This is a genomic window from Enterococcus sp. 3G6_DIV0642, from assembly GCF_002140635.1.
GTDB lineage: Bacteria > Bacillota > Bacilli > Lactobacillales > Enterococcaceae > Enterococcus_D > Enterococcus_D casseliflavus.
Genome location: NZ_NGLH01000001.1, coordinates 288,358 through 393,257, shown reverse-complemented (window position 1 = coordinate 393,257; position 104,900 = coordinate 288,358). Strand labels below are relative to the sequence as shown.

The window sequence follows — 104,900 nt, the reverse complement described above, 5'->3', positions numbered from 1 at the left end:
ATTGCATATAAAATAACAAAATAAAAATTATTATTTTTTTTATAAATCACTGTTTTTGATAAAATAAGTAAAGTTATTTTTGAAATAACGCAAAAAAAGCCTCAAACAGCGTTCTCTGTTTGAGGCTTTTTCAACTCTTTTTCCTTTAATAGATCAATTAAATAAATGATCCACCATCCACAAAAGTGGTATAAATATGCTCGTCGGCCACTGGTTCCCCTTGGATCGATTGTACGATTTTCTCAGCTGCCACCATGCCCCATCGATGTTTCGAATAGGAGATCGTCGCTAAGCGCGGCTGCACAAAAGCGCCTAATTCCGTGTTATCAAACCCGATGATGCGGATCTCTTTTCCGATGCGATAGTCGGTCTCACGGACATATTTGTAGACCCCGATCGCCATTTCATCATTGAAGGCAAAGATATCAATGGGAAACTGGGGATCATTTGCTAAGAGCTGTTTTGCCGCTCGATAACCAGAAGGTTCTGTGAAGTCACCAGGAATGACTTCATAAGGAATACCAAAGCGCGTCAATTCTTTCGTACTGGCTTCCAAACGCTCCCGACTGTCGTAGCCTTTTTCTGGCCCTGCTAAGAGGAAGACTTTTTGGCTTTGTCCAGCGATCAAGCGATCGATCGCCAGCGCCGCCCCTCCTTTATTGTCTAACAAGACTTGATGGATGTTTTCATGAGACAAGACACGGTCTAACACGACAATTTGATGCCCTCGTTGGGCGTATTGCTCGATTTCCTTTGCTGGAAACGTCCAATCCAAAATGATGGCACCGTCCACCATCCGCTCAGGAATAAACAAGTGTGACTTCTTGCCGCTACAGACGATCATTTCATAGCCGAAAAGTTCCAACCCTTTCTTGATGCCATCTAGCAATTCCCCATAAAAACTTCCGGCATAATCGGCGAGATAAACACCGATGATGTTGGTTTGTCTGCGTTTCAGTGTGCGAGCAGCCATGTTCGGAACATAGTTCAATTCGTTTGCGATCGCTTGAATCCGCGCACGGGTTTCCTCGGTCACTTTTGGACTGCCATTCAATGCATACGAAACGGTGGATATGGAGACACCCGCTTTTTGGGCAATATCTTTGATTCCTACCATGGCTTCTCCTTTCTTAACGATAAATATCGATCGTATTGGTTTGGTTTTCGTTTAATTTGGCGCAAAGTGCTGCTTTCTTCAGGACAAGCGCACCTTGACGGTAGCGATTTTCCGCAAACTCAGTGGACATTTCTTCCCCGTTGATCAATACTTTCGGCGTACTTGCCGAATGATAGACGATTTCGACCGGCCGATCAAAGAGTCGATACGTCAGTGTCAATCCTGCTAGCTCCGCTGGCAAGACAGGATCAAGTTCAACGTGATCAACAAAGGTCCGAATGCCTAACACATTGCTGATCAACTGATTCATATAGATCCCTGGACCACTAGAATAGATGCGCCAGCCGCCTTTGACGCCGACTGCTGCCTCCTTAAGTTTACCAAAATTTTCTTGGGCTTCAACCCTTGTTTTGAAATCGCCATCAGAACTGCTGAAATACGCATTTGCTTGACGGATCTCCGCGTTTTCGACCCGTTGAGCGATCTGGATCGGATTGATGACCCCTAGCGCTTGCCAAGTCTCTTCTTCTCGGCCTAATTTCGCCATCGCTTCGGTAAAGCGGATGTGGGCGTGAACGTACTGCAAACCGATTTCTCGTCCAAAGTTGGCTGCTTGTTCTGCTCGCTTGAAATTGGTGCTGACACCACCCGCATAAGTCGCTGGACGATTCATCAAACGCACCCCATCTGGAAATTGCAAATGCTCCTTGATGATCGCCACATGATGATCGGCTTGTTCGGGAGATAACAGCTCACCGATCATGCTTTGCTGCATCGGCAGCAAGCGGTATTGGATACCAGTTTTCTTGTCAGTCGGATGGACCATCAGTTCCACGTGCTCGCTATCTTCCATATAGACAAATCCTGGCAAAGTACCATCAGCTAACATGTATTTTTCAAAGTCGTGTTTGATGCCCTTAGACAGTTTTGTTAAATGTTTGGCATACTCTGGGTCAAATGACTGCAACTGGCTGGCTAATTTTTTCAATACTTCATAGGTCAAGGCAACGGTCCAGCTGCTGGCCATTTGTTTCTTCAACTTACTGTTATTTGGCTGCAAGGTGTCATCCCAATCGCCATCGCCATAACAAGACAGATACGTTCCTTCCAAGAAGTTCGCTTCGATATACGCCACTTCTTTTTTCAAATGATCAAACAATGAAGCTTTGGTCTTGGTTTTCAAGAAGGTTGCGCGATCCGTATAAGGCAGTTCTTTTTCCAAAATCGCGAAATCTTTGGTTTTTTCGAGATAGTCACTAACGACTTTCATTGGCCAGACGATCACATCTCCGTGGCTCTCATCGGCTTTTTGTTTCTCATAGCGGTCAAACATAAACCATTGTGGCCAGTTGCCGTCATCTGCAAATTGATTTTCAAACAAATGCTCGATGATGGACGCCACCATTTCAGGACGATTAAGTGCTAAGAAATACTCAGTCGGTCCTTGGGAAACGTCTCGAGTCCCCCAAGCAGCACCACCGTACTGTTCAAGACCATGAGGAGACAGGTAATGAACAAGCATATTGTGGGTGTACCAACGTGCCAAGTGATTGAAGGATGTAACGTCCGCCTGCGAATGTTTCAATTCAAACTGATTCAACAAATCATCGACAAAGGCCGTATAGGCAGTGTCTTCTTGCTGGCGATCTAACGTTTCGGAAACAAAGGGTTCACCAGTCAGTGTGCCTTGGATCACGAAGGAAACCGTCGCCTGTTCTGCAAAGGTCAATACGGTCGTGCTGTCAGCAGCGGCCACATTGAAGATTGCTTCATCGGTCAGTTCAAAAGGTTGAGCTGCATGGAGATAATACGTCAATTCTGGATAAGTTTCCGCAATCGGTGAATCCGCTGTTCCTTTGATGGTGAGCAATTGCTGGTCTTGCGTAACAGTAGCAGTCGGTGCGGCTTCATCGATCCCCATCACAAATTGATTAGTGATAGCCCAGGTGTAGGCACGACCTTGTTCACTAGTGATGGTGGTTGCGATCGTGCGTCCATTTGCTTTAGTGAAGGTCGTTACTTGAATGACATCATCCGCTGTTTTGTAGTACCACGTCGCCGAATTCAAGCCCATTTCAAAAGCAGATGGCATCGTTAAAATCCGCCATTGATCGCCGTCTTTCAGATAGATCCGCTGACCAGAACGTTTGAACAGATTCAATGAGTTGCGGCTATTACTCAACAATTTGTTCATGTTCGTATTGCCTAATACGATTTGGGAGTTAAACATCCCCGTCATGTAAACAGTCGTGCTCAAAATGGGTTGATCGACGATCAACTCTTGTCCGCTCATCAAAATATGCCCATGGGAGCGTTCCATCTGTGCTTCTTTTTCCTTCAACACGACATGGTGATAGTCAGGGGTAAAAAAGGAATAAAGCTGCTTATCAACGATTTCCACTGCTTCTTGCTGCGGGAACCGCTCGTTGATTTCTTCTGTGGAAAATGTCAGCCCTGTGAGTGGTCGACCGAAGTTTTTTCGTGGCTGCGCCGTTGCTTGCAACGAGTCAAAGGACAAGGCTTGATACGTTTCTTTCAGCGTTTCAAGTGCAAACTGCGGTTCATTGACTGCCGTCGCTTGATTGGCTTTGACCGCTGCGTAAAAAACGATTTCTGTAGGCGTCTCACTTACCATCAACCATTGCGTTTGCAGTGCCGTATAGGCAAATTCGTATTGATACACTTCATTGGCTAACGTTTCTTGGCTAAGTGCAGCTGGTTGATTCGTTTCTTTGTAGCTGCGACCGAAAAATTGATAGCCATCCGTTGAGAAGCCTTTTAAGGCTTGGAAGCTGCCCTGTTCCACCAATGGAAATTGACCATTTTGTGGTTGATTTTGGCGCGAAGAAAGCACGATGCGATCCTTATCATGGCTAACATGATGGTCGATATATTGCGAAACATAGGCTTCATTGGATTGAACAGCCCCTTTGGCGGCATTGCCAAGATCTTGTCCGTAAACCAGTTCCGCTTCCCCAGAACCACTCAATTGAACCCGCCAGAACCAGCAATCTTGTGCCAATTGGAAATCAACTTGGTAATTGATGGACTGATACGTCCCAGTCCAAGTCAGCTGTTTTTCTGAGTAGGCAAAGGCACTGTTAGCATTTGAACCGATCAAGGGAATAAAGGACAACTCCCCCGCCTCACGCAGACGTAGATAGATTTGATTCAAACTGCCATCTAGCGCATTTCCGTTCAACTGATTGATCATCACACCGTGACTTTGGATCTCATATAAATCACCGTTTGGTAAAAATGTCACGGTCGTATTTGCGTTATTCATCACTATTTTTTTCGTCATAGAAACCTTCCTATCTTACCTAACTAATTGCAGGGTTGTTTGTTGGGTGTCTCGGCTGTTCCCACCAATCATGATGTGGAATTTCCCTGGATCACTGCTTAATTGTTGGTTGCTGTGGACATAGCGCAGCAGTTCTTCCGTGATCTCAAATTGAACGGTTGCTGATTCGCCAGCCTCTAGCCAAATTTTCTTAAAGCCTTTCAGTTCTTTCACTGGGCGAACCACTTCACCGACTAAATCGCGAATGTAGCATTGGACCGTTTCCCAGACCGCTGCTGTTCCTTGGTTCGTAACAGTGATGGAAGCCGTGACCGTTTGATCTTTGGTCATAGTCGGCTGATCCAACGTCACCGCAGAATACGCAACTGGGCTATAACTCAAACCAAACCCAAATGGATATTTGGCATAATTGGAGACATCCAAATATTTCGAGACATATTTTTCATCCGGTGCACTTTCATAAGGACGACCGGTATTGTCAACGTTGTAATACACAGGAACTTGTCCAACGGTTTCTGGGAATGACATGCTCAAGCGACCGCTTGGATTGTATTCTCCCCACAGGATCTGAGCAAGTGCGTTTCCGCCTTCGGTTCCAGGGAACCAAGCCTCGACGATCGCTTTGGCTGCATCCACACCTTGCAAATCAAGAGGACGACCGTTATAAAGAGTTACGATCAATTGCTCGTTGTATTCTTTTAAGGTTTCAACCAAGGACAATTGGGCTTGCGGCAAACGAATGTCGCTGCGGCTGGCAGCTTCGCCGCTCATCCATTCCTGCTCTCCTAGTGCTAAGACCACTTTATCGGCTGCCTTCACTAATTCGATTGCTTCTTGGATCGCCGTTTCAGACGGTGCAAAATAATCAAAGGGCTCTTGACCGATCAACAGATCCGCACCCAAGGCTTGGGCACCCTCCACTAAAGTCACTACTTCTTCTTGTTTCCCTTGCCAAGACCAAGCCCCTAATAGATCACGGGAGTGAGCACCTGGGCCCACGATCGCGACTTTTTCGGTTTTCTGCAACGGCAGGACACCTTCATTTTTCAACAACACCATTGATTTCTTTGCGATATCGCTGGCGATCTCTCGGTGTTCTTGAGACAAAACAGTGGCTGCTTCAGCGGCTTCATCAGCGCCGCGGTATGGATTTTCAAATAGCCCCAGCTCATTTTTTAAAGTCAAGATTCTTAGCACCGCTTCATCGACTAAGGCTTCCTCAACGGTGCCTTCTGCGATCAACTCTTTCAAGTTATCGGTGTAGCAAGTCGTCATCATCTCGATATCGACTCCAGCTTTGATGGCTAGTTCAGCGGCATGTTTTTCATCCTCCGCTGCGCCATGAGCGATCACTTCTTTGATTGCTGCCCAGTCAGAGATCACAACGCCTTCAAACCCGAATTCTTCTCGCAAAACATCGCGGAAAAGCCAGCGATTGGCCGTTGCTGGAATGCCGTCTACCGTATTAAAGGAGGTCATCACCAGCTTGGCACCAGCATCAAGGGCTGCTTTATAGCCTGGCAAATAACTTTCTCGCAGTTGTCGTTCTGACATATTGACCGTGTTGTAATCGCGACCACCGATAGCCGCACCGTAAGCCGCAAAATGTTTGACGCAAGCAGCCACGCGGTTGAAATCCGTTCGCAGATCATCCCCTTGATAGCCTTTGACGAAGGCTTCAGCGAAGCGACTGTTCAAGTAAGGATCTTCCCCCGTCGATTCCATGACACGGCCCCAGCGTGGGTCTCTTACTAAGTCCACCATCGGCGAAAAGGTCACATGCAAGCCAGAAACAGCTGCTTCTTTGGCAGATACTTCCGCCATTTTCTCCGCTGCTGCCAAATCCCATGAACTACCTAATCCTAATGGAATCGGGAAAATCGTCCGAAAGCCGTGAATGATGTCCGCCATCAATATCGTCGGGATATTCAAGCGGTTATTGGCGATATACTCTTTTTGGACGCGGATCGCTTCTTTCGCACCAGAAACACCTAGCGTTGTTCCCGCATTGTTGATGTTTTCTTGTGTCAGTCCTAAGTCGCCCATCGGACCTGTTTTCTCTTCTGCTTTATCTGAATAAAAAGCCGCTGCCAGTTGCAGCAACTGATCGATTTTTTCATCTAAGGTCATTTCTGAAAGTAGTTCGGTTAATTTCTGCTGTTCCATTTTTATTCATCCTTTGCTTTCTTCAAATTGGACTTCTGCTTCTAAAGGAAAATGATCGGAGGGAAAACGACGATCATAAGAATCCGTTAGACAGGCGGTTTTGACCACCGCGAAGCCTTTCGTATAGATATAATCAATTTCTTCTAGTTCTTGCCATGGTAACGTATAAATAAAATTTTGATAGGAGCCTTTTGGCCCATGATGGGGCTTCTGTCCATGTTCTTTGGCATTTTGAAAATGCTGCTCTAAGTACCGATGCACCCGCTCCGTTGGCTCCGCATTCAAGTCGCCCATCAGCAATACAGGATAACGTTCGATCTGATCTGCCAGCTGCTCAAGGATCACTTTCATCCCTTCAAAACGAGCCATTTCTGAAATATTATCTAAATGAGTCGTGATAGCAAGAAACGGCGGATTCTTTTTTTCCTGCAAGATTGCCCAAACACATAATCGTGAATACGCAGCTTCTGGATGAATACTTGGTTCAGTCGGTGTCAATGACAACCAAAACGAACCTGAAGCTAATAACTCGAAAGTATCTTTTTGATAATACAGTCCGATGCCTTCGCCTAAGCCATCCCCGTCACGTTCAGCCGTGACGGAAGCATACTGCGCTAACTTTGCTAAATCTGCAAATTGGCTGGGACGAGCTTCTTGGATCGCCAGAACATCCCAGTCGTAGTAATCGATCAAGGAGCAGACCGCCTCCGATCGATAGTGCCATTGCCATTCTTGGTCATAGTCGGTATCGACTCGTAGATTATAGGTTGCTGCTTTCATCTGCATTCATTTCCTTTGAGTAATTTTGTGATTTGCTGCATCTCACGACGGATTTGTTTCGCTTCGCCGCCGCCATGCCCTTTATTTAAGTAAATACGCAATTCTTTCGGTCCAGGAATCTTTTTATAGGAAACGAAGAAATCTTCCATGGGACAGATGGGATCAGCACTGCCGACCGATGTATAAACAGGACCAGTTATCTGATGAGCAAAATACTTCAAATCAAAATAACTCATGACTTGATAGATCGTTTCCCGCGTTTCTGGAAATTGTTCGATATACTCTTGAATCACCTGGTAACTTCCTGTTTTTTGTTCGATCCGATGGACAAGATTGGAGTGGCTTGGCACATCGGCAAACGTCGCAAAAATCGGGACGTTCGTTAATGCGTTGACCAATAAGGCGATGCCGCCTCCTTGTGAGCCGCCTCTTAAAATAATGCGCTGCGGATCGATTTCCGGTATCTGTTGAAGGACTTCTAGTGTGCGCAAACTATCTGCGACCAATCGCTTCATATAAAAATCTTCTTTTTTCAAGATGCCGCGTCCAAAAGGTGCTTCATGCTGCGTGGTTTCATAGGGAACCTGATCTTGCGTGCGTCCCCCTTGTCCGCGATTGTCGATGACAAGACAGCCGCAGCCGATCAATAACCAATGAGCAAATTGGAACGGTTCTTGCACATGATTCATATAGCCTAAAAAATCAATCACGATTGGACAATCTGCCGCTTGTTCTGGCAGCAGCAGATGCCCATAGATCGTTTCATTATCAAGACTTTGAAAAGAAATCGTAAAACAATCAATCCCTTTCAGCAAAGGCGCTTGTTTGGTTCTTTCAAAGGCTAGCGGAAGGGTGTCAAGTTCTTGTTGGACCGAAGCCCAAAAATAGGATCGATCCGTCGCTGTGGATTCAGTCATTTGTCTCTTCCCCCTTCGCTAATACTTTATTGAAAAACAACACTTGGACAAAGGCTGAGCCTGAGATCCCTAAACAAACAAATAAGAATAGGTTCACTTTGCTGCACAATACAAAGACAAGAATGGGGATCACCAATAAAATGATCGCATTCGCCGTACTGCTAAGAACCGCATAGGCCGTTTCTTTTGCTGTTTCTTGCAATGATTGGGCAAACAAGCTGTACAAGAGAACGAACACGACGAGATACAGCGCAGCCAAGCTGACGAGGATCACGGCTAAAACGCCAAAGTAAGGTGTAATCATCATCAAGGAATAGATCAACCCAGCAAAGACTGCGACATACGCAATAATAAGACCTTCTAAGAAGAGCCCACGTTTGAGGTTGCTTAAGAATGCTTGCTTGTATCGCTGCCAAATCGGGACATCCCGTTCCTTGTACAATTGATCGATCGTCTGATACAGCGCGATCAATGCTGGTCCTGCGAGAATCAGCGTCATTGCTGGAATCATAAAGAGAAAACTAACAATGATCATATCTGCTAAAAAAGCAAAGACCCGATAGTACCATCCTTCATAAGAAAATAGTCGATTCATTATGATCCTCCAATCAAAACTTGCTGATTTGTGCTGCGGGTGCTACGTAAACTTGTTTCTTGCCTTCTTGTGAATTTGGGTCGTTTCTCAACGTACAGTTTTCTGGGTTGCAGGTTGCATGTCTCACTACGTGAGCCAATCGCAGTGATTCTTTGTATGGACACTACGCTCCCTGCAGTCGCCTAGTACTTTGAAACATCAGATTTTGCGCAAAGTGCGCGCAAAACCTGTGTTTCTTTGGTTGGTCACTACGATCCTTACAGTCGCCTAGTACTTTTCATCATCTGCTCTGTCTCACTACGTGAGCCAATCGCAGTGATTCAAAGCAAAGGAGAGGAAAGGTCTTTTTTTTGGCTTCCTTTCCTCTCCTATGGGGGTTATTTTAGTCGTTCGCGGTTTTCGGCCATTTTTTCAGTTTTAATGTCTTTGATTGCATCCCAGTTGTTTGAATCTAAGAAGCTTTCAAAGTCGGTTAGTGTGCTGTCAAATGTTCCTTCATCTTTTGAACGGATCAGTGAGATGATCGTGCTGTTGATTTTGGTTTTGATGGCTGTGTTTGAACGTGCTTCAGCAGTTCCAGCATCTGGATCCGTATTTTCGATCACAAAGTGTGGATACAATTTGCCTTCGCCCCACTCTTGCATTTGAGTCAACGCATTTTCGGTTTTGACTTTCAGTGCATTGACACGGTCATTGTTAAAGTAGTTGAAACGGCTGATACCATATTTTTTGTTGTAGCCTTCGTTGTCGGTTTGTTCCATTTCTTTGATTTCTGGCAAGTAATCGATTTTGCCTTCATCGTTGTATTCATACGTCACGCCTTCAACACCGAATTTTGTCAAAATTTGTCCTGGTTCATCGATCAAGTACGTGAAGAGTTGGGTTACTTTTGCTGGATCCGCCGCATCTTTTGTGATGTAGTTGATCAACCAGCCAGAGATTCCTGTTTGGTTCAAGGTTGCTTCACGACCAGACGTGCTGGCAGGGCCATCGATTGCGATGTAGCGTGTGTCAGAGTTTTTCATGAATTCAGTGAAGTTCCCACCTTGTCCGCTCGTTCCTGCGACTAAGATCGTTGCATAGTCCCCTTGTTTTACTTTTTCATCATAGGTTGGACCGTCATCGGTAAAGCTGTCATCACTGATGTTGCCGTCACGATACACTTGATTGAAGGTTTTCAACCATGAGATATATTCTTCATCTAAATTACGGTCGTAGAACGCACCATCTTCATCTTCTAATGGAACACCTAAGAAATCTTGCAATTTATCTAAGAATGGTCCTGCTGTTTCGCCGATCGTTGTGAAGCCCATTGGTGTCAAATCAGGGAATTTCTCGCTGATTTCTTTCATGACTTTCACATAGTTTTCTGGCGTCGAAACATCTGGTTTGCCTAATGCTTCATAGACATCTTCACGGATCACAAAGTTGTCGTTGACGGGAATATTGCCGCTTTCGTAGTCTGCTGCTGTGTTGGAATAGTTTGGATAGCCATAAGTTTTGCCATCATCTAAAGCAAACCATTTGAAGGTATCTTCGGTCACGACATTCATCAAATACGGATCGTATTGTTCCGCTAAATCGTTCAATGAGTATGCCCAGCTATCAGCTTTTGTGGCTGCTTGGCTGGTTTTATCCATCAACGTCACGATATCTGGCATATCACCACTTGAAATCAAAGCATTTAATTTCGAATCATCCCCTGAAATAAATTCAATATCAATGTTCAAATCTTTTTTGATTTGGGCTGTCGTCACATCTTCACCAAATGGCAAAGCTGTCCAGTCTGAATTGATGTACCATGTGATCTTGGTTGGTTCTTCTTTGGTATCGAGTTTCCATGCTGGTGTCTTTTCATCTAACTCATACCGATCTTTGATAGAAAAATCCGAACTGCTGGCATTGTCTGAGCTGCCGCCACATGCTGCTAAGCTGAGTAATGCTGATGCTGCCAATAAACCGCCTACTACTTTTTTCATGTCTATCCCTCTTTCTATTCTTTTACTGCACCGGCCATCATACCGCCGATAAAGTGTTTTTGAAGCAATGGATATATAATTAAAATTGGCACTGTCGTGATGACGATCGTAGCCAACTGAACCCCACGGGTCGTTGCTTGGACGATAAAGTCGGTACTACCGCTTTCAGTCATCGTACTCAAGTTGGATTGGACGATGATTTCATAAATCTTCATTTGCAGCGGATAGAGATACTCTTTTGTGATATACAGTTTTGTCGTCATAAAATCGTTCCATTGGCCAACCCCGTTGAACAAGATGATGGTTGCCAAGGCCGGTTTCGTTAATGGTAAGAAGATTTTATAGAAGATTTGGAATTCACTTGCACCGTCGATCTTCGCAGATTCTTCGAGTGAAGGCGGAATCTCACGGAAAAAGTTCATTAAAATCACGACATCATAGTAGCTGAACAAGGCTGGAATAATGTAGACCCAGAAAGAATCCAGTAATCCTAGCGAGCGAATCAGCAAGTACGTTGGAATCATCCCACCACTGAAGTACATGGTGATGACCCCCATCGTTGTATAGATGTTGCGGCCGACCAAGCGTGATTTACTTAATCCGTAAGCCACGATCGCACAAAACAAGGTATGGGTCGCAGCCCCAAGAACCGTTTTTAACACTGAGATCAAGAAGGCACGGGGGATACTTGCGTCAGAAAAAACTTTCCGATAGTTTTCCCAGGTAAAGCCTTTGGGCCATAACACGAGGCCGTTGCCCGCTAATCCAGAACTAGAAGACACGGAGGAAACCAAGATATTCCAAATCGGTACGATGATCATCAATGAGAATAAAATCAAGATCACGGTATTGAAGAAGTAAAACCACGTGTTTTCTTTTGCTTTTCTTTTGATCATGTTTTTTCCTCCTATAAGATAACTGAATTGCCGTTGTTCAACTTGCGGGTCACTCGATCCGTGATCACCAATAAGATGACGGAAATGACCGCGATCCCCAAGCCGACAGCAGTTGCATAAGAGAAATCACCTTGCGTCAACCCCATTTTATAAACGAAGGAGTTGATGACTTCTGAACGGTTTTGGTTCTGTGAATTCATTAAAACTAATGTTTGATCTAGGTTTGACCCTAAGATACCGCTCACATTCAGAATCAAGTTTAAGGAGATGATCGGTGTCAGTAATGGCAATGTGATTGAACGAATCTGTCTTAGCTTGCTGGCACCATCGATTCGTGCGGCTTCATAAAACGTTGGATCGATCCGCGACATACCTGCCAAGTAAAGGATCGTTCCCCAGCCGACTTCTTTCCATAGATCAGAAAGGACCGCGATCCACCAATATTTGCTTGGATCCAATAGATGATTGACCCCTTTGTCCATCAATCCTACAGACATCAGCACTTGGTTGATAAAGCCGTTCGTTGACAGCCAAGAAATCATCATCCCACCTAGCACGATCCATGAGAAAAAATGGGGAATGTATGAAACCGTTTGAATAAATTTCTTCAAGCGGCCATCTTGCATTTCAAAAATCATAATGGCTAACACAATCGGGATCGCAAAACCTAAACCTAATTTCAATAAGCTGATGGCTAACGTATTTCTAACCGCTTCCCAGAAAAAACTGTCATTCATAATGATACGGAAATTCTCTAACCCGACCCATGGTGCTGATGAAATCGTGTCAATCACCGTATAGTTTTTGAAAGCGATTATAATTCCGTAGATCGGAATATAATTAAATACGATCATAAATGCCACGCCGGGAAAAACCATCCAGTGAAGCTGCCGTTGACTATAAAACTTTTGCAGTTTACTCATACACAAAATCTCCTTCTTTCTATCCTCGCAACACTACCTATATCTCCACATTTTGGTGAAACGTTTCTACAAAAAGATTATATCCGCTGCCAATCGAAAATGCAAGCCTTTCCAATTATTTTTTTCAGCTTTTCTTTTTTCACAAATTTCGTTGGGTTCCTCACAAATAAAAAAGCTTTCATATCAGCTTTTTCAGAAGAAATCATTTTTACAAACATTTCCTTTTAATCAAATTTCACAAATATTGTATTTTTCCACATCGATTAATTCATAGAAATCATTAAAAAATAAAAAGAAACGTTTCACCAAAAGCACAAAAAAGCAGCAATCATCGTTGATTGCTGCTTCGTTCTATTCACTTCTTTGGGGATAGCCAAAATGGTCATAGGCTAACGGCGTTGCGATCCGCCCACGCGAGGTGCGTTTCAAAAATCCTTTTTGGATCAAAAACGGTTCGTACATATCTTCCACTGTTTCGGTTTCTTCCCCGATATTGACAGCGATCGTACTTAATCCCACCGGGCCGCCTTGATACAATTCGATCATCGTGCGGATCAATTTCTGATCGATATAATCCAAGCCAGCATGATCGACTGCCAAAAGCGCCAATGCCTGGTCAGCAACGGTGCGATCGATCAACCCATCCGCTTGCACTTGCGCATAATCGCGAACTCGTTTAAGCAAACGGTTGGCGATCCGTGGAGTGCCTCGGGATCTGCGGGCGATTTCGATCGCCCCTTCTTCCACGATATCCGTTTCAAAGATCGACGCAGTCCGCTGCACGATCTCTTTTAAATCATGGTCTTCATAATATTGCATATGAGAAATGATCCCGAAGCGATCCCGTAGTGGCGCCGAGAGCATCCCCGCCCGCGTCGTTGCGCCGACTAAGGTAAATGGCGGGAGCGGAAAATGAACTGGGTGAGCCGTTGTCCCTTGCCCCACCATGATATCCACATAAAAATCTTCCATTGCCGAATAAAGCATTTCTTCGGCGACACGAGGCAAGCGATGGATCTCATCGATAAACAGAACATCCCCCGGCTGCAGCTCATTCAAGATCGCAATCAAATCCCCTGGTTTTTCGATCGCAGGACCGCTGGTCGTCTTGATTTGGACCTGCATCTCGTTGGCGATCACCATTGCCATCGTTGTTTTCCCTAAGCCTGGCGGACCATATAAGAGGACATGATCCAACGCTTCTTCTCGATTTTTCGCCGCTTGGATATAAATCGAAAGCTCCTGCTTGACTTTGTCTTGTCCGATATATTGGGCAAGGGTTTGCGGACGCAAGGATTTTTCGATGATCTCTTCTTGTTCTGTGCTTTCTGGCGAAACAATTCGTTCATCCATCGTCTACTTGCTCCTTACTTTTTCATCATCAATCGGAGAGCTTCCCGCAAGTACTCATCCGTCGATTTTGTGGTATTCGCCGCTAATTGTTTTTCGGCTTTCTTGACTTCTTTTTCGCTATAACCCAATGCTTTCAAGGCTTCCATCGCTTCATCTAAAGCAGTCGTTGCTACGCTTAGAGGAACGATCGCTTCTTCTCCAACCAGTTCAGCCACTTTGCCTTTCAAGTCTAGGATCATTTGCTGCGCCGTCTTTTTACCGACACCTGGGAACTTAGTCAAATAATTGACGTCCCCATTTTCGACTGCCGTGATCAACCCTGTATGGTCTTCATTGGCCATGATTGCTAACGCACTCTTTGGTCCAATACCTGAGACACTGATCAATTTTAAAAACAACTGCTTGCCCTCGATCGTGGCAAAGCCGTAGAGACTATGAGCATCTTCACGAATCACTTGGTGCAGATAGATTTTTACTTCTTGGTTCAACTTGCCGCTAAATGAATACGGATTTCCAAAAGCGATCTGATAGCCGATGCCATGGGTCTCAACGACGATATACGCCGGAAAGATATCCGTTACTTTTCCTATGATATATTCGTACATGTGCTTTCCTTTCTGTACATACGTTCCCTTTATTGTAGCACAGACGAGAGGGCAAAAAAAGGACTGTGAACGAAGGAAAAGGCTTAGCAGGAAACAAACGGAGGAAAAACCGTTGTTTCAGTCGCATTTTTTCAAACGAGACATGCTGCTGCGTCTTTTTTTCGCACACAGTTCCTAATACTTACTCAACGAGTGATTTGAATTCGCCATAGCCTTTTTCATCCATTTCTGCTAAAGGGATGAACTTCAATGCTGCCGAGTTGATACAATAGCGCAAACCGCCTTTGTCCTGAGGACCGTCTGAAAAAACATGTCCTAAATGAGAGTCAGCTTCTTTGCTGCGGACTTCTACCCGATGCATGCCGTGAGAAAAATCGGCTTTTTCTTGAATATATTGGCGACTGATCGGTTTCGAAAAGGACGGCCAGCCACAACCTGCGTCATATTTATCAGTAGAAGCAAACAATGGTTCTCCGTTGACGATATCAACATAGATCCCTTTTTCATAAAAATCATCATACTCGCCAGTAAAGGGGCGTTCGGTTGCATTTTCTTGGGTCACCGCATATTCGATCGGTGACAATTTTTCTTTTAATTCTTTTTTATCTGTCATTTTTTCACCTGCTTTTCCTCTAGACTCATCCTGTATGCTCTATCATGCCTTTTTTCTTAGCGAATGTAAAATGACTTGCTCAAATTGCTTAAGGGTTTTGCAGCTTTTGCCAACGAGTCGTTGGTTCCACAAAATGGTAAAAATGCGGTTGGTCTTTTGTATAGATTTCTTCGGTTAAGACAGCTTCTGGCAAGTTGCCAAACAACCCAGCCGCAAAAAAATAGGTGTGTGCTTCTTTGAGGTAAAAGAACAGGCTCGAGCCGCATTGACTGCAAAATCCTCGCTGTGCCCACTCAGAAGAATCGTAACGTCGCAGCCACTTCGCTCCTTGAAGAGTCATCTGGTCCTCAGCGCATGGCGCAAGAGCAAACATCGGTCCGCCGTGAAATTTCTGGCAGAGACTACAATGACAAACCGTGATTTCTTTCGCAACTCCCGTCAAGTTGATCGTGACTTTGCCGCAAAGACAACTACCAGAAACATCCATCCTTATTCCTCCTCCGTAAACTCTTGCAACAACTGATAGACCGTAGCGACAGGAAACCCTACGATCGTATAAAAATCGCCGTTTATCGATGAGACAAATATTTTGGCCGCCCCTTGGATCCCATAGGCGCCCGCTTTGTCTTGGTACTCATCTAAGACAAGATACTTGTCGATCTCTTGATCCGTCAAAGGACGAAACACAACTTCCGTCGAAACCACTGCTTCGCGTTGCTGTTTGCCTTTTTGCAAAACGACGGCGGTATGCACCCAATGGGTACGTCCGCTCATTTTTCGCAACATCGACCGAGCATCTTTACGGTCGACTGGCTTTCCTAAGATCTCTTCACCCACCACGACCGTCGTATCGCTCGCGATCACCAGATCTTCAGGATAGGTTTGCGCAATAGCCGCCGCTTTTTCGGCTGCCATCCGTTGGACATAAGGGATCGCCGTTTCGTTTGGTCGGACCGACTCGTCGATATCCGCTGGTATGACCGCAAATTCCGAGACTAACTCCGCTAATAATTCTTTGCGCCGCGGCGACTGTGAAGCTAAAATAATCATTCCATGCCACTCCTTGCTCGATGAGGATCTTGAATTCGTTTGAACATCCGTTCCATGTCGCTGTTGGTAAAATGGATCAGCACCGGACGACCATGGGGACAGTTGAAGGGATTCTCGCATTTCGCTAAATCTTGCAACAAGATCCTAGCTTGTGCTTCATTCAAATAGTGATTGGCTTTGATGGATCGTTTGCAGCTCATCATGATCGCTGTTGCTTCACGAAACTTTTTGACACTGACACTTCCTGTGGTCAATAACATATCGATCATTTCGCGGATGATGGCTTCTTCTTCACCGCTAGGGTACCACGTCGGGTGCGCTCGGACGATGAAACTATTGGTCCCAAAAGATTCCAGATGGATCCCGACTTCCGCCAGCTTTTCACTTTGTTCTTGTAATTGCAGTGCATCGCTGTTGGGATAATCCAAAACGATCGGCACCAACAATTCTTGCAGGTCATTGGTCACTTCGCCGATTTTTTCGCGGTAATACTCATATTTGATTCGTTCTTGCGCCGCATGCTGGTCGACGATATATAGACCCGCCTCGCTTTGGGCAAACAAATAGGTCCCATGCATCTGCCCAAAATAATCCAATTGGGGAAAACGCTCCTTCGCTGGTTCTTCTTCCAGTAACCGTTCGACCGTTTTTAGGTAGTTGCGGTCATCCCCATGCATTTCAGGATGCAGAGTCGCTTGACTTTGCAGATCTTGCGCCGTAAGCTCTGGCGTCTCATCTGGGAGAAAGACTGGCGCTTCTGGCAGCGGTGCTTTTGTTCCCATCTGGTCTTCCACAAATGGTTTTCGGACAGGCTTATTTGGCAACGTCTCTTCCAAACTGCGAAAGGTTTCCTCGGTTTCTTCCAACAGGTTTTCGCTAGATTCCTGTGGCATTTCCGGAAGTTTTCCACCTTCCTCCACAGGTTTTTCCACAGAGTTATCCACAGTCTGTTGATAAGTATTGCCCTGCACCTCAAATTTCCCTGTTTCGCGATTATAAGACAACCCAGAAGTCGAATTTCCTGCTGACTCCAGTTCCAAGCCAAGCTGCTGGGCTTTTGGCTGATCGGCCACTTTTTTCTTAAAACGCAGATTGTCAGCCGCGTTAGGAATCAAATTGATTTCCCGCAGCGCCTCATTGATGGCTTTACTGATTAGCTTGGTCAATTCTTCTTCTTTTGACAAACGAACTTCTTGCTTAGTCGGATGAACGTTGACATCGACTAATAAGGGGTCCATTTTGATTTCAAGGACAGCTAATGGAAAACGACCGACCATCAATTTTGATCCGTAACCAGCAACAATTGCTTTATTCAAAGCGAAATTGCGAATATAACGACCATTGATGATCGTGGATAAATAGTTGCGGCTGGCTCGGGTGACTTCTGGCAGTGACACAAAGCCAGTGACTTTAAAGTCGAGGTCCTCAGTATCGATCGCGATCATTTTTTTGGCGGTTTCCACCCCGTAGATCCCTGCGATGGTTTGTTTTAACTGCCCACTTCCAGTGGTGCTCAACATCTTATTGCCTTCATGAACGAGACGAAAAGCCACTTCTGGATGGCTCAGGGCGATCCGATTGACGATATCGCCGATGTTCGCTAGTTCCGTTTGCAGCGTCTTGACATATTTCAAACGTGCCGGTGTATTGTAAAAGAGGTTTTCCACAGTGATCTTGGTTCCTTGCCGCAAGTTGGCAGGCAGATGCTCTTCAACAGCGCCGCCTTTTAAGCGCACAAAGGAGCCTTGTTGGGCGCCTTTGACTGCCGTTTCAATCGAGAGGATCGAAACCGAAGCGATACTAGGCAAAGCTTCCCCGCGAAACCCGAGGGTACGTATTCGAAACAAGTCATCCCGATTGTGGATTTTACTGGTAGCGTGGCGTTTAAAGGCAGTCAAGACATCTTCTTCTGCAATTCCTTCGCCATTATCGATGACTTGGATTTTACGCAAGCCCGCTTCTTCAATAAAAATATCGATTTGGGTACTGCCGGCATCCACGGCGTTTTCAACTAATTCTTTGACGACAGAAGCCGGTCGCTCAACGACTTCTCCTGCCGCGATTTGGTTCGCCAGACGTTCGGATAACTCTTGGATCTTTCCCATCTGCTGACCTTCTTTCTAAATTCGTTTTTGCAGCTCGTACAATGTATTCAGAGCATCCATCGGGGTCATTTCCAACAGATTCAATTTCTTCAATTGATCGATGACGCCGATTTCTTCCATAGATACTTCACTAAACAACGACAACTGCTGACTTTCTTCGACGACGGGTTTTGGTTGTACCGTCGGTTCATGTTCTTCCAGCGCTTTTAAGATCGTGGCTGCGCGCTGTAAGAGTGCACTTGGCAGTCCAGCGATTTTGGCTACATGGATCCCATAGCTTTTATCTGCGGGCCCTTCCATCATCTTATGCAAGAAGACGACTTCGCCTTCTTTTTCAACGGCACCAACATGGACATTGCGCAAGTGCGCCAATTCCTCATCTAAAACCGTCAGCTCATGATAATGGGTGGAGAAAAGTGTTTTGGCATGAACTTCTTTGTGGATATATTCAATAATGGCTTGTGCCAATGCCATCCCATCATAGGTCGCAGTCCCACGCCCTAACTCATCAAACAAAATCAAGCTGTTAGGCGTTGCATGACGCAGCGCTTGGTTGGCTTCCATCATCTCCACCATAAACGTACTTTGACCGGCGATCAGGTCATCGCTGGCACCGATGCGAGTAAAGATCCGATCAAAAATCGGCATCTCTGCAGATTGTGCGGGTACGAAACAGCCGATCTGCGCCATAATGACTAGCAAGGCAAACTGCCGCATGTACGTACTTTTCCCAGACATATTTGGGCCTGTGATCAACAAGATCTCTGTTTCTTCATCCATCACGATACTATTCGGAATGTACTCTTGGTGACCAAGGACTTTTTCCACTACAGGATGACGGCCGTCGATGATCGATACCGCTCGTTTTTTCGCTACTGTCGGCCGCACGTATTGGTAGCGTTCCGAAACTGTGGCGAAACTTTGTAAGACATCGACCGCACTGACGGCTTTGGCTAACTTTTGTAGACGGGTGATACTCTTTTTCACTTCTTCACGGACGTCAAGAAACAGGCGGTATTCCAAATCCACCGATTTCTCTTCGGCTTCTAAAATCAAAGTCTCCAGTTTTTTCAACTCGGGGGAAATAAACCGTTCCGCATTGGCTAACGTTTGCTTGCGCTCGTAGCGAGAGGTATCTAAATTCACTAGATTGGCTTTCGTGATCTCAATGTAATAGCCAAAGACGCGGTTGAACCCAACTTTCAGGTTTTTGACTCCCGTCGCTTGGCGTTCGTTGGCTTCTAATTCCGCCAGCCATTGCTTGCCGTTACGCATCGCTGTACGGTATTCATCTAATTGTTGATGGAACCCGTCTTTGATGATGTTGCCTTCTGTGATCTGTAACGGGGCATCTTCATCGATCGCCGCTTCGATCAGTGCAACCAAATCATCTAGGGGCGTTAATTCCAGCAGCAAGCCATTCCACTCGCCACGGTTGATGCCTTGCAGCAATTGCGCGATCAGAGGCACTTGCTCCAAAGAAGATTTCAACTGCAGCAAATCGCGGCCATTGACATTTCCGAAGGCGACCCGTCCGACTAAGCGTTCCATGTCATAGACTTTCGTCAACGCTTCTTGCAGATCTGCTCGCTCAAAGAAACTGTCCAGTAACGATTGGACCATTTCTTGGCGGGCAGTGATTTTCTTTGGCTGGATCAAGGGACGGTCCAACCATTGCTTTAACAAACGGCCACCCATTGCGGTTTTTGTCTCGTCCAACAACCACAAAAGAGTCCCTTGTTTTTTGCCAGTTCGAATCGACTGCGTCAATTCTAAGTTGAATTTGGAATAATGATCCATTTTCAAGGCATGATCGGGCTGATATTCCACGGCTTGTTGAATATGCGCTAAACTGCGTTTTTGGGTGATCGCCAAATAACTTAGCAACTTCCCTGTGACTACTTTTTCTAACTCTTGGGAGAGAGGTTCTGTTAAAAATTGAAATTCGGCATTTTTTTCCAACGTTTCTTGCTTAGAAAACACGACATTCAAGCGATTGGTCAGTGTTGTTTGCAATGACTCAGGGATCTCGCTGCACAAAACGACTTCTTTCGTTTGCAGAGCGGCGGCCTCATTGACGACAGCTTCTTCATCTTCCAATTGCGCTGCTTTTAATTCACCGGTACTTAGATCGACATAGGCAAAGCCAAAACGCTCCCCTTGCTGCAAAACAGCTGTCAAAAAGTTGTTTTCTTTGGCGGATAGGCCTTTGCTGTCCATCACCGTTCCCGGCGTGATCAGTTGAACGACTTCGCGTTTGACCATTCCTTTGGTGGTTTTTGGATCTTCCACTTGCTCACAAATCGCTACTTTGTAGCCTTGCTCGATCAAGGTGTCGATGTAATTGCTGGCAGCGTGGTAAGGCACCCCACACATAGGGATCGGTTCCTCCGCATTTTTGTTGCGGCTGGTTAACGTCAGTTCTAAAATTTGTGCTGCCTTGACAGCATCCTCATTAAATAATTCATAGAAATCCCCTAAACGATAGAATAAAAAAGCATCTTGGTACTGAGCCTTGATGCTTAAATACTGTTCCATCATCGGGGTATTTTTAGTTTTTTGAGGCATTGGTTTCATCCTCCTCGATGGCTTTATTCATTTTCTTTTGGATCTCCGTCGTGACATATTGCAGCAATTCATCTGCTTGCAGTAACGCTTGGCGATAAGCAACCACTAAAGGATGCTGCTCGTATTCGTTTGTCAATGACGCATAACGCTGCTCGGCAGCTTTTTTTGCTTCGGGTTTCTCATAATGCTCAAATTGAACGATTTCTTTTTGCGCTTGCTTCAGCGCTGCTTCCAGCTCCAATAGCCCTTGGTTTTGCAAGGCTCGTGCTTGAATTTCTTGAAATTCTTGAACGATCGGATGATCAGACAAGAGCCTTTGCAAAGCAGCCAGCTCTTGGGCAACGTGTGGTTCCTTGGCTAATTGCTCTTCCATGCTTCTCCTATTCTGTAAATGGGCGATCTTCACTGATTTGAATCGGACGGATCGATTTTGCTTTACCAGTGGCTTCATCAATCTCAAGCAAGCAAGCCGACAAAATACTGCGGCCTTTTTCAATCACTTCAAACCGTTGCGGCAACGCCGTCAAAAATTTTTCAATGACTGGTTCGCGTTTCATCCCCAAGATCCCATCATAAGGACCAGTCATGCCGACATCTGACAAATAAGCTGTTCCTTGGGGCAAAATCCGCGCATCATTGGTCTGGACATGGGTATGCGTGCCGACGACTGCCGAAACACGGCCATCCAAATACCAGCCCATCGCTTGTTTTTCGCTGGTGGTCTCCCCATGAAAATCCACAAAGATAAACGGTGTACGTTTGCGGGCAATCGCAACCAGTTCATCCATTTTGCGAAACGGATCATCAAGGTCTACCATGAACGAGCGAGCTTGCATGTTGATTACCGCTAATTCAATGGTGTTGACTTTCACAAATACCATGCCGACGCCCGGTGTTCCCTCTGGAAAATTGGCTGGACGAATCATTTTCTTCGCATCGCCAATAAATTCAAAAATGTCACGGTTGTCCCATGTATGATTGCCTAATGTCACGACATCGACACCATCTTGCAAAAATTTCTTATAGATTTTACCAGTGATCCCACGACCCGCCGCAGCATTCTCGCCGTTTGCGATCGTCACCTGTGGCCGATACGCCTTTTTTAATTTTGGAAGGTACTCCGTGATTGTTTCTCTTCCTAATGAACCAACTACATCTCCAATGAATAATACCCGCACACATTTTTCCTCTTCTCTTTTAGCTTCTTTTCTATTATAAGGGTTTTGGTCCAGAAAAAAAAGGTTCTTTCACTTGCGGTTCTTCCCTGCAGCAGAACAAAAAACACGCTAGACTCTTTCGCATCAGTCTAGCGTGTCGCTTAATTCTCTTAGGAAACAGTGGTGTCCTCTTGTCCTACCTGTTCTACGATCGCCACGATCAAATCACGGGCTTTTTCCATCGCTTCCACGGTAATAAATTCATACTGGCCATGGAAGTTTTCACCGCCGACAAATAAGTTCGGTGTTGGGATCCCTTTATAGGTGATTTTCGAGCCGTCGGTCCCGCCACGAAACGGTGCTTCGATCGGCGTCACGCCAATCGCTTGCATCCCTGCTCGGGCAGCTTCGATACTGCGGGGATCTTTCTTGATCAAATCCCCCATATTGTAATATTGGTCATACAGCGTATAGGTGATACGTTCTTGCCCATAGGCTGTGTTCAGTTCATCAATGATCCCCGCGATGTTGGCTTTTCGCTGTTCAAAAAGCGTATGATCGTGATCACGAATGATATAAGAAACTTCTGCTCGACCAATATGTCCCGTCAAATTGTGCAGCAGGTAGAAGCCTTCATACCCGCGGGTGCGTTCAGGAACTTCCTCTGCTGGTAAGGCATCATCGATTTGATGCGCGATTTTCAAGGCGTTGACCAAACGACCATAGGCAGTCCCAGGATGCACACTCGTACCGTCGATCGTTATATCGATACGAGCCGCATTAAAGGTTTCATACTCCATATGGCCCACGCGACCACTGTCCATCGTGTAAGCAAATGCCACTGGAAAATCCGCCGCATCAAAGCGATCAGCGCCAGTCCCGATCTCTTCGTCAGGACCAAAAGCGACCCAGACATCGCCACGCTTATGCGCATCCATCGTTTGTAAGATCCGCAGCGCATCAATGATCTCTGCGATACCAGCTTTATCATCTGCACCCAGCAGGGTCGTTCCATCTGTTGTGATCAACGTTTCGCCGACATAGTCTTTGAGATTAGGAAATTCAGCAGTTGTCATATAAATGGCTTTTTCTTTATTTAAACAAACATCCTTGCCATCGTAATTTTCATGGATCTGCGGTTGAATATTTTCAGCTTCGAAATCTGCCGTATCTACATGGGCAATAAAGCCAATCGCCGTTTTTTCAGGATTGCCAGGTAGACGTCCGATCACAAAACTATTCTTTTCGTAGTAAGCAACATCCGCTAGCCCCATCTCGCTCAACTGATCTTTCAATAAAAGAGCCAACTCAACTTGTCCCTGCGTCGTTGGGATGGTCTGACTCGTCGCATCCGAGCGAGTATTCATTTTTGCATAGGTCAAAAAATCCTTTAAGATTGCTTTCAATTCTGCACGTCCTTTTTCTTCAATTCTTCTACTATCTTTATAACGACAGGGGACGATTGTCCGTTTCGTGGATCACTTGTCGAAAATCAGCAAAGCCAGCTGCTAACCCGCGCAGCAAGATCTCTGCCGTTCCCATATTGGTGGCTAAAGGAATCTCGTACACGTCTGACAAGCGAATCAATGCCGTTACATCTGGTTCATGGGGTTGTGCGGCTAAAGGATCGCGCAAAAAGATCACCATGTCCAAGTCATCTTGCGAAATCATGGCGCCAATTTGTTGATCTCCTCCCAGTGGTCCTGATTTGTAGCGGTGGACAGGCAACTGGGTTGCTTCTTCGATCCTCTTCCCCGTAGTTCCTGTTGCGAAAAGTTCATGCTGCGCTAAAATTTCTCGATAGGCAGTCACTAATTTTACCATTACATCCTTTTTTCGATCATGAGCAATCAATGCGATTTTCATTTGCTGCATTCCCCCTTTTTTCTATTGTACCAATTTATTTTCTTTTCGACCGAGAAAAAACAAAAAAACATAGCACAGATGCCGCAAATCGACTGTGCTATGTCTAAAGGATTCCTTTTTAAATCAGTTGTAATTTTTTCAAGGCTAACCAGATGCCATCTTCATCATTGCTAGCAGTCACCATATCTGCGACTTGTTGGATCTCAGGGACCGCATTGCCCATTGCCACACCGACACCTGCGGCAGTCAGCATTTCACGATCGTTTTGGCCATCACCAAAACAGATCACATCTTCTTGTGCTATCCCTAATTGTTCTGCGACACACAGGATCGTTGCTGCTTTGGAGCCTTCTTTTGGAACGACATCCACACTGTTTTCATGCCAACGTACAAAACGCAGTTTGCTGTATTTCTCGTCAAAGAAATGCTCATACTCTTTTCCGTAAAAAGCCAATGCTTGATAGACTTCTTTTTCTTCAGGAAAGTCCATGTCCAACTCAGGAAGTTGGGCACCAAAGGAATGCATCGCTGCTTCCATTTTAGCAATATCCAACGAAGACGCTCGTTTCGCTGTATCCATCCCGACAAATGCCGTATCGATCCCAAGCTCTTGGGCTTCTGCCACGAAAGCAGCCAATTGCGTTTCATCGAGCAAATTTTTATACACCTGCTGATGCGAAAGAAAGGCGGCTGCCCCATTACATAAAATGTAATTATCAAAGGACAACGAACGAATAATGTCTTGGGCGTGAAAACGACTGCGCCCAGTGGCAACGGTCACGAAATGGCCAGCATCTCGCAGAAGGTCAAGGGCTTTTAGCGTACTGTCTAGTGGCTGTTTGTTCGAGTCAAGCAAGGTTCCATCAATATCAAAGGCAAAGAATTTCCGATTCATAAAAGGTTAAGGCTCGCTTTCTATTAAGAAGTAACTAAGATTTTGGTCTTGGTTGCGGTCATTTTTACAAAAAACAGCAAGAAAAACCGTACATACTTATTCTTAACACAAATGACCGCTGATTTCAACGCTCCGTTAAGGGATGATAGCTTCTTCCTAGAGAAATGTTAGAGAAAAGAAAAAAAGAAGCATCGCTGCTTCTTTTTGTAGGTTCTGATTAGTCGACATAGGTCGATTTTGAGTTGTTCAACCATGCATAGCCAAGTCCCATGACCAAGCCACCGCCGATATAGTTACCGATAAAGGCAAAAACTAAATTATGGATCACACTGCCGACAGTCATGCCTGCCAAGTGTCCGCCTGAAGCCCAGAAAGCTAAGGTAAACGCTGGGAAGTTAGCGATGACGTGTTCGAAGCCTAAGAAAGCAAAGATAAAGATGATGAAAATGATTGCTGCGACTTTTCCAGCATCGTCTTTCATCCGCATGCTTACCAACACGGCTGTGTTTACCACGATATTAGCGAACATCGCTTCCACTAAAATTTGGATAGTGGATTTTTCTAATTTTGCAGTGATCGAGGTCAGCATAAAGTTGTCTGCGGTCAGCCCTTGAAAAGGTCCCGTTAGCGCAACGATCGAGCCGAAGATCACCCCGCCGATCAAGTTGAATAAGACACACGTAAGCAAAATTTTCAATGCCAAAGGAATACTTAGACGTTTACGGTAAACCCCAACAGTCATATACAACATATTCGATGTTCCTAATTCTGCGTTCATATAAAGAATCATGACTAAAGACCAGCTAAACATAAATGCATACAAAATTTTTCCTAACCCGTGAACCATTGATTCACCTTTCATAGCGATCGCAAAAGCAATAGCTGTTCCGAGGGTCAAGAATAAACAAGCCATCATCGCACGTACAGCGTAACGCAAATAACTACTCTTGATCAAATCGATTTTCTTTTCTATGGATGAATCGATCTTCTCAAATAATGGGGATACTGGATTCATTTTTCTACTCCTTTTATGAAAAATTTTACTTCGTTATAATTTGCACAATACTTCCATATTCTAATGACGAAATGCTGATTTGTAAAGAGATATTTGAAAATATAAGTAATTAATGAAAAATTTCAAGCTTTGTTTTCATCAAATCCAAAGCCAGCTCCATCTTGACTTTTGCCCCTAGTTTGTCGTATACTATTCCTTGTGTAAAATAATGCAGCAGGAAAATAACAGCTCGTCACCAGTTCGTTGCCCCTCGGGTGCAATTGCGTAACCGCGGCTGCAAAGGTGAAGATTGAAGAACGAACTGCACGAATGTGAGTTTTTCAACGGATTATTTTACTCCAAACTATTTTATTGGAGGAACTAAATTATGTCTCGTTATACAGGACCATCATGGAAAATTTCTCGTCGTTTAGGAATTTCTTTATCAGAAACTGGAAAAGAATTGGCACGTCGCCCATACGCTCCAGGTCAACACGGACCAAACAGCCGTGGCAAAAAATCAGAATACGGCATGCAATTAACTGAAAAACAAAAATTGCGTCATATGTATGGCATGAACGAACGTCAATTCCGTACATTGTTTATCAAAGCAAGCAAAATCAAAGAAGGTAAACACGGTGTTAACTTCATGATCTTGCTAGAACAACGCTTAGATAACGTTGTTTACCGTCTAGGTTTAGCAACTACTCGTCGTCAAGCACGTCAATTAGTAAACCACGGTCACGTTTTAGTTGATGGCAAACGCGTTGATATCCCTTCATACCACGTTGAAGTTGGACAAGTCATCAGCGTTCGTGAAAAATCACAAAACATCTCAACAATCAAAGAAGCAGTTGAAGCAACAGCTGGCCGCGCGTCATTTGTAAGCTTTGACAGCGAAAAATTAGAAGGTTCATTAACTCGTTTACCTGAGCGTGATGAATTGTCTGCAGAAGTTGACGAAGCACTAGTCGTTGAATTCTACAACCAAAAACTTTAAGATTTCAAACGACACGATTCCTTTTTGGAATCGTGTTTTTTTGTGGACTCAACGGATTTACGGATCCTTTAAGAAGACCCTTAAAAAATACCAAAAAAACCGACAATGATACATCGCTGTATTCATTTGCCGGTTTTGTTCCTATTTTAGATAAAGTTCGCAACAGATTCGCCTTCTTCTTGCTTTTGGCGATAATTAAACATGAGCAGCTCTGTTTGGCGACGTTTGAAAATGATCTTTCGTAAGTTTCGTGGCACGAATTTACGAATGTCTTCTTCATTGTACCCCACTTGGAGCTTGTTCTCATCTAAGATAATTGGTCGTTTCAATAAGTTCGGGTATTTTTCGATCAATGAAAGTAACTCTTCTAGCTTCAACTCTTCTAAATCAATGTCTAGCTTTTGGTACACTTTCGAACGAGTAGATATAATGTCTTCCGTTCCATTTTTCGTTAAAGAAAGAATCTCCATTAGTTCATCACTATTTAATGGATCGCTAAAAATGTTTCTCTCTTTAAATGGTAGTTCATTTTCGGTCAACCATGCACGGGCTTTACGACATGACGTACAGCTGGGTGTTGTATATAGTGATATCATTTGTTCATTCTTCCTTTCTCTTTAATGTACTTCGATTTTTTGTCTGGTGCTCAACCTTCGATTTGATCGATCGTTTCCTGTTTGACGATATCGGCGATTCGAATATTGATCTCTTTGACTTTCAAAGAAGTCAAGCGGCTAATTTCTTCTAAGACCACTTCTTGGACTTGCGCAAAGAGTTTGGGGATATCTTTGCCGTAAGCCACGATTACTTCCAAATCAACTGCAACCTCTTCTTTGCCAACTTCCACATCAATGCCAGAAGCGACTTGCGGCTGTTCTTCAAGGTTTTCGGTCATATCTGAAAGAAATCTGCCATTTACACTAATCAAGCCATCAATTGACTGCAAAGCGACACCAACAATTGTTTCAATGACTTTCTCTTCAAAGGACAGTGGACTTGCTTGCGCTGCTTCATTAGACACATTCGTTGTTTGCTGATCGTCAGTCATTTTTCACACTCCTTGGTTAAATAAGAAAGGATACTAGAGACATCGCAAAGTCGCATACACGACCTTGTCTAAAGTGGACATTCCTCTTGGGAATTTTTTTCCCTACCTTTCTAGCATAAATTCTTTTTGTTTTTTTTACAAAGAAAAACACTTGTTTTCGGAATAAATTTATCGTGCAAGATAAAATGAATGCGCTAAAAAAATCTCAAAGCATAATTTTCCTGAAATGATTCGTTTTTCTTGACAAAAAAAAAAAGAAAGCATCTACAACGCTCTCTTTTTTTCGTGTTATTTTGACAAAACTTCCAACGGATCAATCAGTTGGTGTCGCGCTAAACTTGGTGAAAGACTGACTTCAAAATGCAAGTGCGGGCCTGTACTGTTCCCCGTACTTCCCATAGAAGCAATCACCTCGCCTTGTTCGACCGTTTGACCGACTTCCACTAAATTGCGATGATTGTGGGCATACAATGTCGTCAGCCCATCTTTGTGCTCGATGGCAACATAATTTCCCCATGAAGAATGATATTCTGAGCGGATCACCGTTCCTGAAAGACTAGCCATGATTGGCGTTCCTTGTGGTGCGGCGAAGTCCACTCCACGATGAAACCCATTGCCTCGCGGACCAAAGACAGAGGAGACAACTGGATTGCTGACAGGATAGATCATCTTTTCGCTGCCTGTCGGTAATTCTGGTTTCTCTTTGTCATAACTCGTCAGGGCATACGCTTCGATCAGCGCATTCAGCTTCTCATTGTATTGTGTATCTGATGCATAACGTCCGGTCAGATATTCCGTGGCGTCTTCATAAGATTTCGTTTCTGATTTCCAAACACCTTTATAAAAATTCGGATTGTGGTCCAATCCTTCTTTCAACAATTTCGCATAATCTTTCAAAGAAGATTCGATGCTGTCATATTGGCGAAAAGTGGCATGAACTGTGTATAAATTACCAGAGCCATCGTCTTCTTGCGTTTGGAAGGAAATCCCATTCCCTTCATAAAGCCCCTTAATACCAAATAAGTTATAAAAAGGCTCTTGGCTCAGACGGCTTCTTCCGCTGCCAGATTCTAAAATCGCTTGGGCAATCATGACCGATGCGTAAAGATCTTCTTCTTGTCCAACTTTACGGGCATCTTCACCAATCTCCATAATAAAGTCCCACGTTTCTTTGACTGGCGTGACTTCAAATTTTGCTGGCTCATCTTCTTGCGGCGGCGTTACCGTCAACTCTGGTACATTCGGTACTTCTTTGATGTCAGGCGAAGGCTGGCTTGGTGTTGTCTCTGGTTCTGGTTCCGGTTCTGGATTTGGTGCTGGATTTGGTTCTGGTTCTTCTGGTTCTGGCGCCGGCTCAGGTGTTGGTTCTGGTTCTGGATTCGGCTCAGGATCAGGATTTGGTGTCGGCTCTTCTGGTTCCGGTGTTGGTTCTGGTGTCGGGGTTGGTTCTGGCAAAGGTTCTGGTGTTGGCTGTTCAGGAGCAGGTGTTGACTCTCCTGGAACTACTTCGCCGTTTTCTCCTGGTACCGTTGCGGCATCTTCAGGGACCAAGCCCATGGTTGGCCCGTTCACTCCCGGAACCGTTGACTCAGCTGTATTTTGACCTGCAGTAGACTCGTTCGTCAAAACAGATGCCGCAGCCGATACTGGCAGCATTGTTGAAAATTGACTGGTAATAATGGCAATCGCCATCCATTTTTTTATTTTCATTCGTGAACTTTCCTCCTTTATTCCTCCCTCTATCATACAAAAAATGCAAGAAACTTTGTAATCAATTTTTGCATTCCTATATGAAAAAGGAGAAAAACTTGATTTTTCTAATGAACGAATGATCCAAGCCATTCATTTGCTCTCTAGTAAAAATACGCAAAAACAGCTCAATCCCCCTCTTTTCGAGTGTCCAAAACAAAAACAGCAGCGAGCTTCCTCCCTGCTGTTTTGATCTATCTTGACTCTATATCGATATATTCCCGATCGTTTGACACTTCTTTGTAGGCGGGACGCATGATTTTTTGTGCGTTGACCAGCTCTTCGATCCGATGGGCGGACCAGCCGACGATCCGCGCGATAGCAAACATTGGTGTATACAGTTCTTCTGGCAGATCCAACATGTTATAAACAAACCCGCTGAAAAAGTCGATATTGGCACTGACTCCTTTGTAGATTTTGCGCTTTTCATTGATGACTTGAGGAGCAATACGTTCGACCATCGTATACAATTGATATTCTTGCCAAGCTTCTGATCCTTTTTCTTGGGCCAGTTTTGCCACATAATTTTTAAAAATCGCCGCACGGGGATCGTTGTCGCTGTATACCGCGTGGCCCATGCCATAAATCAATCCTTTACGGTCAAACGCTTCTTTATCTAAGACTGCTTCCAAATAGCTGCGGATCGCCTGTTCATCGGTAAGATCAGCAACGTTGCGCTTCAAATCTCCCATCATTTCTGTCACTTTGATATTAGCACCACCGTGTTTAGGCCCTTTCAAAGAACCTAGCGCTGCAGCAATCGTTGAATAGGTATCCGTCCCACTGGAGGTAACGACTCGTGTCGTAAAGGTCGAATTATTCCCGCCGCCATGTTCCATATGCAAAACCAGTGCCATATCCAATGTTTGGGCTTCTTGGAAACTATATTCTTTCGTTGGACGCAGCATAGTCAAAATCGTTTCAGCTGTACTCAACTCTTCGGTCGGGCGGTGGATATACATACTCTCCCCTTGATTGTAATGATTGTAGGCATGATAGCCGTAGATTGCCAAGAGCGGAAAGACACTGATCAGCATCAGACTTTGTTCCAATACATTTTCAATGCTGATGTCATCTGCTTGTGGATCGTAACTTGCCAGTGTCAAGATACTGCGAGATAAGCTATTCATGATATCAGAAGAAGGTGCTTTCATAATGACGTCACGAACAAAATTGGTCGGCAATGTACGTTTTTCTGCTAATAGGCAATGAAAGGCCGCAAGTTCTGTTTTGTTTGGCAGTTCGCCGAAAAGTAATAAATATGCAACCTCTTCAAAGCCAAAGCGTTTTTCATTGACGAACCCTGCAACTAACTCGTTGATGTCAATTCCGCGATAACGCAGCTCGCCACAAGCTTCAATTGGCTTGCCAGCAATGATTTTTTCTGGATAAATGGTGGAGATCGTCGTAAGTCCTGCTAAGACCCCCGTGCCATTTAAATCCCTCAGTCCACGTTTCACATCATATTCTGAATAAAGATTCACATCTATCAAATTGTATTTCTGACATTGCGATGCAAGATAGGACATCTTCTCTTTCTTTTCTAATCTTTCCACGGTGATGTTACCTCCAATCTTTCTACAAACTATCGACTACAATGTTATTTAACCGTATACAAACATCGTTAAAATAGTCATCCTATAAAATCGTTGCTTTTTAACAAACTTTCACACATTATAGCACGATGTTTAGAAAATGAAATATTTTTCATAAATTTAATTGATTTTTTAAATTATCAACGTATAATTATTCCTAATAAGTACGTTTATCTTCGTAAAAAGGAGGATTCTTATGAAGTGGCAATCTCAACTCACCGTCAATGATACGCAATACACGTATATTGACTTAGCGAAAATCACCCAAGACTTAGGGGCTGATTTATCTCGCTTGCCCTACTCCATTCGAGTTTTATTGGAAAGTGTTGCTCGTCATCAAGACGAGGAAATTACAGAGGATTATTTACCATTTTTAGCGAACTGGCAGGCAGAAACCCCTACTGGTGTCGTGCCATTCAAACCAGAGCGGGTCGTTTTGCAAGACTTTACTGGGGTACCCGCAGTCGTTGATTTGGCTGCCATGCGGGATGCGATGGTCGCTTTAGGCGGTGCCGCAGAAGACATCAATCCTGAGATTCCCGTCACACTCGTCGTCGACCACTCTGTGCAAGTCGATCAAGCCGGTACTCCTGGGGCGATCGCTTTTAATACGGAGCGGGAATTTGAACGCAATGCAGAACGCTATCAATTCTTGAAATGGGCGCAAGGTTCTTTCGACAATTTCGAAGTCGTACCGCCTGAAACAGGGATCATTCATCAAGTCAACATCGAATCGTTATCTGATGTAATCTTGCAAAAAACACACGAAGATCAGCGACTGCTGTTTCCTGATACATTGCAAGGAACCGATTCTCACACCACGATGATCAACGGCTTGGGGGTTCTCGGTTGGGGGGTTGGCGGTATTGAAGCGGAAGCTGCGATTCTTGGCGAACCTTCTTTCTTCCCTACGCCTGAAGTCATCGGGGTGAAATTTATCAACGAGATGCCTGCAGGTACCACCGCCACCGATTTAGCACTAAAAGTAACTGAAGTGCTGCGGATCGAAAAAGTGGTCGGAAAATTTGTCGAATACTTCGGTCCTGGCTATCGTCATTTAAGTTTAGCTGATCGAGCAACGTTAGCAAACATGGCTCCCGAATATGGTGCGACTTGCGGCTTTTGTCCGATCGATCAAGAGACCTTGAACTACTTAGCAACGACCGGTCGCTCCACCAAGCTGATCGAACTCGTTGCCGCTTACGCCAAAGCCAACCATTTCTTTTATGATGAAGCGATCGTGCCAACCTATACTAAGACGATCACCATCGATCTAGCAGAAGTTCAGCCAGCATTAGCAGGCCCTAAGCGCCCGCAAGATCGGATTTTGCTTCCAGCAGTCCGTCAGGATTTTGAACAATCGGTCACGGCTGCCGTCGGTCCCAAGGGCTTTGGTCTTTCAGAGGACGAATGGCAAAAAGAAGCCAGCGTTACCTGGCCAGATGCTGCACCTGACAAATTAGTGACCGGCGATATCGTCTTGGCGGCGATCACTAGCTGTACGAATACGAGCAATCCCTTCGTCATGCTCTCGGCAGGCTTATTGGCTAAAAAAGCCATTGAAAAAGGTCTGACCGTCTCTCGTACGGTCAAAACCTCCCTTGCACCGGGCTCCCAGATCGTGACCACCTATTTGCAAAACAGTGGTTTGCTGCCGTATTTAGAGCAACTCGGCTTTTATTTGGTGGGCTACGGTTGTACCACCTGTATCGGAAATTCAGGTCCTTTAGAAGCGCAGGTCGCTGAAGCAATTGAGGCAGAAAATCTACTGGTGGCATCGGTTCTGTCAGGCAATCGAAATTTTGAAGGAAGAATCCATCCACAGATCAAAGCCAATTATTTGGCTTCACCGCCATTAGTTGTTGCCTATGCCATCGCTGGCAGCATTCGCAAAGATCTCACAAAAGAACCGTTAGCTATCGTCAATGACGAGCCGGTGTATTTGTCTGATATTTGGCCTAGCAATGAAGAAGTCAATGCTTACGTTCAAGAGTACGTCGGACCAGAAGCATTTCGCGCTGCCTATGAGCATCTTTTTGATGCCAATGAACGCTGGAATGCGATCGAAACCACCACGAGCGCATGTTATGAATGGGAGGAGCAATCCACTTACATCGCTCATCCGCCCTACTTTGAAACATTGACCAAAGAGTTGCCTAAACCAGATGTCTTAGCTGATCTGAAAGTCTTGGCAAAATTGGGTGATTCCGTCACCACTGACCATATTTCTCCTGCTGGCAGCATCAGTATGGATTCTGCAGCTGGAAAATTTTTACAAGAAAAAGAAGTTCCGTATCGTGAATTCAACTCCTTTGGTTCGCGACGCGGCAATCATCAGATTATGATGCGGGGGACTTTCGGCAACATCCGTCTGCAAAACCAGCTAGTGCCTGGCAGTACTGGCAGTGTCACGCATTATTTTCCAACAGGGGAAACCCTGTCGATATTTGACGCAGCTATGAATTACCAAAAAGCTGGTCAAAGCTGTATCATTTTAGCTGGTAAAGATTATGGCATGGGTTCTTCTCGCGACTGGGCCGCCAAAGGAACACAATTGTTAGGCGTTAAAGTCGTCTTAGCAGAAAGCTTCGAACGAATCCATCGCAGCAACTTGGTCATGATGGGGATCATTCCGCTTGAATATCTTGCTGGTGAAAGTGCCGCATCGTTTGATTTGAACGGCAGCGAAACATTCTCGATCGCTTTGCCAGAAGAGCCAGTGGTCAAGCAGCTGATCGAAGTCACTGCGCAACGGATCGACGGAGGGACTGTCTCCTTTATGACCCGCCTGCGCTTTGATGCCCCTGCAGATATTCGCTATTGGAAGCATCAAGGAATTTTACCGATGGTCATTCGAAAAAAAGCTGAATTAGGAGGAACTGCCCATGCCTAACCAAACAACCCATGAAGCAACGACGATCACCATTCCTTACATTGCAGGAGACGGCATCGGTGCCGAGATTTGGCAGGCTGCGCAACCTGTGATTGATGCCGCTGTAAATAAAGCCTATGACAATCAACGCCGCATCGAATGGCTGGAAGTTTTAGCTGGAGAAGCCGCCTTTGAACAGACGGGGGAATGGCTGCCGCAAGCAACCATCGATACGATCAAGGCTCAACAATACGCCTTAAAAGGACCGTTGACTACCCAAATTGGCGAGGGCTTTCGCTCCTTGAATGTCACCTTGCGGCAAACGCTGGATCTTTATGCCTGTGTCAGACCTGTTCGCTATTTTACAGGGGTCCCTTCGCCTTTAAAGCAGCCAGAAAAAACCGATATGGTGATCTTTCGAGAAAATACTGAAGATGTTTATGCTGGTATCGAATTTGCCAAAGACGACGACGCAACGCAGCGTCTGATCCAGACACTGCAAGCAGACTTTGCCGTCAAGGCGATTCGTTTTCCTAAAACTGCCGCTATCGGCATCAAGCCGATCTCTTTAGAAGGTAGTCAGCGCTTGATCGCTGCTGCCATTGAGTATGCGATCGCTCAAAAGCGGCCCACGGTGACACTGGTGCATAAAGGCAATATCATGAAATTTACAGAAGGCGGCTTTAAAAAATGGGGTTATCAGCTTGCAGAGACCACATACGCCGACCAGTGTTTTACAATGAATCAATACAACAAAATCAAAGCAGAAAATGGTTCAAAGGCAGCCGAAGCCGCCCTTGCCTCGGCCAAAGCGGCTGGAAAGATCGTTGTTAACGACGTGATCGCCGACAACTTTTTACAACAGATCCTTTTGTATCCAGAAAAATTCGACGTCATTGCCACTTGTAATTTGAACGGCGACTACATTTCTGATGCACTGGCTGCACAAGTCGGCGGCATCGGGATCGCCCCCGGCGCCAATATCAACTACGCTACTGGGGCAGCCATCTTTGAAGCTACCCACGGAACAGCACCGGATATCGCAGGACTTGGCAAAGCCAATCCCTGTTCACTGCTGCTATCGGCATGCATGCTATTAGAACATTTGAACTGGCCAGAAGCAGCTCAAATCCTAACACAAGCCATTGAACAAGCCTTGCAAAGTCAACACGTCACTGCCGACTTCGCGCAGTTGATGCCAGAAGCGGTCTGTTTAACGACACAAGCGTTTGGTGAACACCTCCTTCAGCTCATCCATTCGTAAACTCAAGCTGTGATTGAGTCGGCATTTGCCTGCTCAACCACAGCTTGATTGCGTTTCCACCTTCTGAGAAACTATACTTAGAGCATGAAAGGGGGAATTCATTTATGAGTGAATTCAACATGAGAAAAATCGGTCAGCAGATCGCTGCCAAACGCAAAGAAAAAAATCTGACCCAAAGCAACTTGGCAGACCAGTTACTTGTCAGCTATCAGGCGGTCAGTAATTGGGAGCGGGGCAACTCACTGCCGGACATTGAAAAATTGCCGCAGCTAGCAGCGATTTTAGACCTATCCATCGATGAGCTGTTAGGAAAGCCAGCAGCTGCGGTGCAACATTATCAAGCAGGAACCGCACAGCCAGAAGAAATCGCCGAACTAGCTCCACTGATCAAACCGCAAGAATTGTCAGCATTGATTCAAGAAGAACCGTTTCAAGAAACTTCTTTAGATCTAGACTTATTGCCTAGGCTAGCACCTCATTTGACCAGCGCAGACTTGCAGCACCTGCTAAATGGTGCCGAGAATATCCCAGAAGAGGTACTGGAAGAACTCCTGCCGTTTTTGAAAAAGCCACAAGTAGAAGAGCTCTTGAAAGGCACCCACTATTCCATGGCTTTTTGGGAAGAGGCGGCGCCCTTTTTACCCCCCAACTTTTTGGCGGGAGAAATCAAAGGCTGGCTTGAAAATCCTGACTTCCGCTTTTCTGAGATTGAAGAACTGCTGCCCTTTTTACCTGCGCCTTATCTGGATGAACTCCTGCTGACCGCCTTGGAACAGCCAAACGTTGCCGCAGCAGAACGCTTGGCTTATGATGAAATCGAAGAACTGCTGCCGTTTCTGACAGAAGCAACGATCTGCCGGCTCGTTCAAGCACTGCCCTTCTCAACAGATGAGCTGGAAGAGATCGCCCCTTTCCTCTCCTCAAAGAACTTGATTGTCCTTTTTAAAAAAGGACACTAAAAAAACAAGATTCTTCTTTACTTTTGGTAAACCACCGTTTATAATTTCGTTAACCAAATAAATTAATTTTAGGTTAACGAAATTATTATTAGAGAGAAGGATTCGATGAAACTATCATTACGTGAACAAATCCATGCCGCTTTATTTGCGATCATTATTGCTGGTCTTTCCCAACTGACGATTCCATTAGGTTTGATCCCATTGACAGGACAAACCTTTGCGATCGGGCTGGCGGTGACTTTCCTCGGCACGCGAACAGGAACGATGGCGATCATCATCTACTTGCTGTTAGGATTGATTGGTTTGCCCGTTTTCGCTGGTTTTTCCAGCGGTGTCGGTGTTTTGTTAGGACCAACTGGTGGCTATTTAGTCGGCTTCCTCTTTAATGGATTGCTTACTGGATTGATCGTAGAAAAAACAGCGTTCCGCTACACAGGAGCAGTGATCGGCAATATTGTCGGTGCGCTGGCAACTTTGTTGTTTGGTACATTATGGCTGAAATGGAGCACGGGCATGGCATGGCCGGCTGCCTTTAACGGTGGCTTTGTTCTGTTTATTATCCCTGGGATCATCAAAGCCGTTGCCGCAGCTTATCTAGGTATCTTTTTAAGAAACCGCTTGGCGCAACCATTGGCTTTACGTTAATAAAAAACACTCGCGTCATATGCAGCGATTTCCATCAGTTAGCTTTTTCGTCTAACTTCTGGAAATCGCCGCATCACGCGAGTGTTCTTTTTTAGTTGTCGATCTCTTCAATCAACAACTGCGGCCAAACTTTCTGCCACTGCTTCATCACTTGGCGTTGTCGATAAACCGCAAGATACTGTTCATTTTGGGCGAAATGCGGTGTTGGTCGCACCCGAAAACTGCAAATATCCTGCCAGCCAAAAGGCGCCATCAATTCAAGCTTGCCTTGATTCATTCGTGCCGCTACCGCTGTACAACGCTCTGGAAACTTCGTTAAAGCATCGAAGGTACTTGTATAAGGCGGCTCCTCGGCAAAATTATGTTGGTGCATCAACGCTTGGTTTCGAACCTCCCAAGGAAATTCGGGAAACGAACGACGCAGTTGCGCTTCGATCGCTGCTGTTTCTTCTATGCTTACAGTCGGATCATAAAACACGACATCAATATCGGTTATTGGCACCTCCGCTATTTTTCCACTGAGAAAACCCCATAAATAATTCCGCAGGTACCCAGCACACAGCCAGCAATCCGACAGCTGCAGCGCTTCAATGATCGTAAGCAGTTGTCGACATTCACGATTTTTTGCAAACAAGTTCTGGATCGCTTGTTCCTTCATTGGCGTCCTCCTCTAATGGGTTCAGGCTAGTTATTTCAAGGTCCAACCACCGTCGATGGGCACGATCGCCCCCTGCAAGTAACTAGCTTGCGGACTGGCTAGAAAAAGGGTCAGTGCTGCAACTTCTTCTGGTTGCGCCCAACGCTTGACTGGCGTCTCTTCTGCTACCCATTGCGCCATTTTTCCGTCACCGGCAAAATCAGCCGCATTCATCGGCGTTTGAATCGCACCTGGCGCGATGCCCTTCACCGAGATCCCTTGATCTGCAACATCCAATGCCAACTGTTTGGTAAACCCGACGATTGCGTGTTTTGCGGTTGTATAGGCGATCCCGCCCCCACCTGCGACCATTCCAGCGATCGACGCCATATTGATGATCGTTCCGCCGCCATTGGCTTGCATCAGCGGCAAAATTTCTTTCGTTAAATAAAACATGCTGGAGACATTGGTTTGAAATATCTCCTCCCACTCCATTGACGTCGTCTCAGCGATCGTACGATAGCCGTCAAGCTTTCCTGCTGTATTTAACAAGACTGTGATACCGCCAAAGTGCGTCACACAAGCTTGGACCGCTGCAAGACAATTTTCTTTCACCGCTAAGTCACAACATGTGCCGAAAAAGCGGGGCTGGGCTAAAAGCGAATCAGGAAACGATTGGCAGTCAACACCAAATACTTGAGCGCCTTCTGCAAGAAACGCCTCTGCTTGCGCTTTACCGATGCCTGAAGCAGCCCCTGTGACAAACACAATCGTTTTGTCATCGATCCACGCTGCCGTCATTCCACGATTTTCCAATCTTCCGCAAGAATGTCGCAAACAGTCGGTGCGAAACTCGAGAATCCCTCATCTGCTGTTTTGATCAAAAAGTAAGGGGTGACTGGGGCATTGTCGTACACTTCGCCTTCAACGAATGTCACATAAAGTTCAAAGCCGCCCCAACCTTCACGAATGATTTTTTTGCCGGCTTTTAATTCTGGTAAGATTTCTTCAAATGTCATGATTTTTCTCCTTTGCGTGTTTCTTCTAATGGTTTAAATTGCTTGGAAATTCAATCACGAAAACAAGCAGGACTCGTTTGCTGCGCTAATACGGCAGCAGCGTGATCGCTTGCGCCAATTCCTCTACAAGATGCGCCGTTTTATAGTCCTCAAATGCCTCATGATGGTTTCGCAGCAGCGTCCGAACTTTCGTTGGAGAATATGCTTCTGCTAAGTGATTTTCCAAAACGAAGCGTCGGGTCAACTGCCATTCATAATAGTAGCCGAAGGGACGGCAATAGTAGCTGGTTCCCGCAAGTTCTTTTTTCTCAAAGCGTCGATGGGTATGCCCAAAGACGACTGCCCGCACATTGGCGTACTGATCGATCACTGCGCCAAAATCAGGCGTCCCCAAAAACGCATTTAGGTGGTTCCAGCGGGCGTACTTGCCGGTCTGCCGCACAATAAACGCTTCTTGGGGCACAAAATGCGTAGAAAGAAGAATTTCTTGGTCTTGCGGCAAATGGGCCAATGTTTCCGCTAAACGCTCATTGATGGCTTGGCTGATCTCCTTGTCCGATCCCTTTCGTTGAATCATGCGGTCATACCAAAACAAATTTTTCAGCCGCAAGATCTCAGCTTCACTGGTCAGATCAGAATATTGGTAGTCATACCAGCCATTGATTCCCAACAGCAGTGTTTTTTCTGATAAGCGATACGTCTGAAAATTAAGAAAGGCGGGATCATCGAAAGCCTCGATCTCTTGTTCCGTCAAGTCCACCATTTCATGATTGCCCCAGTGAAAGGTCGTTGGCACCTGTCGACTTTGAAAAAATGCGACCACGTCTAATAGCCGTTGTTTTTTATTCGCCACATCTCCTGCCAGATGCAGATGGGTCACCTGATTTTGCTGCAAATAATCAGCGATCAGCTGCAGATGGGGATCAAATAATTGGTTGATATCGACGTGCAAGTCGCTAATAACCGCCAGCGTGCCCATCTCAGCGGCCCGCCGTCTGCTTTTCGATCCGTAACAATTGGACATCGTTAGCTAAGATCCCGCTATTTCCCACCAATTGCAACCGTTGATAGGTCGGTTCCACCTGCATCCGAGTCTGTTCTTCTAAATACACCTGAGCCCCTTGCTTCAACCAAATCGTGCCTAAGGGTGTCGTTAAAGGGGTGTCGTAGATCGCCAATCCTTCTTCTGGATAGCTTTGCGGCACGATGATCAGGCGAAAATGGATGTCCAAACGGCAGGTGATCTCCGTTGCAGGAAACGGACCAACGCCGTCTTCAAAATCCAAGTAGAGACGATCACCTGGCTGCACATAAGGGGTTATTTTTTCAATTGCTGCTGGCTCAATGTTCAGTTCCATGACGAGAGCCCTCCTTTACATGATACGTTTTTTCCATTCCTCCAGGGTGATGCCACGCGTGACTTCATCGATGATTTCTTCACCCGATTTGCGGGCAGCTGGGATCGTTGCTTCCAATTTCATCCCAATTTTCTCCATGACCCGTCCAGACTTGGGATTTCGGGCATCATGTCGAGCAAAAATTCGAATCAATTCGAGTGTTTCAAAACCGAAATGCAGCAGTGCCATTGCCGCTTCTGGCATAATCCCTTGCCCCCAATAATCGCGACTCAATGTATAACCGAGCTCAGCGATCTCTTTTTCTGATTCTACCCGCAAATCGATGGTCCCGATCATTTTTCCTGAGTCTTTTTCTTCGATCGCAAATTTTCCTAAGGGTGCAGCAACAAAATACTCGGCGATGCGTAGTTTTGTTTCTTCAACCGACCCATGTCTAGCAAAGACGAAGGTCGTCGTTTCTTCATCATTTGCATAGGCAAACATGTCCGCTGCATCTGCCAAGGAAACAGGACGCAAGAGCAGCCTCGGTGTCTCCAACCGTTGATTTTCTGCTAACAATAGCAAATGTCGTTCTTTTGTTGTCATAGGATCCCTACTTTCTGTCAATACTCTCTCACGATCGCACCCCTCTTTTGCTATTTGCTGGATATGCTATAATAAGCATAAGTAAACGCTTTGAGGAGGATACTTCAATGTCAGACGAATTAGAAAAACGCCTTGATACAGGAATGTATGGGACGCCTCGCGTCAACCCAGATGAACAGCGCAAGTATTTAGGCACGTTTCGTGAACGGTGTTATCTTAGTATGACAGTAACAGAAATGAAGAAGAAGGACAACCAGAAAACGCTCTTGAACGCCTTACCAGATTATCAAGGAGCGCTCGTGCTGCTTAATGGAAAATTGCCAGAATCGATCCAGACCGATTACATCACTTTACTGACCAAGCAACAGATGGAATTTCGGATCGTCTCCGATGCCCAAGATGCCGGTCCAGACAGTATCGGCTTGCTGATTGCTGGGAAAGAAGCCGTCAATGAAGACGTCATCGATATCGAAAAAAAATTCCCTGCAGCTGCCGCTCCATCGGATAAAGAGCAGGAACAACCAGAGAAAACGTCATTTTGGAAACGTCTTTTCCATTAAAAGGAGGAACTATCATGGAACAATCAACACCGCCCTACCTTTCATTAAAGAAAGAACTGCTTGATGCTTTGGATCTGCATATCGATTTGTTAAAAACGGCACCCACGATCGAATTCAGCCATCTAGATGGCGTATTGTTCATGATGCGCAGCTTGGGTTTTATGCTGGATCGCGCTCCGAAAGTACTCCTGCTGGAGGATAAGAATGAAATGAACTTTATGATGTTTCAATATTATAGCCTCCTGTCGGAACTAAAGTACAATCTGGTTTTAAACTTTCCCTACGCCTCGATTCAAGGCGTACCGTTATTGACCTTGATCCAACGTTTTCCTACCACGTATGAAAAAGAAATGAAACAATGGTGGGAAGCCCGAACGGGTCTCAAGGTGGAAGAAACAAAACAAACGATTGAAATCGCTGCTTTTGAATCCTAATAAAAAAACTGCACACTTTGAAAGGAACTCTCCTTCCAAAGTGTGCAGTTCTTTGCTTTTTGTACTTCCATCAGCTCTCGAAGACTTCAGGGAACAACAGTCGTAAAACAGACATAGTTAAGCGTCGGCCTTTCCCGCTGTATGGATAAACGTGCATATGCATCGCTGGGTTGAAATTGGCTTCAATGATTCCATAAGCCCCCGGTTCATTGGCTGGCTTGGTTTTATCTGGAATAATCAGATCGATTCCGCTGATAGATGCTTGTAATGCGGCTACCGCATCGACTGCTACTTGTTTGTAATCATCGTTGAAGTCATCCGTCACATCGATAGAATCACCGCCAGTACTGATATTCGAGTTTTCTCGCAAATAAACGATCTGCCCCTCTTCGGGTACTGAATCCACTTGATACCCTTGCTCTTTTAACATCAGTTGTTCCAGTTCCCCTAATTGGATCAGCTCTAATGGGGTCCGATGATGGGTGCCGCGCAATGGATCGAGATTTTTCTCTGCGACGAGTTCCGTGATCGTGCGCTTGCCGTCACCCACGACATTGGCAGGGATACGTAGTAAAATCGCATCGACTCGCCCATCGATCACGAAGAACCGATATTCCGTCCCTGACAAAAAAGTCTCAACGAGGATCGAATCATCTTCCGCAAAGGCAATGGCGACCGCCGCTTGATAATCCGCTAAAGAGGCACCTTCTTTGAAAATCGAGATACCGATCCCATAATTGGTGGTTTTCGGTTTTACCACAAACCCGCTGTGGGCGATCTGAGGATAAAACGCGATCGCTTCTTCTGCCGAAGCGAATTCAGCACCACCTGGTACATGAAAGCCATTTTCGGCTAAGATTTTTTTAGTGACCGTTTTATTCGCCATGATCAATGGGACGATGTACTGATCCTTACTGGTCATATTGGCATTTTTAACATATTCGATGTGGTCTTTCACGGCTAATTTCAAGAATTGATCCGTTTCATCCAGTACCGTCACTTCGATTCCTTTTTGGATCGCATCAAACAAGAGAATCTGGGTCGACAATTCCATTGCTCGAAAGCCAGCTAATTGATACGGTTTTTCCCAAGCAGCTTGATGATACTTTTGTCCCAGCAATGTTGCTGTCTGCGCTTGACTGGTTGCTTGACTTGCTGAGAAAAGACGTCCCGCGAAGGTTCTTTCTGGTTCAGCCAGCATTTCTGAAAGCTGATCCAAAAATGGTGGATGCGGCAGCTCAAGGGCTTGGGCAAAGTCCATCATTTCAGTAATCAGCGCTTGCGCTTCTTGCTGATAAGTCAAAGGTGCAAGCGGATGTTCTAATGCGACCTGATCATTTTTCTGATTGCCCTCTTCGATCCACGCATCCGCATCGCTGCCTTCTTCTTTTGTACTTAAAAACAATAAGAAGAAATGCAAGAATGCGACTTGCTCTTTGGAAATCCCATAGCGGGCAAAGGGATCGATGTCAATATTTCTTAACTCAATATAACGGATACCCGCTGAGGCTAAATCTGCGACCCGTTTTCCCCCACGTAGACGCACTGGCGCATAAAATTCTTTTTCTTCTGAAAGCTTTCCCGTCTCCACTAAGTTGGCAATATCTGCAAGATAGGTCTCTAACGAAGCGTAAGATACCTTGACGTCTTCGTGATTCGTGTACCCATAGCGGCTATTGCGAATACTACGGACTGGTTCTTGCGGTCCGTTTTCTGTCGTAAAATAATTGGCTTCTGAAGCAGGAGTCGCCCCAAAGAAATACGTCAAAAACCAGCGATAGTGCAAATAATTGCGAGTTACTTTCAAATAAAGTGCCGTTTTAAACGTCTGGAAGCTTTCCTTCGTTTCAGACAAAGCATACAGCTGCTGCAAAAAGTCTTCCGCAAATTCGAAATTGAAATGAATCCCACTGACCATTTGCTTGCGGCGACCATATGTTTTGGCTAAATAGCGGCGGTAGAGCACATCTTCAAATTGGTCTAATTTAGCAATGACGATGTCTTCTTCTTTTTCTGGTAAAGCCGGCGGCATACTCAATGGCCAGAGCATTTCTTCTGCTGACATCGAACGATACGCCACATCATGAATAGCCCCTAAAAAACGGAACAATTCATCCACGGAATCAGCGACGGGCGTAATCAGTTCTAGTTGGTTTTCGGAAAAATCCGTTTGGATATACGGATGGAAGCGTCGATTGCCTAACGTTTTAGGATGATCGGTACCTGCAAACGTCCCATCGAGCCGCACCCGCTGCGCTTCACGCTCAATCCCGTAGCGTCCTTTCAATAAATAGGGAAAAAGCTCTTTATGTGATAACAATGTTTTTATTTTCATTCGACTGCCCTCTATGTTCTTCTACTAATTTTTTTCTCAAATGCTATTTCTTTCCATCTATTATAGTGAAAACTGGTGAAAAATGCAGAAATTTGCTCCTCACTTGTAATATCTCTTACTAAAATTACCAAGAATTTATAAAATACTTGAATAAATTTGATATTTACCTTCAAAATAAAGTATACTGCTTATAGAACAGTAAATTATTATGTCCATATTACTCTTTTTTGAAAGGAAGAATAGTGAATGAAGCCACTTAATCTTACCAAACGCGAACGTCAAATCATGAATATCTTTTGGAATTCAGACAAACCTCTTTCTGCAAATGACATTGCTGTCCAACAGCAAGATCTAAGCAAGAATACCATTCAAGCAGTCGTACGTAAACTAAAAAACCACGACTTATTGAAAGTAGCGGATATCGGCTACAGCGGTACTGTTTTGACTCGGTTGTATTCTCCGAATGTGACCCAAGAAGACTTCTTAGCAGCAGAATTGTCTGATCAATCTTTATTGAATTTGATTACGAACTTTATCGAAACCAATAAAGATATCGATACATTGAACAACTTGGAAAAAATGATCACTGAGCGCCAAGGGGAACTTAAGAAATAATCTTTCCCTACCGTTGAACTCGTTGTATTCTGCCTGATACTTCCCAAAGTTTTTAGACAGTGCAGAAGAAAACGAAGTCTTCAAACTGTTTTTCCTGATTTTTGGCAAAGTCGTGCATCGCTGTACCCACATTTGCCACGCCAAGTGTTCTCAGCTTTACGTCACAAGTCAAGCTCGTGGAAAGAGACGACGCCCCGTTTTCTCTTCCCTTTGATCTCACAAAAGCAACAATAAAGGAGAGCCATGTGTAGGTGTATCACCTAACACAGGGCTCTGTTTTTTTATTCTTTGATCAAGCCTTTGAATAAGCCAACGACAAATTCATTTGGATCAAATGGTTCTAAATCATTGATGCCTTCTCCGAGTCCCACTAATTTGACGGGCAGCCGCAGCTCGTTACGGATCGCCAAGACGATCCCCCCTTTGGCTGTTCCATCAAGTTTGGTTAAGACGAGACCAGAAACATCCGTCGTTTCTTTAAATTGTTTTGCTTGATTCATCGCGTTTTGACCTGTTGTTGCATCCAACACGAGCAGGACTTCATGAGGGGCCGTTGGGTCCACTCGTTGAATGATCCGTTTGATTTTTTCTAGTTCGTTCATCAAATTGACTTTGTTTTGCAAACGACCCGCGGTATCTACTAATAAAACGTCAGCATTTTCTCGTTTTGCGCGCTCCATCGCATCAAACACGACTGCTGCTGGATCGCCTCCTGCATTGCCACGAACGACTTCAACACCAGCTCGTTCACCCCAGACCACTAATTGATCGATGGCACCGGCACGGAAAGTATCCGCTGCAGCCAATAAGACTTTCTTGCCTTCGGCTTTGAATTGGTGGGCTAATTTCCCGATACTGGTGGTTTTTCCAACACCGTTCACGCCAACAAATAAAATGACGGTCAACCCCGACTGCATATTCAACTCGTTGACTTCACCGACACCTGCTTCCCCATATAGGTCAACCAATTTTTCGATGATGACATTTTGGACATCTGCCGTTTTCTTCACATTACGTAGTTTGACTTCTTGTCTCAATGCATCCGCGATCTTCATCGCCGCATCAAAGCCGACGTCTGCGCCGATCAGCGTTTCTTCCACTTCTTCGAAGAAGTCTTCGTCCACCGTACGGAAGTTGGCAAACAATTCGTTCATCCGTTGCCCAAAGGTTTTCCGTGATTTCGTCAATCCTTTGGTGTATTTATCCTGCACACTTTCCATTTCTGGCGCTGGTTGAAGGATTGGTTCAGAAGCTGGTACTTCCTCTGATGGTATATTCTTAGCCACTTCTTCTGGAATACTTGGTGCCTCTTCTCCTTTATTCGCTGTCGTTGCTTCTTGCTGCGGGGACACTTCAGCAGTTTCTTGCTCTGCCTCCAAATCACTGGAGTCGGCGGTTTCTGCAGGTGCCACTGGTTCTGAAGCGCCTTGTTCAGTAGGAGTTTGTGCTGGCTGGCTTTCTTCTGAACGCTGTGCCTCTGGTGAGTCAGCATCGACTAACGGTTTGTCGGTTTCTTGCTCTGCTTCTTTGGTTTCTCCAATCAGCGCTTTTTTGATTTTGTCAAAAAATCCCATCTTACGCACCTCCTTTTAAGACATATTCTTCAATCACTGCTGCCACACCGTCTTCTTGGTTTGAAACGGTGACAACGTCAGCTGCCTCTTTAATGATTGGCACGGCATTGGCCATCGCTACGCCAATCCCTGCATAGCGAATCATCGGCAAGTCATTTTCTTCATCACCGATCGCCATCACTTCTTCTTGCTTGATCCCTAAATCTTGCGCCAATAGGCTGATACCATAGGCTTTGGTGATTCCTTTAGGCATAAATTCCAACAGGTTATTCCGGCTTTTGATGATTTCATATTTCTCGCGGATCTCTGAGGAAATCTCAGGGATCTTAGGATCCAAGACTTCCTGATGGTAGGCGATCACCGCTTTATTATAGAGCATCGATTCATCAAGATCAGCTACGGCAAAAGGACGACAATCCAATAAAGGATTCAACGAGCCATAAATCGATGGATGCGCTGCTGAAGTCGGTAAACTCAAGACGATCTCTTCGGATACCACGTCTAGAGGCAAATTCAAGTCTTCCGCCACTGAAACCAATTCATGGATATCTGCCAGCTGCATCGCTGCTTTTTCAATGATCTCGCCAGTCTCATTTTTTTGAACCAAACCGCCGTTAAAAGTGATGCTATAGTCGCCGGGTTCTTTCAGCGATAATTCTTCTAAATAGGGACGGATCGCCCGCAATGGACGTCCGGTACAAATGACGATTTTTACGCCTTGTGCTTTGGCACGAGCAAGTACCTCTTTGTTGCGAGGAGTCACTTCTTTTTTGTCATTCAATAACGTTCCGTCTAAATCGATCGCAATCAGTTTAATCATACCATTCCTCCTCTATGCTTGATCTGCTGCAAAACTACCGCCTTCACGCACTTCTTCTAAGCGCACGGACACTGTCTTCGACACTCCGGACTCTTGCATGGTCACACCATACAACACATCTGCGGCTTCCATCGTTCCTTTGCGGTGGGTCACGACGATAAACTGCGTATCATTTTGGAAAGCACTCAAGTAATGACCGAAACGAGAGACATTGGCCTCATCCAATGCTGCTTCCACTTCGTCAAGCACACAAAACGGTACTGGACGAACTTGAATAATGGAAAACAATAACGCAATCGCAGTCAGCGCCCGTTCGCCCCCTGATAGCAAGCTGAGGTTTTGCAATTTCTTGCCCGGTGGTTGGGCTTCGATCTCGATCCCCGTGTTCAATAAATCTTTCGGATCTGTTAAGACTAATTCCGCATGACCGCCGCCAAACATATTAGGAAATACTTGTTTGAATTGCAGACGGATCGCATCGAAGACTTCGCCGAAACGGGTTTTGACTTCTTCATCCATTTCAGACATCGTATCAAACAGCTGTGCTTTGGCCGACAGCAGATCATCTCGCTGGCTCGTTAAGAACAAATGCCGTTGATTGACTTGTTCATATTGTTCGATCGCATTTAAATTGACTGGACCAATTTGCTCGATCGCTTGTTTTAGTTCCTGAATGTCGACTTTGGCTTGTTCTGCATCCTCGATTTCAGGGAAATCTTGCGCTGCCTTTTCAAAGGTGAGATTGTATTCTTCTTGTAAATACAACAAACGATTATCCATCACCAATTCTGCGCGATTTTTTTCGATCTCAACTTCGGTTTTTTCTGACAGCTTTTCTTTTTGCGTTAAGTTTTCAGCACTCAGGGCTTCGTCTAATGCGCCGATTTCTTGTTGAACGACTTGACGTTGTTCACGAATCACCGTCAATTCCGCTGTTACCTGCTGCTTGGTTTTTGTGAAGGTTTCAATTCGCTGAAGAATGCTTTCTTCTGAAAACTCATGATCGCTGACGTTGCTTGTCAAGGCAGCTAACTGCCGTTCTAAGGAGAGTTGACGCGCTTCGTTTTCTTCTAATGCTTGATTCGTAGCGGCAATTTTTTGCTGCAAATGGGCCACTTGTTCTTTTTGAACTGCGAAAGCTGCCTGCAAGCGCGCACTTTCTTGTGCTAAGGTTTGGCGTTTTTCCTCGATCAAGTCTTCTTCGGCATTCATTTGATGAATATCTTGGTCGATTTTCGCCAATTGCGCCGCAATATTCTTTTGCTGTTCTTCTAAGCTCGTCTTCTTCTCATCATATTCCTCAAAGAAGGCTTGCACTTCGCGATGTTCAAAATCAAACACTTGCTGCTCTTGCTTCAAGCGGCTCAGGTCATTCTCAAGATTTTGTAAGCGGCTTTGCAGCTCATGCTCCGTCATGCGAGCCTGTTCCCCTTGCGTCCGCAATTCTTCTAGTGCTGTTTGTGCCTCTTTAGTCGCTGCTTCAAAATGCTGGACTTGCTTTTCCGTTTTTAAAAGCCGCTCATCCAGTTGCGCCGCTTGCGCCGTCAATTGTTGCAGCTCATTGCTTTGGCTAAACAAACTACCGGCATTTTTCTTCGTTGCGCCACCCGTCATGGAACCGCCAGCATTCATGACATCCCCTTCTAAGGAAACGACCCGATAGCTATAGTTCAATGCCCGTGCTAACGCATTGGCACTTTGCAAGTCTTCGGCAATCAAGATACTGCCTAACAAGTTATCCGTAATGGTTTGGACGTGTGCGGGCGACTGGACCAATTCGCTGGCAACGCCGATAAATCCAGACACTTGCTTGGCTTGATTGCGGGCATAATCTGGCAAATGACGGGCTTTGATGGTCGTCAACGGCAAGAAGGTTGCACGACCCCCTCGATTTTCTTTCAAATACGTGATGGCTGCTCGCGCATCCCGCTCATTTTCAACGACGACATGCTGTGCAGCGGCGCCTAATGCGGTCTCGATCGCCACGGTATAGTCTTGCGGCACATCGATCAACTCCGCTACTGCGCCAACGATGCCGCTGATCTGCTGTTTATTTTTCAAAATCAAGCGAACCCCTTGATAAAAGCCGCTATAATTTTCTTGAATGTCTTGCAGACTGCGCTGTTTCGCTCGTACCTGCTGCACTTGACTCATTAACTGATACATTTTCTTTTGTTCTTCATCAAAGCGTTTTTTGTTGGTCTGAGCTTTTTCTTGAAGATGGATGTATTGCTTGCGTTGTTCTTCTAAAATCGCTTTAGCCTGCGTCAGCTGCTCTTCCACGATTTGCGCTTCCGTCGTCTTTTCTTTCAACGACGTATTCATTTGCGTCTGCTTGCTTAGCGCCGTTTGATTTTTCGCGGCTTCTTGTTGGTATTGACGCTCCAAGTATTTCAATTCGTTTCCGATCGTTGCCTGCTCCTGCATGGCTTCAACATATTGGCTACGCAACTCTTCAATGATTTCTTTTGCTGAACGTTGGTACTTTTCCTGCTCTTGCTGACACGCCAGCATCGCTGCTTCAACTTCCTGCACACTACGATTCTTTTGTGAAAGCAAGCCGATCAGTTCCGTTTTTTCTTCATTTAAAAGTGTGACCCGCTCTGTGACTTCCTCTAAAGTTTCTTGGTATTCGGCAGAGCTTTTTTGCGTATGCTTTGAACGTTCATCTAAGACTTCTTTTTGCCCTTCGGCTTGCTTCAGTCCTTCGGTGACCTCTAAAAGCTGCTGATTCAAACGCTCCAACGTTTCATCAAAAGCAGTACGTTGTTGCCGCAAAGAATGTAGCGACAGTTCCCCTTGGTTGATCTTTTCGGAAATCTGCGCCAGTTCTTGGTTAAAGGTACTCAGTTGAGCTTTGGCTGTCTCCCACGCTGCTTTTGCTTTCGTGATCTCTAAGACCGCATAGGCCACATCGACCGTCGTCAATTTTTCTTTTAACGCTAAAAAGCGGTTGGCTGCTTCACTTTGGGCTGCCAGAGGCACCAACTGATCTTCTAGTTCATAAATGATATCTTGTAGACGGCTTAAATTGTCTTCCGTTTCAAACAATTTTTGCTCGGCTTTCTTTTTCCGCTGTTTATATTTCAATACCCCCGCCGCTTCTTCAAAAATTCCACGACGGTCTTCTGGTTTGCTGCTGAAAATTGCTTCTACCTTGCCTTGGGAAATGATCGAAAATGATTCTTTCCCCAACCCAGAGTCCATAAACAACTCTTGGATATCCTTTAAGCGGCAAGCTTGTTTATTTAAGAAAAAGTCGCTTTCGCCGGTTCTTCTCAAGCGGCGAGTCACGCTGATCTCACTGTAATCCATCGGCAAGTAATGATCGCTATTGTCTAAAACGATCGTCACTTCCGCTATATTTAGCGCTCTGCGGGTGTCAGAACCTGCAAAAATAACATCAGGCATTTTGCCACCACGTAGATTTTTGGCAGATTGTTCTCCTAAAACCCAACGAATCGCTTCGGTAATATTGCTCTTGCCGCTGCCATTTGGTCCGACGACTGCAGTCACTCGATGTTCGAAATCAATGACTGTGCGGTCGGCAAAGGATTTAAAGCCGGCAATCTCTATTCGTTTTAAATACACTCCGCCAGTCCTCTCTTACTGTTCAAGATCCGCCAAGGCATTCGCAGCGGCGTCCTGTTCTGATAATTTCTTCGATTTTCCTTGTCCTTTTCCGATCAAGGTATCATCGCAATAGACTTCCGTCCAAAAAATCCGTTCATGGGCGGGGCCTGCTTCTTTGATCAAACGATAATTGATGGAAACATCGCCGCCACGCTGCAAGACTTCTTGCAAGCGGGTCTTGTGATCCATCTCATGGGAAAAAGCACCTGCTTTTACTTTTGGAAAAACAACTTTCGTCAAAAAGCCGCTGACACTTTCCAGTCCTTGGTCCAAGTATAACGCACCTAAAAAGGCTTCAAATAGATCACAAAGCAAAGAAGGTCGTTTACGGCCGCCAGAGTTTTCTTCCCCTTTGCCTAGACGAATGTATTCATCGAATCGGCAATCTTTGGCAAACATGGATAAACTGTCTTCGCGAACGATTGCCGCCCGTAGCTTCGTCAGCTTACCTTCGGGCAGATCTGGCAATTCACGATACAAATACCGTGAAACGATCAACTCTAAGACAGCATCGCCCAAAAACTCTAAACGTTCGTTATCTGACAAGTGCAAGTTGCGGTGCTCATTCACATAAGATGAATGCGTAAACGCTTGTTCAAGCAGATCTACATCATGGAACACAATATCAAACTTTTCTTTTAGTTCTTTCGTTAATTGTGTATTCATTTGTCACATTCCTTCATTAGTTTATCGACACTTCCCTATTATACTGGTTTTTGCCGAATTATGAAATGTTTCCTCCAAATTCTTGGAAAGACTGTAATAAAATTTTATTTACTTAATCTTCTCCTGTATAAAAAAGCCTGTTTTCCTAAGATACCCGCAAAAAAACAGGAAAAAAAGACGTCCTGGAAAGGACGTCTTTTCATCGATCATTGATTAACGAGATTCAGCTGTAACTGAAACTGTTGCCCATCTGTTGTGGTCAATGTCATAAGCCCATGAGAAGTCTTTGACACGGTTTGAAACAGGCATTACTTGGTTTCTGTAAAGAGTAGGGATAACAAACGCTTCGTCTGCTGCATACTCTTGCCAAGCATCAAATGCTTCTTTACGTTTTGCATCATCAAATGAATCTTTTGAGTCGATTGCATCTAGAAGTTTTGTATTTTCTTCAGATTCAAAACGAGTGTAGTTGAATGCTGCGTTCGGGCCGTAAAGTCCGCTTGGAGAAGGATCTGAACCAGTTCCCCATGCTGCTTGGAAGACATCGATCTCAGGATCATCGTTTTTCAACTTGTCATAGAAAGCTTGGAAGTCGATCAAGCGACCAGTTGTGTATTGTACATCAAGTCCGATTTCATTCCATTGTTGGATGTAGTAATCAGACAATGGTTGAGCCGTTTCGCCACCTGACATTGAAGCAAAGTTGATGGTTAATTTCTCACCATTTTTGTCTTCACGCATGCCATCGCCATCGACATCTTTGTAGCCAGCATCATCAAGTAATTGATTTGCTTTGTCGATGTTCAATGTGTAGCCTTCTACTTCGGTGTTGTGCAGTGTGCCGAATACTGGTGGGATCAATGTCGTTGCATTTGAACGCAAGCCATTGTAGAAACGGCTTCCGACAGCATCGTTATCGATTGCGTAACCCATTGCTTGACGCAATGATTTATCCGCCATTTTAGACTCAGGGTTGTAGTTTACTTTGTTTTCTTCTTCATTCCAAGTACCTAATTTAAAGCCTAGGTAAGTGTATGCTTGTTCAGGACGACCTAAGATTTGGTAGCCATCTACATCTTTGTAGGTTGGATACGTATCTGTTGGCATTGAATAAACAACGTCATATTGTTTTGCATTCAATCCTTCTACGATTGATGCTGAAGGAACAGCTTTAAATGATAATTTATCCATTTTAGGTGCGCCGCCGTAGTAGTACTCATTCGGTACGTATTCAACAGACTCTCCCGCAACGATATTTGACATTACATAAGGACCAAAGACAACTGGATTTTTACGAACTGGATCGCTTGATTCCATATCTTTGACTTCGATACCTTCAAATGCATGTTTTGGTAGAGCAGATTCATACACTCCGCCACCAGCTTGCAACATACCTGGGTGAACTTCTTTGTATTGGATTTTAACGACTTTGTCACTTTCTTTGGTGATACCAGAAATAGTATCAGCTTTGCCATCATGGTAATCTTCCATACCAACGATATTGGTAAAGTTGTTATCATAGCGGATACCTGTGTAATCTTTATGACCGATTACTTCATAAGAGAAGATCACGTCATCAGCGGTAACATCTTCGCCATCTGACCATTTCAAGTTGTCACGTAATGTGATCGTTGCTGTGTTGTTGTCTTCATCTAACTCAAGATTTGCTGCACCGCCGTCAACGATTTTGAAGTCAGAATCGTATAAGAACAATGTTTCATTACTTGGTTCCATGAAATAACTGTCATAACTGTCTTGATAAAACTCAGGTACGAATAACCCTTGGAACTGCGTATCCATCACTACTGCAACATCCAATGTACCGCCTTCGATTGCTTCTTCATCATTGCTGACTTCGACTGGCATTGTGCTGATATCTTCTGTCTCTGTCGCTGCATTACCGCCACCAGAAGAATCGGTTCCGCCGCCGTTGCTGCCACAAGCTGCCAATGCTAACACTGACAAAAGAGTGACCATACCAAAAATATTTTTCTTCATCCTGTATCCTCCTTGTTTATCCTAGTCGTTGACGCGCATCCGCTGAACGCTTAAATGCTTGACCAACGTAATTGATACTCAACATCAAGACTAAAATTAGAATTGATGCGGGTAACCAGATCCACTGTCTGTTGACCAGCACATCACCGCTGCTGGCATATCCGATCAGTGTTCCCAAACTTGGAACATTGGTCGGCAGACCAAAACCTAAGAATGTTAGTGTCGTTTCAATACCGATATTCGCTGCAAAGTTCATTGTTAAGTTGGTGATGATCAATGAGCTAAGGTTCGGCATGATTTCGCGGAACATGATGACGAAGTCATTGGTTCCGAGGGTTTTCGATGCACTAACATAGTCGCGACGGCCTTCTGAAAGGGTCTTACTTCGGAAGAGCCTTGCTTTTCCGACCCAGTAAAAGGCACTCATGACCCATATAAAGGTCCAAACGTTGTAACGAGGTACGATCGATACGATAACGATAATGATCAACATGATCGGCAAAATCATAACGAAGTCAACAATACGCATCAAAATGTTATCAATGATGCCACCATAGTAACCTGAGATGATCCCTAGTCCGACCCCAACGATCGACGTAATGATCGTGATTGAAAAACCAATCAAGATTGAGTTACGCGCACCGATGATCAATTGTCCCCAAACATCACGGCCACCTTCATCCGCCCCTAAAAGGTAGGTGCCGCCGTTGGGCGAAATCGCGCCGGGTACAGCGTATTTATCAAGGATGCTGACACGCATCACTTGTGATTGGTCGATAACTGCTGAGCCGATAAACACGAACAATAAAACTGCGACTAACAACACTAATGAAAAGATCGCCATTTTATCTTTTAAGAATTCGCGAAAAATCATTTTTAATCCCATAGGCGGGATGCTCTCTTGTTTTAGTACTTTTTCTTTCTTTTCAGACACATTTATCCCCTCCTATTACTGGATTCTGATTCTTGGATCGACAATACTCATGATGATATCTGACAGCAGCGTACCGATCAAGGTCGCTAGTCCTAAGATCAATGTCAGTGAAGTGATCACGGCATAGTCCCGTTGGACGATACTATCGATAAACAGTTTTCCGACACCTGGGTAAGCGAAGATTTTCTCAATAACCACAGAACCTGCGATCAATGATGTGATCTCGTAGCCCATTTGTGATGCGATCGGCAACGATGCATTCCGGAAAACGTGACGTGAGAAGACTTTATTCGTTGGTACCCCTTTTGAACGAGCGGTACGAACGAAATCCAATGATTTCGAATCAATGACTTCACTTCGCAAGTATTGGATCGTCACTGCTGTTCCTAATAATGCAGAAGTGATCGCCGGTAATAGTAGGTGATACAAGCGACTCCAAAACTCAGCCATGCCGCTGACCCCCGGTGCAACGGAACCACCCGTTGGGAACCAAGCCAATCGGTAACCGAAGATGAACAATGCGATCAACGCAAAGATAAACAACGGTACGGCGAAACTGAAGAAGTTGTAAACAACGACGACTTTATCAAGCAATGAATTTTGGTAACGTCCTGCCCACATCCCTAAAGGAATGGCAATCACGTAAGTCAAAATGACCGTCAATAAAGATAACCACAATGTATTGCTGATACGTCCTGCTAATAACGTTGAAACAGGTAATTTAAAGATGAAACTTTGACCAAAGTCCCCTTTTAAGGCATTTCCGATCCAACGGAAATATTGGGTATACCATGGGTCATTCAAACCAGCGGCTTCACGCATCCGCTCAATAACAGCTGGATCTTGGTTTGGATTGATCAAACCGGTAAATGGATCCCCAGGCATTGCTTGTGCGATCAAGAAAATCAAGATACTCAAAATAATGACTTGCGGGATCATCAACAACAAACGACGTAGAATTGTTTTCCACATTATTCAGCACCCCCGTTTTTCAATGCGACTTGGTGCGACTCGGTGATTTTACGCAAGTCATACACTCTGCCAGTTTCGTCGTAGTAATCTTTTTGATGGGTCACATATTCCAACTCGACCTTGCGGCGGTTTTCTTTGTGAGCATCGCGATTTTTTACGTCGATTTGAGGAATCGCTGATAATAAACGTTTTGTATAGATGTGACGCGGGTCTTGATAGATGTCTTCCCGTGTCCCGATCTCAACGAAGCGGCCTTTATACATGATGGCGATATTGTCACACATGTGTTTTACGACCCCTAAGTCATGAGAGATGAATAAGAAACTTAAGCCAAATTCTTGCTGGATCCGTTTCATAAAGTTCAGTACCTGCGCTTGAACGGATAAGTCAAGGGCTGAAACCGGCTCATCGGCGACGATCAGTTTTGGATTGGATGCTACCGCGCGGGCAACCCCTAACCGCTGACGTTGTCCACCAGAGAACTCGTGAGGATATTTGTATAGGGCATCTTCTGGCATCCCAACGATATCCAGAAGGCTTTTCACTCGTTTTTTCTCTTCTTGATCGCTTAAGCGTTCAAAGTTGCGTAATGGTTCGGCGATAATGTCTACCACGCGTTTTTTAGGATTCAAGCTGGACATTGAATCTTGGAAAATCATTTGGACATCTTTGTTGTAGTTCATTTTTTTGCGGACGGAACGTTTGGTCACGTCTTGCCCGTCATAAATGATTTCGCCACTGGTGATTTTTTCTAACCCAACGATGGCTTTCCCCGTCGTGGATTTACCAGAACCAGACTCACCAACCAATCCGTAGGTTTTTCCTTTTTCTATGATGAAGTCCACACCGTCAACGGCATACACATGGTCTGTGACGCGGTTGAAAAATCCGCTGCGAATAGGATAGTGGACTTTCAGATCTTTAATTGTAATTAATTCTGTCATCTACACTTCTCCTTCTTCGTCTCTAAAATGAAAATGCTTGTAGCATGTGCAACGGACCAAATGATCAGGTGCTACTTCATGCAAGACTGGGTTTGCTTCGTGGTCGCTTTCAGGAATCCAAGGAATCCGTGCGGCAAACCGACAACCCGTCCGTGGCATATTTTTCAATGAAGGAACTACGCCTTCGATCACGTGCAGTTCACTGTCTTGTGAATTTTCTTGAGGGATCGAGTTAAGCAATGAGCGGGTGTACGGATGTTTCGGATTGGCAAACAACTCTTCGGCTGTTGCGACTTCCACAAACTGACCCCCGTACATCACGGCTACTCGGTCGGCCATCTCTGCTACGACACCTAAATCGTGGGTGATCAAAATGATCCCCGTCTGTGTTTCTTCTTGCAAATCTTTTAGTAGATCAAGGATCTGTGCTTGGATCGTCACGTCCAACGCGGTCGTTGGTTCATCCGCAATAATGATTGGTGGTTTACAAGCAATCGCGATCGCAATGATGACCCGCTGACGCATCCCACCAGACAATTCATGAGGGTATTGACGTCCTACTCGCGGTGGATTGGGAATCCCCACTTGTTCTAATAATTCTAATGCTCGTGCTTGACGCTGTTCGGCGGTCATATCCGTATGGTAGGATAACCCTTCTTTGATTTGATCTTCGATCCGCATCAAAGGATTCAGTGCAGACAATGGATCTTGGAAAATCATCCCAATATCATTTCCGCGAATTTTGTTGTACAGCGTTTCGTTTAAGTTTGACAAGTTTAAATCTTTATATAAGATTTCTCCGGTGATTTTCGTGTTGTTTGGGTCATGCAGCCCCATGATCGTTGTAGCTAACGTACTCTTGCCGCAACCAGATTCTCCTACGATCGCTAAGATCTCATTGCGATCCAGTGTAAAAGAAATACCATCTACTGCGTCATAGTAATCGTCTTTAATACGAAAACCTGTGTGAAGGTTTTGAACATCTAGTAATTGATTATCTCTGGACAATCGAATACCCCTCTCTACTTTCTAAGATGTCTTGCAATTTAATGTAAAAAAAGAAGGAACATGCATTTCATTTCCAAAAGCTTTCTTAACATTGTATAATATATTCTTAATAATTATATAGAAATGCCACCAATAATGCAAGTCCCAGAAAAGTTAATACACTGAATTTTCAGAAAATTTACATTATGCTTTCAACGCCGTCATGTCAGGTTTAACGACCGTTTTTTAGATTTCACTACCAAAGAAAAGCCGCTCAAAATCACTGCGGATCAATTATGAGAAAGAAAGAGCTAAGTCATCTAGGACTTAGCTCTTATGTCTGTCTTAAGCAAGATGGCTTGAAATATAATCAACCGCTCCACCGACTGTTTCGATCTGCTCGGCATCTTCATCAGAAATCTCGGTACCAAATTCATCTTCTAGTTCAAGGACGAATTCCATCACACTGATCGAATCAGCGTTCAAGTCGTCTTTAATGCTCATCGTATCCGTTACGTTCTCTGCGTCAATTTCAAAATGATTGGCGATCACGACCGCAACTTTCTTGAATACTTCATCTCGTGTCAACTGGCTTCACCTCCACGCGTTTGCACAAAACATAGAATGGCTAACAAACATTGTACTGCTTTCTATGCTTTTTGTCTAGATATTTTTGCAATTTCATTACAATCATTGCATTATGATTGCGTTTCGTCTTTGTCAGTCGGCATTTCTTCAAAATGGTCGACCAATTGTGCCACGACATCTGTCGCTAACATCGTATGGATCTGCTTGATGGTGTACGCCACCGCTTCTGGTCCTGTCGCACCATGGGTTTTGATGACTGGGGCTTTCAACCCAAACAATACGGCACCGCCGTGTTTCGCATAATCCATTTCATTTTTCACTTTCCGCAACGCATCTTTTAATAATAATGCGCCTAATTTCCCTTTGGCACCAGAATCGAGAATCGATTGTTTCAACAGCGCCATCAAATTCAAGGCGGTTCCTTCGATCGATTTCAAAACAGCATTTCCAGTAAAGCCATCTGTCACGACGACGTCAGCTGCACCATCCAATAATTCCCGAGCCTCGACATTGCCGATAAAGTGGATCGTCGGGTCTTGCGAAAGCAGTTCAAAGGCTTTTTTCGTTAATTCACTGCCTTTGGTTTCTTCCGTTCCGTTATTTAACAAGCCGACCCGTGGTCGATTGATCCCGCGAACTTTTTGGGCATAAAAGGACCCTAAGACGGCATAGTTTGCCAAATGCTCTGGTTTATTGTCGGCATTGGCACCTAGATCCAGCATGTCAAAGCCAGCATCTTTGCCGATCACTGGCATCGTGGACATCAATCCGGGACGGTCGATCCCTTTGATCCGACCGACGATAAACAAACCAGCGGCTAATAAGGCACCAGTATTTCCAGCTGAAAAAATCGCATCTGCCTCACCATTTTTGACCGCTTGTGCTGCCAAGACCATTGAGGCGGTTTTTTTTCGTCTGATCGCTTTGACAGGCTCATCATCACTATTGATTTTTTCATCCGTGTGGATAATGGTGACATTTTTATCATCCGTCATGTATTTTTTGATTTCATTTTCTTTTCCGTAAAGGAGGAATTCAATCTCTGGAAAGTCTTTTTTTGCCAGCATGACTCCTTCTACGATCGCTTTTGGGGCGTTGTCTCCGCCCATTGCATCAACAGCAATCCGCATCTCGCTGCCACTCCCTTCATTTTCCCAATCAGTATAGCATATTCTTTAATCAAAAAATTGTTTGTCTGCTTTTTTTGCTGCTAAATAGTTTGCCAATGCCGAAAATTCTGGCAACAGCTGCCAGCCATTTTTTTGCCAAAGCTGGGCAGCTTCGACTTGTGCCACTTCTAGAATATGGGCATCCGCGACCAAATCGGCAGCCGCAAACTCTGGCAAGCCCGATTGTCGATTGCCGAAGACTTCTCCTGGTCCTCGCAACTGCAAATCTTTTTCGCTGACTACAAAGCCGTTGGTGGTTTCTGTCATGATCTTCATTCGCTCGACCCCTGTCTCATTCTTCGGGTTTGCGATCAATATACAGTAAGAAGCATCAGCACCGCGCCCTACCCGTCCACGCAATTGATGAAGCTGGGCTAACCCGAAGCGATCGGCGTCAATGATCAGCATCACTGTCGCATTGGGGACATTGACCCCTACTTCGATGACCGTCGTGGAAACCAAGATCTGCAGTTGATTTTCTTTGAAAGCTTCCATAATGCTGTCTTTTTCTTGATTCTTCATTTTCCCATGCAGCATTCCCACTTGATAAGTAGGAGAAAAGTAACTTTGTAGCTGCTCGTAAATCTCCGTGGCATTCTTGACATCCAGCATTTCGGATTCCTCGATCAAAGGACAGATGACATACATCTGATGCCCTTGTGCCAATTCTTTTTGCGCCCACTCTAAGATCGATTCAAACTGCGGCGGACGGACCCAGCGAGTCTCTACAGGAATCCGTCCTGCTGGCATCTCATCGATCACCGAAACATCCATTTCGCCATAAGCCGTGATCGCTAATGTACGAGGGATCGGTGTGGCGGTCATAAAGAGCACATCAGGCAGATAGCCTTTTTCCCGTAAGACTTTTCGCTGATTGACCCCAAAACGGTGTTGTTCATCGGTGATGACTAAGCCAAGATGTGCAAAGTCCACGCCTTCTTGAATCAGCGCATGGGTCCCAACGATGATGTCGATCTCCCCGGCTGCTAATTGTTCTAAGATGACTCGCCGTTCTTTTGGTTTGGTCGAGCCTGTCAAAAGAGCGGTGGTCACTTCTAAGGGGTCAAAGAGCTGATTCAAGCTTTCTAGGTGCTGCTGGGCCAAAATCTCAGTCGGCACCATCAGTGCGCCCTGAAAGCCAGCCGTCATCGTGGCATAAAGGGCGATCGCCGCCACGACTGTTTTTCCGCTTCCTACGTCTCCTTGCAAGAGTCGCTGCATGTGCTGCGGACTTTTCAGGTCATGGCAGATTTCATTGGTCACGCGCTTTTGCGCATTCGTCAATTCAAAGGGCAGTTTACGAGTAAATTCTTTCAAGCGTTGCACATCATAATCGATCGCTAAGCCGTTTTTCTCGGCTTTTTCGCTTTTCTTCAGTCCTTGGATCTGCATTTGGAACAAAAAGAACTCTTCAAAAATCACCCGACGCTTCGCTTGATGACTCTCTTGGGGATCTTTAGGAAAGTGCATCGCAAACATCGCGGATTTCCGATCCAACAAGCGATATTTTTCGATCAATGACAAAGGCAAGATCTCTGTGATCTGATCACCAAAATCATGGAATGCCTGTTTGATCAGTTCGATCAATACACTTTGACGCACGGCTTTATTGACATGATAAATGGGGGCAAAGTCTTCGCCGCTTTTGCTGCCAAGAATCTTCATCCCCGTCAGTCCTTTGCGTTTGGCGTCCCATTTGCCATAGACGGCGATCTCTTCTGAAACCTCTACTTTGTCCTTCAAATAAGGCTGATTAAAAAAGGAGACATTAAAGACATCGTGGTCTTGCATCATGCGAAATTGCAACCGACTTTTTTTATAGCCAAAGCGATTGACGACCGGCGGGGAAACGACGATCCCCTTGATCGTTACTTTTTCTTGGTCTTGAATCTCCGCTAATTGCCGTTCTTGAATGTCTTCATAACGAAACGGATAATACTTCAGCAGGTCTTCAATGGTTTCGATCCCTAAACTCGCCAAGTCTTGGGCGCGTTTTTCTCCGACACCCTTTAATACCGCAAGTGGCTGATTCAGCATAGGTACCCTCCTTTTCCAAAATGATTTTGTTTATTGCAGAGATTCCTGCATTCATAGAAAAAGACGGAGCCAAAAATCATCTACGATTTTTGCCCCCGCCGCCTAATTTGTTTATTCTGCTGAGAAAAGATACGGATAAACTGGCTGATCGCCTTGATGGATCTCTACTTCGATCTCAGGATGCAGCTCAACGATCGCTTCTTCAATTTTTGCTGCTTCTTTGGCTTTGCCTTCTTCACCGATAATGATGGTGACGATCTCAGTATCTTCTGTGATCATTTTTTCTAAGGTAGTCATGGAAGCAGAGAAACGATCAGGAACAGAAACGACGATTTTGCCGTCGACCATTCCTAAGAAGTCGCCTTCTGTGATTTCGATGCCATCAATTGATGTATTACGGATCGCATGAGTCACTGATCCGCTGACAACACTTGCTAAGACATCAGTCATCGCTTGCTGATTTTCAGCTAGTGTGGATTGCTCGTGGAAGGCTAGCATCGCCGTCATCCCTTGTGAGATCGTCCGTGTTTCAACAACCGCTACTGGAATCTCGGAAACTTCCGCTGCTTGCTGCGCAGCCATAAAGATATTTTTGTTGTTCGGTAATACGATCACTTGATCAGCATTGACTTCATTGATTGCCACCAAAATGTCTTCTGTACTTGGGTTCATCGTTTGGCCACCACTGATGACATAAGAAGCACCCAGGCTAGTGAACAATTCTTTCAAGCCTTCGCCAGCCGCGATCGCGATGATCGCAAATGGTGTCCGCGGACGTTTTACTGGTGCAGTTTTTGCTTCTTGCTGATCGTGTTCCAAGATCGTTTCATGCTGAAGACGCATGTTGTCAACTTTGATTTTCACCAATGAGCCGAATTTTTGACCATAATTCATGACTTCGCCAGGATGTTCCGTATGGACATGGACTTTGATGATCTCATCGTCGTTGACCACTAATAAGGAATCCCCTAACTCATTTAAGTAATTACGGAATGTTTCATAATCAAATTCACTATCTACAGTCGGACCTTCACCGATCTTCACCATGATTTCTGTACAGTAACCAAAGGTGATATCTTCTGTCGCTAAGTGTCCTTGAACGCTGCGATGATGTTCGGCATTGACCATTTCGTCCATAGCCGCTGGGGAAGGTTCGAAGATTTCATCGGCTGGGTATTCCCCAGTCAACGCATTTAAGAAGCCTTCATAAATGAACAACAATCCTTGACCGCCGCTATCTACCACGCCGACTTCTTTTAAGACGGGCAATAGATCTGGGGTTTTCGCCAATGAACGTTTTGCACCGTGAACCACGGCTTTCATCACTTCGATACAATCATCGGTAGTTTGTGCTTTTTTCTCGCCATATTCAGCTGCGATGCGTGCCACAGTCAAGATGGTTCCTTCCACAGGTTTCATGACTGCTTTATAGGCGGTTTCTACTCCATGAGTAAAGGCTTGAGCCAATTCTGGTGCAGTGAGTGTTTCTGCGGTCGGGATAGCTTTAGAAAAACCGCGGAACAATTGAGACAAAATGACGCCAGAATTCCCACGTGCGCCCATCAATAGTCCTTTTGAAAGTGTAGCGGCAAGATCGCCGACGTTTTCTGAAGTCGCATCTGCGACCGCTTTTGCTCCACTGGTCATGGATAGATTCATGTTTGTCCCGGTGTCTCCATCTGGAACAGGAAACACATTCAATGAGTTGACAAACTCTGCATTAACTTGTAGACGAGCCGCGCCTGCCTGCACCATTTCTTGAAACTGACTTGCGCTGATATTCGTTACCTTCACTTAGATAGTCCTCCTTAAAATCATCCGCCATAAACGGATCCCTTGCCTAATCTGGCAGTACACGTACGCCTTGAACAAATACATTTACCGAGTTCGCAGATACACCTAGCATCGTTTCTAAGTTGTATTTCACTTTTTCCTGCACGTTGCGGGAAACTTCGGAAATCTTTGTTCCATAGCTGACGATCGTGTATACATCCACTGCAATGCCGTTTTCTTCTTGGCGGACAACGACACCGCGAGAATAATTTTCTTTTCGTAAAATTTCATTGATGTTATCTTTGATTTGTTTCTTGCTAGCCATACCAACAATGCCGAACACATCTGTTGCTGCGCCTCCGACCACTGTTGCAATGACTTCATTGCTGATTTCAATAATACCTGATGAGGTTTGAATTTTTACAGCCATTTTATAGCCTCCTTCAATGGGCATGACCCATCTTTCTTCTTACATATTTTATCATAGCTGTACCGCAAATAAAAGGATGAGACATATGAAAAGGGGCTTTCTGACCAAACGTCTTGCATTTCGACCTTGTTTAATTTACAATGTTTACTGGGAAAAGTCAATGTTTCTTGAAAATTACTCTTGCTTTTTTCACCTTTCTGTGATAAATTCAGATGGTATGAGCTGAAATAGCGCTCCAACATCAAGGCAAAGGAGGAAATAACCACATGGCTAAAGTTTGTTACTTTACTGGACGTAAAACTGCAAGTGGAAACAATCGTTCTCACGCAATGAATGCGACAAAACGTACTGTGAAACCTAACTTGCAAAAAGTTCGCGTTATGATTGACGGAAAACCTAAAAAAGTTTGGGTGTCAACTCGTGCTTTGAAATCTGGAAAAGTTGAGCGCGTATAATTAGACCTTTTCGGCCGTTCGTTTTGAACGGCTTTTTTTGTACCCTTTTTTCTTTGGTGCGCTTTCACTTAGGTTTTCATTAAAGAAAACAGGTCTTTGTTTTTTTAATCGATTCACCTGTGGTAAACTAAGAAAAAATTGATAAAGAACAGGTGACTTCTTGTGACGAAAATAAAAACATTTGCCAAACAACATTGGCCTTATATGCTTGCTAGTTTCTTCTTGCCGTTTCTTATCATGGCAGTGATCTATTTGACCATCGGCATCTACCCTGGCAGCAGCCGCAGTGTCTTAGCCAGTGATGCCTTTTCGCAATTCTCAAACTTTCATGCCAGCTTTCGCAATATGCTCTTAGGCAAGCAAAGTATCTTTTATACATGGAATGCCTCTTTAGGCTTGAATTATCTGGCACTGATCTCCTATTACTTAGGCGGGATCTTCACTCCTCTGGTCTTGTTTTTCCCAAATCAGCTGATGCCAGATGCGTTGTACTTCTTGACCTTGATCAAGATCGGCAGTGCGGGCTTGGCGTTTTGGTTTTATGCCAGCCAAACCTTTAAGATCCAACGTTGGCAGCATGTGACCTTAGCCGTCTGTTATGCCTTGATGTCCTTCATCACCGCCCATTCGGAACTGATCATGTGGCTTGATGCCATGATCTATCTACCGCTAGTGATTTTAGGTATTGACCGTTTAGCGAAAAAGAAAAAACCAGTCGTGTTATTTATCAGTTATCTGCTGTTATTTTTATCCAGTTTTTACATGGGCTTTATGATCGGTCTCTTTTCCGTAATGTATTTCTTGGTTCAGTTGGGCCGCAACTGGAAGCAAGCTCGGGGGGCGATCATCCCTTACGGCATCACCTCCTTGTTAGCTGGCGGCGCCTCAATGGTAATCATCTTACCTGCCTTATTGGATTTGCGCTCAAACGGGGAAGAATTAACAACGATTTCTTCCTTTAAAACCGAAGCCACCGATGTCTTTGATCTCGTGATGAAAAACATGATCGGTGTTTACGATACGACAAAATACGGCTCCATTCCCTTCATCTATATCGGTTTATTGCCGTTGCTGTTGTGTATTTTATATTTTGTTTCGAAGAAAATCCGCTTGAAGGATAAATTCTTATACGCTGGCATGTTTGCTGTTTTGATCGCCAGTTTTTATATCGTGCCGATGAATCTTTTTTGGCACGGGATGCATGCCCCAAATATGTTCCTTTTCCGTTATGCCTATTTGTTCTCCTTCTTAGTGATCATGCTGGCGGGATACGGGTGGGAGCAGCTGCAGCAAAAAGATCGCGGATTGTTTCTCATTATTGGTCTTTCTACGATCGTGGTGTTTGCCCTCTCCTACGCATTGAAAGGACCTGGAACCTATGAATATGTTTCCGCTACTTCTTTTGCGCTAACGATCGTATTCTTTGTTCTTTACTTGTTATGTATTGGGTTCGGGCAATTAGGTCTTTTAACACAAAAACGAGTGACGATCTTGATGCTGATCTTCGTCTGCGGAGAAATGGCCGTCAATACCAGCGGCATGGTTCGCGGAATTTTGAATGATTGGAACTATGCTTCTCGTAGTTTGTATACAGAACCTTATCCGGACATCAAAAAACTAGTCACTCAAGCCAACGAAGACAATGATACCTTTTTCCGATTAGAAAACCTTGATCCTGTTTCTTCCAACGACAGTATCAATTATGGTTACAGCGGTGTCAGCATGTTTTCTTCGATCCGTAACCGCAATTCCTCAAGCTACCTGGATAAGCTGGGCTTTCGGTCCCGCGGCACCAATTTAAATATCCGCTATCCGAATAATACCTTGCTGATGGATGCTTTTACAGGGATCAAATACAATATCTCCAAGCCAAATCTCACCAAATACGGCTTTCAACGTGTGGGGGAATCTGGTGAATACAAGCTCTATGAAAATCAAAATGCGTTACCGCTAGGTTTCTTGGCTGAACCAACCATTGAATCGATTGAACAGCCGCAAAACGACAACTTGACGAGCCAGAAAAATCTTTTCAATGGCTTGGCGGATTTAAATTTAGAGTATTTTGCCTTTCAGCCGATCACGGTGATCCATAGTAAAAATACAGATATCACCAATGACGGCATGTATATGAAATTTACCGAGCAAGAAAGCAATGTCGCAAAAGAAGTGACTTGGCAAGTGGAGGTTCCAGCGAACTCGCAAGCATACTTGAGTCTTTTCCCTGCCAACTTTGGGGAATTGGAAAGCTCATCTGCTACCGTGACAGTCAACGGTCAGCAGCGAGAAACGCAAATCAGTATCAACGGTCAATACTACGACTTAGGGCACTATGAGACCGATACGACGGTTCAATTCACCGTCAGCTTCTACGGAACGCCTGAAATCTCCTTCCAAAACCCGCAAGTCGTGACCTTGGATACCAACGCTTACCAACAAGCAATTGATGCGATCCAAGATCGAGGGGTCGCTATGACGGTCGGCAAACGCAGTGCCAAAGCCGATATCACGACTGAAAAAGAGCAGCAGCTTGTAACGACCATCCCTTATGACAAGGGCTGGACTGCTACGCTTGACGGCAAAGAAGTTCCAATCACCGCCTTTCAAGACGGCTTTATCAGTGTGACGATCCCAAGTGGCACCCATCACTTGGAACTGTCCTTCTTGCCGCAAGGCTTTGTTATCGGTGTTTGCTTGTTCTTCGGCTGCATCGCATTGTTTATCCTGTTTGCTTGGTTTTACCAGAAACAAGTAGCCAAAAAGCAAGTTTTAGACGACCAACGTCAACTCATGGATCAACCACCAGAAACCTAATCGAAAAAGAACCAACTCGTCTTTTTGAGGCGCTCCCCATAAGTTAGAGCAAACGCTGACTTATGGGTGTCGCTCAATGATCGGTGAGTTTGGTTTTTTTTTGTGCTGGCGTTCCGCAGTTGTTCGCTCTAGTGGCCTTAGCCTCCACTACCGACTAGGTTCCCTTCGATGCGAGGCCAAATGCCTAGCCCGTTAGCCCTTAGAGCGTTTAGCGAAACATAAGATAACTGTTAGGTTCTTCCGCATTTTTCTTGATGGAGTGCAACGATCGCTCCCATAAGTTAACCATTTTGGTTTGTTTCAAGACGCGAAAGATCGAAAGCCCTTGGTCGATTTTCAACAGTCCTTTTTCTTGATCGCCATAAATATACCAGTACCACCCTTGATAGCAAAGAAGATGCGTGCTGTTTAGCATATCTCCGCGATCTGCCAATAATTCCTCTGCAATGGTCAACACCTCTTTTGCCCACTCCAGGCGGCGAAAATTGACAAACGTCGTAAAACAACTAAAAATCAAATCCATTTGTATTTCTCGCATCAAGGACAAGCCTTGTTCTTTTTTGGTGCGGGAAATAGCGATCTGCAGTAAGTGATAGGAGGTTTCGACTGGAAACAAGAATTGAAAATACCGAAACAGCAAAATCTCATAAACGCCCCAGTTGTCTACTTTCGTAAGGTAGGAAATGACGGGGCGAGTTTTGGTGCGCAGCTTTTCCATATAGTCACCAGAAGAGTGATTGGGTTTAGGACCTGAGAGATTGATTTCATGTATCTCCTTTGTGATCTCAAGGTACAGAAAAACAAAAGAATGCTGTTTGGAAGCGGCGATCAGTTCGCTGCGCATTTCCTCCAGTCCTTCTTTGCTTCGCTGGGCGTGGGCGTTACTCAAGTAAGCTTCTTTGTTGATCCCTAAAATTCGATCCAGTAAATCCATAAATTCGCTCGTCATATAGCTGGGGAAGCTCATCAGGTTGTCGTGACTTTTTATGCCTTTTTGCTGCGCACGCAAATAATAAAACTCCTCCACTGTGACATGGATATTTTCTAATAAGCGTTCCAATCGATGAATACTGATACTTGAAGCACCTTGCTCAAATTTACTGATAAACGAGCGACTGTTTTGTTCATCCGCCACTTGAGCGATCGTATAGCCGCGCTCTTTGCGCAATTGTCGGTACAGTTTTCCTTCTTCCATAACCATCCTCCTCACAACGATCGGTCTACAAACACCAAACCAATCCCACTTCACGAATGAAGCTCCGCAATTAAATTTTCCTGTTCTAGATTCAAATTTAGATTCAAACCTATAAAATGTTGAGGAACAAAATCTGCGGCACCTTATTTACATGCCACTCTTTAAGCTGTTAACCACTCGTGACAGTAACCTCTGGTACGCTCCTGGTACATTTAAATTCCACTATAGTGGATTATTTTCTCTTCTTAGTATAAAGCATCCTATACTGATTTTACAACGTAGAACGTGAAAGGATGATTTCGATGAAAGAATATCAACAAAACAACGGCTATCGTGCCTTAGTCAACGCCGCCCTACTCAGCGGCATCGGCATGAGTTTATTTAATATCGTCTTTGTAGTTTATGCCAGTACATTACCCTTTAATGCCCTTGCTGTTTCCTTAGCCTCCATGGCACTGTTAGTCCCTGATCTCTTAAGGATCCTGACCGGCTATATAGCCGATCGTACCAAAAACAAAGTGCAATGGATGATCAGCAGTCGACTATTACAAGGAGTCCTTTTTGTGGCACTCGCTTTTTTGATCCAACTGCCGCCTAGTTTATGGTCTTTCTTCCTTTTGCTAGGCATCAACATTGTATCTGATTGTTTGGGCGCTTATTGTTCTGGGTTACAGCTGCCCTATGTTCGCCGTCTTGTGCCTGCTGATACCTTAGACAGTGCCATGGGCTTTCAAATGGCGTGTCAAACCACCGTTCAAATCGTCTTTCAAGGCATCGGTGCTTTGGGGATCATTTTACTGAATAATAATTTTGCGGCTTTTGGTTTGATCAATGCCGTGACGTTTTTCTTAGCCGCGATCGTGATCTTCCTGAACCGCTCGCTCTTCTATGCGGTGCCAGGGAAAATCAATCAAGCAGCAACACCACTCTTTCAGAATTTCTCGGATACTTTTAAATTATTGACTGGTACGGCTTTTCTTAAAAAGATGATCCTCTTTGCCTTACTGATCAATACCTTAGCTGCTAGTACGAGCGGTCTACTAAATCTCCAGCTGTTGGATGACCTTGCGCTTTGGTTTGCCACTTATGGCAACACCGTTGCGATGGCAGGCATCGCTACTTCGATCGGTATGGTCGCTGGCGCCTTGTTTGCTGCCGACTGGTTCAAGAATACCGGTTTGGTTCGCTTGATTGCGTATACCTCTTTCGTTTTATGTCTGTTGACCTTGAATTTTCTCTTCCTGCATAACCGTTGGCTCATGATTGCGCTGCTCTTTGCTGAAGGCTATCTGATTGGAAAAATCAATCCTCGCTTTTCGGCACATCTGATTCGTGAGATTGATGAAGAACATCTCGCCATCAGCAGCGGGATCTTTTCCACCATTGTAATGCTAGGGGGACCTGTCGGACAAATGGTCTTTTTAGGCATCGGCAATCGCTATCACGTTGCTTGGAGCTGGCTGCTTTACTTGCTTTTCGCATTTTTGGTAGCCATCGCCGCCTTAGTCGCTGCCGGTACCTTGGAAAAAACACCCACCACTACTGCGCCTAAAACCGCTGCGGAAAGGACTGAAGATTGGCAAGAAACTGCCCCTGTTTTGCCTGAGAAAAAATAAAAACACAAGCTTTCGCTTTCTCTTTTTGGACAAGAGCAGCGAAGCTTGTGTTTTTTCTTATTCATAGGCAACGTGAACCAAATACAATCCTTCTGGATGAGCTGTGGGTCCTGCCGCATTTCGGTCTTTTTGCGCAATGATCGCAGGAATACTGTCAGGTGCGAGTCGTCCATTGCCGATTTTCAACAATGTGCCCACCATGATTCGGATCATCTTGTACAAAAATCCATCGCCGCGAAAGGTGAAAATCAACTCATCTCCAGCGTCATTGACTGCCATGGACGCTTCATGGATCGTCCGTGTTTTGTCATCAACGGAACTGCCCGTCGCGCAAAAACTGGTAAAGTCATGGGTGCCTAAAAAATCTGGCAACGCTCGTTGGATTTTTTCCAAATCTAGCGGATACGGATAATAGCTGGCATAATGACGGCGGAAAGGACTGCGAGGTTTCCCAATGTCCACTCGAAACTGGTAGGTTTTTTCAACGACTAAGTAGCGGGCATGGAAGGTATCGTCAACGATCTCCACCGATTTTACCGCAACATCTTCTGGCGTTTGGGTATCTAAACCAAAGCGCATTTTTTCCAGTGGGCGCTTTTGAGGGAAATCGAAGTGGATCACTTGCCCTTGCGCATGGACCCCCGCATCGGTGCGGCCAGAGCCATGAATCTGAATCGGCTGCCCATTGTTCATCTTCGTTAATGTCTTTTCAATCTCTTCTTGAACCGTTCGTCCATTGGGTTGACGCTGAAATCCTTGAAAATTCGTGCCATCATAAGCGATCGTCGCTTTATAGCGGACCATTGAATCACCTGTTTCTTTCTATTTTTTCACAAAAAAGCCTATGAGAAAAGTCTGATCGATCGACAGGCCTTTTCGAACCAGCCGCTGGGATCGCCAGTAGCCTCGTTGCTTCGTTAAGAACCTTTCGCGGGTTGACTTCAATCATAGGTCTTCGATTATCCTCGTAAGAACACTAACGCTACTGTAAAGAGCGCAAAAACGATGACAACCAATGTGTCCCGTTGATGCCAGTGCAAAATACGATACTTCGTACGCCCTTCGCCGCCTTGATAGCCTCTGGCTTCCATAGCGGTGGCTAGATCTTCCGCACGGTTAAAGCTGCTGACAAATAAAGGAATCAACAAAGGAACGATCGCCTTCATCTTCTGCAACAGTCCCCCTTCGCCGAAATCGACCCCGCGGGCACGCTGAGCATTCATGATTTTTTCTGTTTCATCCATCAAGGTTGGCACAAAGCGCAACGCGATCGACAGCATCAGTGAGATTTCATGGACAGGGAAACGGATCGCTTTTAAAGGACGCAAAATGTATTCGATCGCATCTGAAAGCTCTAATGGGGGTGTCGTTAACGTCAACAAGGTCGACATGAAAATGATCAAAACAAAACGACAAAAAATAAAGATCCCGTTTTGGACACCAAATTCTGTGATGTTAAAGATCCACCAAGACCAGTAGACGTCGCCGCCGGTAGTAAATAAAATCTGTAACGCCACGGTAAATAAAATCAGCCAAATCAAAGGTCGCACGCCTCGAATAAAGAAGCCAAAATCGATTTTTGAAAAGGAGATACAAAAGAGCGTAAAAGCACCCGCTAATAAATAGCTTTGCCAATTATTCGCCAAAAAGATAATCGCGATAAAATAAAAACTAGCAATCAATTTGACTCGTGGATCTAAACGGTGGATCAAGGAGTCCCCAGGAATAAAACGACCGAAAATCAGTTTATTCATCATGGGCAGTCGCCCCCTTTGCTACTAAAACATCTGCCAGTTCATCAGCCGTTAGCGGCAACTGCTCAAATGCCAATCCTCTGGCTTGGAGTTGTTCCGCAAATGCGGTTGCTGTCGGTACCCCTAGCTGCTTTTCTTGCAACCAGGCAGTATCTTGAAAAACAACGGACGGCGTGCCTGCTTTGACGAGACGGCCTTTTTCTAACACATAGACATAATCAGCATAGTTTGCCACATCATCCATCAAGTGGGTCACTAAAATGATCGTCATGTTCTTTTCCCGATGCAGGCGATCAAACATTTCCATCATCTCTTTGCGTCCTTGTGGATCTAAGCCAGCTGTCGGCTCGTCTAAGACCAAAACTTCTGGTTCCATAGCCAAGACCCCAGCAATCGCTACACGGCGCATTTGGCCCCCTGAAAGGTCAAATGGTGAACGTTCCAGAAAACTTTCATCTAAACCTACCAATTGAATGTATTCTTGGGCTAAACCTTTGGCTGCTTCTTCGGAGACCCCAAAGTTTTTCGGTCCAAAAGCGATATCTCTCGCAACGGTTTCCTCAAATAATTGGGATTCAGGAAATTGAAAAACGATCCCGACTTTTTTACGTAACGGTTTTAGATTTTTGTTGTCTGTCTCGGGTTTGATGACTCGCTCACCGATCGTGACCGTGCCAGTCGTTGGTTTTAATAATGCATTCAAGTGCTGCAACAACGTAGATTTTCCGCTCCCTGTATGACCGACTAAGGCGGTATAAGAGCCTTCTTTGATCTCTAAATCGATATCGAACAAAACCCGCTGTTCAAACGGAGAATGCGGTTGGTAGGTGAATCCTACTTGTTCAAAACGGATGTCCATAGCCAATCCACCATCCCTTCTTCAGTTAAGTACGCTTGCGGTACCGTGACGCCCCGCTGTTTTAGTGCCGCCTTTAATTTTTCAGGAAACGGCAGATCTAAGCCGAGCTCAATCAGTTCTGGACCTGCAGAAAAAATCTCTGCGGGTGTCCCTTCGCGGACGAGCTCTCCTTGACGCATCACCAGCACCCGATTGGCGTTGGCGGCTTCATCGATATCATGGGTGATCGATAGCACGGTCAAATTGTTTTTCTCTTTGATTTTTTTGATCGTTGCGATCACTTCTTCACGACCTTCTGGATCTAGCATACTAGTGGCTTCATCAAGAATGATGATATCTGGGCGCAATGCAACGACGCCCGCAATGGCTACCCGCTGTTTTTGACCACCAGAAAGACGCGCGGGTTCCCGGGTCGCAAACTCGCTCATCCGTACTTGTTCCAGAGCGTCTTTGACACGAACCAGCATTTCTTCACGTGGGATTCCTTGATTTTCCAAACCGAAAGCCACATCATCTTCCACCGTCGAACCAACGAATTGATTGTCAGGGTTTTGAAAGACCATACCGACCATTTTTCGAATATTCCAGATATTTTCTTCATTCAAAGGCAATTCGCCGACAGAAACACTGCCTTCTTGCGGCAAGATCAAGCCATTGATGGTTTTTGCTAAAGTTGATTTACCAGAGCCGTTATGGCCGATCAACGCCACCCATTCCCCTTTGTTGATGGAAAAGGATACGTTATTTAACGCGGCACGCTCTTCTTCGCTATAACGCACAGTAATAGCATTCAATTCAATGATTGGCTTCATGATAGACTCCTTCATTTGCGATTAATTCTTTCTAACACTACCAAAAAAGCGCACGTTTTTCAATGATTCACGCACGATTTGTCTCCAGATCTTTTTTTCACTTGCCATTACCTGTCTTGACAGGTAATCGAAAGTAAAAAAAAAGCACTTTATGATGAGTGCGTACACCTCGAAATACATCGAGGTGTAGGCGCTGAGCTAGACTCGGAAAGTTTCTTCCAACATCATAACACTCTTAGTAAACATCTATAAAGTGATGATAAGTGTGATTTTAAACAAGTTCTAGGATAACCATTGGTGCAGCATCTCCGCGTCTTGGTTCTGTTTTCAAGATACGAGTATATCCACCTTGGCGATCTGTGTAACGAGGAGCGATATCATTGAATAATTTTTGTAATGCTGATTCAATAACTACTTCTTCGTTTTCTTCACGTACACTTGCAACTTCATTACGAACGAATGCTGCTGCTTGACGACGTGCATGCAAATCACCACGTTTACCTAAAGTGATCATTTTTTCTGCAGTTGAACGAACTTCTTTCGCACGAGCTTCAGTCGTAACGATACGTTCGTTAATGAATAAATCAGTTGTCAAATCACGCAACATCGCTTTACGTTGGCTAGATGTGCGTCCTAGTTTACGATAACTCACGTGGTTTCCCTCCTTCACTTTCGAATGTTGTATCGGTCAGACGAACCGAACTAACGTAATCGAAAACGGTTTAATCGTCTTTACGTAGTCCTAAACCTAAATCATGTAATTTCACTTTGACCTCTTCAAGAGATTTACGGCCTAAGTTTCTTACTTTGATCATTTCTGGTTCAGATTTGTTTGTCAATTCTTGTACAGTATTAATTCCTGCACGTTTTAGACAGTTGTATGAACGAACAGATAAGTCTAATTCTTCGATCGTCATTTCCAACATTTTTTCTTTTTGTGTTTCTTCTTTTTCAACCATGATTTCAGCGTTTTTCGCTTCATCTGTTAGGTTAACAAAGATGTCTAAATGTTCAGTCATGATCTTCGCAGACAAACTCATTGCTTCCAATGGTTCGATTGAGCCATCAGTCCATATTTCCATCGTTAATTTGTCGAAATCATCCCGACGACCGACACGTGTGTTTTCTACTTGGTAGTTGACACGACGTACTGGTGTATAGATTGAATCGACTGGAAGAACGCCGATCGGCATGTCTTCTTTTTTGTTTTCGTCCGCTTGAACGTAGCCGCGGCCAGGTTTCACTGTTAAGCGAGCATGGAACGTAGCACCTTCAGAAACGGTACAGATATACATATCTTTGTTAAGGATTTCTACATCACTATCAACGATGATATCGCCAGCAGTTACTGTAGCAGGTCCTGAAATATCAATTTCAAGGGTCTTTTCTTCATCCCCGTACATTTTCAATGCAAGACCTTTAATATTCAAGATGATTTGAGCAACGTCTTCCCGAACACCCTTAACAGTTGAGAATTCGTGTAAAACTCCATCGATTTGAATATTGGTGATTGCCGCACCAGGTAAAGAAGATAATAAAATACGACGTAGGGAATTTCCTAGTGTAGTTCCGTAGCCTCTTTCAAGAGGTTCCACGATGAACTTGCCATAATCTTTGTCTTCATCAATCTTTGCGATTCTTGGTTTTTCGAATTCAATCATTCTTATCTATTACCCCTTTCAAAACGAAAAGTGTCTTGTTCAATGACGTATTTGTTACACTCAAAATGAGCAGCACTCATTAAACACGACGGCGTTTTGGAGGGCGGCATCCATTATGAGGGACTGGAGTCACGTCACGGATCGCACTCACTTCCAAACCTGCTGCTTGTAATGAACGAATTGCTGCTTCACGTCCAGAACCAGGTCCTTTAACTGTTACTTCAACAGTTCTTAATCCGTGTTCCATTGCTGCTTTGGTAGCTGTTTCTGCTGCCATTTGAGCGGCAAAAGGAGTAGATTTTTTGCTTCCTTTGAAACCTAATGAACCAGCTGATGACCATGCTAATGCATTACCATGAGTATCAGTGATCATTACGATTGTATTATTGAATGTTGAGTGAATATGTGCAATACCCGCTTCAATATTCTTTTTCACACGGCGTTTACGACTCACTTTTTTTGCTGCCATGAAGTTTTAACCTCCTTCACTTAGGAATTATTTTTTCTTGCCTGCGACTGTTTTAGACGGGCCTTTACGAGTACGTGCATTGTTTTTCGTGTTTTGTCCACGAACTGGCAATCCACGGCGATGACGGATTCCACGGTAAGAACCGATTTCCATCAATCGTTTGATGTTTAAGTTCACTTCACGACGAAGGTCACCTTCAACTTTTAATTTATCAACTTCCGCACGGATAGCATCTGTTTGTTCATTCGTTAAATCACGAACGCGAACTTCTTCAGACACGCCAGCGTCAGCTAAAATTTGTTTTGCAGTCGTGTTACCAATACCATAGATATAAGTAAGTGAAACGACCACACGTTTATCACGAGGAATATCTACTCCTGCAATACGAGCCATATTTGTTACACCTCCGATTATCCTTGACGTTGTTTATGTTTTGGATTTGCTGGGCAAATCACCATAACGCGTCCTTTACGACGAATTACTTTACAATGTTCGCACATTGGTTTTACTGATGGTCTTACTTTCATGATAATACCTCCTGTGGTTTTACGGAGTACAATTATTTAAAGCGATAAGTAATGCGGCCACGGTTCAGATCATACGGGGATAATTCCACCGTCACTTTGTCTCCAGGTAAAATACGAATGTAGTGCATCCGGATCTTACCAGAAACGGTCGCTAGAACTTGGTGTCCGTTTTCCAATTCTACTTTAAACATTGCATTCGGCAAAGTTTCGACGACTGTACCTTCGACTTCAATCATATCTTCTTTTGCCACGCACAGTACCTCCTTGTACTTGTGATTTTCACACGATAAAATGGCGGAAACTCGGTTCCCACCTGATATTCTCAAACTATGCTCCTACTTAATAAAAAGTAGAAGTCGGACTGACATATTCTATCATATCCTGTCAAAGATTTCAAGAGAAAGTTTTAAGCTGCAAGTTGGACTCGGGCAATCTATGATTAGTCAATGATCTTTTGAACATCTTCGAATACAGCGTCGATGTCGCGATCCCCATCAATCGATTGCAATAACCCTTTGTCTTTGTAATAAGTCAAAATTGGTTCACTGCTTTTGATATTGACAGCTAGACGATTTTTGACCGTCTCAGGCTTATCATCTTCACGTTGGTAGAAGTCATGACTTCCACAACGATCACATGTTCCTTCCTCTTTTGGAGGATTGAACAATTTATGATAAGTTGCCCCACAATTGCGGCACATGAAGCGGCCGGCTAAACGTTCTACAAGAACTTCTTCAGGAACATGAATATCAATAACGGCATCAAGTTTTTTGTTAAGGTCAGCTAGCATCTCATCTAACGCTTTTGCTTGATCCAATGTACGAGGAAAACCATCTAATAAGAAACCTTTCTCGGTATCAGGTTCAGCTAAACGTTCTTTAACGATCCCATTTGTAACCTCATCAGGAACTAATGCGCCTTGATCCATGTATGATTTTGCTTTAAGGCCTAATTCTGTTTCGTTCGCCATCGCAGCCCGAAACATATCGCCTGTTGAAATATGAGGAAGACCGTATTCAGCAACGATACGTTCTGCCTGAGTACCTTTTCCAGCACCAGGTAATCCCATTAAAATGAAGTTCATTCTAATTCCTCCTGTAAGTTTTTGAATAGTGTTGAGGAAATCCTCAACACTTCAATAACTTTAATTGATGAAACCAGTATATTTCCGTTTCAGCATAAGCCCTTCTAACTGCTTGGCAGTATCAAGTGCCACACCGATAATGATCAATAGACTCGTTCCACCTAGACCGATCGATTGCGGTAGATTCCAAGCCATCTGAGCGATGATTGGAAGTAAAGCAACCAATCCTAAAAAGATCGATCCAACCGTGCTTAATCGCATCAACAAACGTGATACATATTCTTCGGTTCCTTTACCAGGACGCACACTCGGAATGTAACTTCCTTGTTTTTGCAAGTTTTCCGCTAATTTCTCAGGGTTTACTTGAACAAATGCGTAGAAGAAAGTAAACGCAACGATCAAGACAGTATAGATGATCGCACCCGGTACAGTGTTGTAACTAAAGATCGTTTGCACCACTTCGTACCAAGTTTCTCCTCTATATGAACTACCTAATGCTTGAATGATCGCATTTGGTGTTGTAATAAAAGAACTGGCAAAGATAACTGGGATAACCCCGGCAGCATTTACTTTCAAAGGAAGGTAACTGCTGGTAGGCGCTCCTGCTACCCGTTTTGTATATTGGATCGGAATCTTGCGTTCTGCTTGTTGAACATAGGTTACTAATGTAATGACGATCAACACAGCGATCACAAGCAGCGCCATAAAGATAGCATTTAGCCAGATATCCGATTGATCCACGTTAATGAAGTAATCTTCAATCAATTCTTTGATGCTTGCTGGTAAGCGTGAAATGATCCCTGCAAAGATGATCATTGACACACCGTTTCCGATACCACGCTCGGTGATTTGCTCTCCTAACCAAGTGACTAACATCGTTCCGGCTGTTAAAATCAGACCGATCACGATATAGGTTGCCATATTAGGATTGTTTACAAACCCGAGTTGAGTGTAATAGTTAAATCCAGCCGTTAATGTCATGGATTGGACAAAGCCCAATACCAACGTCAAGTAACGTGTTGCCTGATTTAGTTTCTTACGGCCCACTTCACCTTGCTTCGACCATTCAACAAATTTAGGGACGATATCCATCTGCAACAACTGAATAACAATTGAGGCAGTGATGTAAGGCGAAACCCCCATCGAGAAAATCGAAAATTGTTGCATGGCGCCACCACTTACCAAGTTTAACATGTTTAAAAATGGTAGATCCGCGATGGTATTTAGGCGACTTGCGTCTACGCCTGGCACAGTAATATGTGTTCCCAGACGAAAGACAAACAAGATTAAGACGGTGAACAATATTCTGGATCTAATATCCTTAACCTTAAAGGCATCCTTCAATAGTCTGATCATTAGATCACCTCGATTGATCCACCAGCAGCAACGATTGCTTCTTCAGCTGCTTTTGAGAATTTAGCTGCTTTCACAGTCAATTTCTTCGTTAATTCTCCGTTAGCTAATACTTTGATTCCAGCTTTTTCGTCTTTGACGATTCCAGCTTCGTGTAAAGCAACAGGTGTTACTTCAGCACCGTCTTCAAAGCGGTTCAAGACATCAAGATTGATGACTGCATATTCTTTGCGGTTCACATTTGTAAAGCCACGTTTTGGTAAACGACGGAACAATGGTGTTTGTCCACCTTCGAATCCTAGACGTACTCCGCCGCCTGAACGAGCTTTTTGACCTTTTTGTCCACGTCCAGCTGTTTTACCGTTACCAGATGAAGTTCCTCGACCGACACGGTTACGTACTTGGCGTGAGCCTTCTGATGGTTTTAATTCATGAAGTTTCATAGGTTTGGCACCTCCTTAATCAAACTAGATCTGCTGATCCTTAGACCTCTTCAACGTCCACTAAGTGAGAAACAGTGTTAACCATGCCTTTGATTGCATCATTAGCAGGTTTTACAACTGTTGAATTCAACTTTGTAAGACCTAACGCTTTTACAGTATCACGTTGGTTTTGGGGACGTCCGATAATACTGCGTTTTAAAGTAATTTTCAATTCAGCCATTATAGTGTCCTCCTTAACCGATTAATTCTTCTACTGATTTGCCGCGAAGTGCTGCCACTTCTTCAGCGCGTTTTAATTGTTTTAAACCTTCAACTGTTGCGCGAACAACGTTGATTGGTGTGTTAGAACCTAAAGATTTAGATGTGATATCAGCTACCCCAGCTAATTCCAATACGGCACGAACTGGTCCACCAGCAGCTACCCCAGAACCTTCTACAGCAGGTTTCATAAGGATGCGTCCGCCGCCGAATACACCGATAACTTCGTGAGGGATTGTAGAACCAACCATTGGTACTTCCACCAAGTTTTTCTTCGCGTCTTCGATTGCTTTACGGATTGCTTCTGGTACTTCTTGTGCTTTACCAGTACCGAAACCTACGTGTCCGTTTTTGTCACCGACAACAACTAATGCAGCAAAACGTAGACGACGTCCACCTTTAACAACTTTAGTTACACGGTTGATCGCAACAACGCGGTCTTCTAATTCCAAATGTTTTGGATCAATATAAACCATGAATGGTGTTCCTCCTTCTCTTAAAATTCCAGTCCATTTTCGCGAGCTGCTTCAGCTAAAGCTGCTACACGGCCATGGTAAAGGTATCCACCACGGTCAAAGACTACTACTTTAATACCTTTTGCTGCTGCACGTTCTGCGACTAATTTACCGACAGCTTGTGCTTGTTCAGTTTTTGTTGCACCTGAAACTTCTTTGTCTAAGGCAGAGGCACTTGCTAGCGTCACACCCGCTACGTCATCAATTACTTGTGCGTAGATGTTTTTGTTCGAACGGAACACGTTTAAGCGTGGGCACTCAGCAGTACCAGAGATTTTGTTACGTACACGACGATGTCTTTTCTGACGTGTCTTGTTTTTATCTGGTTTTGTAATCACAATTTGTCACCTCTTTTAATTTTGCTAGCCTAAGCTGCTAGTCGTAAAGAATTACGACTATTTACCAGTTTTACCTTCTTTACGGCGTACAAATTCGCCAACATAACGAATTCCTTTGCCTTTATAAGGTTCTGGAGGACGAACGCCACGGATATTGGCAGCCAATTCGCCAACGACTTCTTTATCTGATCCTTTAACGATCACAGAAGTGTTTGAAGGAACTTCGATTTCGATTCCAGCTGGCGCTTCGATTTCAACTGGATGAGAGTAACCAACGTTCAATACAAGTTTTTTCCCTTGTAATTGAGCACGGTACCCAACCCCGATTAATTCTAACGCTTTTTGGAAACCTTCAGAAACACCAACAACCATGTTGTTGAAGTTTGCACGGGTAGTTCCGTGGATAGTTTTCATTTCTTTACTATCATTTGGACGAGTGAATGTTACTTCGTTTCCTTCGATATTCATTGTGATATCAGAAGAGAAAGTACGTGTTAATTCACCTTTAGGTCCTTTAACTGTAATGTCGTTTCCGTTTTGCTTGATTTCAACACCAGCAGGAAGAACGACGATCTTATTACCGATACGACTCACTTAGAGGCACCTCCTTGTGGAATATTTTAAATTACCATACATAAGCGACTACTTCGCCGCCAACATTTTTTGCTCTAGCTTCTTTGTCAGTGATTACACCGTCAGAAGTTGAGATAATCGCGATTCCTAGACCATTCAATACTTTTGGTACTTCGTCAGCTTTGACATAAGCACGCAAGCCTGGTTTAGAGATACGTTTTAAGTTTGTGATAACACGTTCACCGTTTTTACCGTATTTAAGAAATACGCGGATCACGCCTTGTTTGTCATCTTCAATGTATTCAACATCGCGGACGAAACCTTCACGTTTCAAGATTTCAGCGATATCACGTTTGATTTTTGAAGCAGGTACTTCTAGGCTTTCGTGTTTAACCATGTTTGCGTTACGCACGCGCGTTAGAAAATCTGCAATTGGATCTGTCATGACCATGGGATAATTTACCTCCTTTATGCGAGTATAGTTTACCAGCTAGCTTTCTTCACGCCGGGAATTTGTCCTTTATAGGCAAGTTCGCGGAAGCAAATACGGCAAAGATGAAATTTACGATAAACTGAATGTGGACGTCCGCAACGTTCACAACGAGTATATTCTTGCGTTGAGAATTTAGCAGGGCGTTTGTTTTTAGCAATCATTGATTTTTTAGCCACGTAGTTCGCCTCCTTTTTTTATTTTTGGAATGGCATGCCTAATTGTGTCAACAATTCACGAGATTCTTCATCTGTGTTTGCTGTTGTTACAATCACGATATCCATACCACGTACTTTGTCGATCAAATCATAATCTACTTCAGGGAAAATCAATTGTTCTTTGATACCTAAAGTGTAGTTTCCGCGTCCGTCGAACGCTTTTTTGCTCACACCGTGGAAGTCACGGACACGTGGCAATGACACACTTACTAGTTTATCTAAGAATTCATACATTCTTTCGCCGCGTAGGGTTACTTTCGCACCGATTGGCATTCCTTCACGTAAACGGAATCCTGCGATAGATTTTTTCGCTTTTGTGATCAATGGTTTTTGACCTGAGATCAATTGTAATTCTTCAACAGCTTTGTCTAAGTTTTTAGCATTAGAAACAGCGTCACCGACACCCATGTTGATAACGATTTTATCAACTTTTGGTGCTTCCATGATTGAGCTGTAGTTAAATTTGTCCATTAATGATGGGACAACTTCTTTTGAATATTTTTCTTTAAGGCGGTTCATCTGTTAGCCCCTCCTTCCTTCATCAGATTATTTATCAAGAACTTCTCCGGTTTTCTTAGAAACGCGGACTTTTTTGCCGTCAACTTCTTTGTAACCGACACGCGTAGCTTCACCGTTCGATGGATCAACCACCATCACGTTAGAAACATGAATTGGTGCTTCCATTTCAACGATTCCGCCTTGAGGAGCAGTTTGAGAAGGTTTTTGGTGTTTTTTGACAACATTGACACCTTCAACAACGACTTTGTCATTTTTAGGAAACGCTGCTAGCACAACGCCTTCTTTGTTTTTGTCTTTACCAGTGATAACTTTAACTTTATCGCCTTTTTTAACAAACATGTTTGTTTCGCACCTCCTTTAGATAAGAATCACTATTACAATACTTCTGGTGCTAGGGAAACGATCTTCATAAAGTTGCCTTCACGCAATTCGCGGGCAACTGGGCCAAAGATACGAGTTCCACGAGGGCTCTTATCGTCACGGATAATAACCGCAGCATTTTCATCGAATTTGATGTATGAACCGTCTGTACGACGAGCTCCTGATTTAGTACGAACGATAACGGCTTTAACGACGTCACCTTTTTTGACAACCCCACCTGGCGTTGCTTGTTTAACCGTAGCAACAATCACGTCACCAATATTGGCAGTTTTACGACCAGATCCGCCAAGGACTTTGATCGTTAGAATTTCACGGGCACCTGAGTTGTCCGCCACTCTTAATCGGCTTTCTGCTTGGATCACGATGTGTATCCTCCTTTCAGATTTTGCAATTCACAATCTATATAGGAAAATCTCGTGTGATTAGATAATCACTGCCTTTTCAACAATCTCTACTAGACGGAAACGTTTCGTAGCTGATAATGGACGAGTTTCCATAATTTTCACGATATCGCCAACTTTTGCTTCGTTGTTTTCATCGTGTGCTTTGTATTTCTTAGAATAGTTCAGACGTTTGCCGTAGATAGGGTGGTTTTTCTTTGTTTCAACGACAACAGAGATAGTTTTATCCATTTTGTCTGATACCACGCGACCTTGGTAAACTTTGCGTTGATTTCTTTCTTCAGTCATACGCTAAATGGCCTCCTTCCACTATTACTTAACTTGTTCACGCAATACTGTTTTAATGCGTGCAATCGATTTACGTACTTCTTTGATACGTGCAGTGTTTTCTAATTGACCTGTTGCTAATTGGAATCTAAGATTGAACAATTCTTCTTTCAATTGTTTTTCTTGATCTAGCATTTCGGCAGTGGTTAATTCTCTGATTTCTTTAACCTTCATTCGATTCACCACCCATTTCCTCACGTTTTACGATCTTCGTTTTCACTGGTAATTTGTGAGAAGCAAGACGTAGCGCTTCGCGCGCAACTTCTTCAGGTACACCGGCAATTTCAAACATGATTTTACCACGTTTAACTGGTGATACCCATCCTTCAGGAGCCCCTTTACCAGAACCCATACGTACCCCGATAGCTTTGGCAGTATAAGATTTGTGAGGGAAAATTTTGATCCATACTTTCCCGCCACGTTTCATATAACGAGTCATTGCGATACGGGCAGCTTCGATTTGACGGTTTGTGATCCAGTGTGATTCAACAGCTTGTAAGCCGTATTCACCGAATGCTACTTCTTTTCCGCCTTTCGCTTCGCCACGCATTTTTCCGCGGAACTCACGACGGTGTTTTACACGTTTAGGTACTAACATGTTTATTTCCCTCCTTTCTCAGTGTTCTTTTTAGTTGGAAGAACTTCTCCACGATAAATCCACACTTTAACTCCTAGTTTTCCGTATGTTGTATCTGCTTCTTCCCATGCGTAATCAATGTCCGCACGTAATGTATGAAGTGGAACTGTTCCTTCTGAGTAACCTTCTGAACGAGCGATATCCGCACCATTTAGACGGCCAGAAACTTGTGTTTTGATTCCTTTAGCGCCAGAACGCATTGTGCGTTGGATCGCTTGTTTTTGAGCACGACGGAAAGCAACACGGTTTTCTAATTGACGTGCGATTCCTTCGCCTACTAATTTAGCATCTAAATCTGGTTTTTTGATTTCAACGATGTTGATGTGAACTCGTTTGCCAGTTAGGCTATTTAATTCTTTTCTTAGGTTTTCGACTTCAGATCCGCCTTTACCGATAACCATACCTGGTTTAGCTGTGTGGATTGAAATATTCACGCGGTTTGCTGCACGCTCGATCTCAACTGTAGACACAGCGGCATCAGCAAGTTTAGATGCGATAAATTTACGGATTTTCAAATCTTCATGTAGAAATTCAGCATACTCTTTTTCAGCATACCATTTAGCATCCCAGTCACGGATGATGCCTACACGCATTCCAATTGGATGTACTTTTTGACCCACTGATTGTCCCTCCTTATTTTTCTGATACGACTACAGTAATATGACTTGTACGTTTGTTGATCGGTGAAGCTGAACCTTTCGCACGTGGACGGAAACGTTTCATCGTTGGTCCTTCGTTTACGAATGCTTCAGAAACAATCAAGTTTTCAACATCTAAGTCAAAATTATTTTCTGCATTGGCAATAGCTGACATCAAGACTTTCTCGATGATTCCAGCTGCTTTGTTTGGTGTGAACTTTAAGATCGCGATTGCTTCAGCAACGCTTTTCCCTCTGATTAAGTCAATAACTAGACGAGATTTACGAGGAGAAACGCGGACTGTTTTAGCAGTTGCTTTCGCTGATGTGATTTGTTCTGCCATTTTTGGATATCCTCCCCTCAAAATTAGCGTCTTGTTTTCTTATCATCGGCAGCATGTCCGCGATAAGTTCTTGTTGGTGCAAATTCACCTAATTTGTGTCCTACCATGTCTTCTTGGATGTAAACTGGTACATGTTTCCGTCCATCATACACAGCAATTGTAAATCCGATAAAATTAGGGAAAATTGTAGAACGACGTGACCAAGTTTTGATCACTTTTTTCTTTTCAGCGCCTTCTTGTGCTTCGACCTTTTTCATCAAATGGTCATCGACAAAAGGTCCTTTTTTCAAACTACGACCCATGGTGTACCTCCTCTCAAAATGTGCGACACACGGTCAAGTATATTACTTAGTTTTACGACGACGAACGATAAGTTTGTCTGATTTTGCTTTTTTGTTACGTGTTTTGTAACCAAGTGCAGGTTGTCCCCAAGGAGAAACTGGTGCTTTACGTCCGATTGGTGCTTTACCTTCACCACCACCGTGTGGGTGATCATTAGGGTTCATTACGCTACCACGTACAGTTGGGCGTTTGCGCATCCAACGAGAACGACCGGCTTTACCGATGTTGATCAATTCGTGTTGTTCATTACCAACAGAACCGATTGTTGCACGACATGATGCTAAGATCATCCGTACTTCACCAGAGTTCAAGCGGATCAATACGTATTTGCCTTCTTTACCAAGTACTTGAGCACTTGTTCCAGCTGAACGAATCAATTGTCCACCTTTACCAGGTTTCATTTCGATGTTGTGGATAACAGTACCGACTGGAATGTTTTCTAGTGGTAATGCATTCCCTACTTTAATATCTGCATCTGGACCAGAAACGACAGTCATGCCAACTTCTAATCCTTTAGGTGCTAAGATGTATGCTTTTACTCCATCCTCGTAATGTACTAACGCAATGTTAGCAGAACGGTTTGGATCATATTCAATCGTTTTAACCGTAGCAACGACGTTGTCTTTGTTACGTTTGAAATCGATCAAACGGTATTGACGTTTGTGACCGCCACCTTGATGACGAACCGTGATACGTCCGTTGTTGTTACGACCAGCATTGTTTTTCAAAGGAGCTAACAATGTTTTTTCTGGTGTTGAAGTTGTGATTTCAGCGAAATCAGAACTTGTCATATTACGACGGCCGTTCGTGGTAGGTTTGTACTTTTTAATCGCCACGTCTTTTTCCCTCCCATGTAAAGTTTATGCGTGAGTTGCTTATTCAGCAGCTTCGAAAATTTGGATTTCTTTAGAATCTTCAGTTAAAGTCACAACAGCTTTGCGACGTTTTTTTGTATATCCTGCATATTTACCCATGCGTTTGAATTTCGGACGAACGTTGATGATGTTCACGTTTGCCACTTTCACTCCGTCAAAGGCAGCTTCTACAGCTTGTTTTACTAAAGTTTTGTTAGCTTTTGTGTCCACTTCAAAAGTGTATTTCTTGTCATCCATGGCAAGCATTGATTTTTCAGTGATCACTGGGCGTTTAATAACGTCTAGTAAGTTCATTATGCAAGCACCTCCTCGATCTGAGTAAGAGCAGTTTGTGTCACTAACATTTTGTCGTTAGAAACGATGTCTAAAACACTAATGTTATCAGCAGTAACTACAGAAACTTTTGGCAAGTTGCGCGCAGATAAAGCGGCAAAGTCGTTTTCAGATTCTAAAACTACCAATACTTTAGAGTCAATTGTCAAGTTAGCTAAAACTTGTTTGAATTCTTTTGTTTTTGGAGCATCAAAGCTTAATCCTTCTACTGCTACCAAGTTATTTGAAGCAACTTTTTCTGACAATACAGATTTCATTGCTAAGCGACGAACTTTTTTAGGAAGTTTGTAGCTGTATGAACGTGGTGTTGGTCCGAAGACTACGCCACCTCCACGCCATTGTGGTGAACGGATTGAACCTTGACGGGCACGTCCAGTTCCTTTTTGGCGCCATGGTTTACGGCCACCGCCACGAACGGCACTGCGGTTTTTCACAGCGTGTGTTCCTTGTCTTAATGAAGCGCGTTGCATGATGATTGCATCATAGACAACTGATTCATTTGGTTCGATTCCGAAGATTTCTTCGTTCAATGTAATTTCGCCATTTTGGCTTCCATCTTGTTTGAATAATGCTACATTCGGCATTCCTTAGTTCCTCCTTTCTTCCTATCTACTTATTTAGCTTTCACAGCTGATTTGATTGTAATCAATGATTTTTTCGCGCCAGGTACATTACCTTTGATCAAGATAACGTTGCGTTCTGCGTCTACGCGTACGATTTCCAAGTTTTGGATCGTGATGCGATTTCCGCCCATACGTCCAGCAAGACGTTTGTTTTTGAATACACGGTTAGGTGCAACTGGACCCATTGATCCAGGACGACGGTGGTAACGAGAACCGTGAGCCATTGGTCCGCGGCTTTGTCCGTGACGTTTGATAACGCCTTGGAATCCTTTACCTTTCGAAGTGCCGGTTACATCGATGATGTCTCCTGCTTCAAAAATATCAACTTTGATTTCTGATCCTACTTCTAAGCCCTCTAGCTCTACATTCTTGAATTCGCGAATGAAGCGCTTAGGAGCCGTGTTTGCTTTTGCAACATGACCTTTCGCAGGTTTGTTAGACAAAACTTCACGCATATCTTGGTAGCCGACTTGAATCGCTTCGTAGCCGTCATTTTCGATTGTTTTCACTTGTAGCACTACGTTTGGTGTAGCTTCTACTACAGTTACTGGAATCAATTCGCCAGATTCAGTGAAGATTTGAGTCATTCCCACTTTTTTCCCTAAGATTCCTTTGGTCATGATTACACCTCCATCTTAATTATTATAGTTTGATTTCGATATTAACACCGCTTGGCAAGTCTAGCTTCATTAAAGCATCAACAGTTTTTGGTGTTGGATTCACAATGTCGATTAGACGTTTGTGTGTACGCATTTCGAATTGTTCGCGTGAATCTTTGTATTTGTGCGTCGCACGGATGATCGTGTACAAGCTGCGTTCAGTTGGTAATGGAATTGGACCAGATACGCCAGCTCCAGTTCTCTTTGCAGTTTCTACGATTTTATCCGCTGATTGATCTAAAATACGATGTTCATACGCTTTTAAACGGATACGAATTTTTTGTTTTGCCATTGTTTTCCCTCCTTCGCCTATTTTGAAAAGTAGACATAGCTCCACGAAAATTTTCCGTCACGCTCGTCCATGGCAAAGCGTCCGGGCGTGTCGCAACCTCTCGTTTCGTAGCCAGCAGAAAATTTCTTTGCTGCCAGTGTGACTTACGTATTTACGTAAACAGCACCTTTATGATTATATTACGGATAAACATTGATTGCAAGCTTTTTTTATGGAAAAACCGGGATTCTTTTGCATTTCTTTCAGAAAATTTTCTTTTGGTTTCGAAACACAAAAAAAGAAGCGTTGACCGCTTCTTTTAAGCACTTCTTCATTTCCCATTTATTATAGAAGAAAACTTGCTATTGCTGCGCTTCCTCCTCCATACGGTCTTGGGCGTGAGTATAGGCACCATGCCACACATGACCCACATAAGGATTGATCACCACTCCTTCTTTGATTGCCGCTGTGACAAAGGCTTTCGCTAAGCGAACACTTTCCACGACGGGTTTGCCTTTCGCAAGACCAGCAGCGATCGCAGCTGAAAAGGTGCAGCCTGCCCCGTGATTGAAATCAGTAGCGATTTTTTCACTTTCTAACAAGAGGAAGGATTGCCCATCGTAAACAAGGTCAATGGCTTTCGCTCCTGGCAAGCGATGCCCCCCTTTGATCACGACGTATTTAGCACCTAATTCATGGATTTTTTCAGCAGCTTGCTTCATGGCCTCAACACTCGTCAAATCACCCAAACCTGAAAGAATCCCTGCTTCTACTAAATTAGGGGTGACAACATCTGCTAAAGGCAACAAATGCGTGATGATGGCATCGACACTTTTTGGCTGTAAGATTTCTGCAGTCCCTTTGCAAGCAATAACAGGATCGATCACCACATTTTTGACTTGCTGCTGTTGGATCATCTGCGCAGCTTGGACAATATTGTCTTCATTGCCTAACATGCCCGTTTTTAGAGCATCCATCGGTTCCCCTGCAAAAGCAGAGATCAATTGTTTTTCGACAAGCGCTGTTTCCATCGCTGTTACTTCATGACTCCAACCTGCTTGTGGATCCATCGTGACGATCGAAGCGATCGTGGCAAAACCAAAGACACCATATTCCTGAAATGTTTTTAAATCTGCTTCAATCCCGGCACCTCCGGTTGAATCTGACCCAGCAATTGATAGGACTTTTTCCATCTTCCTCATCTCCTTGTGCTTTTTGCTAAGTATAGTCAATCTTCCCCTTGACGAAAAGAGCCATTTGGCTTATTTTTAAACCATCCAATTGAAAAAGGTGGTGCAGGATGGCTTCATCAAGTATCGACAAACAGAAGAAACAACCGATTTACCAGCAGATCGTGACTCATTTTATCGAAGAGATCCAAGCGGGAACCTATGGACCTGGGGATCGTTTGCCGCCAGAGCGCAGCCTCGCCCAGACTTTTGGCGTCAATCGTTCCACCGTCGTCAAAGCGTTAGATGAATTGAAAAGCTTAGGATGGATCGAACGAAAACAAGGCAGCGGCTCTCGTGTATTGGAAGGTCGTTGGGGGAACCGCCAAACGCCACTTTCTTATTTGCGCTCGTCTTTAAGCAGCCCTTATCTGCAGCAAGACCCTTACGTTCAACAGATTCAGCATTTGCGCACCGAGAAGGATGTGCTGGATCTGTACACAGGTGATCTACCTGCCGATCTGATCCCCGACTTCACGTTTCCTGCCTTTACCTGGGAAGAGATCCGCAAAGAAAGCACCAAAGTATTACCGACGGGTTATGAGCCTTTGCAAGAAATCTTATTGCAGCACCTTGCTGATTCCTTCAATTTGCCCACCAACGGCCAAAAACTAGTGATCACTGCTGGATCGACACAAGGAATCACCTTGCTGATGCAAGTCTTATTGCAGGCGGGGGATTGTATTGCGACAGAGGACCCTTCTTTCTTGTTCTCCCTTCCCTTATTTTCCACGATGAATGTCCAGCTGATCGGGATCAAGCAAGATAGCGAAGGGATGCGGCCTGCGGCATTGGAAAAAGTGTTGAAGGAAAAGAAGATCAAATTTGTTTATCTGAATCCCACTTTCCAAAATCCAACGGGTCATACTATGAGTGACCATCGGCGCCAAGCGATCATCCACCTTTGCCAGACCTACCAAGTACCGATCATAGAAGACGATGTTTTTAGCGAGTTGGCTTTTGAGAAAGTACCGCCCAAGCTAAAATCCATGGCTCCCGAAACCGTCATTTATTTAGGCTCGCTTTCAAAATTACTAGGATCATCCATCAAAATCGGCTGGCTTTTGGTGCCAGAAGCGTTAGCCGACCAATTTGCCCAAGCGAAAAAACGGATGGCGATCGATACCACGATCTTCCCGCAAGTCCTTGCCAACATCGCCTTACGCTCCTCTGATTACCACCAGCAGCAGCGGACACTACTTGCAGAAATGGCCCAGCGCCAGCAAGACGTACTCCAACTCTTGCAGGCATTTCAGGAGGATTGGCAATGGCAGCCGACGAAAGGTGGCCTTTACCTGTGGTTGACTTGGCGTCACCGCACATTGACTCGCAAAGATTGGTCACTCTTTTTGGCGAACGATTGCTTAGTAGCACCTGCGTTTCTTTTCAGTAACGATACGAATGGCTTGCGTTTGAACTATACCCGCTTAGCCAAAGATGATTTACCGCTATTTCAAGAACGATTCACAAAAATCACCCAACAGTTAAAGGAGCAAACCTATGAACGAAACCATTGAGCTTTTACACAATCATCGCACTTACCGACAATTTGATCCTGACTACCTCTTGAGCCAAGAGCAAGTGACCGCGATTTTGTCTGCGGCTCGTCAAGCACCTAGCTGGATGAACGGGCAAGCCTATTCGATCTTAGTGATCGACGACCCGCAGATTCGCCAACAAATGGTCGAATGGAATCCTGGCAATCCTCATATCGCAGCAAGTTCACTCTTTCTGCTATTTTTAGCTGATTTAAACCGAACCAAAAAAGTTGCTGACGAAAAACAGACTCCCTATCCAATCGATGAGGGCTATCAGCCATTATTGATCGCCACAACTGATGCCAGCATCGCTTTGCAATCTGGTGCGATCGCTGCTGAATCACTGGGCTTAGGCACCGTCATTTCCGGCAGTGTCCGCAAAGACAGCGCCAAAATCGCTGAATTGTTGCACTTACCAGAATATGTCTATCCTGTGGCTGGTTTGAGCATCGGTAAACCAATCGTAGAAATGAAGGTCAAACCTCGCTTGCCAGAAGAAGCGGTCATTCATTACAACCATTATCAGAACTATTCTTATGAGGCGATCGAAGCGTACGATCAAACGATGACTGCTTTTGGAGAAGCCCGCGAGATCAAACCATGGTCAGAAAAATTCGCTGGCTTTTACAGCAATCGTCCTGACCAAGGATTTGACGCCTTCTTGAAGAAGCAAAAACTAATAAAATAAAAAGCACCGCTTTCTTTAGCTTCGATGAACCGTAACGGATTCATCAACGCTAGAGAGAGTGGCTTTTTTTCTACAAGAGTCAAAAAAAGAGCAAAAGCGCGTACGCTTTTGCTCTTCGATCAATCAAATTAAGCTTGGATTGAAGTTACAACGCCTGAACCAACAGTACGTCCGCCTTCACGAATTGAGAAACGAGTTCCGTCTTCGATAGCGATTGGGTGGATCAATTCAACGTCGATTGTTACGTTATCACCAGGCATAACCATTTCAGTTCCTTCTGGTAATTCAACAACACCAGTTACGTCAGTTGTACGGAAGTAGAACTGAGGACGGTAGTTAGTGAAGAATGGAGTGTGACGTCCACCTTCTTCTTTTGTTAAAACGTAAACTTCAGCTTTAAATTTTGTATGAGGTGTGATTGTACCAGCTTTAGCTAATACTTGTCCACGTTGGATGTCTTCACGAGCAACCCCACGTAGCAATGCGCCAATGTTATCCCCTGCTTCAGCATAGTCTAACAATTTACGGAACATTTCAACACCAGTTACAGTTGTTTTAGCAGTTTCTTCAGCAATACCAACGATTTCAACTTCGTCACCAACGCGAACTTGTCCACGTTCAACACGGCCTGTAGCAACAGTACCACGTCCAGTGATTGAGAATACGTCTTCGACTGGCATCATGAATGGTTTGTCAGTGTCACGTTCTGGAGTTGGAACGTATTCGTCAACTGCAGCCATTAATTCCATGATTTTTTCTTCGTATGAAGCATCGCCTTCAAGAGCTTTCAAAGCAGAACCAGCGATTACAGGAACATCGTCGCCTGGGAAGTCATATTCTGACAATAAGTCACGAACTTCCATTTCAACTAATTCTAGTAATTCTTCGTCATCAACCATATCCATTTTGTTTAAGAAAACAACGATGTATGGTACACCAACGTTACGTGATAACAAGATGTGTTCACGTGTTTGAGGCATAGGACCATCAGCAGCAGATACTACTAAGATCGCGCCGTCCATTTGAGCAGCACCAGTGATCATGTTTTTAACGTAGTCCGCGTGTCCTGGGCAGTCAACGTGAGCATAGTGACGTGCTTCAGTTTCGTACTCAACGTGAGCAGTTGAGATAGTGATTCCGCGTTCGCGTTCTTCTGGAGCGCCATCGATTTGGTCGTAAGCTGAAGCTTGAGCCAAACCTTTTTTAGATAATACAGTTGTGATAGCAGCTGTAAGTGTAGTTTTACCATGGTCAACGTGTCCGATCGTACCAATGTTTACGTGGGGTTTAGAACGGTCAAATTTTTCTTTTGCCATTTTAAAATGTTCCTCCTAAAAATGCAGTTTATTTTTTATATTTGATAGGTAGGGAGCCGCAGCTCCCCATCCCTTATCATCGATAATATTGTACACGAAACTCAGAAAAAAATATAGCTTTTTACTTAATTTCCTATACTTCCATCAATTATTCAGCTTTGCCGCCGTTTTTCTTGATGATTTCTTCTTGAACAGATTTTGGTACATCTTCATAGTGATCAAATGTCATCATGAAAGTACCGCGACCTTGTGTTGATGAACGAAGTGTCGTTGCGTAACCGAACATTTCAGCTAATGGCACGATTGCGTTCACGATTTGTGAGTTACCGTGTGCTTCCATTCCTTCTACGCGTCCACGACGAGCAGTTACGTGACCCATAACATCACCTAAGTAATCTTCTGGTACAGTGATAACTACTTTCATCATTGGTTCAAGAATTACTGGATTTGCTTTCTTCGCTGCAGCACGTAAAGCCATAGAAGCTGCAACACGGAAGGCAGTTTCACTTGAATCGACATCATGGTATGAACCATCATAAAGTTTTGCTTTGATGTCTACTAATGGGTAACCGGCTAAGACACCGTTCGCCATTGAGTCTTCAAGTCCTTTTTCAACTGCTGGGATGTATTCACGAGGAACCACACCACCGACAATCGCGTTTTCGAATTCGAAGCCTTTACCTTCTTCGTTTGGTGTAAATTCGACCCATACGTGACCGTATTGACCTTTACCACCAGACTGACGTACAAATTTACCTTCCGCTTGTGTTGCTGCACGGAATGTTTCACGATAAGAAACTTGAGGCGCACCTACGTTTGCTTCAACTTTAAATTCGCGACGCATACGGTCAACTAAGACGTCCAAGTGAAGTTCTCCCATACCAGCGATAACAGTTTCGCCTGTTTCAGCGTTTGTTTCCACACGGAATGATGGATCTTCTTCAGCAAGTTTTTGTAAAGCAACCCCCATTTTATCTTGGTCAGCTTTTGATTTAGGCTCAACAGCGACTTCGATAACTGGTTCTGGGAATTCGATTGATTCAAGGATTACTGGTGATTTTTCATCACATAGTGTATCCCCAGTTGTTGTGTCTTTCAAACCAACAGCAGCGGCGATATCGCCTGAGTATACTGTTTGGATTTCAGCACGAGTGTTGGCGTGCATTTGTAGGATACGACCGATACGTTCGCGTTTGCCTTTTGAAGCATTCAATACGTATGATCCAGAGTTCAAGATACCTGAATACACACGGAAGAATGTCAAACGACCTACGAATGGGTCAGTCATTACTTTAAATGCTAATGAAGCAAATGGTGCTTCATCGTCAGCCGGACGATCAGTTTCTTCGTCTGTTTTAGGATTGATCCCTTTAATCGCAGGAACATCAAGTGGTGAAGGCAAGTAGTCGATGACTGCATCCAACATCAATTGAACCCCTTTATTTTTAAAGGCAGATCCGCAAAGAACAGGGAAAAAGTCAACAGTCAATGTTGCTTGACGAATACCAGCTTTCAATTCTTCTTCAGTGATTTCTTCACCTTCCAAGAATTTCATCATTAGTTCTTCATCAGTATCAGCAACAGCTTCGATTAATTTTTCGCGCCATTCTTCAGCTAATTCTACGTATTCTTCAGGAATTTCAGTCTCTTGGATTTCAGTTCCTAAGTCATTTGTGTAGATTTCAGCTTTCATTTTTACTAAGTCGATAATACCAGTAAAGTCATCTTCCGCACCAATTGGTAATTGGATTGGGTGAGCATTTGCTTGTAAACGATCATGTAAAGTTGATACAGAGTATAAGAAGTCTGCACCAATTTTGTCCATTTTGTTACAGAATACAACACGCGGTACGCGGTAATCTGTCGCTTGACGCCAAACTGTTTCTGTTTGAGGTTCTACACCTGATTGTGAGTCCAACACAGTTACAGCACCATCAAGTACACGCAATGAACGTTGCACTTCGATTGTGAAGTCCACGTGTCCTGGTGTGTCGATGATATTTACGCGGTTTTCTTTCCATTGCGCAGTTGTCGCAGCAGAAGTGATTGTGATCCCACGTTCTTGTTCTTGTTCCATCCAGTCCATTTGAGAAGCACCTTCATGTGTTTCACCAATTTTATGGATTTTACCTGTGTAATAAAGGATACGTTCAGTTGTCGTTGTTTTACCAGCGTCAACGTGGGCCATGATCCCGATATTACGAGTTTTTTCTAGCGAAAATTCTCTTGCCATTCTAGGTTGTTCCCCTCTCATTCTTACTTAACTTAAGCTAAGGTTGTCTCAGTACCTTCCAATAAAAAGCAGTGAGGATCTTACCAACGATAGTGAGCAAATGCGCGGTTGGCTTCCGCCATTTTGTGTGTGTCTTCGCGTTTTTTCACAGAAGCACCAGTGTTGTTTGCTGCATCCATGATTTCTTTTGCAAGACGTTCTTCCATTGTGTGTTCGCCACGCAAACGAGCGTAGTTTACCACCCAACGAAGACCTAGAGTTGTACGACGTTCAGGACGTACTTCTACTGGTACTTGGTAGTTAGAACCACCGACACGGCGAGCTTTAACTTCCAATACAGGCATAATGTTTTTCATTGCTTGTTCGAAAACTTCCAATGGATCATTTCCTGTAGATTCTTTGATAATGCCAAAAGCATTGTAGATAATATTTGCAGCAACACCGCGTTTACCATCAACCATTACACGGTTGATCAAACGAGTTACTAATTTTGAGTTATAAATAGGATCTGGTAAAACATCACGTTTTGCAACAGGACCTTTACGAGGCATCCGTAACTCCTCCTTCCGAGATATCAGTTCTGATTTAAATAAGATTCATTTGATCTGTTTGTCTTAAAGATTAAGCTTTAGGACGTTTTGTACCATATTTAGAACGAGATTGTTTACGATCGTTAACACCGGCAGTATCCAATGCACCACGAACGATATGGTAACGTACCCCTGGTAAGTCTTTTACACGTCCACCACGTAACAAGACCACGCTGTGTTCTTGTAAGTTGTGTCCGATACCTGGAATATAAGCTGTCACTTCAATCAAGTTTGACAAACGAACACGCGCATATTTACGTAGAGCTGAGTTCGGTTTTTTCGGTGTCATAGTTCCCACACGAGTAGCTACCCCACGCTTTTGAGGTGAGTTAACATTCGTTTGAGCTTTCTTGAAACTGTTATATCCTTTGTTCAATGCTGGTGAATTTGATTTTTCAACCTTGGATTTACGAGGTTTACGTACTAATTGATTAATTGTAGGCATCCCTAGTTGTCCTCCTTCCTTGATTCGCTTTATAGTCCCACACATCCAGGTGGTTCTTTTTTTGCGATAAAAAATAATGCATTCTCTGCATTCATATCAACTATGCTTTGATAGACAGTCAGCACGTCTCCAACGAGAGACCTGTAGATAAAGCACCTTTGATAGAATATCATGCTTATTCTTACCTGTCAAGTATCCTCCTAGGCTTTTTTCAAAAGAAATCTGTTACGAAAAAATCCGCAAATTTTGCGCTTCTTCCTATATAATAGAGACAAAGCATTTATTTAAAAAAGGCGGGAAGAAAATGAACCTAAAAGAAATGGTCGGCATTGAAGCGGCTAGTTATGTAAAAGATGGCATGGTGGTTGGCTTGGGCACTGGCTCAACAGCCTACTACATGATTGAAGAACTGGGTCGACGTGTAAAAGAAGAAGGTCTATCGATCACGGGTGTCCCAACTTCTTGGGCATCGAAAAAACAAGCAGAAGGATTAGGTATCCCGATTCGCACCATCGATGAAGTGGACGCTGTGGATCTAACGATCGACGGTGCAGATGAGATCAGCCAGGATTATCATGGCATCAAAGGCGGCGGTGCAGCCCTTTTATTCGAAAAAATCGTGGCGTCTAACTCCAAAAAAGTCTTGTGGATCGTTGATGAATCGAAAATGGTCGAAACACTTGGTGCCTTCCCGTTGCCAGTGGAAGTGATCCCTTATGGCAGCCAACAGCTGTTGCGTCTGTTCGAGAAGAAAAACTACCATCCAAAACTGCGTCTGAATGAAGAAGGCGAACCGTTAAAAACCGATTGCAGCAATTACATCATCGATCTTCATCTAGAAACGATCACCGCCCCTACTGAGTTGGCACAGGAATTAGATGCTACAGTAGGCGTGGTTGAACACGGTCTGTTTTTGGATATGGTCCATACGATCATTGTTGGATTTCCTGAAGGCCCGAGTACCAAGCACGTTAGATAAAGGAAACAAAAAAGAGGAGCGATAATGCTTCTCTTTTTTTCGTTATTTTTCTTCAATCGACTTAATTTTTATTATTTTTTGTGCAAATTACCCTATCATTTAAGAAATAATTATGATACATTCAATAAAAAGGGAAAGGTAGGAGGGTTTATGAAAATCATAGGCTATGCTCGTTCAACGATCACCGACAACTCAACAAGTGAACAATTAAACAAGCTCGAAGAATTTGGGTGTCATGAATTTTTCCATGAGACATTTAGCGTGGAAGAAAGTGAAGAAAATCATTCATTGGAGTCAGTGGTGGCACAAATGCAGCCCGGCGACACCTTAGTCGTTACGGAACTGCATCGTTTAGGGAAAACCACCAGACAGCTGACCGATCTCACTGATCTATTAAAACAGCGAGAGCTTCATCTGGTTTCACTGGCAGAACAAATCGATACCCGCGGTCCGATGGGACAGGTTTACTTCAATTTAATGGAAGGACTTGCGATCATGGAACGCTCACTCATCAAAGAGCGCACGCTGGTCGGCTTAAATAAAGCCCGCAAAAAAGGCAAAATTGGCGGTCGTCCAAAAATCGATCCGAAAACGATCAAAAAAATCCGTCAATTGTACTACGAGAAAAAAGAAACGATTCAATATATTTCTGAAAAATGCGGTGTTTCTGTAGGTACATGCTATAAATACATAAAATTATCCGAAGAAGAATGGAACAAGTTACGTTCATAGTTGTCGACTCCCCCTAGAACAGCATGAAACAAAAGCGGTCCTCTTTTTAATGATCCCCTTTTGTTTTTCCTTAAGAATGGCGTTTTCCCCCAGCTTTTCCTCCAAAACCATGGAAATTCTTTGAGAAAGAGTGTACAATAAATACGGAATTGAAAATTTCAGAAAAATATCGAATATCTAAAGGAGAGTTTTACATGCCAAAATTAGTATTTTCTCGTCATGGACTAAGCGAATGGAACAAATTAAACCAGTTTACCGGTTGGGCTGATGTTGATCTAGCGCCAGAAGGTGTCGAAGAAGCAATCGAAGGCGGACGTAAAATCAAAGAAGCAGGCATCGAATTTGACGTTGCTTACACATCTGTTTTAACTCGTGCCATCAAAACTTGTAATTACATTTTAGAATATTCTGATCAACTTTGGGTACCAACGATCAAATCATGGCGCTTAAACGAACGTCATTACGGTAAATTACAAGGTTTAAATAAAAAAGAAACTGCTGAAAAATACGGTGACGAACAAGTACACATCTGGCGTCGTTCTTACGATGTTTTACCTCCATTGATGGAAGCTTCAGATGAAGGTTCTGCTGCAAACGACCGTCGTTATGCAATGCTTGACCCTCGCGACGTACCTGGTGGAGAAAACTTAAAAGTTACTTTAGAACGTGCATTGCCTTTCTGGCAAGATGAAATCGCCCCAGCATTAAAAGACGACAAAACTGTCTTAGTTGCGGCTCACGGAAACTCTCTACGTGCATTAGCAAAACATATCGAAGGTATTTCTGACGAAGATATCATGGATCTTGAGATCCCAACTGGTCAACCACTTGTTTATGAATTGAACGATGATTTGACTGTTGCGAAAAAATACTACTTATAAGCCTCGCTTATCGCTGCCCTTTTTTAAAAAAGGGCAGTTTTTTCATTGGCATTTCCTCCCCCCTCTTTTATAATTGAGGGCGTACTCGAAAGGAGCTTATTATGAAACTAGTCAAAAATGATACCGTTTTATTTTTAGGTGACAGCATCACAGATTGCGATCGTGATCGCCAAGATCCCCACGATTTAGGACATGGGTTTGCCCGTCTCGTTGCCGATCAGCTGGCAGAAACATTCCCCACTGCAGGATTTACCTTTTATAATCGGGGGATCGGCGGCAACAAAGCTGCCGACGTCTTAGCCCGTCTCCAAGAAGATTGCCTTCAATTAGCACCTGACGTCTTGGTCTTTATGATTGGGATCAACGACACGTGGCACAATGCCGGTGGTCCCGATTTTGGTTCAGAAGCTGCGGCAACGTCCTTTGAGGCAACCTACCGTCAAATTCTGGAACAAGTGACCCAACAGGGGATCACGCGTATTTTCTTGCTGGAACCTTTTGTTTTGCCATATCCTGAGGATCGCCAAACTTGGCGGATCGATCTTGATCCGAAAATCCAAATCGTTCGTCGCTTAGCTGCCGCCTTTCATTGTCAGCTGCTGCCGCTGGATGGCTTGTTTGCCGAAGCAGCCGTTGCTAGCTCCCCGCAGGCACTGACAGGCGATGACGGGGTGCACCCCACTCCTGCTGGACACGCCTTGATTGCGAATCAGCTAATGGCCCGTTTGGCTTTTTCTTCTGAAGGGTAAATAAACAGACCGCTCCGCGACAACCAAGTTGCAGGAACGGTCTTTTTTATGATTAAAGATAGGTTGAAGGAGTCAAGGAATCTTGGTAGATTGCAATCACGTCTTCTTCTTGCAGCGGTACATACGCATTTGTTGCAATAGAGCTGAATTGAACTGCTTGAGCCGCCATTTCAGCAAAATGGGTGTCATCGGCGATCCCTACTTCTGGCAAAGTCATCGGAATATCGCAAGAAGCAAAAAAGTCATACAGTTTTTGAATCCCCATTCGGGCAGCTAATTCTGGCACTGCTTCTTGGACACCAAAGACTTCTCTAGCAAACCGCGCAAATTTCGGCGCCGTTTCTTCATTCAATACATGAAGCATCCAGCGTGGGGTCAGGATCGCTAAGCCGATGCCATGGGTAATGTCATAAAACGCACTCAACTCATGCTCCATCGCATGACAAGACCAAGCACCACCCTTGCCGCTTCCAGTCAAACCATTTAAGGCTAAGGTGCTCGCCCACATCAAATTCGCCCGTGCATCATAGTCTGTGGGATCATTTAATGCGATGGGCAGATTTTTAATGACTGCTTTTAGCAATCCTTCTGCTACACCGTCTTGGACATCTGTTCCTTCTGTTTTACTGAAATAATTTTCAATCAGATGGCTCATGATATCCGCTGAACCGGCAGCCGTTTGATAGCGACTGACACTAAAGGTCGTTGTTGGATCTAAAAAAGATACTTTCGGTAAAAATTCGGGTCCGTGAACACCAAGTTTTTGTTTCGTTTCTAGATTAGAGATCACGGCGCCGCGATTCATTTCACTGCCAGTAGCCGCAAGGGTCAAGATCGTTATTAATGGAATCGCTGGTCCTTGATAGCTTCTGGAAAGAACTAAGTCCCAAGGCTCTTGCTCACTGCAAGCCGCCCCAGCGATCACTTTGCTGCAATCAATTACAGAACCGCCGCCAACAGCTAAAATGACGTCGATCTTTTCTGAACGACAAAGAGCAGCTCCTTGACGAACGGTTTCGATTCGTGGATTTGGATCGACACCAGTCAATTCAGTGACTTGATTGCCGTTGGCAGTCAATTGCGCCATGACTGCATCGTACAAACCGTTTTTCTTGATACTGCCGCCACCATAGACTAGCAAGACGTTTTTTCCAAATGTATTCAGTACTTCTGGCAGCTCGTTCAGACGGTCTTTCCCAAAACGAATGTCCGTCGTTACATGAAACGTAAAATTATTCATTGTCTCGTCTCCTTTTTACACCTTTTCTTTTCATTAAACCATTTTCTGGCAAAAGTGCAACGCTTCTTCGTGGCTTTTGGCCAACAAAAAAAGATAACACATTCTCGGTTGCATGCAAACCAATACGATTTGGCTGCTTGCTCTATCAAAAGCAAGCAGCCTTCGCATCGTTCATGCACCGATCCTGCGGTATCTTTTTTACGCGATCGCTGTTTCTAAGCCAACTTTGATCATGTCGTTAAATGTCGTTTGTCTTTCTTCTGGCGTTGTTTCTTCTCCAGTGATGATGTGGTCGCTGACGGTACAGATCGCTAAAGTTTGAACGTGGAATTTCGCCCCTAAATAGTATAAGGCTGCGGCTTCCATCTCAACACCCATCACCCCAAGGTCTGCCAACTGTAACGTTTCCGTCATGTCATCTTTGTAGAAGGTATCTTCAGATAAGATGTTACCGACGTGAGTCGTAAATCCTGATTCAATCGCTGTATCATAGGCTTTACGCAACAGTGCAAAGTCAGCGATTGGTGGGAAATGGAAACTTTGGAAGTTTTTTGCTACCATCGATGAACTTGTTGCTGCCGCTTGGGCAATCACAAGATCACGCACGTGGACATCTTTTGAGATGGCACCACACGTACCGACCCGAATCAATTTCTTCACGCCGTAAGAGTTGATCAATTCATGGGCATAGATACTCGCTGAAGGCATGCCCATGCCGGTTCCTTGGACAGAGACCCGCTCGCCCTTATAAACGCCTGTATAGCCCAACATCCCCCGAACGTTGTTGTAACAGATCGGGTCTTCTAAAAATGTTTCAGCAATATATTTTGCCCGCAGTGGATCACCTGGTAACAAGATTTTGTCTGCGATCTCGCCTGCTTTTGCTTCGATATGAACGCTCATTCGTTTTTCTCCTTTGGTCTGCTTTTTATAGTACTGCTAACGTTTCTTTGATCAACGCTTTAAATTCTGCCTTGACCCGTTCCGTCGTTTCCACGACTTCTTCATGATTCAAGCTCGCTTGCATACCAGCTGCCAAGTTTGTGATACAAGAAACACCTAAGACTTTCAAGCCACTGTGAACAGCAACGATCACTTCTGGGACAGTCGACATACCGACAGCATCGGCGCCGATCGTCCGAGCAAAGCGGATCTCTGCTGGCGTTTCATACGTAGGACCTGAGAAGCCCATATAGACGCCTTCTTTTAAGTGCAATCCTTTTGATGCACCAACTTTTTGTGCCGCTTCCCGATAAGGCAAATGGTAGGCTTGGCTCATATCTGGGAAACGTGGCCCCATTTCTTCTTCGTTTTCACCAATCAGTGGGTTGTCCCCCATAAAGTTGATTTGATCGGTGATCAACATCAAGTCTCCCGGCTGGAAGCTTTCGTTTACGCCGCCACAGGCATTCGTCACGACTAAAGAATGAGCTTTCAATGCCGCCATCACACGGACGGGGTAAGTGACCGTCTGCATCGAATGGCCTTCATAATAATGGAATCGTCCTTGCATCGCTAAGACTTTTTTCCCAGCTAATGTTCCATAGACCAATTGTCCTGCATGACCGACCACTGTCGAAACAGGAAAATGCGGGATATCGTTATAAGGCAATACGATTGGGTTTTCGATCTCATCGGCTAATTCACCTAAGCCAGATCCTAAAATCAACCCAAATTCCACTTCACCGACGCCGCTTTCTTGGATAAATGCCGTTGTTTCTTGTAATTTCTCATGTAACGTTGTCATTTCATCACCTCTAGTTTAAATGTTGTAAAAAGCTTGTTCCGTTTTCTGTAGCTGAAACACCAAAGTTTTCAGCGATCGTTGCGGAAATATCCGCATAGTAGCCTTGTGGCAATTTGCCTTGGCCTTGGAATTTCTTGCTGTACGCTAATAATGGCACATATTCTCTCGTGTGATCCGTTCCCGTAAAGGTTGGGTCATTGCCGTGGTCAGCTGTGATCAACAACAGATCCTCGTCTCCCATTGCTTCTAAAAGTTCTGGAATACGCAAATCAAAATCTTCAATGGCATGGGCATACCCTACAACATCGCGACGGTGACCATAAAGCGCATCGAAGTCGACCAAGTTCGTAAAGCTTAGACCCGTAAAGTCTTGTTTCATCACCTTCAGTAATTGATCCACACCGTCCATATTGCTCTTCGTCCGTACAGAATCGGTGATTCCTTGTCCGTTGAAGATATCATTGATCTTCCCAACGGCGATCACATCTTTTCCAGCATCTTTCAAGGAATCTAATACTGTATGGCCAAATGGATCGAGTGCGTAGTCATGACGATTGCTCGTACGAGTAAAGTTTCCAGGCTCACCGACATACGGACGCGCGATGATGCGGCCGATCATATATGGCTCATCTTTCGTGATATCCCGAACGTACTGACAAATACGATACAATTCTTCTAATGGAATGATTTCCTCATGCGCAGCGATCTGCAACACTGGGTCAGCCGAGGTATAAACGATCAAATCGCCTGTCTTCATTTGATGTTCGCCGAAGTCATCAATGACTGCTGTCCCTGAGTACGGCGCATTGCAGACGATTTTACGTCCTGAGAACGTTTCGATCTGCTGCAACAATTCATCGGGAAACCCATCGGGAAATACGCGGAAAGGTTTTTGGATATTCAAGCCCATGATCTCCCAGTGCCCCGTCATCGTATCTTTCCCAACAGAAACTTCTTCCAATTTGGTTGCATACCCATCATGGTCAGCTACCGCCTTTACGCCTTCTAAAGGACGAATCGTACCTAGGCCTAATTGTTCCAAGTGAGGGATCGTTAAGCCTGCTTCTTTTGCAATATGGCCTAATGTATCTGAACCGACATCACCAAAAGCTGCCGCATCAGGTGCTTCACCAATTCCGACTGAATCCATCACGATCAAGTGTACACGTTTAAACATTCTATTCCCTACTTTCTTTATTTTATGCTTTTACAAGCGGATCTACTACCTCTATCATACTAAACTTAAGCAAAAATTGCGCTGGGTTGCTTTGGAAATTTCCTGACGCGTTCCTTTCACCCAGAGGATAGAAAAAGGGCAGGACACAGCAACACATTCATGTCCCATAGCCCCACCCTTTCATACTGAAAAAATTATTTAGATTTAATGTAGTTCTTCCCGTTAGCTTTCGGACCAGCAGCTTTTCCAAGGAAAAGAACGAGCACGATGATCGTCAAGGCATAAGGTGCAGCTTGTAAGTAAACCGCTGGAATGGAAGAGATGATTGGCAATTGGCCACCTACGATACTGATGTTTTGCGCGAAACCGAAGAAAATCGCTGCTCCCATCGCACCAAGTGGATTCCATTTACCAAAGATCATCGCAGCCATCGAGATAAACCCTTGACCGGCGATCGTTGTCACGGCAAAGCGACCCGCGATCGATTGAGCAAACAAGGCACCGCCCATCCCACCAAGGAATCCAGAGATCAAGACGCCTGAGTAGCGCATCACGTAAACATTGATCCCTAAGGTATCCGCTGCTTGAGGATGCTCACCGACAGAACGAAGACGCAACCCAAAGCGTGTTTTGAAAATCACGAACCACGCGATCACTGAGATCAAAATGGCGAAGTACGCCGGTAGGAACGTTTGATTAAAGAAAATCGGGCCAATGATAGGAATATCTTTAAGAATCGGGAAGTTGAAATACCCCAATGTCCGTTGGATGTTATCCGTTTGCCCTTTGTTGTAGATCGCTTTAACTAAGAATACAGCCAAAGCTGGTGCCATCAAGTTCATCACCGTACCACTGATGATGTGGTCGGCACGGAAGTTGATGGTTGCCACCGCATGCAGCAAGGAGAAAACCACACCGACAAGTCCGCCGACGAGCATCCCTAACCACGGTGTCCACGCACCGAATTGTGACGCAAATTCAATATTGAAAACAATCGAGCTAAAAGCACCCATAACCATGATTCCTTCAAGACCCACGTTAACGATCCCGCTTCGCTCTGAGAACACGCCACCTAGCGCCGTCAAAATCAGAGGAGACGCATAAATCAATGTTTGAGTGACGATCGAAGAAATTAAACTAATATCCATTAGATGGTTCCTCCTTCCTGATCTTGATCGTTTGGTTGGGCTTCAATCTCCTGTACGACCAGCGCTTCTTTTTTGCCGTCAAAGATTTTTGCCAACAAGAAACGAATCACAAAGCTGATCGCTACGAAGAAAATAATAATTGCGATATTGACATCGACTAATTCAGATGGAATACCTGCAAACTGCATACCTTGTCCACCTAATTTCAAAATACTGAACAAGAGGGCTGAAAGCAAGATTCCGATCGATGAGCCGCTTCCTAACAAGGATACAGCCATACCGTCAAAACCAATGCTCAATGATGACCCTTGAACGAAGAAGTTTTCAAACGTTCCTAGTCCTTGAACAACTCCACCTAATCCGGCAAGTGTCCCAGAGATGATCATGGAGATAATGATCGTCCGTTTGCTGCTCATCCCCGCATATTCAGAAGCGCTTGGGTTCAAGCCCACCGCGCGGATTTCATAACCAAGAGTGGTTTTTTTCATCAAGAACCAAACCAAAACTAAGAAGATCAAGGCTAAGAAGATCCCTAAGTTCAAGCGAGAGTTACTCGTGATGCTTGCTAGAAACGGCGTCTGCATGGAGGCATTTTCCCCCACCATTTTTGTGACCCCTTTTGTCGTGATCATGGATTCGCTCATCACATTATTGACTAAATGGTTCCCCGTATAAAGCAAGATATAGTTCATCATGATCGTCACGATGACTTCACTTGTTCCAAAGAATGCCCGTAGGAAACCAGGAATCGCAGCTGCGATCGCCCCGCATAAAGCCCCTACGATCACGGCTAATGGCAAGACCACCAACCGAGGCGCATCTGGCATCGCTAGTGCGACCCAGATACTGGCAACCCAACCTGCTAGCGCTTGACCAGAAAGACCGATATTGAAGAATCCCGCTGAGTTTGCAACGGCAAACCCCAGAGCGGTAAAGATCAATGGTCCTGCTGTAACAAAAATCTCACCAATGTTGCGGGCATTTAACCCACCTGTTTGTCCGTTGATAAAAACGGTCCGAAACATTTGTGTATACCCTGTGATTGGGCTGTAGCCGAAGGCCGCCATGATGATTCCGCCAAGGACGAATCCCAACAAGACAGCGATGACCGGCACTAATATATTGCGGATCTTTTCTTTGCGGTTATTCAACCGAACCACCTACTTCCTCCATTTGCAGCTCTCGTCTTGCTTCCTCCAAGGAGTACCCTGCCATCAACAAGCCAAGCTCTTTCTCTGATGTTTCTTTCGGATCAACGACCCCAACGATCTCACCAGCATGAATAACAGCAATGCGGTCTGATACATTCAAAATTTCATCTAATTCAAAGCTGACTAACAATACC

110 protein-coding genes (1 of these 110 running past the window's edge) are annotated in these 104,900 nt (G+C 44.4%); 17 read left to right on the top strand and 93 right to left on the bottom strand.

Translation table 11 applies throughout. The features are described from left to right. Window positions 1-157: 157 nt before the first annotated feature. The 22 genes from A5878_RS01955 to A5878_RS01850 all read right to left on the bottom strand — a co-directional run bounded on the left by A5878_RS01955 (window position 158) and on the right by A5878_RS01850 (window position 25,904). Window positions 158-1,117 (bottom strand): LacI family DNA-binding transcriptional regulator, encoded by a 960-nt coding sequence (locus A5878_RS01955; protein ID WP_005227180.1) that lies wholly within the window; start codon window positions 1,115-1,117, stop codon window positions 158-160. 13 nt (window positions 1,118-1,130) lie between these two features. Next, entirely contained in the window at window positions 1,131-4,421 is a 3,291-nt protein-coding gene (locus A5878_RS01950; RefSeq protein WP_086294448.1) for a GH36-type glycosyl hydrolase domain-containing protein, read from the bottom strand. Window positions 4,422-4,436: 15 nt separating this feature from the next. Further along, window positions 4,437-6,587 carry a glycoside hydrolase family 3 N-terminal domain-containing protein gene (locus A5878_RS01945; RefSeq protein ID WP_074934427.1) on the bottom strand — a complete coding sequence of 717 codons (2,151 nt, stop codon included), beginning with the start codon at window positions 6,585-6,587 and terminating at the stop codon, window positions 4,437-4,439. A 6-nt stretch (window positions 6,588-6,593) separates the two neighbouring features. Continuing rightward, window positions 6,594-7,373, bottom strand: a complete 780-nt coding sequence (locus A5878_RS01940) for an endonuclease/exonuclease/phosphatase family protein (RefSeq protein ID WP_086294447.1) — start codon at window positions 7,371-7,373, stop codon at window positions 6,594-6,596. After that, entirely contained in the window at window positions 7,364-8,284 is a 921-nt protein-coding gene (locus A5878_RS01935; RefSeq protein ID WP_086294446.1) for an acetylxylan esterase, read from the bottom strand. The genes A5878_RS01940 and A5878_RS01935 overlap by 10 nt, the downstream gene beginning before the upstream one ends. After that, a complete protein-coding gene (locus A5878_RS01930) occupies window positions 8,277-8,879 on the bottom strand; it encodes a DUF624 domain-containing protein (protein WP_015508834.1) in 603 nt (200 codons plus the stop codon). Before A5878_RS01930 ends, A5878_RS01935 begins: the two co-directional genes overlap by 8 nt. Before the next feature lie 377 nt (window positions 8,880-9,256). Then, window positions 9,257-10,858 (bottom strand): sugar ABC transporter substrate-binding protein, encoded by a 1,602-nt coding sequence (locus A5878_RS01925; RefSeq protein ID WP_005227174.1) that lies wholly within the window; start codon window positions 10,856-10,858, stop codon window positions 9,257-9,259. 14 nt (window positions 10,859-10,872) lie between these two features. Then, entirely contained in the window at window positions 10,873-11,754 is an 882-nt protein-coding gene (locus tag A5878_RS01920; protein WP_005227173.1) for a carbohydrate ABC transporter permease, read from the bottom strand. A gap of 11 nt (window positions 11,755-11,765) precedes the next feature. Further along, window positions 11,766-12,677, bottom strand: a complete 912-nt coding sequence (locus A5878_RS01915) for a sugar ABC transporter permease (RefSeq protein WP_005232388.1) — start codon at window positions 12,675-12,677, stop codon at window positions 11,766-11,768. Between the two features lie 351 nt (window positions 12,678-13,028). Beyond that, entirely contained in the window at window positions 13,029-14,030 is a 1,002-nt protein-coding gene (gene ruvB / locus A5878_RS01910; protein ID WP_005227171.1) for a Holliday junction branch migration DNA helicase RuvB, read from the bottom strand. A 14-nt stretch (window positions 14,031-14,044) separates the two neighbouring features. Further along, the gene (gene ruvA / locus A5878_RS01905) at window positions 14,045-14,635 is read right to left on the bottom strand and encodes a Holliday junction branch migration protein RuvA (RefSeq protein WP_005232405.1); all 591 of its coding nucleotides are present in this window, start codon (window positions 14,633-14,635) and stop codon (window positions 14,045-14,047) included. A gap of 181 nt (window positions 14,636-14,816) precedes the next feature. Continuing rightward, complete coding sequence (gene msrB / locus A5878_RS01900) at window positions 14,817-15,248, bottom strand: peptide-methionine (R)-S-oxide reductase MsrB (RefSeq protein ID WP_086294445.1); 432 nt, start codon at window positions 15,246-15,248, stop codon at window positions 14,817-14,819. A gap of 88 nt (window positions 15,249-15,336) precedes the next feature. Further along, window positions 15,337-15,735 carry a GFA family protein gene (locus A5878_RS01895; protein WP_074535371.1) on the bottom strand — a complete coding sequence of 133 codons (399 nt, stop codon included), beginning with the start codon at window positions 15,733-15,735 and terminating at the stop codon, window positions 15,337-15,339. A gap of 2 nt (window positions 15,736-15,737) precedes the next feature. Continuing rightward, entirely contained in the window at window positions 15,738-16,298 is a 561-nt protein-coding gene (locus tag A5878_RS01890) for a nucleoside triphosphate pyrophosphatase (RefSeq protein WP_074535372.1), read from the bottom strand. Beyond that, window positions 16,295-18,403, bottom strand: a complete 2,109-nt coding sequence (gene mutL, locus A5878_RS01885) for a DNA mismatch repair endonuclease MutL (protein WP_074535373.1) — start codon at window positions 18,401-18,403, stop codon at window positions 16,295-16,297. Before mutL ends, A5878_RS01890 begins: the two co-directional genes overlap by 4 nt. A gap of 15 nt (window positions 18,404-18,418) precedes the next feature. Beyond that, a complete protein-coding gene (gene mutS, locus A5878_RS01880) occupies window positions 18,419-20,971 on the bottom strand; it encodes a DNA mismatch repair protein MutS (protein ID WP_086294444.1) in 2,553 nt (850 codons plus the stop codon). Next, a complete protein-coding gene (locus tag A5878_RS01875) occupies window positions 20,955-21,344 on the bottom strand; it encodes a YlbF family regulator (protein WP_086294443.1) in 390 nt (129 codons plus the stop codon). The genes mutS and A5878_RS01875 overlap by 17 nt, the downstream gene beginning before the upstream one ends. 7 nt (window positions 21,345-21,351) lie before the next feature. Beyond that, window positions 21,352-22,149 (bottom strand): TIGR00282 family metallophosphoesterase, encoded by a 798-nt coding sequence (locus A5878_RS01870; protein ID WP_010748642.1) that lies wholly within the window; start codon window positions 22,147-22,149, stop codon window positions 21,352-21,354. 149 nt (window positions 22,150-22,298) lie between these two features. Then, window positions 22,299-23,534, bottom strand: coding sequence for a peptidase T (gene pepT / locus A5878_RS01865; protein ID WP_086294442.1), 1,236 nt, complete (start codon window positions 23,532-23,534; stop codon window positions 22,299-22,301). Window positions 23,535-23,571: 37 nt separating this feature from the next. After that, window positions 23,572-23,994: a methylglyoxal synthase gene (locus tag A5878_RS01860; protein ID WP_008376307.1), complete on the bottom strand. Its 423-nt coding sequence runs from the start codon at window positions 23,992-23,994 to the stop codon at window positions 23,572-23,574. 118 nt (window positions 23,995-24,112) lie between these two features. After that, window positions 24,113-24,889 carry a Cof-type HAD-IIB family hydrolase gene (locus A5878_RS01855; protein ID WP_086294441.1) on the bottom strand — a complete coding sequence of 259 codons (777 nt, stop codon included), beginning with the start codon at window positions 24,887-24,889 and terminating at the stop codon, window positions 24,113-24,115. Between the two features lie 217 nt (window positions 24,890-25,106). After that, entirely contained in the window at window positions 25,107-25,904 is a 798-nt protein-coding gene (locus A5878_RS01850; RefSeq protein ID WP_005227159.1) for a formate/nitrite transporter family protein, read from the bottom strand. 367 nt (window positions 25,905-26,271) lie between these two features. Between A5878_RS01850 and rpsD the strand changes: the two genes are divergently transcribed. Beyond that, window positions 26,272-26,883 carry a 30S ribosomal protein S4 gene (gene rpsD, locus A5878_RS01845; RefSeq protein WP_005227158.1) on the top strand — a complete coding sequence of 204 codons (612 nt, stop codon included), beginning with the start codon at window positions 26,272-26,274 and terminating at the stop codon, window positions 26,881-26,883. A gap of 146 nt (window positions 26,884-27,029) precedes the next feature. On the opposite strand, the gene spx is transcribed toward rpsD, so the two are convergent. From spx to A5878_RS01825, 4 genes are all read right to left on the bottom strand, one after another. After that, complete coding sequence (spx, locus tag A5878_RS01840) at window positions 27,030-27,479, bottom strand: transcriptional regulator Spx (RefSeq protein ID WP_010748641.1); 450 nt, start codon at window positions 27,477-27,479, stop codon at window positions 27,030-27,032. A 50-nt stretch (window positions 27,480-27,529) separates the two neighbouring features. After that, window positions 27,530-27,931: an Asp23/Gls24 family envelope stress response protein gene (locus A5878_RS01835; protein WP_005227156.1), complete on the bottom strand. Its 402-nt coding sequence runs from the start codon at window positions 27,929-27,931 to the stop codon at window positions 27,530-27,532. Window positions 27,932-28,219: 288 nt separating this feature from the next. Next, on the bottom strand, window positions 28,220-29,641 hold the full coding sequence (locus tag A5878_RS01830) for a peptidoglycan DD-metalloendopeptidase family protein (protein ID WP_256925754.1): 1,422 nt from the start codon (window positions 29,639-29,641) through the stop codon (window positions 28,220-28,222). Window positions 29,642-29,874: 233 nt separating this feature from the next. After that, window positions 29,875-31,236, bottom strand: coding sequence for a citrate/2-methylcitrate synthase (locus A5878_RS01825; RefSeq protein ID WP_010748638.1), 1,362 nt, complete (start codon window positions 31,234-31,236; stop codon window positions 29,875-29,877). A gap of 235 nt (window positions 31,237-31,471) precedes the next feature. Here A5878_RS01825 and acnA point away from each other — a divergent pair, with 235 nt between their 5' ends. The 4 genes from acnA to A5878_RS01805 all read left to right on the top strand — a co-directional run bounded on the left by acnA (window position 31,472) and on the right by A5878_RS01805 (window position 37,015). Continuing rightward, window positions 31,472-34,168: an aconitate hydratase AcnA gene (gene acnA / locus A5878_RS01820; RefSeq protein WP_086294440.1), complete on the top strand. Its 2,697-nt coding sequence runs from the start codon at window positions 31,472-31,474 to the stop codon at window positions 34,166-34,168. After that, entirely contained in the window at window positions 34,161-35,411 is a 1,251-nt protein-coding gene (gene icd, locus A5878_RS01815; RefSeq protein ID WP_086294439.1) for an NADP-dependent isocitrate dehydrogenase, read from the top strand. Before acnA ends, icd begins: the two co-directional genes overlap by 8 nt. 104 nt (window positions 35,412-35,515) lie before the next feature. Beyond that, a complete protein-coding gene (locus A5878_RS01810; RefSeq protein ID WP_086294438.1) occupies window positions 35,516-36,370 on the top strand; it encodes a helix-turn-helix domain-containing protein in 855 nt (284 codons plus the stop codon). 105 nt (window positions 36,371-36,475) lie between these two features. Further along, window positions 36,476-37,015, top strand: a complete 540-nt coding sequence (locus A5878_RS01805) for a biotin transporter BioY (RefSeq protein WP_005227150.1) — start codon at window positions 36,476-36,478, stop codon at window positions 37,013-37,015. A 91-nt stretch (window positions 37,016-37,106) separates the two neighbouring features. Here the strand turns inward: A5878_RS01805 and A5878_RS01800 are convergent, their stop codons facing one another. The 6 genes from A5878_RS01800 to A5878_RS01775 form a co-directional block, all read right to left on the bottom strand. Then, window positions 37,107-37,673, bottom strand: a complete 567-nt coding sequence (locus A5878_RS01800; protein ID WP_086294437.1) for a nucleotidyltransferase family protein — start codon at window positions 37,671-37,673, stop codon at window positions 37,107-37,109. A 30-nt stretch (window positions 37,674-37,703) separates the two neighbouring features. Beyond that, the gene (locus A5878_RS01795) at window positions 37,704-38,453 is read right to left on the bottom strand and encodes a 3-oxoacyl-ACP reductase (RefSeq protein WP_086294436.1); all 750 of its coding nucleotides are present in this window, start codon (window positions 38,451-38,453) and stop codon (window positions 37,704-37,706) included. Continuing rightward, window positions 38,450-38,671: a DUF2829 domain-containing protein gene (locus tag A5878_RS01790; RefSeq protein ID WP_005227147.1), complete on the bottom strand. Its 222-nt coding sequence runs from the start codon at window positions 38,669-38,671 to the stop codon at window positions 38,450-38,452. Before A5878_RS01790 ends, A5878_RS01795 begins: the two co-directional genes overlap by 4 nt. A gap of 85 nt (window positions 38,672-38,756) precedes the next feature. Further along, a complete protein-coding gene (locus A5878_RS01785) occupies window positions 38,757-39,650 on the bottom strand; it encodes a metallophosphoesterase (protein WP_074535382.1) in 894 nt (297 codons plus the stop codon). Window position 39,651: 1 nt separating this feature from the next. Further along, entirely contained in the window at window positions 39,652-40,029 is a 378-nt protein-coding gene (locus A5878_RS01780) for an iron-sulfur cluster biosynthesis family protein (RefSeq protein ID WP_074535383.1), read from the bottom strand. A gap of 15 nt (window positions 40,030-40,044) precedes the next feature. Beyond that, window positions 40,045-40,614, bottom strand: a complete 570-nt coding sequence (locus A5878_RS01775) for a GNAT family N-acetyltransferase (RefSeq protein ID WP_005227144.1) — start codon at window positions 40,612-40,614, stop codon at window positions 40,045-40,047. 107 nt (window positions 40,615-40,721) lie between these two features. Between A5878_RS01775 and A5878_RS01770 the strand changes: the two genes are divergently transcribed. After that, on the top strand, window positions 40,722-41,174 hold the full coding sequence (locus tag A5878_RS01770) for a YueI family protein (protein ID WP_010748630.1): 453 nt from the start codon (window positions 40,722-40,724) through the stop codon (window positions 41,172-41,174). Between the two features lie 14 nt (window positions 41,175-41,188). Beyond that, window positions 41,189-41,608, top strand: coding sequence for a hypothetical protein (locus A5878_RS01765; protein WP_086294435.1), 420 nt, complete (start codon window positions 41,189-41,191; stop codon window positions 41,606-41,608). Window positions 41,609-41,678: 70 nt separating this feature from the next. On the opposite strand, the gene gshAB is transcribed toward A5878_RS01765, so the two are convergent. After that, complete coding sequence (gene gshAB / locus A5878_RS01760) at window positions 41,679-43,943, bottom strand: bifunctional glutamate--cysteine ligase GshA/glutathione synthetase GshB (RefSeq protein ID WP_086294434.1); 2,265 nt, start codon at window positions 43,941-43,943, stop codon at window positions 41,679-41,681. A gap of 246 nt (window positions 43,944-44,189) precedes the next feature. Between gshAB and A5878_RS01750 the strand changes: the two genes are divergently transcribed. Then, window positions 44,190-44,558 (top strand): BlaI/MecI/CopY family transcriptional regulator, encoded by a 369-nt coding sequence (locus A5878_RS01750; RefSeq protein WP_005227140.1) that lies wholly within the window; start codon window positions 44,190-44,192, stop codon window positions 44,556-44,558. A gap of 281 nt (window positions 44,559-44,839) precedes the next feature. Here the strand turns inward: A5878_RS01750 and ftsY are convergent, their stop codons facing one another. The 14 genes from ftsY to A5878_RS01675 form a co-directional block, all read right to left on the bottom strand. Next, window positions 44,840-46,132 carry a signal recognition particle-docking protein FtsY gene (ftsY, locus tag A5878_RS01745; RefSeq protein ID WP_086294433.1) on the bottom strand — a complete coding sequence of 431 codons (1,293 nt, stop codon included), beginning with the start codon at window positions 46,130-46,132 and terminating at the stop codon, window positions 44,840-44,842. Window position 46,133: 1 nt separating this feature from the next. Further along, a complete protein-coding gene (locus tag A5878_RS01740) occupies window positions 46,134-46,952 on the bottom strand; it encodes a Cof-type HAD-IIB family hydrolase (RefSeq protein WP_005227138.1) in 819 nt (272 codons plus the stop codon). 12 nt (window positions 46,953-46,964) lie between these two features. Then, entirely contained in the window at window positions 46,965-50,543 is a 3,579-nt protein-coding gene (gene smc / locus A5878_RS01735) for a chromosome segregation protein SMC (protein WP_086294432.1), read from the bottom strand. Window positions 50,544-50,558: 15 nt separating this feature from the next. After that, the gene (rnc, locus tag A5878_RS01730; protein ID WP_005227136.1) at window positions 50,559-51,251 is read right to left on the bottom strand and encodes a ribonuclease III; all 693 of its coding nucleotides are present in this window, start codon (window positions 51,249-51,251) and stop codon (window positions 50,559-50,561) included. A gap of 213 nt (window positions 51,252-51,464) precedes the next feature. Beyond that, on the bottom strand, window positions 51,465-53,249 hold the full coding sequence (locus A5878_RS01720; RefSeq protein ID WP_086294430.1) for an oligopeptide ABC transporter substrate-binding protein: 1,785 nt from the start codon (window positions 53,247-53,249) through the stop codon (window positions 51,465-51,467). A 16-nt stretch (window positions 53,250-53,265) separates the two neighbouring features. Continuing rightward, on the bottom strand, window positions 53,266-54,135 hold the full coding sequence (locus A5878_RS01715; RefSeq protein ID WP_153883525.1) for an ABC transporter permease: 870 nt from the start codon (window positions 54,133-54,135) through the stop codon (window positions 53,266-53,268). Between the two features lie 63 nt (window positions 54,136-54,198). Next, window positions 54,199-55,155 carry an oligopeptide ABC transporter permease gene (gene opp4B, locus A5878_RS01710; RefSeq protein ID WP_005227132.1) on the bottom strand — a complete coding sequence of 319 codons (957 nt, stop codon included), beginning with the start codon at window positions 55,153-55,155 and terminating at the stop codon, window positions 54,199-54,201. Then, window positions 55,155-56,099 (bottom strand): ABC transporter ATP-binding protein, encoded by a 945-nt coding sequence (locus tag A5878_RS01705; protein WP_005227131.1) that lies wholly within the window; start codon window positions 56,097-56,099, stop codon window positions 55,155-55,157. Before A5878_RS01705 ends, opp4B begins: the two co-directional genes overlap by 1 nt. Beyond that, window positions 56,100-57,107 (bottom strand): ABC transporter ATP-binding protein, encoded by a 1,008-nt coding sequence (locus tag A5878_RS01700; RefSeq protein WP_005227130.1) that lies wholly within the window; start codon window positions 57,105-57,107, stop codon window positions 56,100-56,102. Window positions 57,108-57,431: 324 nt separating this feature from the next. Next, the gene (gene acpP / locus A5878_RS01695; protein WP_005227129.1) at window positions 57,432-57,674 is read right to left on the bottom strand and encodes an acyl carrier protein; all 243 of its coding nucleotides are present in this window, start codon (window positions 57,672-57,674) and stop codon (window positions 57,432-57,434) included. A gap of 110 nt (window positions 57,675-57,784) precedes the next feature. Next, complete coding sequence (gene plsX / locus A5878_RS01690) at window positions 57,785-58,804, bottom strand: phosphate acyltransferase PlsX (RefSeq protein ID WP_086294429.1); 1,020 nt, start codon at window positions 58,802-58,804, stop codon at window positions 57,785-57,787. 45 nt (window positions 58,805-58,849) lie between these two features. Continuing rightward, entirely contained in the window at window positions 58,850-60,880 is a 2,031-nt protein-coding gene (gene recG / locus A5878_RS01685) for an ATP-dependent DNA helicase RecG (RefSeq protein ID WP_086294428.1), read from the bottom strand. A 111-nt stretch (window positions 60,881-60,991) separates the two neighbouring features. Beyond that, entirely contained in the window at window positions 60,992-62,674 is a 1,683-nt protein-coding gene (locus tag A5878_RS01680; protein ID WP_086294427.1) for a DAK2 domain-containing protein, read from the bottom strand. Between the two features lie 46 nt (window positions 62,675-62,720). Then, on the bottom strand, window positions 62,721-63,083 hold the full coding sequence (locus A5878_RS01675; RefSeq protein WP_005227125.1) for an Asp23/Gls24 family envelope stress response protein: 363 nt from the start codon (window positions 63,081-63,083) through the stop codon (window positions 62,721-62,723). Window positions 63,084-63,349: 266 nt separating this feature from the next. Here A5878_RS01675 and rpmB point away from each other — a divergent pair, with 266 nt between their 5' ends. Both rpmB and A5878_RS01655 read left to right on the top strand, forming a co-directional pair. Further along, complete coding sequence (gene rpmB, locus A5878_RS01665; protein ID WP_005232504.1) at window positions 63,350-63,538, top strand: 50S ribosomal protein L28; 189 nt, start codon at window positions 63,350-63,352, stop codon at window positions 63,536-63,538. A 162-nt stretch (window positions 63,539-63,700) separates the two neighbouring features. Continuing rightward, window positions 63,701-66,349 carry a YfhO family protein gene (locus A5878_RS01655; protein ID WP_086294426.1) on the top strand — a complete coding sequence of 883 codons (2,649 nt, stop codon included), beginning with the start codon at window positions 63,701-63,703 and terminating at the stop codon, window positions 66,347-66,349. Between the two features lie 208 nt (window positions 66,350-66,557). Here A5878_RS01655 and A5878_RS01650 read toward each other — a convergent pair whose 3' ends face one another. Further along, window positions 66,558-67,544 (bottom strand): Rgg/GadR/MutR family transcriptional regulator, encoded by a 987-nt coding sequence (locus A5878_RS01650; RefSeq protein ID WP_086294425.1) that lies wholly within the window; start codon window positions 67,542-67,544, stop codon window positions 66,558-66,560. A 302-nt stretch (window positions 67,545-67,846) separates the two neighbouring features. On the opposite strand from A5878_RS01650, the gene A5878_RS01645 reads away from it, so the two are divergent. Continuing rightward, on the top strand, window positions 67,847-69,160 hold the full coding sequence (locus A5878_RS01645; RefSeq protein ID WP_086294424.1) for an MFS transporter: 1,314 nt from the start codon (window positions 67,847-67,849) through the stop codon (window positions 69,158-69,160). A gap of 57 nt (window positions 69,161-69,217) precedes the next feature. Here A5878_RS01645 and truA read toward each other — a convergent pair whose 3' ends face one another. From truA to thiD, 34 genes are all read right to left on the bottom strand, one after another. Next, window positions 69,218-69,964 carry a tRNA pseudouridine(38-40) synthase TruA gene (gene truA / locus A5878_RS01640; RefSeq protein ID WP_010748617.1) on the bottom strand — a complete coding sequence of 249 codons (747 nt, stop codon included), beginning with the start codon at window positions 69,962-69,964 and terminating at the stop codon, window positions 69,218-69,220. 155 nt (window positions 69,965-70,119) lie between these two features. Continuing rightward, on the bottom strand, window positions 70,120-70,917 hold the full coding sequence (locus A5878_RS01635) for an energy-coupling factor transporter transmembrane protein EcfT (protein ID WP_005227113.1): 798 nt from the start codon (window positions 70,915-70,917) through the stop codon (window positions 70,120-70,122). Then, window positions 70,907-71,773 carry an energy-coupling factor ABC transporter ATP-binding protein gene (locus A5878_RS01630; RefSeq protein ID WP_005232516.1) on the bottom strand — a complete coding sequence of 289 codons (867 nt, stop codon included), beginning with the start codon at window positions 71,771-71,773 and terminating at the stop codon, window positions 70,907-70,909. The genes A5878_RS01635 and A5878_RS01630 overlap by 11 nt, the downstream gene beginning before the upstream one ends. After that, on the bottom strand, window positions 71,749-72,585 hold the full coding sequence (locus A5878_RS01625) for an energy-coupling factor ABC transporter ATP-binding protein (RefSeq protein WP_005227109.1): 837 nt from the start codon (window positions 72,583-72,585) through the stop codon (window positions 71,749-71,751). The genes A5878_RS01630 and A5878_RS01625 overlap by 25 nt, the downstream gene beginning before the upstream one ends. Before the next feature lie 271 nt (window positions 72,586-72,856). Beyond that, window positions 72,857-73,237: a 50S ribosomal protein L17 gene (gene rplQ / locus A5878_RS01620; protein WP_003128038.1), complete on the bottom strand. Its 381-nt coding sequence runs from the start codon at window positions 73,235-73,237 to the stop codon at window positions 72,857-72,859. A 70-nt stretch (window positions 73,238-73,307) separates the two neighbouring features. After that, window positions 73,308-74,246 carry a DNA-directed RNA polymerase subunit alpha gene (locus A5878_RS01615; protein ID WP_008376367.1) on the bottom strand — a complete coding sequence of 313 codons (939 nt, stop codon included), beginning with the start codon at window positions 74,244-74,246 and terminating at the stop codon, window positions 73,308-73,310. A 79-nt stretch (window positions 74,247-74,325) separates the two neighbouring features. Further along, a complete protein-coding gene (rpsK, locus tag A5878_RS01610) occupies window positions 74,326-74,715 on the bottom strand; it encodes a 30S ribosomal protein S11 (RefSeq protein WP_005227104.1) in 390 nt (129 codons plus the stop codon). A gap of 27 nt (window positions 74,716-74,742) precedes the next feature. Further along, entirely contained in the window at window positions 74,743-75,108 is a 366-nt protein-coding gene (rpsM, locus tag A5878_RS01605; RefSeq protein WP_005227102.1) for a 30S ribosomal protein S13, read from the bottom strand. A gap of 17 nt (window positions 75,109-75,125) precedes the next feature. After that, window positions 75,126-75,242, bottom strand: coding sequence for a 50S ribosomal protein L36 (gene rpmJ / locus A5878_RS01600; RefSeq protein WP_002288710.1), 117 nt, complete (start codon window positions 75,240-75,242; stop codon window positions 75,126-75,128). A 32-nt stretch (window positions 75,243-75,274) separates the two neighbouring features. After that, window positions 75,275-75,493: a translation initiation factor IF-1 gene (gene infA / locus A5878_RS01595; RefSeq protein ID WP_002288695.1), complete on the bottom strand. Its 219-nt coding sequence runs from the start codon at window positions 75,491-75,493 to the stop codon at window positions 75,275-75,277. A gap of 188 nt (window positions 75,494-75,681) precedes the next feature. Further along, on the bottom strand, window positions 75,682-76,326 hold the full coding sequence (locus A5878_RS01590) for an adenylate kinase (RefSeq protein WP_005227100.1): 645 nt from the start codon (window positions 76,324-76,326) through the stop codon (window positions 75,682-75,684). Window positions 76,327-76,386: 60 nt separating this feature from the next. Beyond that, window positions 76,387-77,682 carry a preprotein translocase subunit SecY gene (secY, locus tag A5878_RS01585; protein ID WP_005227099.1) on the bottom strand — a complete coding sequence of 432 codons (1,296 nt, stop codon included), beginning with the start codon at window positions 77,680-77,682 and terminating at the stop codon, window positions 76,387-76,389. Continuing rightward, the gene (gene rplO, locus A5878_RS01580; RefSeq protein WP_003128016.1) at window positions 77,682-78,122 is read right to left on the bottom strand and encodes a 50S ribosomal protein L15; all 441 of its coding nucleotides are present in this window, start codon (window positions 78,120-78,122) and stop codon (window positions 77,682-77,684) included. Before rplO ends, secY begins: the two co-directional genes overlap by 1 nt. Before the next feature lie 40 nt (window positions 78,123-78,162). After that, the gene (rpmD, locus tag A5878_RS01575; protein ID WP_003128015.1) at window positions 78,163-78,342 is read right to left on the bottom strand and encodes a 50S ribosomal protein L30; all 180 of its coding nucleotides are present in this window, start codon (window positions 78,340-78,342) and stop codon (window positions 78,163-78,165) included. 13 nt (window positions 78,343-78,355) lie between these two features. After that, window positions 78,356-78,856 (bottom strand): 30S ribosomal protein S5, encoded by a 501-nt coding sequence (rpsE, locus tag A5878_RS01570; protein WP_003128014.1) that lies wholly within the window; start codon window positions 78,854-78,856, stop codon window positions 78,356-78,358. Between the two features lie 20 nt (window positions 78,857-78,876). Next, complete coding sequence (gene rplR / locus A5878_RS01565; protein ID WP_005227097.1) at window positions 78,877-79,233, bottom strand: 50S ribosomal protein L18; 357 nt, start codon at window positions 79,231-79,233, stop codon at window positions 78,877-78,879. Between the two features lie 57 nt (window positions 79,234-79,290). Next, window positions 79,291-79,827, bottom strand: coding sequence for a 50S ribosomal protein L6 (gene rplF, locus A5878_RS01560; protein WP_005227095.1), 537 nt, complete (start codon window positions 79,825-79,827; stop codon window positions 79,291-79,293). A gap of 31 nt (window positions 79,828-79,858) precedes the next feature. Continuing rightward, complete coding sequence (gene rpsH, locus A5878_RS01555; RefSeq protein ID WP_005227093.1) at window positions 79,859-80,257, bottom strand: 30S ribosomal protein S8; 399 nt, start codon at window positions 80,255-80,257, stop codon at window positions 79,859-79,861. Window positions 80,258-80,289: 32 nt separating this feature from the next. Next, entirely contained in the window at window positions 80,290-80,475 is a 186-nt protein-coding gene (locus tag A5878_RS01550; RefSeq protein WP_003128010.1) for a type Z 30S ribosomal protein S14, read from the bottom strand. 18 nt (window positions 80,476-80,493) lie between these two features. Continuing rightward, window positions 80,494-81,033 (bottom strand): 50S ribosomal protein L5, encoded by a 540-nt coding sequence (rplE, locus tag A5878_RS01545; protein WP_005227088.1) that lies wholly within the window; start codon window positions 81,031-81,033, stop codon window positions 80,494-80,496. A 27-nt stretch (window positions 81,034-81,060) separates the two neighbouring features. Continuing rightward, complete coding sequence (gene rplX / locus A5878_RS01540; RefSeq protein WP_005232526.1) at window positions 81,061-81,372, bottom strand: 50S ribosomal protein L24; 312 nt, start codon at window positions 81,370-81,372, stop codon at window positions 81,061-81,063. A gap of 35 nt (window positions 81,373-81,407) precedes the next feature. Then, the gene (gene rplN / locus A5878_RS01535; protein ID WP_003128006.1) at window positions 81,408-81,776 is read right to left on the bottom strand and encodes a 50S ribosomal protein L14; all 369 of its coding nucleotides are present in this window, start codon (window positions 81,774-81,776) and stop codon (window positions 81,408-81,410) included. A 60-nt stretch (window positions 81,777-81,836) separates the two neighbouring features. Then, the gene (gene rpsQ, locus A5878_RS01530; RefSeq protein WP_005232528.1) at window positions 81,837-82,103 is read right to left on the bottom strand and encodes a 30S ribosomal protein S17; all 267 of its coding nucleotides are present in this window, start codon (window positions 82,101-82,103) and stop codon (window positions 81,837-81,839) included. A gap of 24 nt (window positions 82,104-82,127) precedes the next feature. Then, window positions 82,128-82,316 (bottom strand): 50S ribosomal protein L29, encoded by a 189-nt coding sequence (rpmC, locus tag A5878_RS01525; protein ID WP_005232529.1) that lies wholly within the window; start codon window positions 82,314-82,316, stop codon window positions 82,128-82,130. Then, window positions 82,306-82,740, bottom strand: coding sequence for a 50S ribosomal protein L16 (gene rplP / locus A5878_RS01520; protein WP_005226918.1), 435 nt, complete (start codon window positions 82,738-82,740; stop codon window positions 82,306-82,308). Before rplP ends, rpmC begins: the two co-directional genes overlap by 11 nt. A gap of 2 nt (window positions 82,741-82,742) precedes the next feature. After that, window positions 82,743-83,399, bottom strand: coding sequence for a 30S ribosomal protein S3 (gene rpsC / locus A5878_RS01515; protein WP_005226916.1), 657 nt, complete (start codon window positions 83,397-83,399; stop codon window positions 82,743-82,745). A gap of 13 nt (window positions 83,400-83,412) precedes the next feature. Next, window positions 83,413-83,760 (bottom strand): 50S ribosomal protein L22, encoded by a 348-nt coding sequence (gene rplV / locus A5878_RS01510; protein ID WP_003127973.1) that lies wholly within the window; start codon window positions 83,758-83,760, stop codon window positions 83,413-83,415. Between the two features lie 23 nt (window positions 83,761-83,783). Then, window positions 83,784-84,062: a 30S ribosomal protein S19 gene (rpsS, locus tag A5878_RS01505; protein ID WP_005226914.1), complete on the bottom strand. Its 279-nt coding sequence runs from the start codon at window positions 84,060-84,062 to the stop codon at window positions 83,784-83,786. Window positions 84,063-84,104: 42 nt separating this feature from the next. Next, window positions 84,105-84,938, bottom strand: a complete 834-nt coding sequence (rplB, locus tag A5878_RS01500) for a 50S ribosomal protein L2 (RefSeq protein ID WP_005226912.1) — start codon at window positions 84,936-84,938, stop codon at window positions 84,105-84,107. A 39-nt stretch (window positions 84,939-84,977) separates the two neighbouring features. Continuing rightward, a complete protein-coding gene (locus tag A5878_RS01495) occupies window positions 84,978-85,271 on the bottom strand; it encodes a 50S ribosomal protein L23 (RefSeq protein ID WP_005226911.1) in 294 nt (97 codons plus the stop codon). Then, window positions 85,271-85,894, bottom strand: coding sequence for a 50S ribosomal protein L4 (gene rplD / locus A5878_RS01490; protein ID WP_005226910.1), 624 nt, complete (start codon window positions 85,892-85,894; stop codon window positions 85,271-85,273). The genes A5878_RS01495 and rplD overlap by 1 nt, the downstream gene beginning before the upstream one ends. A gap of 29 nt (window positions 85,895-85,923) precedes the next feature. Beyond that, window positions 85,924-86,553 (bottom strand): 50S ribosomal protein L3, encoded by a 630-nt coding sequence (gene rplC, locus A5878_RS01485; protein ID WP_003127967.1) that lies wholly within the window; start codon window positions 86,551-86,553, stop codon window positions 85,924-85,926. Between the two features lie 22 nt (window positions 86,554-86,575). After that, entirely contained in the window at window positions 86,576-86,884 is a 309-nt protein-coding gene (rpsJ, locus tag A5878_RS01480) for a 30S ribosomal protein S10 (protein ID WP_003127966.1), read from the bottom strand. A gap of 341 nt (window positions 86,885-87,225) precedes the next feature. Continuing rightward, window positions 87,226-88,056 carry a bifunctional hydroxymethylpyrimidine kinase/phosphomethylpyrimidine kinase gene (gene thiD, locus A5878_RS01475; RefSeq protein WP_086294423.1) on the bottom strand — a complete coding sequence of 277 codons (831 nt, stop codon included), beginning with the start codon at window positions 88,054-88,056 and terminating at the stop codon, window positions 87,226-87,228. A gap of 107 nt (window positions 88,057-88,163) precedes the next feature. Between thiD and A5878_RS01470 the strand changes: the two genes are divergently transcribed. Both A5878_RS01470 and A5878_RS01465 read left to right on the top strand, forming a co-directional pair. Next, window positions 88,164-89,609: a PLP-dependent aminotransferase family protein gene (locus A5878_RS01470; protein WP_086294422.1), complete on the top strand. Its 1,446-nt coding sequence runs from the start codon at window positions 88,164-88,166 to the stop codon at window positions 89,607-89,609. Continuing rightward, complete coding sequence (locus A5878_RS01465) at window positions 89,593-90,318, top strand: nitroreductase family protein (protein WP_086294421.1); 726 nt, start codon at window positions 89,593-89,595, stop codon at window positions 90,316-90,318. The genes A5878_RS01470 and A5878_RS01465 overlap by 17 nt, the downstream gene beginning before the upstream one ends. Before the next feature lie 128 nt (window positions 90,319-90,446). Here A5878_RS01465 and tuf read toward each other — a convergent pair whose 3' ends face one another. The 4 genes from tuf to rpsL form a co-directional block, all read right to left on the bottom strand. Continuing rightward, entirely contained in the window at window positions 90,447-91,634 is a 1,188-nt protein-coding gene (gene tuf, locus A5878_RS01460; RefSeq protein ID WP_005226902.1) for an elongation factor Tu, read from the bottom strand. A 148-nt stretch (window positions 91,635-91,782) separates the two neighbouring features. Next, a complete protein-coding gene (gene fusA, locus A5878_RS01455; protein ID WP_005226900.1) occupies window positions 91,783-93,867 on the bottom strand; it encodes an elongation factor G in 2,085 nt (694 codons plus the stop codon). Window positions 93,868-93,947: 80 nt separating this feature from the next. Further along, window positions 93,948-94,418 carry a 30S ribosomal protein S7 gene (rpsG, locus tag A5878_RS01450; protein ID WP_003127957.1) on the bottom strand — a complete coding sequence of 157 codons (471 nt, stop codon included), beginning with the start codon at window positions 94,416-94,418 and terminating at the stop codon, window positions 93,948-93,950. A 70-nt stretch (window positions 94,419-94,488) separates the two neighbouring features. Beyond that, window positions 94,489-94,902 carry a 30S ribosomal protein S12 gene (gene rpsL, locus A5878_RS01445; RefSeq protein ID WP_003127956.1) on the bottom strand — a complete coding sequence of 138 codons (414 nt, stop codon included), beginning with the start codon at window positions 94,900-94,902 and terminating at the stop codon, window positions 94,489-94,491. A gap of 304 nt (window positions 94,903-95,206) precedes the next feature. On the opposite strand from rpsL, the gene rpiA reads away from it, so the two are divergent. The 4 genes from rpiA (at window position 95,207) to A5878_RS01425 (ending at window position 98,243) form a co-directional block, all read left to right on the top strand. Further along, window positions 95,207-95,881, top strand: coding sequence for a ribose-5-phosphate isomerase RpiA (rpiA, locus tag A5878_RS01440; protein ID WP_086294420.1), 675 nt, complete (start codon window positions 95,207-95,209; stop codon window positions 95,879-95,881). 150 nt (window positions 95,882-96,031) lie between these two features. Further along, complete coding sequence (locus A5878_RS01435) at window positions 96,032-96,613, top strand: recombinase family protein (RefSeq protein ID WP_005226873.1); 582 nt, start codon at window positions 96,032-96,034, stop codon at window positions 96,611-96,613. A gap of 194 nt (window positions 96,614-96,807) precedes the next feature. Then, a complete protein-coding gene (gene gpmA, locus A5878_RS01430; protein WP_005226871.1) occupies window positions 96,808-97,494 on the top strand; it encodes a 2,3-diphosphoglycerate-dependent phosphoglycerate mutase in 687 nt (228 codons plus the stop codon). 101 nt (window positions 97,495-97,595) lie between these two features. After that, a complete protein-coding gene (locus A5878_RS01425) occupies window positions 97,596-98,243 on the top strand; it encodes an SGNH/GDSL hydrolase family protein (RefSeq protein ID WP_086294419.1) in 648 nt (215 codons plus the stop codon). A gap of 52 nt (window positions 98,244-98,295) precedes the next feature. Here the strand turns inward: A5878_RS01425 and A5878_RS01420 are convergent, their stop codons facing one another. From A5878_RS01420 to A5878_RS01390, 7 genes are all read right to left on the bottom strand, one after another. Then, complete coding sequence (locus A5878_RS01420; RefSeq protein WP_086294418.1) at window positions 98,296-99,483, bottom strand: iron-containing alcohol dehydrogenase; 1,188 nt, start codon at window positions 99,481-99,483, stop codon at window positions 98,296-98,298. Between the two features lie 198 nt (window positions 99,484-99,681). After that, window positions 99,682-100,386 carry a purine-nucleoside phosphorylase gene (gene deoD / locus A5878_RS01415; RefSeq protein WP_005226852.1) on the bottom strand — a complete coding sequence of 235 codons (705 nt, stop codon included), beginning with the start codon at window positions 100,384-100,386 and terminating at the stop codon, window positions 99,682-99,684. Between the two features lie 25 nt (window positions 100,387-100,411). Then, window positions 100,412-101,230: a purine-nucleoside phosphorylase gene (locus A5878_RS01410; RefSeq protein ID WP_005226849.1), complete on the bottom strand. Its 819-nt coding sequence runs from the start codon at window positions 101,228-101,230 to the stop codon at window positions 100,412-100,414. Between the two features lie 10 nt (window positions 101,231-101,240). Then, window positions 101,241-102,407 (bottom strand): phosphopentomutase, encoded by a 1,167-nt coding sequence (gene deoB, locus A5878_RS01405; protein ID WP_086294417.1) that lies wholly within the window; start codon window positions 102,405-102,407, stop codon window positions 101,241-101,243. 194 nt (window positions 102,408-102,601) lie between these two features. Beyond that, entirely contained in the window at window positions 102,602-103,555 is a 954-nt protein-coding gene (locus A5878_RS01400; RefSeq protein WP_005232556.1) for an ABC transporter permease, read from the bottom strand. Continuing rightward, window positions 103,555-104,706, bottom strand: coding sequence for an ABC transporter permease (locus tag A5878_RS01395; protein WP_205905054.1), 1,152 nt, complete (start codon window positions 104,704-104,706; stop codon window positions 103,555-103,557). The genes A5878_RS01400 and A5878_RS01395 overlap by 1 nt, the downstream gene beginning before the upstream one ends. Next, window positions 104,699-104,900, bottom strand: the final stretch of a protein-coding gene (locus A5878_RS01390) for an ABC transporter ATP-binding protein (RefSeq protein ID WP_373270288.1). Its footprint extends 1,409 nt past the window's final position; 202 of the gene's 1,611 nt are visible here — the last part of the coding sequence; the start codon falls outside the window, past its right edge; it ends in the stop codon at window positions 104,699-104,701. Before A5878_RS01390 ends, A5878_RS01395 begins: the two co-directional genes overlap by 8 nt.

What these genes read in the sequence shown, in the direction of transcription:
- A5878_RS01955 (WP_005227180.1), bottom strand. Translation starts at nt 1,117, where the DNA reads ATGGTAGGAATCAAAGATATTGCCCAAAAAGCGGGTGTCTCCATATCC.
- A5878_RS01950 (WP_086294448.1), bottom strand. Translation starts at nt 4,421, where the DNA reads ATGACGAAAAAAATAGTGATGAATAACGCAAATACGACCGTGACATTT.
- A5878_RS01945 (WP_074934427.1), bottom strand. Translation starts at nt 6,587, where the DNA reads ATGGAACAGCAGAAATTAACCGAACTACTTTCAGAAATGACCTTAGAT.
- A5878_RS01940 (WP_086294447.1), bottom strand. Translation starts at nt 7,373, where the DNA reads ATGCAGATGAAAGCAGCAACCTATAATCTACGAGTCGATACCGACTAT.
- A5878_RS01935 (WP_086294446.1), bottom strand. Translation starts at nt 8,284, where the DNA reads ATGACTGAATCCACAGCGACGGATCGATCCTATTTTTGGGCTTCGGTC.
- A5878_RS01930 (WP_015508834.1), bottom strand. Translation starts at nt 8,879, where the DNA reads ATGAATCGACTATTTTCTTATGAAGGATGGTACTATCGGGTCTTTGCT.
- A5878_RS01925 (WP_005227174.1), bottom strand. Translation starts at nt 10,858, where the DNA reads ATGAAAAAAGTAGTAGGCGGTTTATTGGCAGCATCAGCATTACTCAGC.
- A5878_RS01920 (WP_005227173.1), bottom strand. Translation starts at nt 11,754, where the DNA reads ATGATCAAAAGAAAAGCAAAAGAAAACACGTGGTTTTACTTCTTCAAT.
- A5878_RS01915 (WP_005232388.1), bottom strand. Translation starts at nt 12,677, where the DNA reads ATGAGTAAACTGCAAAAGTTTTATAGTCAACGGCAGCTTCACTGGATG.
- ruvB (WP_005227171.1), bottom strand. Translation starts at nt 14,030, where the DNA reads ATGGATGAACGAATTGTTTCGCCAGAAAGCACAGAACAAGAAGAGATC.
- ruvA (WP_005232405.1), bottom strand. Translation starts at nt 14,635, where the DNA reads ATGTACGAATATATCATAGGAAAAGTAACGGATATCTTTCCGGCGTAT.
- msrB (WP_086294445.1), bottom strand. Translation starts at nt 15,248, where the DNA reads ATGACAGATAAAAAAGAATTAAAAGAAAAATTGTCACCGATCGAATAT.
- A5878_RS01895 (WP_074535371.1), bottom strand. Translation starts at nt 15,735, where the DNA reads ATGGATGTTTCTGGTAGTTGTCTTTGCGGCAAAGTCACGATCAACTTG.
- A5878_RS01890 (WP_074535372.1), bottom strand. Translation starts at nt 16,298, where the DNA reads ATGATTATTTTAGCTTCACAGTCGCCGCGGCGCAAAGAATTATTAGCG.
- mutL (WP_074535373.1), bottom strand. Translation starts at nt 18,403, where the DNA reads ATGGGAAAGATCCAAGAGTTATCCGAACGTCTGGCGAACCAAATCGCG.
- mutS (WP_086294444.1), bottom strand. Translation starts at nt 20,971, where the DNA reads ATGCCTCAAAAAACTAAAAATACCCCGATGATGGAACAGTATTTAAGC.
- A5878_RS01875 (WP_086294443.1), bottom strand. Translation starts at nt 21,344, where the DNA reads ATGGAAGAGCAATTAGCCAAGGAACCACACGTTGCCCAAGAGCTGGCT.
- A5878_RS01860 (WP_008376307.1), bottom strand. Translation starts at nt 23,994, where the DNA reads ATGAAAATCGCATTGATTGCTCATGATCGAAAAAAGGATGTAATGGTA.
- A5878_RS01855 (WP_086294441.1), bottom strand. Translation starts at nt 24,889, where the DNA reads ATGAATCGGAAATTCTTTGCCTTTGATATTGATGGAACCTTGCTTGAC.
- A5878_RS01850 (WP_005227159.1), bottom strand. Translation starts at nt 25,904, where the DNA reads ATGAATCCAGTATCCCCATTATTTGAGAAGATCGATTCATCCATAGAA.
- rpsD (WP_005227158.1), top strand. Translation starts at nt 26,272, where the DNA reads ATGTCTCGTTATACAGGACCATCATGGAAAATTTCTCGTCGTTTAGGA.
- spx (WP_010748641.1), bottom strand. Translation starts at nt 27,479, where the DNA reads ATGATATCACTATATACAACACCCAGCTGTACGTCATGTCGTAAAGCC.
- A5878_RS01835 (WP_005227156.1), bottom strand. Translation starts at nt 27,931, where the DNA reads ATGACTGACGATCAGCAAACAACGAATGTGTCTAATGAAGCAGCGCAA.
- A5878_RS01830 (WP_256925754.1), bottom strand. Translation starts at nt 29,641, where the DNA reads ATGAAAATAAAAAAATGGATGGCGATTGCCATTATTACCAGTCAATTT.
- acnA (WP_086294440.1), top strand. Translation starts at nt 31,472, where the DNA reads ATGAAGTGGCAATCTCAACTCACCGTCAATGATACGCAATACACGTAT.
- icd (WP_086294439.1), top strand. Translation starts at nt 34,161, where the DNA reads ATGCCTAACCAAACAACCCATGAAGCAACGACGATCACCATTCCTTAC.
- A5878_RS01810 (WP_086294438.1), top strand. Translation starts at nt 35,516, where the DNA reads ATGAGTGAATTCAACATGAGAAAAATCGGTCAGCAGATCGCTGCCAAA.
- A5878_RS01805 (WP_005227150.1), top strand. Translation starts at nt 36,476, where the DNA reads ATGAAACTATCATTACGTGAACAAATCCATGCCGCTTTATTTGCGATC.
- A5878_RS01800 (WP_086294437.1), bottom strand. Translation starts at nt 37,673, where the DNA reads ATGAAGGAACAAGCGATCCAGAACTTGTTTGCAAAAAATCGTGAATGT.
- A5878_RS01795 (WP_086294436.1), bottom strand. Translation starts at nt 38,453, where the DNA reads ATGACGGCAGCGTGGATCGATGACAAAACGATTGTGTTTGTCACAGGG.
- A5878_RS01790 (WP_005227147.1), bottom strand. Translation starts at nt 38,671, where the DNA reads ATGACATTTGAAGAAATCTTACCAGAATTAAAAGCCGGCAAAAAAATC.
- A5878_RS01785 (WP_074535382.1), bottom strand. Translation starts at nt 39,650, where the DNA reads ATGGGCACGCTGGCGGTTATTAGCGACTTGCACGTCGATATCAACCAA.
- A5878_RS01780 (WP_074535383.1), bottom strand. Translation starts at nt 40,029, where the DNA reads ATGGAACTGAACATTGAGCCAGCAGCAATTGAAAAAATAACCCCTTAT.
- A5878_RS01775 (WP_005227144.1), bottom strand. Translation starts at nt 40,614, where the DNA reads ATGACAACAAAAGAACGACATTTGCTATTGTTAGCAGAAAATCAACGG.
- A5878_RS01770 (WP_010748630.1), top strand. Translation starts at nt 40,722, where the DNA reads ATGTCAGACGAATTAGAAAAACGCCTTGATACAGGAATGTATGGGACG.
- A5878_RS01765 (WP_086294435.1), top strand. Translation starts at nt 41,189, where the DNA reads ATGGAACAATCAACACCGCCCTACCTTTCATTAAAGAAAGAACTGCTT.
- gshAB (WP_086294434.1), bottom strand. Translation starts at nt 43,943, where the DNA reads ATGAAAATAAAAACATTGTTATCACATAAAGAGCTTTTTCCCTATTTA.
- A5878_RS01750 (WP_005227140.1), top strand. Translation starts at nt 44,190, where the DNA reads ATGAAGCCACTTAATCTTACCAAACGCGAACGTCAAATCATGAATATC.
- ftsY (WP_086294433.1), bottom strand. Translation starts at nt 46,132, where the DNA reads ATGGGATTTTTTGACAAAATCAAAAAAGCGCTGATTGGAGAAACCAAA.
- A5878_RS01740 (WP_005227138.1), bottom strand. Translation starts at nt 46,952, where the DNA reads ATGATTAAACTGATTGCGATCGATTTAGACGGAACGTTATTGAATGAC.
- rnc (WP_005227136.1), bottom strand. Translation starts at nt 51,251, where the DNA reads ATGAATACACAATTAACGAAAGAACTAAAAGAAAAGTTTGATATTGTG.
- A5878_RS01720 (WP_086294430.1), bottom strand. Translation starts at nt 53,249, where the DNA reads ATGAAGAAAAATATTTTTGGTATGGTCACTCTTTTGTCAGTGTTAGCA.
- A5878_RS01715 (WP_153883525.1), bottom strand. Translation starts at nt 54,135, where the DNA reads ATGGGATTAAAAATGATTTTTCGCGAATTCTTAAAAGATAAAATGGCG.
- opp4B (WP_005227132.1), bottom strand. Translation starts at nt 55,155, where the DNA reads ATGTGGAAAACAATTCTACGTCGTTTGTTGTTGATGATCCCGCAAGTC.
- A5878_RS01705 (WP_005227131.1), bottom strand. Translation starts at nt 56,099, where the DNA reads ATGACAGAATTAATTACAATTAAAGATCTGAAAGTCCACTATCCTATT.
- plsX (WP_086294429.1), bottom strand. Translation starts at nt 58,804, where the DNA reads ATGCGGATTGCTGTTGATGCAATGGGCGGAGACAACGCCCCAAAAGCG.
- recG (WP_086294428.1), bottom strand. Translation starts at nt 60,880, where the DNA reads ATGCTGAATCAGCCACTTGCGGTATTAAAGGGTGTCGGAGAAAAACGC.
- A5878_RS01675 (WP_005227125.1), bottom strand. Translation starts at nt 63,083, where the DNA reads ATGGCTGTAAAAATTCAAACCTCATCAGGTATTATTGAAATCAGCAAT.
- rpmB (WP_005232504.1), top strand. Translation starts at nt 63,350, where the DNA reads ATGGCTAAAGTTTGTTACTTTACTGGACGTAAAACTGCAAGTGGAAAC.
- A5878_RS01650 (WP_086294425.1), bottom strand. Translation starts at nt 67,544, where the DNA reads ATGGAAGAAGGAAAACTGTACCGACAATTGCGCAAAGAGCGCGGCTAT.
- A5878_RS01645 (WP_086294424.1), top strand. Translation starts at nt 67,847, where the DNA reads ATGAAAGAATATCAACAAAACAACGGCTATCGTGCCTTAGTCAACGCC.
- truA (WP_010748617.1), bottom strand. Translation starts at nt 69,964, where the DNA reads ATGGTCCGCTATAAAGCGACGATCGCTTATGATGGCACGAATTTTCAA.
- A5878_RS01635 (WP_005227113.1), bottom strand. Translation starts at nt 70,917, where the DNA reads ATGATGAATAAACTGATTTTCGGTCGTTTTATTCCTGGGGACTCCTTG.
- A5878_RS01630 (WP_005232516.1), bottom strand. Translation starts at nt 71,773, where the DNA reads ATGGACATCCGTTTTGAACAAGTAGGATTCACCTACCAACCGCATTCT.
- A5878_RS01625 (WP_005227109.1), bottom strand. Translation starts at nt 72,585, where the DNA reads ATGAAGCCAATCATTGAATTGAATGCTATTACTGTGCGTTATAGCGAA.
- A5878_RS01615 (WP_008376367.1), bottom strand. Translation starts at nt 74,246, where the DNA reads ATGATTGAATTCGAAAAACCAAGAATCGCAAAGATTGATGAAGACAAA.
- rpsK (WP_005227104.1), bottom strand. Translation starts at nt 74,715, where the DNA reads ATGGCAGCAAAAAAAGTGAGTCGTAAACGCCGTGTGAAAAAGAATATT.
- rpsM (WP_005227102.1), bottom strand. Translation starts at nt 75,108, where the DNA reads ATGGCTCGTATTGCAGGAGTAGATATTCCTCGTGATAAACGTGTGGTC.
- rpmJ (WP_002288710.1), bottom strand. Translation starts at nt 75,242, where the DNA reads ATGAAAGTAAGACCATCAGTAAAACCAATGTGCGAACATTGTAAAGTA.
- A5878_RS01590 (WP_005227100.1), bottom strand. Translation starts at nt 76,326, where the DNA reads ATGAACTTCATTTTAATGGGATTACCTGGTGCTGGAAAAGGTACTCAG.
- secY (WP_005227099.1), bottom strand. Translation starts at nt 77,682, where the DNA reads ATGATCAGACTATTGAAGGATGCCTTTAAGGTTAAGGATATTAGATCC.
- rplO (WP_003128016.1), bottom strand. Translation starts at nt 78,122, where the DNA reads ATGAAACTTCATGAATTAAAACCATCAGAAGGCTCACGCCAAGTACGT.
- rpmD (WP_003128015.1), bottom strand. Translation starts at nt 78,342, where the DNA reads ATGGCTGAATTGAAAATTACTTTAAAACGCAGTATTATCGGACGTCCC.
- rpsE (WP_003128014.1), bottom strand. Translation starts at nt 78,856, where the DNA reads ATGGTTTATATTGATCCAAAACATTTGGAATTAGAAGACCGCGTTGTT.
- rpsH (WP_005227093.1), bottom strand. Translation starts at nt 80,257, where the DNA reads ATGGTCATGACAGATCCAATTGCAGATTTTCTAACGCGCGTGCGTAAC.
- rplE (WP_005227088.1), bottom strand. Translation starts at nt 81,033, where the DNA reads ATGAACCGCCTTAAAGAAAAATATTCAAAAGAAGTTGTCCCATCATTA.
- rplX (WP_005232526.1), bottom strand. Translation starts at nt 81,372, where the DNA reads ATGTTTGTTAAAAAAGGCGATAAAGTTAAAGTTATCACTGGTAAAGAC.
- rpsQ (WP_005232528.1), bottom strand. Translation starts at nt 82,103, where the DNA reads ATGACTGAAGAAAGAAATCAACGCAAAGTTTACCAAGGTCGCGTGGTA.
- rpmC (WP_005232529.1), bottom strand. Translation starts at nt 82,316, where the DNA reads ATGAAGGTTAAAGAAATCAGAGAATTAACCACTGCCGAAATGCTAGAT.
- rplP (WP_005226918.1), bottom strand. Translation starts at nt 82,740, where the DNA reads ATGTTAGTACCTAAACGTGTAAAACACCGTCGTGAGTTCCGCGGAAAA.
- rplV (WP_003127973.1), bottom strand. Translation starts at nt 83,760, where the DNA reads ATGGCAGAACAAATCACATCAGCGAAAGCAACTGCTAAAACAGTCCGC.
- rpsS (WP_005226914.1), bottom strand. Translation starts at nt 84,062, where the DNA reads ATGGGTCGTAGTTTGAAAAAAGGACCTTTTGTCGATGACCATTTGATG.
- A5878_RS01495 (WP_005226911.1), bottom strand. Translation starts at nt 85,271, where the DNA reads ATGAACTTACTAGACGTTATTAAACGCCCAGTGATCACTGAAAAATCA.
- rplD (WP_005226910.1), bottom strand. Translation starts at nt 85,894, where the DNA reads ATGCCGAATGTAGCATTATTCAAACAAGATGGAAGCCAAAATGGCGAA.
- rplC (WP_003127967.1), bottom strand. Translation starts at nt 86,553, where the DNA reads ATGACCAAAGGAATCTTAGGGAAAAAAGTGGGAATGACTCAAATCTTC.
- rpsJ (WP_003127966.1), bottom strand. Translation starts at nt 86,884, where the DNA reads ATGGCAAAACAAAAAATTCGTATCCGTTTAAAAGCGTATGAACATCGT.
- thiD (WP_086294423.1), bottom strand. Translation starts at nt 88,056, where the DNA reads ATGGAAAAAGTCCTATCAATTGCTGGGTCAGATTCAACCGGAGGTGCC.
- A5878_RS01470 (WP_086294422.1), top strand. Translation starts at nt 88,164, where the DNA reads ATGGCTTCATCAAGTATCGACAAACAGAAGAAACAACCGATTTACCAG.
- A5878_RS01465 (WP_086294421.1), top strand. Translation starts at nt 89,593, where the DNA reads ATGAACGAAACCATTGAGCTTTTACACAATCATCGCACTTACCGACAA.
- tuf (WP_005226902.1), bottom strand. Translation starts at nt 91,634, where the DNA reads ATGGCAAAAGAAAAATTTGACCGTTCTAAACCCCACGTAAACATTGGT.
- fusA (WP_005226900.1), bottom strand. Translation starts at nt 93,867, where the DNA reads ATGGCAAGAGAATTTTCGCTAGAAAAAACTCGTAATATCGGGATCATG.
- rpsG (WP_003127957.1), bottom strand. Translation starts at nt 94,418, where the DNA reads ATGCCTCGTAAAGGTCCTGTTGCAAAACGTGATGTTTTACCAGATCCT.
- rpsL (WP_003127956.1), bottom strand. Translation starts at nt 94,902, where the DNA reads ATGCCTACAATTAATCAATTAGTACGTAAACCTCGTAAATCCAAGGTT.
- rpiA (WP_086294420.1), top strand. Translation starts at nt 95,207, where the DNA reads ATGAACCTAAAAGAAATGGTCGGCATTGAAGCGGCTAGTTATGTAAAA.
- A5878_RS01435 (WP_005226873.1), top strand. Translation starts at nt 96,032, where the DNA reads ATGAAAATCATAGGCTATGCTCGTTCAACGATCACCGACAACTCAACA.
- gpmA (WP_005226871.1), top strand. Translation starts at nt 96,808, where the DNA reads ATGCCAAAATTAGTATTTTCTCGTCATGGACTAAGCGAATGGAACAAA.
- A5878_RS01425 (WP_086294419.1), top strand. Translation starts at nt 97,596, where the DNA reads ATGAAACTAGTCAAAAATGATACCGTTTTATTTTTAGGTGACAGCATC.
- A5878_RS01420 (WP_086294418.1), bottom strand. Translation starts at nt 99,483, where the DNA reads ATGAATAATTTTACGTTTCATGTAACGACGGACATTCGTTTTGGGAAA.
- deoD (WP_005226852.1), bottom strand. Translation starts at nt 100,386, where the DNA reads ATGAGCGTTCATATCGAAGCAAAAGCAGGCGAGATCGCAGACAAAATC.
- A5878_RS01410 (WP_005226849.1), bottom strand. Translation starts at nt 101,230, where the DNA reads ATGACAACGTTACATGAGAAATTACAAGAAACAACGGCATTTATCCAA.
- deoB (WP_086294417.1), bottom strand. Translation starts at nt 102,407, where the DNA reads ATGTTTAAACGTGTACACTTGATCGTGATGGATTCAGTCGGAATTGGT.
- A5878_RS01400 (WP_005232556.1), bottom strand. Translation starts at nt 103,555, where the DNA reads ATGGATATTAGTTTAATTTCTTCGATCGTCACTCAAACATTGATTTAT.